This window comes from Actinoplanes italicus, assembly GCF_003001815.1.
In the GTDB taxonomy this organism is placed as follows: Bacteria; Actinomycetota; Actinomycetes; order Mycobacteriales; family Micromonosporaceae; genus Actinoplanes; species Actinoplanes italicus.
Map to the genome: position 1 here is coordinate 113359 of NZ_PVMZ01000020.1, position 114264 is coordinate 227622.

Sequence of the window (114264 nt, forward strand, 5' to 3'; positions counted from 1 at the left end):
CACAGCGTGTACCGGTGCAGCGCTTCGAGCGTGGCTGACGACATATGCGAAAGCTAAGTTGTGGGCTACCCGTTGTCAACGAGCGTTGATGTTGCCACGATGGCGTTCATACGAAACGTATCTTTGATCGGGAGGTGGGTTATGGAGGTGCTCGTGCGAACGCTTGCCGGCCCGGCCGAGCTGACCGCGGCGGCGCGCCTCTATCGCACGGTCTTCGGTTACCAGCAGCCCGAGTACGGAGTCAGCCCACGCCTGCTCGCCGCCCTGCGGGAGAACTCGGGCTCGGTGATCGGGGCGATCGACCCCTCCGGCACCATGATCGGCTTCTGCTTCGGCTTCTCCGCGGTCGACCGCGGCGAGCTCTACCACTACTCGCAGGCCGCGGTGGTGACGGCCGAGGCACAGGGCCTCGGCGTCGGACGCCGGATGAAGCAGGCCCAGGCCGAGGTGGCGCGGCTCACCGGGGCGCGGACCATGCGATGGACCTTCGATCCGTACGCGCTGCGCAACGCCCACTTCAACCTCGGTGTCCTGGGCGCCACCGGGATCCGCTTCCTGCCCGACTACTACGGCGGCGGGACCGACCGTGTCCTGGTCAGCTGGGATCTGTGGCACGCCCGCAAGCCCGGCGTCCCGGCCGGTGTCGTGCACGCCCCGGCCACCGACCGGGCCCGGCTGCGTGCGGGCCTCACGGAACACTTCGCCGCGGGCGCCCGCTGGACCGGTGCGACCGGGGACCCGGACGGCCGGGTCAGCTACACGTTCGAGAATGGCGCACTGTGACGATCCATCGTTCCACCCCGTCCGAGCGCTTCGACCGCAACGTCCAGCGCCGCTCCGCGCAGGTCCTCAAGCAGCGCGTCCTGGAACAGCAGCGCGAGGAGTTCGAGAAGGCGCTCGCCTGGGCCGCCGGGCAGGACGCCATCGAACGGGCCGCCGCGCTGATCGTCTCGGCCCGGCGCCGCTACCTTCTCGGGTACGGCAAGTCGCTGGCCTACGCGTCGATGCTGGCCACCGACCTGAGCGCCGGCCTGTCCGGGGTGCACCTGGTCGGCGACGGCTCGCTGCGGTCACTCGACGTGCTCAGCGACGTGCGGCAGGGCGATCTGCTCGTGGCCGTGTCGATGTCCCGGTACCGGCGCGAGACCGTCGACGTGGCCGCCGCCTACACGCGTCGCGGCGGCGACCTGGTGCTCATCACCGACGCCGACGACGCCCCGCTGATCGCCGCCGCCACCACGAGCATCGTGATCGGCACCGAGAGCGCCTCCTACGCGAACTCGCCCACCTCGGTCGTGCTCGCACTGCACCTGCTCGCCACCCTCACCATCGCCAGCTCCAAGGGCGCCGGCCGCCGCCTGCACCAGCGCGACGAACTCGCCGCCGAGCTGGGCCTCTACCACCGGGAGCCGCCTCCCTTCCAGGAGAGTGATGATCAAGATTGATCGGGTGGAGCTGCGCCGGGTCCGGCTGCCGCTCGTGCACCAGTTCCGGACCAGCTCGCACGCCAAGCGCGAACTCGAACACATCCTGGTCACGCTGACCAGCACCGACGGGGCCGTGGGCTGGGGTGAGATCGCGTCGCTGAGCGGGCCGTACTTCTCCGCCGAGACCGTCGACAGCTGCTGGGCGGTCGCCCGGTCCTTCCTGGCGCCGCTCGTGCTGAACACCACCTGGGAGCACCCGTCCGAACTGGCCGCCGCCCTGGCCAGGGTGCGCGGCAACCACTTCGCGCGTGCAGGGTTCGACGTGGCGGCGTGGGCGCTCTGGTCGGGCGCGTCGGGCGTACCGCTGGCCAAGGCCCTCGGGGGTGATCGGTCCGAGGTCGAGGCCGGTGTGTCGCTCGGCATCGAACCGACCGTCGACGACCTGCTGGAACAGGTCGCCCGGCGAGTCGGCGAGGGCTACCGGAGGATCAAGCTGAAGATCGCGCCGGGCTGGGACGTGACACCCGTCCGGGCGGTGCGCTCCGCCTTCCCGGACGTGCCGGTGCACGTCGACGCCAACGGCGCCTACCCGGCCTCGGAGACGGCCGTCTTCCGGCAGCTCGACGAACTCGGCCTTCTCATGATCGAGCAGCCGTACGCGCCGCGCGCCCTGCTCGACCACGCCGCGCTGCAGGCCGTTCTGCACACCCCGATCTGTCTGGACGAGTCCGTCGAGGAGGTCGACGACCTTGCCACCGCCCTGCGGCTCGGCGCGGGCCGGATCCTCAACATCAAGGTGTCCCGGATGGGCGGCCTCACCGCGGCGGTACGCGCGCACGACCTGGCCCGGGCCCACGACGTGCCGGTGTGGTGCGGCGGCATGCACGAGTTCGGCATCGGCCGGGCCGCCAACGTGGCCCTCAGCTCGTTGCCGGGATTCACGCTGCCGTCCGATGTGTCCGGCTCCGACAAGTACTACGCCCGCGACATCACGACGTCGCCGATCGTCAGCGTCCGCGGCCTCGTCGACGTGCCGTCCGCGCCCGGCCTCGGCCGCACGCCCGACCTGCCGTTCATCGAGGCCGGCACCACCGGCCAGGTAGACCTCCGTCGCTGACGGCCGGTCTCAGGCGCCGAACGCGGCCTCGATCTCGGCGGCGGTCAGGTTGCGGGCGCGGAACTCCGTCGTGCCGGACTCCAGCAGCTCGCGGGCCGCGTCGCGCAGCGCGCCGTACGCCGCCCACGCCAGGGCACCGCCGGTGGACACCCGCCGCACACCGAGCGCCGTCAGCTCCGGCACGCTCGGGGCGCCAGGCATCGTCAGCACGTTGACCGGCGCACCGACGGTCTCGACCACCCGCGCGATGTCGTCCGGCGCGGTCAGCCCCGGCGCGTAGAGCACGTCCGCCCCCGCCGCCCGGTACGCGACCAGCCGGGTGATCGTGTCGTCGAGATCGCCCTGCCCGTACAGATGATTCTCGGCCCGGGCCGTCAGCACCAGGCCGTGGCGCCGTGCCGCCTCGGCGGCCGCACCCACCCTTTCGACACCGGCCGGCAACGTGTCCACACTGCCGGTGGCCGGGTCGTAGTCCTCGATCGACAGTCCCGCCGCCCCCGCCGCCGCGAGCAGGTCCACCGTCTCGGCGATGCCGGCCGCGGTGTCCGCGTACAACCGCTCCGCGTCCACGCTCACCGGCACGCCGACCGCCGCGGACACCGCCGCCACGTGCGTCACCAGCTCGTCCCGGGTGACCTGCTGGTCGCGTTTGCCCAGGCTCGCGGCCAGCCCCGACGACGTGGTCGCCACGGCCTCGAACCCGAGGCTCGCCAGCACCCGCGCGGATCCGGCGTCCCACGCGTTCGGCATCACGAACGTGCCTGTGGCGTGCAGTTCCCGGAAGCGCTCACGAACCGATCCCATGCTCCACACCCTGCCACACCGGCCGGGCGGCATCGACCGACGGCGGACACGCCGGACCGGTTCGTCGTGGGCCGTCCTCCTGGTTCTCGCCGAGCTGGACCGGGGTCTCTAGGGTTTGCCGCGTGGCTGTTTCTGAATACATCGCCCGGATGCGGGCCGAGATCGGGCATGACCTGCTGTTGCTGCCGGGCGCTAGCGCCGTGGTGACCGACGACGACGGCCGGGTGCTGCTGGCCCGGCGCTCCGACAACGGCCGCTGGTCGGTGCCGGCCGGCGTGATCGATCCCGGCGAGCAGCCGGCCGACACCGCGGTGCGCGAGGTTCTCGAGGAGACCGGCGTACGCGCCGAGATCGTCCGGCTCGCCGGCGTCGCGACCCACCCGGTCGTCTATCCGAACGGTGACCGGTGCGAATACCTCAACGTCTGGTTCCGCTGCCGGGCCGTCGGCGGCGCGGCGGGCGCCACCGACGACGAGTCGCTGGAGGTGGGCTGGTTCGCGCCGGACGAACTCCCCGAGCTGGACGAATGGTCGGTGCTGCGGATCTCGACGGCCCTCGCCGAGTCCGGCCCGGCCTGGTTCACGACGGCCGGCGAGAAACACCCCGCCCTCAACAGACCCGACAACCTCTAGCCGTACGGACGTCGTCCCTCCACAGATCTTGTGAGGTACGGGTCGACATCGCGGCACAACCTCACAAGTTCTGTGAAGGGGAACCGCGCCTCCCGCGATCTTGTGCGCTTCCGGTCAGCCGGACGGCACAACCTCACAAGATCTGTCGCAGCGGGCGGTGACGGCCTAGTCGAAGACCGAGATCCGGGTGCGGTGGTGGCGCGGCGTCTCGATCTCGTCGGCAACCGCGACCGCCAGATCGGCGTACGACAGATGCGCGCCGCCGCCCCTCTCGCCCCCGGTGCGGTAGGTCCCGAGCCGCGGACCCGAGGCGTCGAGCTGCGCGGGCGGGGTGAGCACCAGCCAGTCGACCGGCGTGTCCGCGGACCGCAGACGTTCGAGCCCGGCCGTGTGCGCCAGCGCGAACTGCCGGAACTCGGCCGGCAGCACCGACGGATCGTCGTAGAGCGGCCTGCCCTCGCCGTCGAGCAGGTTGACGAACAGGCCGACCACGATCAGGCGGGGGACCCCGGCGGCGGCCAGTCCGCCGAGCAGGGCGTCGGTGGCTTTGACGTAGAACTCGTCGTCCAGGGCGAGATTCGCCAACTCCTCCGGCCCGGAGGCCGGCGACACCGCGTTGACGGCGGCGTCGTGCCCGGCGACGAGATCGGCGATGGATCCCGCGTCGAGGATGTCACCCTGGACGACGCGGCCGGGCAGACGGTGCTTGGCGGGGTCACGGACGACGGAGGTCACCTGGAAGCCGCGGCGCTCGGCCTCGGCGGTCACGGCCCGGCCGGCACGGCCACCGGCTCCGAAGACAACGATGCTGGTCATGCGCCGGACGCTAGCCGCGGAGCACCTGGTTACCGCAACGATACCGAGGCTAACCTGGGCGTCGTGACGACTCTCGATCCGGACATGTTCGCGCCCGAGTGCCCGTCCCGCCTGATGCCGCTGCAGATCGGCGACAAGTGGACCGCGATGATCGTCATCTGCCTGGAACACGGCCCGCGCCGGTTCGGCGAGCTGCTCGTGCCGCTGCGGTCGATCACCAAGAAGGTGCTGGCCGAGACCCTGCGGGCGATGGAACGCGACGGCATGGTGACGCGTACGGAGTATCCGGCGAACCCACCCCACGTCGAGTATGAGCTGACCGCCCTCGGCCGCAGCCTGCTCACCCTGATCGACGCGTCCCGCGAGTGGTGCCGCGAGCACCTGCCCGAACTCGCCGAGGCCCGTGCCCGCAGCAGCGCGAACGGCTAGATCAGCTCCTTCAGGGCCGCGTCGAAGATCTCGTGGTGCCGGGCCACGTCGTTCAGCGACGTCGTCGGGCACATCAGCGCCATGTTGTGGAACGGCGTCAGCAGCACACCCCGGTTCGCCAGGTAGACGTGCAGGAAGTCCTCCAGCTCGGCGTCGGCGCTCGCGGCCGACTCGGTGCCGTTGCGCGGGGCGGGACTCGCGAACCGGTACTCGACCCGGGCGCCCAGACGGCTCACGGACCACGGCAGGCCGTACCCACCGATGATTTTGATCAGTCCCTCGGCGAACGCCGAAGCCGTCGCGATCATGCTGTCGAACGCGGACTCGGTGAGCACGTGCTCGAGCGTGGCCCGGGTCGCGGCCATCGACACCGGGTTGCCGGCGAGGGTCCCGCCGACGCCACCCATGTCGATGAGGTCCAGGTCAGCCCGTCCTTGAAGAGATGCGACAAGGTCAGAGCCGAGGCCGTACGCCCCGACGGGCACCCCGCCTCCGATGGCCTTGCCGATCGTCACCACGTCCGGCTCCAGGCCCCAGAACGCGGTCGCCCCGCCCGGCCCGGCCGAGAACGTGTGGGTCTCGTCGTTGATCAGGTACGTGCCGTACTTCCTGGTCAGCTCCCGCACGCCGGCCAGGTAGCCGTCCTCGGGCAGCACGATTCCGATGTTCGTGAGCGCCGGCTCCATCAGTACCGCCGCGACGTCGCCGTGCGCGAGCTCCCGCTCCAGCCCGGCCAGGTCGTTGAACTCGGCGACACGGCTGGTCAGTGTCACGTCGACCGGCGCGCCCACGTTGCCGTCACGGCTCGTACCCCGGCCGTCGGGTCCGACAACGATCAGCGACTCGTCGACCGAACCGTGGTAGCAGTAGCTGTTTACGAGGATCTTCGACCGTCCGGTGACCGCGCGCAGCAGCCGGATCGCCCAGCGGTTCGCGTCCGTTGCCGTCAGCGAGAAGCTCCACGCCGGCACCCCGAACCGGCGGGCCAGCTCGGCGCCCGCGACGGCCGCGTCCTCGGTCGGCATCATCGTGCTCAGCCCGTTGCGGACACGCTCGGTGACGGCGGCGACCACCGGCTCGGGGGAGTGGCCGGCCATCGCGCCCGTGTCACCGAGGGCGAAGTCGATGAACTCGTTGCCGTCGACGTCGACGATCCGGTTGCCGTACGCCCGGTCCAGATAGATCGGGAAATCCCCGGCTGCCTTGTTCATCCAGGTCATCGGGACACGGCCGAAGAGATTATCCGATCGGTCGTACGCGGAGCGCGAACCGGCGTGGCGGTCGGCGAAGGTGGCGCGCTCTCGGTCGGTGAGAGTCTTCAAATGGGCGCGAGAAACCCCGGAATCCGTCGACATGGCGCGACGCTACCAGGGAATCGTCACCCGTCGGTCGTTCTCAGCACGGTAACCGTTTTTCCGCGACCGTCCGTCACATACAACCGCTTTCCGTCGGGCGAGATCGCGTTCACCCGCGGACTGTCACCGACCGCAACCGTCGACACCACCTTCCCGGTGCTCAGATCGATCACCGAGAGGTTGTCCGAACCCTCGTTCACCACGTACGCGTGCCTACCGTCCGACGAGATCATCACCGCCTGCGGCTCCCGGCCCACGGTGATCTTGTTGAGTTGCCGCTGGTCGCCGGTGTCGTACACCTCCACGGTGTCCAGGTCGTAGTTGGTCACCACCAGCTTCTTGCCGTCCGGCGTCACCGCCAGCGCGTGCGGCGACCTGCCGACCTTGAAATTCTTGCGTACGAGCCCGTCCGCCACGTTCACGACGGAGATCTGGCTCGACTCGTGGTTCGCGGTGAACGCCGTCTTCCCATCCGGCGTGAACACGATCCAGTGCGGGTTCGGCGGCACCGAGATCCGCGCGGCCTCGGTCAGCGACTGATCGTCGTAGATCTCCACCCGGGCACCGTTGTGGATCGGCACCCAGATCTGCCCGTCCGGCGCCACCGCCGGCTCGAACGGCCGCGGCCCGGTCCGGATCGTCTTGACCAGCGTCCGGTTCGCCGTGTCGATCACCGCGAGCCCGTTGCCGGTGAAGTTGTTCTCGAACAGCGTCACGTACAGCCGGCTGCCGTCCGCCGACAACGCCAGGAACCGCGGCGTGTTCGGCACCTTCACCACACTGATCTTCTTCGTGGCCACGTCGACGATGTGCACGTCCTTGGCGGCCTGGTCGGCCACGTAGATCGTCTTGTTGTCCGGCGAGACCGCCACGCCCTCCGGCTCCCGGCCCAGACCGATCCGATCCACCACCACCGGCTTCGCCAGACTGACCGGCGGCGGTTCCGGGGTGCCCGCCGGCTCCGTGGCCGGCACACTCGCCTCCACGCCACCCGGCTGCTCCGGCGCGCCCGTCGCCTGCGTCGGTGCGGTCCGCTGCCCCGCGGCCTCCGGCTCGTCGGCGGCCAGCGTGTACCGCACGCCCATGTACGTCCCGCCGCCCAGCAACAGGAGCACCACGACGACCGCGGCGATCAGCACACCCCGGCGGCGAGGTTTCTTCTCTTCGGGGTACGGGGGACCGCCCGCTCCCGGCGGGTAGCCGCCCCCTCCGGAATAGCCTGCCCCCTGCGGGTAACCTGCTGCGCCTGCACCCGCGACTGCTCCCGGGCCAGCGTCCCAGCCGCCTCCGCCGTAGCCGGTGCCGGCCCCGGCGCCAGTCGCCGTGGCGGGGCTCCCGGGCGCGCCGGGGTATCCGCCCTGATAACCGGCCGGGTAGTCGGCCCTCGGCTGCTGCCCGGCCCCCGGCTGACCTGCTCGCGCCGCCCTGGCCGGTCCTGCGCCGGGTGCCGGGTGTCCCGTTGCGGCCTGTCCTGTCCCGGGGCCCGGATATCCCGTTGCGGCCTGTCCTGTCCCGGGGCCCGGATATCCCGTTGCGGCCTGCCCTGTCCCGGGGCCCGGATATCCCGTTGCGGCCCCTCCTGTTCCGGTGTCGGGATGTCCGGTCGCGTGCGGTGAGGTTCCCGGTCCCGGCTGTCCCGGATAGGTCGCTCCCGGTCCGTATGCCACTCCGGCCGGACCCGCCGCCCAGGCATCCGTCCCCGGCCACGCCGCAGCGGGCGATGTGGGCCACCCGGCCGCCGGGGAGGTCGGCCACGAACCGTCGGCCGCCGCCGGCTGAGTCTCCGCCACATGCCCTGATCCACGGTCGGCCGGTGTCTGGCCGTCGGCACCGTGCCGGGTCGGCTCATCCCCGGTCGCGGCGTCGCCGGGCGGCATCCCGGGTGTACGGGGCCACGGAATGCTGCGATTCTCCGCGCTCATCGGCGACGTCACCCACGGACTGGCCGACCCACCCGCCTGCTGGTCCGCACCGCCGGCGTGGTCGGCACTGCCGGCGTGGTCGGCACTGCCTGGGTGTCCCGCATTGGCGGCGTGTCCCGCATTGGCGGCGGGTGCCGCACCGGCGGTGTGTCCCGCATTGGCGGCGTGGCCGGCATCGCTGCTCTCCGTGAAGCCCGGCTGTCCCGTTGCGGCCGACGCCGGTGCAGGCTCGGTCAACCAGGACGCATGCTCGTCAACGGGCTGCCGGGGCGCCGGAACCGCCATTCCGTTGGCAGATCTTCCCTCGACGCCCGACCGGCCCGATCCACCGGGCGCGGTTTCGGCGACAGCCCCGCCGGCCTCCCCGTCAGGACGATCGTTCTGCTCCGGTACGCCGCCCTGCCCTGCCCCCGCCGGAGTGCTGCTCGCCGCGCCCGGACCGGTGAGGTGGTCGTCCTCCTCCTCGGCGGTCGGCTGACCCGGCCGCCGCCCAGCGGACGGCCACAGCCCTTCCGGATCGGACCGCCCCCAGGTCCCCGTACTGCCGCCGGGCCAAGCCGCAGCCGCTCCAGCCGCAGCAGCCATTCCAGCGGCGGCAGCGGCCGCTGCAGCCGTTCCAGCCGCATCCGTTCCAGCCGCATCCGTTCCCCCGGACTCCACCTGACCGGCCGTCGTCACATCGGCCGTCGCCTGTCCGGCGGTTGGCCGACCCGTGGTCGTCTCGCCGACTGTGGCTTGGCCCGTGGTCGTCTCGCCGGCCGTGGCTGGGCCCGTGGTCGCCTCGCCGGCCGTTGTTCGACCGGCGGCCGGCCCGCCGGTTGCTTCAGCGCGCTGCGCATCAGGCCCGTCGGTGGCATGGGGATGCGGCCCGTCAGCCTCCGTCCGGGTGCCGTTGACCGCCCGTGCACCTTCATTGGTGTCCGAGGCGCCGGACCCGTCGCCGGTGGCGCTGGTCCCGGTGGCGGCGGTCCCGGTGGCGGCGGTCCCGCTGGCGGCGGTCCCGCTGGCGGCGGTCCCGGTGTCGGTGACGGCAGCCCCGTTGTCTGTCACCCCGTCGGCGGGGATGAGGGGCGCGTCCGCTGCGCCCGTGACGGATTCCGAGGTAGCGGCCTCGACGGAGTCGCTCCCGCCCTCAGCGGTGCTGTTCGTATCCGGACGCTCCGGGTGGCCGGCACCGTCGGCCGTGGCGGCGATGATGCCCCAGCGGCCGGTGAAGCCGCCTGGCGCCGAATCCGGTTGGCCGCCTGCCGGTGGCGTCTGCGAGGCGGACGGAGCGGCCGGGTCGGTCGTGGCTCGTACGGCTTCGGCGGTTCCACCCGATGCGACAGGCGCGAAGGCCTCCGGCTTGTCGTCCTCCTCGGGGCGACCGGCCTCAGAGACGATTCCCGAGCTGTCGCCCGCGCTTCTGCTCGATGCCGGTTCCGGCCACGCCGTGGCGGAAGCGGGCGCCTCGGGCCGTGCTGCCGATCCTTCCGAGTCGTCGGCCGCGAAGTCCCCGGGGGCGGCTCCGGCTCGAGAGTCAGCGGGACCCGAAGCGGAGGATTCACTCCGCGAGTCGCGGACAGCGGCAATCCTCGAATCCGCGCTGGTCTCGTCGGTCTCCGCCGGTCGCGCGGAATCTTTCGCCGCCGCAGTGGTCTCTGCCGGCGGCGCATCGGTTGATGCGGCGTCCGCGAACGTATTCACCGCAGCCGGCGAGCCCGACGCCCCGGCCGGTTCGCGAAGCAGGGTGGGCGCTTCCGGGGGCGTCGCGACCGGAAAGGATCCACGGACGGTGGCTTTGGGTGCGACGAGAGGCGTGTCCCCGTCGACGGTGTCGGAGCCGCCACCCGAGCCGGACACCCCAGCGGCGGCCGGGTCCTGGGTGGCAGCCGAACCGGCCTCCGCGGCGGGGCCGCCGGCCGTGGCCGGGCCGTCAGCCGCTGCCCGGTCGGGTGAGGTGCCGAGCGGAGTGGGGGGAGCGCTCACGGCTCCCCAGGAGGCGGTACCCGCAGCGAATCCGGTGTCCGGTTGTGCACTCGTGGGCCGGTGCGACCACATCCCCGAGGCGGGCGGACCACTGATCGGAGCCCACGGCGACGGCCGGGAAGGCCCGCCTCCACCCGGCGGTTTCCGCGTTCCGGAAGCAGACCCGGCGTCGGGGCCCGAGCCGTCCGCGGCGGACGCTTCGTCATGCCGGGACTCGCTCCCGGAACCATGCGGAGGCTCGGCACCCGGCGACACGGCCGGTCCCGGGACTGCCCCGGGAATCGCGGCCGTTGCGGGGCCTGTGGAGGGCGGATCTGTCCCGGGACTCGAAGCGTGCGGAACCGTCGCGGGCGGGACGAGCCCGGGACTTGCGGTAGGTGGGACTCCTCCCGAGTCGGCGAAGGGCGTGACTGCTTCCGGCGTACCGGAAGAAATGGGGTGAGTCGATGCCTGACCGCCTGCCTGGACCGGCGGAGGGCCCGGAACCTGCCGGGAGGCGTCGTGCCAACCGGCCGCCGTCTCGTTCGGCCAGGCCGACGTGCCGGTCTCGCCGGGCCAGGGGTCGACCGGCTGCTCGCCGGGCCATCCCGCCTCGCCCGGCCAGGCCGGAGTGTGCTCACCCGACGCGGCCCACGCCGGATCCCATCCCACCGGAGAGCCCGGCGGAAGCGATGCCGGAGGGCCCGGCGGCAACGGCGCCGGAGGGCCCGGCGGCAACGGCGCCGGAGAACCCGGCGGCAAGAGTGCCGGAGACCCGGGCGACGCGACGGGGGAGCCGGGACCGCCGGCCGGAAGCGCCGCACCGTTCCCGCCCGCTGACGGGACCCAGCCGCCGGCGACGGCGCCCTCCGACGACACCTCCCCGGTGACCGCGAGCCGCGCCCCACCCGCCGGGCCGTCCAGGGTGACCGCTCCGTCGAGCCGGCCCACCGTGGGGAACCAGGACACCCGCAGCGTGTTGCCCTCGAGCCGGGCGTGCAGGCCCTCGGCGGACGTCGACACGGCCGACGCGGCGGCCAGCGGCGGGCCCTGCACGGCGATCTCGGCGGTGAGCTGGCGAGTGCCGGGGGCGACGCGGCCGAAGTCGAGGGCGGGTTCGGCGATGCGGATCGACGTGCGGCGCAGCGCTGCAGCCGAGGCGGCCGCGACCCTGCCCTCGCCGTCGGCAAGCCGGCGCAGCGCCTCGCGGGCCTCGACGGCGCGGGACAGATCGGTCCCGGCGGCGGCCGTGGCGAGCTGCGCGATCGACGCCATCTGGTCGCTGCCGGGGCGGCGGACCCGGGCCAGCCAGGGCTGCCGTCCCGAACCGAAGACCCACTGCCGGACGCTCGGGTCACGTTCGCGCAGGTGGTCGTGGAGTTCGCTGATCCCGATCCAGCCGTCCCGGTCACGGTCGGCGGCGCCGCCGGACACGCCCTCGGCGATCAGACCGGCGAAGGTGGGCGGTTCGGGCCGGGCGGTGGCGGCGATCACGACGCGGCTCTGCCACTCGGCGGATCGGGCGGCCCGGAAGTGGTGGCCCGCGTCGACCGGCCCGCCGGTGCGGCCGTCGAGCAGCACCACGGCCTGACCGGCGCGGCTGCGTTGCATGAGGGCGGCGATCTGGGCGACGTCGATGGCGGTGTCCGCCGGACGGCCCATCACCGTGTCGGTGGCGGCCAGATAGAGCCCACCACCCGGGCCGGTCAGCATCACGCCGCGGAAGTAGACCAGGACACAGTCCTCCTGGTCGCGTCCCTCGAAAAGGGACTTCACCCGTGCGTACGCCTCCCGCGCTCCGGGATCCCGCAGGTGGCCCGTCTCGAACCCGCCGAGCGCCGGATCCCCGAGCACGTCCACGAACGCCGCAACGTCCGCCGACGGCACCGAGAATCTGCGCAACACCGGGTCGTCGTGCTGCTCGACGCTAACCACCACTGCCAGTCGTCGCCCGCTCATCGAATGCATCACCCGTCATCCATGGTGCGATGCCGAGGCCGGACACGAAACCCCGAGAAGATTACAAACCGCGATTTCTCCACGGCGGAGCGTTTTTGATCTCGGTTTCCGGCGATGCATTCATGATCGTTGAATCATGCGGGCAGGTGTCGATCCACCTGCGGTGATGTTGCTCGAAAGAAGCGACCGAAGGGCTCGGTTCCATCGTCCGCCGGGCATGCCGCGCAGTCACGGAAAATATTTGAGATTCACCGGTTCCGGTGGCGTGACGTGGGTCGACGTCAATGTGAGGATTTTTATCGTACGGGGACACGCGCTCATGATCGCGACGGCACGGCCGACGGTGCCGTGGAACGCTGGTCCATCACGTCTCCGACCGCGGCGACGGTGGCCGCGTCCACGGTCCCGGTCGGCTCGACACCCAGCTCGGCCTGGAACGAGCGCAACGCCGTGGTCAGCTCGTCGGTCCACATGCCGTCCACCGGGCCGTCCCAGAAACCGGCCAGCTTCAGCGTCTGCTGCACGGCCGAGGTCGCCACGACGGCCTCCCCGGCGGCCGCACCCCCCTCGGCCCGCAACTTGGCACGCAGCGCCGCGTCGGTGGCCTTGTCGACGGTCCCGGTCTCGGCCAGGCCGTGCGCCTTCTGCAGAGCCTGCACGGCGGCCACCGTGTCCGGGCCGTACACGCCGTCGGTCTCGCTCTTGAGGTACCCCGCCTCGGTCAGCGACCTCTGCATCGCCAGGGTGTAGTCACGGGCCCGTCGCTGCTGGTCCTCGCTCAGGCAACCGGCCTCGCCGAGCAGGCGCAGCCACGCCATCTCCAGCGCGACGGCCGCCGAGTTGAACCGTTCCGACGCCTGCTTCAGCGGCGTCTGGTCGGTGATGCCCTCCCGCGCCGCGGTGAGGTCGGCGTCCGCCTGCTTCACCCGGTCGACGGTGGTTCCGGCGACGGGCGTCCGCGGGGAGGCCGACACCGGCGGGACGGCTGATACCCCGCCCCGGGCCGCGGCCAGGGCAGCGTTCGCCTCCGCCAGCTCCCGCTCGGCCGTCGCCACGTCCTCCCTGGCGGCCGTGACCTGCTCGGTGGCGGTCACCACGTCCGAGCGCGGCTCCGCCAGATCGGAGCCGGCCTCCTTCACGTCACCCACGGTCACCGCGGTGTCGGTGATGAGGTCGCCGTACCGGTCCAGTGCCGTCACATAGGAGGAACTGCTCCGGCAGAAGCCGTCGATCCGGCCGGCGAGCTCCGCCCGCGCCTGGGTGAGCGCCTCCTGCTTGCTCGCCACACGATGTTCGGCGACCCGCACGCGGGTGTCGCCGTCCCCGCATCCGGTCACCGCCAGAGTCACCGTGAACACGAGGACCGGCAGGCCCGCCCGCATGTCAGCGATGGCCGTTCCGCCGCCGCAACAGAACCACGACACCCGCGACCACCAGCAGTGGAAGGAACAGTCCCCACACCAGATAACGGTTCATCGCCAGTCCCTTCTCATCGACCCTGTCGGCCCGGTCAGGGTCGCAGTCACGGTGAGAACGGCAGATCACCCCGGACGGATGAAGAGCCCGGATGCGCCGGTCCGGACAGCGACGCCCGGTCGCTGCGGGGCCGCCGATCACGGCCGATCGGTCTTTGCGGACCGCCGGTCCGGCAGGGCCTGTGGCAGGCGCGTGCGGGTCAGGCGAAGACGTCGAGGAACCGGCCGCTGCGCTGGAACTGGACGATGGCGGCCGCACGTTCCGCCTCGATGCGGGCCACCTCGGCCTCGGCGGTGACGACGGCGGCCCGGTCGGCCGTGATGGTGGCGGCTCCGGCGGCGACCGGCATCTGGTCGGTGACCAGCTTGGCGCGGGCGCTCTGCAACCGGCTGTACGCGGCCGAGCTGTCATAGGCCGAGGGGAAAGCGGGGCCGACCTTCATCGTGGCTCCTCCGTTGCGCTCCGGGGCGTCTGTGAACGCCGATTGCGTTGCTTCTCGGTTGCGTTGCCTCGCTGGGCAGCCGGATACATCGTCCGGGGCACTCCCGTCCTGCAACTTTCCGAAGTGAGCTGAGCAACAACCTCGCTGCAACCTGCCGGGGCGGGCCGGAGAGCGAAGGGCGTGACCCGATGCCTCTCGGTGCACCGGGTCACGCCCTGTCGTTCGGGTCGCCGCGTGGTCAGACCGGCGGCGGCCGGGTTCAGCTGTTGACGGCGGCCAGTTCGCGGGCCTTGTCCGGCCAGGTGGCCAGGCTTGCCGAGCCTCGCATGCCGGCCGCGTTGATCGCCTGCTTCAGGCTGGTCACGTCGGATTCGGCCAGCTTGGCGTAGGTGGTGATGCCGGCCGCGGCCAGTGCGATCGCCACCTTCGGCCCGATGCCCGCGATCTTGGTCAGGTCGTCGGGCTGGGCGACCGGGGCCGGGATGCCGACCAGGTCCGGCTCGGCGGTGATGATGGCCTGGGCCGGAACCACCGGCTCGGGCGCGGCGACGGGCTCGGGCGCGGCGACGGGCTCGGGCGCGGTGACCGGCTCGGCTGCGGCGACGGGCTCGGGCGCGGCGACCGGCTCGGGCGCAGCGACCGGCTCGGGAACGGCGATCGGCTCGGGGGCTGCGGCGGGTTCGTCCGCGGCCGACTCCCGGATCGGCAGCTTCACCGTCGGCTCGTCGTCGGGGTCCCTCTCGGCGGGCGGGGCAGTGGTCTCCGCGGCGGCCAGCTCGGCTTCCGCGATCACCGCGGTCTTCTCCGCGTCGGGCGTCTCCTCGACCGGCTTCTCGGCGGCGGCGATCGAATCGGTCGCGGCGGACCCGGTCACGACGCTCTCAGCCTCTACGGACGAGGCCAGCGCGGAGGAGGCCGGCGTGGACGAGTCCGTGCCGGTCGGGACCGGAGCGGGGGCGTCGGTGTCGGCCGATGCGGATGCGGCGGAGGTCGATGCGGGGGTTTCCGGCGCCGGGTCGGCGGCGGGTGACGCAGGCGCGTCGGCGGAGGACGGGGAGGCGGCCGCCGCGGCGTCATCGTCGTCGGCGGGCTGGGTCGAGGCGACGGTCGGGGTGGCCTCGGTGGCCGGTGTGGTCGAGGGGGCCGGGGTGGTGGCGCCGGTGCGGCGTCCCCAAACCAGCCATCCGCCTATCACGCCGATCACGAGCCCGGCAGCAAAGTAGAGGAATGATGCCATATCGGGCCTCCGGACAGGAGAGGAGGGTGCTTGTGGTAGCGGGCAGCTTTCCATATCCCGATGAGCTGCCACGACGTGGGTGCCGACCAGCGTCGGACAGCTGCCTACCTGCGACGTCCGGGGGATTCGCTCCGATCCTGGAAGGAGCGAGCGATGAGGGAGGCGGGACAACGGTCAAACGACCGATCACCCGATCAGGTACGGGACACGGCGCCCGGGATGTACCGGTTCGACAGGTAGGTGATCACCCAGAGCGCCACCCCGATGACCAGGAGTACTCCGGCCACCCGGTAGTCGGCTCCGGCCCGGCCCGACAGTGGACTGGCCAGGAACGCGCAGGCCACCGCGCCGATGACCGGGATCACGGTCGGTGCCCGGAAGTGCTTGTGCTCGACCCGGTCGCGGCGCAGCACCAGCACCGCGACGTTGACGATGGTGAAGACACAGAGCAGCAGCAGCGCCGTGGTGCCGCCGAGCGCCGTCAGGTCGGCGAACCAGATCAGCCCGAACGCGATGAGCGTGGTGAACAGGATCCCCACCCACGGGGTACGGCGCCGCCGGTGGACGCGCCCCAGGATCCTCGGCAGGACCCGTTCGTTCGCCATCCCGTACAGCAGCCGGCTCGCCATCATCATGTTGATCAGCGCCGAGTTGGCCACCGCGAACATGGTGATGAAAGCGAACAGGCCGAGCGGGAAAGCTGGCGCCCCGGCCTCGACCACCTTGAGCAGCGGGGTGTCGCCGGATCCGAGGTCGCCCGGGGCGACCAGCGCGACCGCGGAGATCGCCACGAGCACGTAGATCACCCCGGTGACGCAGAGCCCGATGAGCATCACCTTCGGGAAGATCTTCACCGGGTCGCGGGTCTCCTCGGCCATGTTGACCGAGTCCTCGAAGCCGACCATGGCGAAGAACGCGAGAGCCGTCCCGGCGGTGACCGACAGCAGGACGCTCTCGCCGGGCGGCGTGTTGAACTCGGTGAGCCGGGACAGATCGCCGTTGCCGCCGCCGAGCGCCCACGCGCCGACCCCGATGACGATCAGCAGACCGGTCAGCTCGACGCAGGTGAGGACCACGTTGGCCTTGACACTCTCGCCGACGCCCCGGAAGTTGACGACCCCGACCAGGGTGATGAAGCCGAGGGCCACCGCGGTGAGCGCGATGCCGTCGCCCAGCGACAGGTCGAACGCCTCGGCGAAGTTGCCCGCGAACGCCTTGGACGCGCTGGACGCCGAGGTGAGTCCGGAGCACATCACCGCGAAGGTGACCATGAACGTGAGGAAGTGCAGCCCGAACGCCTTGTGCGTGTAGAGCGCCGCCCCGGCGGCCCGCGGATACTTGGTGACCAGTTCGAGATAGCTGAACGCGGTGAGCAGCGCGACCACGAAGGCCAGCAGGAACGGCAGCCACACCGCACCGCCCACCTCGTTGGCGACCTTGCCGGTCAGCGCGTACACGCCGGTGCCGAGAATGTCGCCGATGACGAAGAGCAGCAAAAGACCCGGGCCGATGACCCGGTTGAGAGTTGGCTGCTCAGCCGGTGTCTCAGGCTGCGGCGCGGTCACTTCCGCCATGAGTGCTCCCGAAAAAGGTCCACTGCGGATAAGTGACGTTACCCGTACCTTGTGTGACATGCATATCGTGCTTGCCGCAAACCCCGAGGCGGAGCAGCCGTGGGTGACCGATGCGGTCATTGATCTGGTCCAGCAGACCGGCGCATCGGTGGCGGTCGTCGCGGTGGACGAGCTGGAGGCCGAGTACCTGGCGCCGATGCCGCGCAGTGTCTACGCCGAGCGCGCCGAGCAGGCGGCGGAGGCGGCGGTCGCACGGCTGACGGCGGCCGGGATCGAGACGACGCGCACGGTCCTGCCGGGCCGGGCCGCCGAGCAGATCATCCGGTTCGCCGGGGAGCAGCGGGCCGACCTGATCGTGGCCGGTTCGAGTGTGCGCCCCCTGGTGGCCCAGCGCCTGCTGGGCAGTGTCCCGCTCACTCTGATCCAGAAGGCGGGCCGTCCGGTGCTGGTGGTCACCCGCCCCGTGTCCGGGTGACCACCAGCGTTCACTACGGGACGGCGGGGTAGTCGGTCACGAAGACCGGCTGCCCGACCTTCGTCATGTCCGCGGGCTCCCCGACGCCGTTGACCACGTGGTCGATGATGCCGGCGCTGAGGTTGACGGTCATGATGTGGTGCAGCTTCACGCCGGGCGTGTTCGGCACCTCGAACCCGTTCTCCGTGTGGATCTGCGGGTTGTTCTGGTTGAAGACGTAGACGCCTCCGCCGTACAGCTGGTGCTTCTTGACCTTGGCCCCGACCTTGTAACCGGCGTAGCCCTCGACGGAACCGTTCATCCAGTCGGCCTGGGTGGGCGGGTCGTACGGGAGCTCGTTCTGGTACAGGACGGTGGTGCCGCGCTCGCCGTTCCAGACGGTGTTGTACTTCTGGAAGTGCTCGACGAACAGGCCGGTCGCGGTGACGTCGTCGCCGTTGATGACGGCGCCGTAGCGGCCGGTGTTGGTCTTCCAGCGGTCGGTGTCACCGTTCACGCCGTTGGTGAAGCCCTCGACGCCGTGGTCGCCGCGCCACACCCAGGTGTGGTCGATCAGCACGTTGTCGCTGTTCACCTCGAGCGCGATGTCGGTCTTGCCGATGTGCGGGCCGCCGACACGGAAGTACACGTCGTTCAGCGTCGTCGGGTTGGCCGCCGAGCTGATGTTGATGCCGTGCTTCGGGCCGACCCGCAGCAGGACCGGGGACTCCTTGAGGCCGGCGTCGATGGTGACGCCGGCGATGACCACGCCGGGGACGCCGGCCACGTCGATCGGGATCGACCCCTTGACGGCCGTCAGCGTGGCGTGGCCGAGACCGAGCACCACGGTGTTCGGGTGCCACACCTTGATGCTGCTGGCGACGTCGTAGACGCCGGGCGTGATCAGGAGGTGCTTGCCGACCGCGAGGGCCAGGTTGATCTTCTGGACCGAGTCACCCGGCTTCGCGACGTAGAAGTCGGAGAGCGGGATGGTACGGCCCGAGGTGTCGTCCCACGAGGTGCCGGCCGTGTTGCGCTTGGCCGCGGGCACGCGAACCTGGTACTTGCCCTTGGCGTCGACGAACAGGAACGGCTTCTCCCGGCTGACCGGGGTCTTCTCGAGGGTGGTGTACGGCGGGTTGGGGAACGTCGACTCGTCGGGCGCCCCGACCACGCCGGAGAACACCTGGTTCCACACGGCGTTGGACCAGGTCTCCACCTCGCTGTTGCGGGTGAGCCACTGCTGCTGCGAGCCGTTGACCGTGTTCGGCAGCTTGCTGTTGGCGATGAAGCCACCGCTGGCGTACTGCGGGCCGGCGGTGCAGTAGTCCATCAGCGACAGGGTGCCGCCGTTGAACTGGGTGCGGCGCAGCGAGACGGCCTGCGACACGGCCCAGAAGTTCGCCGTCTGACGGCAGCCGTCCTGGCCCGCGCCGTTGATGTTGACGGTCAGGTTGGACAGGGTGCGCCAGAAGTTGACCAGCGCGATGCAGTTCGGGTTCGCCGGGTCGGAGCTGAGGCAACGGTTGTACGCCTCGACCTTGCCGTTGATCACCACGTCGCCGGGCTTGGCCCCGAGGCCGCTGATCTCCGTGTAGTAGCCGACCTTGATCTGGAGCGGCTGCTCGGCGGTCCCGTACGTGCCGGGCTTGAAGAGGTACGCGTACCGGGCCGTGCCCATCTCGGCGTCGACCTGCTTGGTGTAGGTCGCGTCCAGCTTGGCCTGGATGTCGGCGACCGGCATGCTCGGGTCGAAGATGGTGACGTTGGGGCCAAGGTTCTGGGTTCCCGAGCCCCATCCGGTGTGCGCGGAGGCCGGCAGCGCCGGCGTGGCGGTGAGGGCGAGCCCGAATGTCAGCGCCACCGCGGCGGCGCGGCGGATCGGGCGGTGTCTCGTCATGCGGAGGGGTTCCTTCCGAAACAAGATCGCAATGATGCCCGTCACAGAACCAATCGCTGTCGCTCCATGTCAAGCAGACCGAACCGGCATACCACGTCGATCGGCATGAACCCCCCGGGTTCCGGAACCAAACTGACCGAAAAGCCGGTCGGAACCGGTTACGTAACCGGGTCCGCGTACACCACGACGTTGCTCCGGTAGCTGCCCTCACCCCGGTCGAAGACCCCGCCACAGGTGATCAGGCGCAGTCCCGGAGAGGCCAGTGGCGCATACACCTCACTGCTCGGAAAGTCCTGTTTCGGGTAGGTGGCGACCCGGGACACCTCGAACCTCGCCACGGTGCCGTCCTTACGCCGTACCGCGATGGCATCGCCTGCCCTGAGCTCCCGCAACCGGAAGAAGACCGCCGGGCCGTCCCGCGCCGTGTCCACATGCCCGGCCAGCACCGACGCGCCGGATTCGCCCGGTGTCGGCGAATCGCGGTACCAGCCGGCGGGGGCGTCACCACGCAGCGGCGGCACCTCGAGCGTGCCGTCGCGCCGCAGCCCCAGCGTCATGACCTCGGTGTCCACCTTGATCGCCGGAATCTGCAGGCGCACCGGCACCGACGCCTTCATCCCCCGGGACGGAGGCCGGCCTTTCATCGGCGCCGGCGATCCGGGGGACGGGGCGGGTGCGGCGGAGACGGCGGCGGAGACGGCGGCGGGGACCGGTGGGGGCAGGCCGTCCTCGGTGCGCAGGCCGAGCGCCACGGTCCCGGTTCCCAGGCAGGCCAGGACGGCGGCGAAGGCCGCCGCTCTCCGGTCACGGATCTGCGGCATGTCCAGGTCAGCGGTGGTGCAGAGGGCGACGGAGGGCGTACGCACCGGCGGCGCCCGCCGCCAGCAACAGGAACACGCCCGTGACGAGAAGGGTGAGCCGGCGCCCCGGAACGAGGCCGCCACCACCCGCGTCCACACCACCCGACGGCGTCGGCGGATCGTCGGACGGCTCGGTGTCCGGCTCCGGGGCGGTGACGGTCGGCTCCGGAGTGGTAGTGGCCGGGTCTGAAGTGGTAGTGGCCGGGTCTGAAGAAGTGGTAGTGGTCGGGTCTGAACTGGTCGTCCCGCCCGGCGTGCCCTCGGCCGGGCCCGACGCTCCCGGCTGCACCGCCCCGGGCGGCGGAGGACCCGAGCCGGCCGGCCCGGACGGCGCCGGCGAACTCGCGCTCGTCGCAGGCCCCGCGGTCGGCGGATCGTCACCCCGGCTGCTGCACAGGGCCAGGGTGGAGAAGAGCAGAATCAGCGCGAGCAGCAGCCCGGCACCGACGGCGATCATCCGGTTGCGCTGCACCGAACCCGATGCGCGGTGTGCTGGGGAACCGTTTCCGGACATGACGTCCTTCCGCAGGAGGGCCGGACCGCGTGGTGGGCCACGCTAGCCCTCCAGTTCCCGAACACGCACCTGTCTATCCGTGATCGGTCACTTCGGACGGTCCGGATCTCCGCGGCACAGCTGGATCTTCCTGGCGGTCGCGGACCGCTGTCTCGGGTGGGGTGGGCAGCGGTGCGTGACGGCTGGAGGGTTGACAGGACCGGGGAGAATGCCCGCCATGATCGAGATCCGGGATCTGACGAAGACCTACGGGAGGGTGGCGGCGGTCCGTGACGTGACGTTCACCGCTGAACCCGGCCGGGTCACCGGCCTGCTCGGCCTCAACGGCTCCGGCAAGAGCACCACGCTGCGGATCCTGCTCGGCCTCACCCGGCCGACCAGCGGCACCGCCCTGATCAACGGCAAGCGCTACCGGGAACTGGACCGGCCACTGCGGCATGTCGGCGCGGTGCTCGAGCAGGGCCTGAGCCATCCGGGGCAGTCCGGCTACGCCCATCTCGTCACCCAGGCGCTGCTCGGCGGCATCGACCGCAGCCGGGTCGGGCCGCTGCTGGAGTTCGTGGGCCTCGAGGACGCGGCCGCCAAGCGGACCGGCGACTACTCGCTCGGCATGCGCCAGCGCCTCGCGGTCGCGACGGCCCTGCTGGGCGAGCCGAACGTGCTGGTCCTCGACGAGCCGGCGAACGGCCTGGACCCGCCCGGGATGGCCTGGCTGCGGGAGTTGCTGCGCGGGCACACCGACGCCGGCGGCACCGTGCTGATCTCCAGTCACCTGCTGGCCGAGCTGGAGCAGGTCGTCGACGACGTGGTGATCATCGGCGAGGGGCGGATCCTGGCGGCCGCGCCGCTGGCCGAGCTGGCCGGGACCGCGCGGCTGCGGATCCGGGGCGGTGATCCGGTGCGGCTCGCGGAGGCGTACGAGAAGGCGGGCGCCGCGGTCGCCGCCGAGGACGACCGGCTGTACGTCGGCGGGCTCACGCCCGAGCAGGCCGGGGACATCGCCCTGGAGATCCAGGTCCCCGTGTACGAGCTGGTGGCCGAGGCCCAGCACCTGGAGGACATCTTCATGAACGCGAATGTGGCGGGTGCCCGATGATCGCCATCGTCCGCAGTGACCTGTACCGCAGTGTCAGCATCCGCTCGTCCTGGCTGGCGCTGATCGGTTTCGCCTTCATGGCCGCGCTGTTCGGCTGGTTCAGCAAGGAGGCGTGGTCACTGTTCGCCGGGATCGGCGCGTTCGGCATCGCCGTGATCGTGACCTCGCAGCACTACCAGCACCGGACCGCCGTGCTGGTGTTCCTGAGCCATCCGCACCGCTGGAAGGTCCTGATCGGGCAATGCGCTGTGGCGGCGGTGCTCGGTACGACGCTGGCCGCTGTCAGCGGAGTGGCCGTGCTGCTGGACGAGAGCGCCGCGCACTACGCGTCGACGGTGCTGGTGGCGCCGGTCATGGCGGTGTTCGGGGCGCTGTGCACGACCGTGGTCCGGCATCCGATGTGGCTTCTCGGCGGCCTGTTCGCGTGGCTGCTGTTCGCCGAGGGCCTGATCAACCGGATGGACATCGGGTTGCCGTTCGCCTCGTTCGCCATGGCCTCGGCCGGCAACACCAGGGCGCTGCTGTTCCTGCTCGCCTGGACGGCGGCGGCGGTCCCGGTGGCGGTCTGGGCGATCCGCCGGGATCTGGCCGGAGACTGAGTTCCGGCCGGGCGGGGCTGCAGCTTGGGGCGTGAACCCCGCCCGGTGAGACCAGAATGCTGGACGGCGCTCTCAGATCGCTATCACAACGCTTCCAGGCGGTCACGGGCCGATCAGGATGATCGCGACCAGGGCCAGCACCAGCGCGGCGATGAGAGCGAGCGCGACCGGCCCGGCGACCCTCCGCCAGCCGGCGGCCCGTTCGCCGTCGTCCTCCGGGGCCACCGCGATCGAGAACGGGGTCTGCTGGGCCACCGCGTCCACCGGCGGCATCGAGTACGGCACCGCCGGCACCTCGGGGTGCGGCGGGCGAGCGACCGGCCGGTTCTCGGGCAGGGGGTGCGGTCCGCCGTGCTGCCGGCTCGCGGCCGGCTGGGTGGCGTAGAGCGGCACCTGATCGGGATCGTCCGGGGTGACCGTGTGCGGTCCGGGTACGGCGGGGCCGCTCGGCGGGACCGGCGGGAAGTATCCGTTGGGCGGCGGGGTCGGGGCCCCGCCGGGCTGGACGTGGTCGGTCCACTGCCGGCCGTCCCACCAGCGTTGCGCCGGCAGACCGCTCGGATCGGCATACCACCCGGCCGGCTGCGTCATGCGGTGCTCCTTCTCTGGCCGCGTCAGGGGCTGTGGTGCCTCATCGGCGGCCCGGAGCGGCTTCTGAAGGTTTTCCGGCCTCTGAACGGGCCGGTGGAGGACAAGGCCTGTTCCGAGGAAGTTCTGAGGGTTACCCGCCCGCCGGAGGAACCGGCGGGCGGGAAGACCCTGCTCAGGAGCGGGTGATCGACAGGTTGTCGACGGCGGCCTCGACCAGTGAGGCGGTGCCGGCGTCGGCGGCCTCGACCTGCAGGCGGATCGTCTGCCCGGCGTACGACGAAAGGTTCGCCGTGGCGGTCGTCCAGGCGGCCGCCTTGTTCGTGGCGGTCGCCGACTGGGTGAGCACGGTCGTCGTGGTGGTGCCGGAGACGACGCGGACGCGCAGGTAGTCGGCGCTGGTGGCGTTGTTGAGGTGGGCCAGGTACCAGGACAGGTTGAGCGTCAGCGTGCCGGTCGGCAGCGTGATCGACGGTGACGTGATGGTGCTGATGCCGCCGTCGAGGTCGTTGGCGCCCGCGCTCGCGCCCGCGGTGGCTCCGGTCACCAGGGCGTAGGTGCCGCCCGCGGCGGTGCCGAGCTGGGTGGTGACGCCGGAGCTGCTGGTCGCGGCCGGGTCGCCGCGCTCGAGCCGGCCGGCGGTGGCGGTGTCGGTGGTGCCCTGGGTCCAGCCGGTGGCGGTCTCCAGGCCGTCGGACCAGACCGTCTCGCCGGGCGGGGTGGTGGTGCCGCCGTCGGCAAGGGTCCACACGGCGTGCGCGATGGCGTCGCTGTTGCGGTCCAGCGCGGTGTCGTTGATGTTCGTGACGGTGTCGCAGGAGGCGTGGTAGCAGGGGTCGAAGCGGCCGGTGGTGCCGCCCCAGAGACTGACCTGCGCGGACGTCTTGCTGCCTTCGGCGCCGGTGAAGATGCCGCCGGCCGGGATGCCGTTGGCGATGAACGGGCCGTAGTCGCTGCGGCCGTCGAAGTCGGTGCCGCGGGTGGGCACGCCGATCGAGGTGAAGTACGAGGCGAGCGTGGCCTCGATCTGCGCCGAGCCGGCCGGGCCGGGGCCGCTGCCGGTGCCGTCGGAGTTGTCACCGTCGTACAGGAAGTAGCCGGGGTTCGGCGAGCCGATCATGTCGAAGTTCAGGTAACCGCCGATGTTGGCCCGCTGGGCCGCCGTCAGCGAGTTGACGTAGTACGTGGAGCCCCGCAGCCCCAGCTCCTCGGCGCCCCACCAGCCGAACCGCAGGTGCCGGTCGGGCTGGAAGTTCGACCGGGCGACCTGGAGGGCCACCTCGAGGATGCCGGCCGAGCCGGATCCGTTGTCGTTGATGCCGGGGCCGGCGGTGACGCTGTCCAGGTGCCCGCCGATCATCAGCGTGTCGGTCGTGTCGCCACCGGGCCAGTCGGCGATGAGGTTGTAGCCGGTCGCCCCGTTGTAGGTGAACGACTGCTGCGTGGTCGTGAACCCGGCCGCGTCGAGCAGGTTCTTGACGTAGGTGACCGAGGCCAGGTAGCCGGGCCGGCCGTGGGCGCGGTTGCCGCCGTTGGCGGTGGCGATGCTCTGGAACTGGCTGAGGTGGGCCTTCACGTTGGCGACCGGGATGTCCGGCGCCGCCGCGGCCTGTGCCGGTGTGGCGACAGCGAGGCCGGCGGCGATCAGCCCGCCCACGCTGACGATCGAGAGTGCTCGCACGGGGTGGTCCTCCGTGTACTCAGGGGAACAGTCGAGCCGAAGCATCGCACCGGAACGCTCTCGAACTTTCATACCAATCAATACCTACCGCGATATGAACACATGCCCATGTCTGCATGTCGGCGCATGGGCATGCCTGGATGGTTAGGCTGCGGGAACCGCCCCGGGCCGGACCGGCTGTGACGGGCGGCTCGACAACGGAAGGCAAGGGATGCGAAGAATCCTGGCGGCCACCATCGCCGCCTCCGTCGGTCTTCTGATCGGCGCCGGGACGGTCCCGGTCGCGGCCACCGCGAAGACCGCCGGCTACAACCCGCCGGCCATCGACTGGGGCACCTGCACGCGCCCCAGCCTCCAGGCGCGTGGCGCGCAGTGCGGTTTCCTGGTGGTCCCGCTCGACTACCGCAAGCCGTCCGGCACGAAGATCAAGATCGCGGTGTCACGGATCAAGCACAAGTCGAGTGACGCCGCGTACCAGGGCGTCATGCTCACCAACCCGGGTGGTCCCGGCGGTTCCGGCCTCGGCCTCGCGACGCTCGGCGAGGCCGTGCCGAACGGCGCCGGCGAGTTCTACGACTGGATCGGCTTCGACCCGCGCGGCGTCGGCTCGAGTGTTCCGGCCCTCACCTGCGACCCGGACTACGCGGGTTACAACCGGCCGTTCTACGTGCCGGTCACCCGTCAGCTGGAGAAGACCTGGCTGGCCAAGGCCAAGGGGTACGCGAAGGCGTGCGACGCCGCGGGCGGCGCGCTGCTGGACCATCTCAAGACCACCGACACGGTCGCCGACGTGGAGAGCCTGCGCAAGGCCCTCGGCGTCTCGCAGATCAACTACTACGGCTTCTCGTACGGCACCTACCTCGGCCAGGTCTACGCGACGCTGCACCCGGAGCGGGTCCGCCGGTTCGTCTTCGACGGCGTCGTCAACCCCGAGCGGGTCTGGTACGCCGCGAACCTGGACCAGGACATCCAGTTCGACAAGAACATGGACGTCTACTTCGGCTGGATCGCGAAGAACGACGCCACCTATCACCTGGGCACCACGGCCAAGGCGGTGAAGCAGAAGTACTACTCGACGCTGTACTCGCTGATCCGCAACCCGGCGGCCGGCAAGATCGGCCCGGACGAGTGGAACGACATCTTCGTCTCGGCCGGCTACTACGTCTACGGCTGGGAGGGCGTCGCCGAAGCCTTCGCCGCGTGGGTCAACGACAAGGACCCGGCCCCGTTGCTCGACAATTACGCCGAGCCCGGCGCGCCCGGTTCCGACAATGGCTACGCCGTTTATCTGGGCGTCCAGTGCACCGATGTGCAGTGGCCGCAGAGCTGGTCGAAGTGGAAGCGGGACAACTGGGCGATCCACGCCAGGCACCCGTTCATCACCTGGAACAACGCCTGGTACAACGCGCCCTGTCTCAACTGGGGCGCCAAGGCGGGCAAGCCTGTGGAGATCAACGGCAAGAAGTCGCCGCCCATCCTGCTGATCGCCGAGACCAACGACGCGGCCACGCCGTACTCGGGGGCACTCGAGGTCCGCAAGCGGTTCCCGCGCTCGGTGCTCATCGAGGGCGTCGGCGGCACCACCCACTCCGGTTCGCTGAGCGGGATTGCCTGCACCGACGACACGATCGCCACTTACCTGACCACCGGCGAGCTGCCGGACCGGGTGCGCGGCAACCGTTCCGACAAGCGGTGCGACCCGGTTCCGCAGCCGGATCCGACCGCTGCCACGGCGTTCTCCGCAAAGACCGCCGGCAATGCGAGGGCTGAGCTTCGCGACGTGATCGGCGTTCGCTGATCGATCAAAGAAAGAGCTCGGTCATCCGTACGAGATGACCGAGCTCTTTTGTTTTGTCGTCCTATTGCCCGGCGTTACGTTTCGCCGCCTGGATCTGCTCGTAGACTCTGGTCCGCAGCGCGATGAAGGCCGGGTCGGCCCGGGTCGTCAGCTGGTCGCGCGCCTCCGGCAGGTCGATGATCAGCTCGTCCTGCACCACGGTCGGCGAGGACGACAGCATCACCACCCGCTGACCCAGGTACACCGACTCGTCGATGTCGTGCGTGACGAACAGGATGGTCACGCCGAGCCGCTTCCACAGCTGCCGGACCAGGTCCTCCAGGTCGGCGCGGGTCTGCGCGTCGACCGCCGCGAACGGCTCGTCCATGAGCAGCGTCTGCGGCTCGTAGGCGACCGCCCGCGCGATGGCGACACGCTGCTGCATGCCGCCGGAGAGCTGCCAGGGGTACGCCGACTCGGAACCGGTCAGCCCGACCGCGTCCAGCGATTGTTCCACCAGCTCGGCCCGGCGCGCCTTCGCCACCTTCTTCTGTTTGAGCGGCAGCTCCACGTTGTCGCGCACGTTCATCCAGGGGAACAGGCTGCGCCCGTACTCCTGGAAGACCACCGCCATGCCCGGCGGCGGCCCGTCGACCGCCTTGCCGTCGACCCGCACGTCCCCGGAGGTCGGGTCGAGCAGGCCGGAGACGCAGCGCAGCAGGGTCGTCTTGCCGCAGCCGGACGGCCCGACCAGGCAGACCAGGTCGCCGTTCTCCACGGTGAAGGTGAGATCGCGCAGCGCCTCCACCTCGCGGGTGCCGGTCCTGTAGACCTTCCGCAGTCCTTTGACTTCGAGCATGACCGCCCCCTAGCCGGCGCGCTGCGCCGCGCGCAGGCCCTCGTACCACCGCAACGCCCGCCGCTCGGCGAGCCGGAAGAGCAGCGACAGCCCGAAACCGAGCAGGCCGAGCAGGATGATCCCGCTCCACATCTCGGGGATCGCGAAGCTGCGCTGGAACTGCACGATGGTGAAGCCGAGACCGTTGCTGGCCGCGAACATCTCGCTGATCACCATCAGGATGATCGCGATGGACAGCGCCTGGCGCAGTCCGGCCGCGATCTGCGGGCTGGCCGACGGCAGCACCACGTGCGTGATCCGGGCGGTGCCGTTCACCCCGTACGAGCGTGCCGTCTCCAGGACCACGCTGTCCACCGCGCGGACGCCCTCCACCGTGTTCAGCAGGATCGGCCAGATGCACCCGAACACGATGACGGTCACCTTCATGCCGTTCCCGATGCCGGCGAACAGCATGATCACCGGTACGAGCACCGGCGGCGGGATGGCCCGGAAGAACTCCAGGACCGGCTCCACCGTGGCGCGCAGCCGGCGGTTGAGGCCGATCGCCACACCGGCGCCGACACCGATCAGAGCGGCCAGCAGGTAGCCCGCGAACAGGCGCAGCAGGCTCGGCAGCACGTCGGCCCGGATCCGGTCGAGCTGCCAGGTGTCGCCGAACGCCGTGAGGATCTTGCTGAGCGGCGGCGAGTAGAAGTTCTCGCTGCCGGCGCTCAGCACGTACCAGCCGGCGAACAGGATGAGCGGCAGCGCGACCACGGTTCCTGCTCTCTTGAGGACCCCCATCAGACGGTCACCTCGCCCCGTACGGACTGGTGCCAGGCGAGCAGGCGGCGCTCGCCGGTACGAGCCAGCAGGTTGATCAGGACACCGAGGATGCCGGTCACGACGACAAGGGCGTACATGGTGGGCACCGCGTCGGACGACTGCGCGACCGCGATCGCCTGGCCGAGGCCGGGCGAGCCGATCACCAGCTCGGCGGTGATCGCCAGGACCAGGGCCACCGAGGCGGCCAGCCGCACACCGGTGAACACGTAGGGCAGGGCGGTCGGCCAGAGCACGTGCCGGATCCGGGCCCACGCCGAGAACCGGAAGCTGCGGGCGGTCTCGAAGGCGACCGGGTCCACGTCGGCGACCCCGTAGAGCACCTGGACCAGCACCTGCCAGAACGAGGCGTAGACGACCAGCAGCAGGGTCGACTCGATCGCGGTGCCGAACATCAGCACCGCGAGCGGGATGAGCGCCACCGAGGGGATCGGACGCAGGAACTCGATCGTCGAGGCGGTCAGCGCCCGCAGCACCGGCACCGAGCCGATCACCAGGCCGGCCAGCACCCCGGCGCCGACCGCGATGGCCAGGCCGATCGCCCAGGCGACCAGGGTGTCCGACAGCGCGGTCCAGAACGCCGGGTCGCCCGCCTCGTCGGCCAGGGCGGCCGCGATCGTGCTGGTCGGCGGCAGGTACTTCTCGTCGACCAGCCCGAGGCGCGGCACCAGTTCGAGAATGAGGAGCAACCCGGCCAGGCCGGCCACCCCGAGCAGTACGGGGTTGCCGGCCTGGACCGAGGAGCCACGGCGGGCCGTCGTCACGGCAGGAGTTTCGCCAGGTCCGGGGTGCCGCTGAAGATGCCGTCCTTCTCACCGAGGGCGATCAGCGTCTGCAGCGACGCCTCGTTGATCTGAGCCGGCCACTTCGGCAGCACGAGCGACGCGCGGAGCTTCTCGTCGATCTTGGTGTAGGTGCCGAGGATCGCGCGGACCTCGTCCGGGTGGGAGTCGGCGTAGGTGAGCGACTCGTTCATCGCCTCGGTGAAGCGCTTGACCAGGTCGGGGTTGTCGGCGATCAGCTTCTGCGAGGTGAAGTAGGCGGCCACGGTGAGGTTCGGCGCGACGTCGACGTAGGTCGAGGCGATCTCGCGGCCACCGGCGGCCTTGATGGTGGACAGCTGCGGCTCGACCACCCACGCGGCCTCGACCTCGCCCTTGTCCAGCGCGGCGGGCATGTTCGGGAAGGGCATCTCGACGAAGTTCACCGACGCCGGGTCGCCGCCGGCCTTGCGGATCGTCTCGCGGGTGGCGGTGTCGCCGATGTTCTTCAGGGTGTTCACCGAGATCTTCTTGCCCGCGAGGTCCTTGGGCGTCTTGATCGGGCTGTCGCCCTTGACCACCACGGCACCGAAGTCCTTGCCGGCCTCACCGGTCGACGCGACGCCCGCGGCCACGACCTTGAGTGGCAGGCCCTTGGTCTGTGCGATCAGCAGCGAGGTGAAGTTGCTGAAGCCGAACTGGGTCTCGTTGCTCGTCACGCCCGGCACGATGGCCGCGCCGCCCGACGCGACCTCGAGGGTCAGCCCGATGTTGCGGTTCTTGAAGAAGCCCTTCTGCTGGCCCAGGTAGATCGGAGCCACGTCGACGATCGGGATGACACCGACCTTGACCTGGTCGACACCGCCCTCCCCGGTCGTGCCGCCGCCGGAATCGGAACTGCAGCCCACCAGGGAGCCGGCGAGCACGGCCGCCGCGAGCCCCGCGAGAAGACGCCGCATATTTACTCCTTCGAAATCTGTGCGCATGACGAACGTGAGTTCTCATGGAGAACGCTATGATGTGCCCCGTGTCACGTCAACGACGGGGTTCGATCATCTGATGCCGCGCGAACCGTACTACGTCCAGTCGCTGGAACGGGGACTCGCTGTCATACGCGCGTTCGACGCTCAGCACGCTGAACTCACGCTCAGTGACGTGGCCCGTCTCTGCGGGCTCACCCGTGCCGCCGCCCGGCGCTTCCTGCTCACACTGACCGACCTCGGCTACGTCCGCACCGACGGGCGGCTGTTCTCGCTGGCACCGCGTGTGCTGGAGCTCGGGTATTCGTACCTGTCGAGCATCTCGCTGCCCGAGGTCGCCGAGCCACACCTGGAACGCCTGGTCGCCGAGGTGCGCGAGTCGTCGTCGATGTCGGTGCTCGACGGTGACGATATTGTCTATGTCGCCCGTGTCCCGACAAGTAGGATCATGCGGGTCGCGATCAACGTCGGCACCCGGTTCCCGGCGTACGCCACCTCGATGGGCCGCGTGATGCTCGCCGGACTACCCGAGTCCGAGCTCGAGGCCTACCTGCGCCGGGCCCGCCTCGACCGGCTCACCGACCGGACCATCTGCGCCCCGGAGACCCTGCGCGCCGAGCTCGCCCAGGTCCGCCTGCAGGGCCACTCGATCGTCGACCAGGAACTCGAGGAGGGCCTGCGGGCCATCGCCGCACCGATCCGGGACCGCGGCGGAGCCGTCACCGGTGCGGTCAACGTCTCGGTGCACGCCGCCCGCGCCACCGTCGACGACATCCGCGACCGCATCCTGCCGCCGCTGCTCGCCGCGACCGCCGCCATCGAGGCCGACCTGCGGATCGCGTCCCGGCGCACCGTCCGGTGACGTTTCAGGCCACCGCGGCGCTGTCGTATTCGTGGTGCACGTAGGCGGATCCCGGGACGCGCTTGGCGGCGTACATCGTGGTGTCCGCCGTGCGCAGCAGCTCCGCCGGGTCGTCGCCCGCCGTGCCGCCGCCGATGCCGATGCTCGCCCGCACGTGCAACGACCGGTCGCCCACCAGCACCGGCTCGCGCAGCCCGTCCAGCACCCGCCGCGCCACCGCGGACGCCTCCTCACACGCCGAACCCGGCAGGACCAGCACGAACTCGTCCCCGCCGAGCCGCGCCGCGGTGTCACCCGGACCGACCGCCGCACTCAGCGCCGCCCCCGCCCGGGTCAGCAGCAGGTCGCCCGCCTCGTGGCCGTACGTGTCGTTGATCTCCTTGAAGCCGTCCAGGTCCAGCATTGCCACATGCGTGGTCCCGGGCGCACGCAGCGCCTCCTCCAACCGCCGCTGGAACAGCGCCCGGTTCGCCAGCCCGGTCAGCGCGTCGTGCGACGCGGCGTGATCCAGCCGCTCGACCAGCCGGGCGTTCTCCCGCAGCGCCGTCATCTGCCGGTAGACGACCACCCCGGTCAGCGCCACCGCGGTGAACGCCACCGCCACCATGTCGTCCGAACCCCGCCAGGCGGTCACCAGCAGCAGCCCGTCGACCGCCGCGACCGCGGCGTAGGGCAGCACGCTGTACGGACGCTTGCGGAACCTCACCCGGGGCACGTCCCGCCACTGCGCCTCGGCCGCCTTCGCGGCGAACCACATCACCAGCGGGATCTCCAATTGCGCCACGAACAGCCGATCCCCGGTCGCCGCCAGCAGCGGTTGCAGCATCGGCGTCAGCGCGCCCACCGTCGCGGCCGCGGCCAGCAGCCGCAACCCGCGCCCGTCGATCGCCGAGTGGCTCGACATCACGGCCTTGGCCAGGGCGAACACCGTCAGGCCGGTGAGCACCGTGAGCACCAGCGAGACCAGTACCTGCGGTGTCGTCCCGGCCCGCAACGCCTCACGGGTGCCGAAATGCCAGCCGAACACCGCCGCGGCCAGCGCCACCGATCCGGCGTCGAGAGCGACCAGAGCACCGGCCCCCGGCCGTTCCCCGCCACTGGGCAGCCGGATCAGCGCATGGATCACCCCGAGCAGGGCCAGGCCACCGAAGATCAACGTCAAGGGATGGGTGTACGAGGTGCGCGCGCCCGGATGCGTCAGAACATCCACGGCCTGTGTCGCCTGGCTCACGGTCACCACCACCGGGACCGGGGTCAGCCGCTTCCAGAACGCGACGGTCGGCGCCGGCAGTCCCGGATTCCGCGAGACCGACCGGAAAGCGGCCGCGACCAGCAGCCCGGACACCGGGATCGGCGCCCACAGCAGCCAGGCCGGCCCGACCGGCGCGATCACTGTGACCGCGAACCATGCCGCCGCCACGATGAGAACCACAAGGCAAACCCGGCTGTACCTGTTCACTCTCTCCCGCTCCCCGCGAACCGTCGGACGACAGATCGGCTGAGGTCGGAGTGAACTGAGTGCTCAATCTCCCAGCTCCGCGACCGAATTAGCCCTATGTGCCGAGTTCTCCGCGTTCCCCCGGGTGGCTGCTCTGGCTGTTCTGCGGGCTGGGAGCGGTGGTGGCGTACAGCCTCCTGCCGTACGGCCGGGTCTCCGTGGCCGTCTCCACCCTCATCTCGGCCGCCTCCTGCGCGGTGATGGTGGCCGGCGCCCGGCGGCACCGCCCGGCGGCACCGGGAAACTGGTACCTGTTCGCCGCCGGCGTCGGCACCTGGGTCCTCGGCGACATCGTCTACGCCGCGCAGACACTGGGCGGCGCCCCGCCCGCCTATCCGTCCTGGGCCGACGCCCTGTACCTGGGCGCCTATCCGATGCTCACGGTCGCGCTGTTCCGGCTCACCCGGGAACGCCTCCCCCGTGGCGGCTTCCTCTCCGGCAACCTGATCGACTCGGCGATCATCGGGGTCGGGGTCGGGATCGTCTACTGGACGTTCATGATCGAGCCGGTGGTCGCCGACACCACCGTCCCCGTTCTCACCCGTGCCGTGACCGCCGGATACCCCACCGCCGGCGTGCTGCTGTGCGCGGTCATCGCCCCGATCCTGCTGCGCCGCGGCCCGCGCAGTCCCAGCCTCTGGCTGCTCACCGCGGGCAGCGCGCTCACCCTGGCCGGCAACGTCGTCTACACGCTGCTGCCCGGCCTGATCCCGGCCACCCTGCTGTACGCCGGATACCTGCTCGCGTACGCCTGCTGGGCCGCCGCGGCCGCGCACCCGTCGATGGCCGAGCCGGTCAGCGGTGACCGCGACAGTCTGGGCGGCAGCCGGCTGCTCGTACTGACCGCCTCCACCCTGCTGGTCCCCGCCGTCCTGCTGGTTCAGGGCGAACGCGGCGGTGGCCGGGTCAGCTGGGCCGCCGTCGCGATCGGCTCGATGACACTGTTCCTGCTCGTGGCCACCCGGATGAGGGGCTACATCACCCGCGTCGACAGCCAGGCCTGCCAGCTCCGCGAACTGGCCATGCGCGACGACCTGACCGGCCTGCCCAACCGCCGCGACTTCGAACAGCAGGCCGCCGCCGCGGTGGCCACCCAGCCCTGCCACATGATCATGATCGATCTGGCCGGCTTCAAGCACGTCAACGACCGCCTCGGACGGGCCGTCGGCGACCAGGCCCTGATCGCCGTGGCCGACCTGCTCCGGCAGAGCCTCCGCGACGGCGACGTCGTCGCCCGGATGGGTTCCGACGAGTTCGCCGTACTGGTACACGACACCCTCGACAGCGACGGCCGGACGGTCGCCGGGCGCCTCGCCGAGGTCCTGCGCCACCCGGTGCACGCCGGCGAGCACGAACTGCTCCTCAACGCCCGTCTCGGCGTGGCGTCCTCGTCCGGCCCTGCCGTCGCCCCCGCGGTCTCATCGGGCGTCTCGGCCTCGTCGCCGGCCGCCTCGTCCGGCATCTCTGCCGCCGAGTTGGTGCGGCGTGCCGACACGGCTCGCTACGCGGCCAAGGCTGCGGGCGGCCAGCTCGTCGAATACACGCCCGAGCTCGACGAACGCGCCGAGGCCGCGGAACGCCTCGGCGCCGACCTGCGGCACAGCCTCGACGACGGCGACTTCCAGGTCCACTACCAGCCGATCGTCGACCTCCGCGACGGCCGCACGGTCGCCGTCGAGGCCCTGGTGCGCTGGACGCACCCGGTGCGCGGCCCGGTCAGCCCCGCCGCTTTCATCCCGATCGCCGAGGACAACGGCCTGATCTGCGAACTAGGCGAGTGGATCATGCGGACGTCCTGCCGTCAGCTGGCCACCTGGCGCGAGACCACCGGCGACCGGGCGCCGCGCTACATCAGCGTCAACGTGTCGCCCCGCCAGCTGAGTGAACCCGGCTTCCCCGACGTGGTCATGTCGATCCTGGCCGAGACCGGCATCAGCCCGTCCGACCTGCTGATCGAGGTGACCGAGACGGCCATCTTCGGAGGTGGAACCGCCACCGAGGCCGTCGAGACCCTGCACCGTTCCGGAATCCGGATAGCCCTCGACGACTTCGGCACCGGACACTCCTCGCTGGGCCTGCTCCGTACCGTCCCGGTCGACGTCATCAAGGTCGACAAGTCCTTCGTCGACGAGATCACCGAACCGGGCCGCCGCGCCGTGATCGTCGACGCCCTGATCCACGTCTGCCGGGGCCTGGACCTACGCGCCGTGGCCGAGGGCGTCGAGACCGCCGAACAGGCCGACTACCTGCGCGACCTCGGCTACCAGTACGCCCAGGGCTACCACTTCGGCCGCCCGGCCCCCGACCCGATCACCGCAGAGGTGGCACGCGCTTCCGCAGCTTGAAAGCGGCTCCGGAAGCCTGGAAAGATCCATAGTGCGGCCTCACCAACCTTGACCTGTCATCACCGTCCCGGCATCGAATGCCACGGAAGCGGGCGGGTGACGCGATGCCACCACCAGCGGTCCGGCACCGGCCCGGTAGCCGACGCGAGCGCTCGGCCGCCATCGTCCTCGGTGACCTCGGCGAATCGCTTGTCGACCGTGGCCAGCACCTCCTCGAACTCGACCCGGACAGCATCCGGCAGGGTCGCGGAGGCGTCGACCAGCCTGTCGCGCGTCTCCAGGTCCTCCCGGTAGAACTCGGGCGGATACCACCCGTCCGGATGCCAGCCCGCGAGAAGCCGTGCGACCATCCCTTCCCAGACGGCGAGGTGCGTGACCGCGTGCCAGGCAGCGCTGCCTGTCGCCGGTGGCGGATCCAGCCGCGATCGCAGCCCCTCGGCGAGTGGCGTGGGCAGGCGATAGTGCCGGATCACCTCGGGCACGGCCGCGACGGCCGGACCCGGCATCGCGGCCACCGGGTGTTCCACCGCGTCGATCCGGTACCGGCTGACATCGTTCTCGTCCGGCTCGTCGTCGATCCGGGCGCGGGTCCGCTCACCGTCCGGACCCACGATCCAGAATGCGTCGGGCGGAATCGGCAACGCCTGGTACGCCACGACGGTCTCCAGACGCTCGGCCAGCCACGCGGCAGCGGCCTCCGGCGACGGCTGCCCGGGCACCTCGTCGGCCACGTAGACGTCGAGGTGCAGCCGGAGGTCACCGCCGATCGCCGTGACCGTGCAGAGAACCGCAGCCTCCCAGTTCCGATCCTCGTCCTCGGTGGTGCCGACATCCACCGCGTCGGCCGGCAGCGAGAGCATCTCAGCGAGAACGCCGGCAAGGCGCACTCGATGCGGCTCGTCACGGAGCCAGAACAGATAACTCACGGCTGGTACGTCCCGTCGTAGATCTCTTTGGCCCTGGCGACAGCGTCCGGGTTCCGGAGGAAGTTCGGGTTCCGGTGCAGTTGTGGCGCCGCGGAAAGATCGCCGTTCGCCTGGGCTATCTGCTGGAGCGCCTGATACTCAATCCGGTCGAGTCGGACCATACCGGTTCCGGAGATCGGATAGACCGTGCCGGTGGTCTTGACGCCGTATCGGCGTCCGTTGACCTCGTACTGCTGCTCCATGGGGTGCCATACGGCCTGTCCCGCCGCGATGGCCTGCACATCCGTGGCTGCGACGTGCTCATATCCTCGCAGGTACACGGTGTTGTCGGCTTTCACCTCACCCCGCCGCGCACCGCTGACGGTGTGCCGTTTGTTCGGCGGTGTGAGACTGCGGCCTCGCGCGGTGCCCTCCACCGAGTCGGCGACCGGCCACGGCGGCCCATCACCGCCGGGGCCGGCGGGGTCGGCGGTGACGAAGGGGTCTGCGCCGGCGGTCAGCGGGCGGGGATCGGCCTGGCCGTCGACGACGAGGGCGTCCATCCGCAGGATGTCGCACGGGGCGCCCAGCCCCGAATGCGTGTGGATCGGAGCGAACGAACTGACCTGACGCGTCTGCGGGTCGAGGTAGAGGACCGTGCCGTTCTGGTTCACGGCCGCGAACGCGTGCGTACGCCCGGCCTGGTCCTGGGTCGTGATGAAGGCGAACGAACCGTGACCCAGATCGGTCAGATGGCTGCGCAGCCGGATCTCGGCCATCCGCACCTGCACCCGGGCGTCGTCGGGATCGAGGCCGCCCACGTCGGTGAGCCCTTCGAACCGTCCGCCGGTAGTGGCCTCGATCCGGGCCGAGACGCCCTGCTCAGCGCCGATCGGCCGGGTCGGGTCGCCGTCCTGGTAACCGTCGAACGTGCGCGGCGCCGACACTCGCGGACGCCCGTGCATGTACGTCTCGAACAGCGACAGCACGGTGTCACCGCAGTTGATCGAACGGGTCGGGTCCGCCTCTGGACCGCCGTCGTTGACCAGGCCGAACCATCCGCCGTCCCGCGGATCGGCCTGCCTGATCACGGTGCCGTCCGCGTCGCGCGGCATGGCACGTTCGAGGTCGGTCTGGTGGATCCGTAGCGGCGGCCGCAATCCGCCGCGATGGTTGTACCGGCGGGTCGTGTCGACGGAACGCGGCCGGTCGTCGCCGGTGAGCGCGGACCGGTCCCCCGCCTCGACCGGGCCGGGCGCCAGGTCACTCCAGCTCTCGTTGACCCGTTCCCAATCATTTCCGGTCAGCTCGACATCGCCGACGCCGACACCACTCTCCACGAGCCGCGCCCGGTCCCGTAGCGACTCTGCGTCGGCCTGCAGCCGGTTTCGTTCGAGCTCGTTGCGGGCGGTCTCGGCCAGATCGCCACGCCCGTACGCGTTGCGCACCGGGTCCTGCCGGTGTTCCGCCTGCTCGAACCTCGCGTCGGCCTGCCTCCGCAGGTCCTGCGCCATCCGCTGCCGGTACTCGGCGTCGAACTCCCGTCGTGTCCGGTCGTTCTCGTAGTGGTAGTCGTCCCGTGCCCGCTGCTCAGCCGCGGCCCGGCTGTCCACCGGCGGCGCTTCCGCGAGCCGCGGATCATTGCTGGGGTCCAGCACCGCGAGCGGGTCCCGGTCTGCCGGCCCGTTCATCGAAACCGGATCAAGAACCGCGAGCGGATCAAAATCCTGCCGATAGGGCGCCGGCTCATCCCGGGGAGACGTTTCCTCCGATGTCGTACGCCCAAAGTCGTCCACCCGAGGTGCGGTCACCGACGGGCCGCTCTCCGACGGGCCGCTCTCCGACGGGCCGCTCTCGGACGGCCCGTTGTCCGACGGACCGCTCTCCGACTGGCTGTCGGCCACGGTCGGCTGCTCGGTGACCGGCCGCACGGTCGGCGGCTGCACCGGCGGCGCCGGCTCGGGCGTGGCCTGCGACTCGATGGGCGCAGGAGTCTCCGGCGCTACATCGACCACAGGCGCGGGCGGCTCCGGCGCCGCGTCGACCGAGGGTATGGGCGGCTTCGGCGCTGCGTCGACCGGGGGTGTGGGCGGCTCCGGCCGGGTGTCGATCGTCGGCTGCGGTGTGACACTGACCGGCGGAGCCGGATCCGGCGTGTGCGGAGTACTGACGCGCGGGCCGGGTGGCTGCGGATTGGGCGCGGGGGTGGGCGGGGCCGGCGGCTGCGGGGAGGGGTTGATCGGCGGCTGCGGCTGCGGGGAGGGGTTGATCGGCGGCGGGGGAGGCAGCGGCTGCTGGGGTGCGGCCTGCTGATGTTGAAGGGGTGGTGGCGGCGGCGGAACGGGCGTGGTACCGCCGTTGTAACCGGTGTGCGGGGTGTTCTCGACCGCCATCGGATTGCCCTGGCCGTCGACCATGAGCGTGTGGAGCTCGACCACGTTGGAGCGGTCGTTGACTCCGGTGTGGCCGTAGAGGCTGGGGAACCTCGCCGAACCGGGCACGAAGTTGGTCGCGTCGGCGTATTCGCCGCTCTGCGGGTCGATGAACAGGATGGACCCGTGATGGTTGACGGCGTTCCACGCATGGGAGCCGCCGCCCTCCCAGACGTTGATGATGATGGCCGTCGACCCGTGGCCGCCCCGTTGGAGCGTGTCGATGATCTTTTCGAACCCGCGGTCGGTGTCCGCCTTGACCGCGGCGAGTGATTTGGTCTTGTCGTGCTGCGTCACGGCGGTGAACGCACTGCCGGTTGCCAGCTCCGCTCGGTCCGGTCCGCCGAGCTCCCCGCTGTGCAGGTCGGGAAGGCCGAATCTGTAGCCGTCGACGGTGCGAGGTGCGGACACCGTCGGGCGGCCGTGGACATAGGTCTCGTAGAACGACAGCGAGCAGTCGAGGCAGTTGACGCCGCGCGTCGGATCCGCGCTGGGGCCACCGTCGTTCAGCAGCCGCAGAAAGGGTCCCCGGGGGTCCGGAGTCCGGACCGGCATGTTGTTGTGATCCCGCGGCACCGTCAGTTCCAGGTCGGCCTGGTGCAGCCGGAGCGGTTCGCGAAGCCCACCCGGCCTGCCGTACGGCCGGCTCGTGCGGGCGTTGGCCGGACTGCCGCTACCGGTGAGAGCGGACCGGTCACTGCCGTGAACCGGCAGGTCGGATCGCGTCAGAGGGGCGTACTCGGTGTTGGCCGTCCCGTAGTAAGGACTCGTTATGAGATCGAGGTCAGCCAGCGGGGCATTGGCGGCCAGCGATTGCTGAGTTCGCGCATGGAGCTCCTTCTGCCTGTGAATGGCTTCCATGCGACGGTGGTGGTCACGTTGCTTGAAGTTGAGGGCGAGCGTCGCCTTGAGTGCCGCTCGTCTCGCGCGCTGTTGTTCGGTCTGAGCATGGCGGATTGCCGCATCGAACGGAGCTGCCGCCTTGGCGCGGAGGTCGTTCGCCACGGCCTGCTTGTTGCGGTCGTACTGGTTGAAGTACTCCTGCTCGTGACGCGCCTGCTCAGGCGTGCGGTAGGTCAGATGAGGCGCCGCGTGGGCGCCGCCGGGCAGCGGCAGAACGTTGTTCCCCGCGTCCGCCCGTGGCTGGCCCGCCTGTGTGGGGCGGTGGTCATTGCTTCCCGGCTGCGTCGGGACGGTGGTGGACGAGTTCGGCGGGGAGGGGGTGTTCGCCGTCGGTGTGCCGGTGGCGGGAGACGTGGTGCCGGGCGGCGAACTCGGCGACGGGCCGGTCGTGGTCGTCGTGGAGGCGGCCAGCCCGGTGGTGCGTGAGCCGCCGGTGTCCAGCGCCTGTGGCGTCGTCACCGCCGTCGACGGTCCGCCGGGCGTCGTCGCGGTTACCGGCGGGGTGGTGGGATTCGGGCCGTTCGACGGGGTGGTGGGGCTCGGGCCGCTCGCGGGCGTGCCGAGGCCTGGAGTCGAGGGATTCACGGTCGCCGGGCCGCCGCCGGTGAGGGAGACGTTCGCATTCGGCGAACTCGGCGACGTCGGGACGGTCGCAGCCGGCGGCCCGGCGGTCGTGAGCGATGTGGGGCCGGCCGTGTGTGCCGGTCCGGCGGTCGTGATCGATGTGGAGCCGGCCATGGGCGTTGCCCCGGCGGTGGCGATCGACGGCGAGCCGACGGGGCCGGTGCTGCCGGTGGCCGGAGCGAGGGCGACCGGTGTGTTGGTCACCGTGTTCCCGGCCGGCGCTGCGTTCACCGGGGCGGAGACCGGCGACGATGACTGTATGCCGGTGCCGCTGTGTGCGGGAGCATCCACCGGCGGCGCGACCGAGGACAGCGTGACGTCCGCGGGCGCCGGGGCGACGCTCGCCTGAGGCGTGCTCATCGTCGGTGACACTTGGACCGCGCCCTCGGACGACACGGCCGATGCGGGCTGGGCCGCCGTCGGCGGCGATGCGGCGGGCTGTCCGCCGGAGTGACCGCCCGAGGAGGCGGCCGACGCGGTCACGGAGGTGTCGGCCGGGGTCGAGACGAACGAGGAGACCGTCGAGGAGCCACCGCCGGAGGTGTCGGCCGGAGCTGAGACGAACGAGGAGACCGTCGGCGCGCCACCGCCGGACGAGACGGCGCTGTGAGAGGACGCACCGGATGAGGCCGCGCCGGACGAGCCGCCACCGTCGAACGAACCTCCGGACGAGCCGCCGCCATGGACGGAGCCGCCGGCCGGGACGCCGCCCACGGAACCGTTCGACGATGCGCCGTTCCCGCTGGGGAGGCCGGAGAAGGCGGCGCTCCCACCCGTACCGGAGGATGATGTTGATGTTGCCGGTAGGTCGTTGAGTTCGAGGCCGTTGCCGGCGTCGAGGTTGGCGCCCATCTCCTGGAAGGACTGGCGGGTGTTGCCGACCGCCGAGCCGGCGGCGCCGGATGTGCCGGCCTTGGCGAGTTCCTCGAAGCCGGGGAGGTCGCCCATCGCGGCCGCGCCGCCCACCTCGCCGAAGACCTCGGCGGCGGCTCCGCGGAAGACGCCGCTCTTGTGGCCGGCGCCGATGCTCGCGCCGTGCGCCGAGACGCCGCCCGCGGCGCCTGCCAGGGTGGACCTGCCCAGGTCGGCGAGGTCGATGCCGTCGGAGTGGCCGACACCGGCCTGATAGCCCTGCACCGCGAGATTGGTCAGGGCCTCCTCACGGGCCTCCTCCGCGCCTTCCCGCAGAGCACGCTTGCCGAAGTTCTGCAGGCCCTTCTTCGTGAGCAGGTCCTTGGCGGCCCGCTGACCGGCCTCCTTGAGCGCCTGCTTGATCGCCTTGCGGGAGAGCTGCGCGATCAGGCGCTTGAAGATCTGCTGGATGGCCATCCGGGTCGCGGCGATGATGCCGGCCGCGGCGGGGGAGGCGGCGCCCAGCGTGAGCGCGACGGTGACGGCCAGGCCGATAAGCTCGATGACGAAGATGCCGAGCTCGATCCAGGCCTCGAGTTTGGCCGCCTCGATGTCCTGGGCGCACTCGTCGACGACCTTGCCCATCTCGGCCGCGAACGCGACCAGCGCGTTCAGTGGGGCCTCGTCGCCGTCGGCGACCGCCTTCCACGCCGTGATGAAGGAGTCGATCGTGGTGCCGCTGCCGCTGCCGCCGTAGGCCGCGACGAACCGGGCAGCAGCGTCGGCGGCGTCCTCCCTGGGCGTGGCCATGGCACCGACGAGCTCATACCACTGATCGGCTACGTCCCATGTGGTCTTCTCGTTGCCTTCCGGCCAGTCGAAGCCGACCACCCATTCCAAGGCCTCGTACGCCCAGCCGGGCAGGTCCCAGGGGGAGAAGTCGAGCGGATGCGGGATCGGGCTCGGCAGGATCGTCATGCATCAGGCCCGGTAGGAGTTCGCCGCGTTGGACGACGCCCGGGAGTCGGCGGCCGTGTTGTCCACCACCGACTGCACCGCCGCCTCGCCGAGGTCCTCGACGTACCCGGCGACCTTGCCGAACGACTCGACGAACTTCTGCAGCAGCGGGCCGTAGTCCTTCTGGAAGGCCGCGCCGATCTCGTCCCTGCCCCACGGCTGGTTCTGGCTCATCGCGGCGACCTCGGCGACCGGGCCGGCACTCAGACCGGCCAGCTGCGAGCCCGCCGCGGACAGGTCACGCCCGGCCGCGGTGGCCTGCGGCGCGTCCAGATAGAGCTCACCGGTCATCGCCGTCACCCGCCTCGCGCATGATCCGGTCCTGACGCGCCAGAAGATTGCCGAAGTTCCCGTCGCGGACGAAACCGGCCGCTGCCGAGCCCGCGGGGAGATACTCGCCGACCATCTCCTGCACCTGGCCGGTCGTCTTCGCGACGGCCTGCTCGACGGTGCGCAGAATGGTGCGGGCCAGCTCGTCGGGGTCGCCGCGGCGGTAGATCTCCCGGTCGAGTCGCAGATCGATCAGCTGGCCCCGGGCGCCGACGGTCGCGCGGACCGTGCCGTCCGCGGACTCGGCTGTCACGGCCAGCCGGGAAAGACGCTCTTGAATGTCGTCGAGGCCGTGACGCAGGCGCTGGTACTGCGACGCCACGTCGTCGAAGCGGGCGCGAAGTGCATGGTTCGCGTCGCGGTCGGCCTGTCTGCTCACGGCTGTCTCCCCAGGACTCGCGATTTGACCCCGACGAACCTACCAGCCGGGGCCCGGCCCGGGGCCGCCGCCGAGTGACGATGTCCGATAGCTCTAAGGTTGCAATCCGGGGGAATCGGAGGGGCTGACCGAGATGATCACGCTGACCGAGGCGGAGCAGATCGCCACCGGCTGGGCTCATCGCCAGTCGATCCGGCGGGGCTACGTCTGCACCCCCTTCGTCGAAGAGCTGACCCTCGGGTACGCGGTGTCGATGCTCCTGCCGCCGGAGGTGCGTACCGAGCCCGGCGCCGACGTGACCACGGTCATCGACCGGGAGACCGGCCGCCTCTCGCACTGGCCACCCGCGCCCGCCACCGAGCTCGACCGGCGCTACACCGAACGACGGGACACCGCCGTCGGATCGCACCGGACCTCCGACCCGGTCGCCGAGCTGCGCCGTGAGGCGTACCGGCGGGTCTCCCCGTCGGTGGCCGCCCATCTGACGCTCGGCGGCCGTCTGTTCCAGGCCCGCGGTGCCAAGGGCGACCAGGAGCTGCGCCACCACCGGATCGTCGCGGCGCTGCTCGCCGCGGTGCCGCCGGAGGACACCGCGCGCGGTGCGGAGCGGCACGCGGAACTGCTGGTCGTCTCCGATGTGCTCCAGGAAGCCGACCGGACCCGGGCCGCGTCCGGCCTCGACCCGCTCACCCTCGGCGAGGCCCGCACCCTGCTGGGGCAGGGCCGGATCGAGACGTTCCACATCCGGGAGAGCGGCGATCCGTACGGCGGACGTCCGGCCACGTTCTGCGCCACCTGCGCCGACGTCCTGCTCGACCTCACCGTCATCGGGGACGCCGACAGGGCCCACCCGAAGATCGGCCGTCCTTCACCGGGCCTCGATCACGAACCCGGCCGGTTCCCCGACGAGGTCGCCTGGGCGCTTGCCGCCGACGGGTGGGGGCCTTCCACCGGGGAGAAGCGCGAACGCGACGGCCTGCGGGCGGTCGAGCGGATCGAGCGATCGCCGGGTGGGGAATTCACGCTCGAGGCGTTCCCGGCCGCGCGGGCGGCGTTCGCCGAGTTCTACGACACCGGGCTGTCGATCAACGGGCCGGGCGTCGCGCAGAGGGTCCGGTGGTTCCAGCTCGGCAGCGGCGGGCTGTACCACCTCGCCGACCCGTTGCACGAACTCGGCGCCCTGGTCGGCGCCCGGATGTTCCCGCTCGGGCGGGAGGGCTTCGACGAGGCGATCGTCGCGATCGACGAGCACGGCCGGGTGTTCTCCCTGGATCAGGGCGGTGAGTGGTTCGTGGGGGAGACCCTCGACGAGGCGATCGTCGCGCTGGCCACCGGCCTGCCGGCCGCCCGGATCCATGACGACGGCACCTGGACGGCCCCGGCGGAAGGAGGGCGGCGATGATCACCCGTGCGGAGGCCGACGCCGCCGGTGCGGCTCTGGCACGTGCCGAGTCCCTGGCCAGGGGGCGGGAGTACCGGGCCGTCGTCGAGGAGTTCGACCTCGGCTTCGCCGTGCGGACCGCCTCGGTGCGGCGACTGTTCACACCGTCCGAGGTCGGCGCCGGTGTGCTGGTCATCGACCGCGAGACCGGGCGGACGTCGACATGGCCGAACTGGCCCGCCGACACCCTGCAGCGGATCTACCGGGAGAAACGCGGCGACATCGTCGATCCTCCCCGAGCCTCCGACGCCGAGGTTCAGCTGCGCCGCGAGACCCGTCGCTCGGTCGCGCCGAGCGTCGCCGCCCACGCCACCGTGGAGGGGCGGGTCCATGTCGCGCGCGGTGCCAAGGGCGACCAGAAGCTCAACCACCATCCGCTGGTGCTGGAACGGCTGGCCGAGCAGACGGCGCAGGAGACGGTGCGCGGCTCCGAGCGGCACGCCGAGCTGATCGCCTGCTCCAACGCGCTCTTCGACGTCGACCGGCGGCGAGCCCTGGACGGCCTGCCTCCGGTCACGCTGGACGAGGCGCGGCAGATACTCGCGGCCTCGGAGTTCGAGACCTTCCAGATCCACGCTCCCGGCGATCCGGACGCGGGCAAGCCGAACGATCCGTGTGAGACCTGCACCTATGTGCTCACGCAGCTGGCTCTGATGCCGTGGGGCAAAACCGGTGGCCTCTATCCCTTCATCGCTCCCGACGCGCCGAATCCCGACCCGGCGCGTTTCTCCGACATCCTCGCCGCAGAGCTGGTGCACGGCGGGTGGACTCCTGAGCTTTCCTATGAGGACAACCTCTTGATGGCTGAACTGATGGCGGAGGACATCGTCGCCGTCAAGGGTCACGAGTTCCGTCATGAGATGTTTCCCGCGATGGCCGACGCCTACGGTCAGACCGGGTCGCTCGTGATCGGACGCCGGGCACCCGGTCTTGATCAGCGCTCACGGCTCTTCGAGATCTTCCCGGATCGCGCGGCGCACACGGCCGACCTGCTCCACGAGTTCAGCGAGATCATCGGAGCGCGGCTCTTTCCGCTCGGCCGGGTCAACTTCGAGTCGGTTCTCGCGATCGACGAACGTGGCCGCGTGTTCGACCTCGACCAGGCCGGCGAATGGTTCGTCGCCGACACCTACCTTGAGGCGCTGGAAACACTGACGCTGGGAAAACGCACCTATCGAGTTCGTGACGACGGCACCTGGGGCGACGACGAGTAGTCCGGAGGGGGAGGCGCGGAAGGACCAGCGCCTCGGTGATTCCGCCGCGCCGGAGCCTACGCCCCGGCGCGGACGGTGTGGATCAGGGAAGCCACTTCTCCCACACGTCGCGGTGGCTGTCGGCCCACTTGCGGGCCGCCTGCTCGGCGGAGAGGCCGTTCTGGGTCATGCTCTTGGCGACCTCGTTCTGGTCGGCGTTGGTCCACGTCCAGTTCCTGATGAAGGTGGCCGCCGGGCTGCCCGAGTCGACGAACGCCTTCCTGCCGATCTTGTCCAGGTCGTACGGCTGGTAGTCGCAGGCCACCGTGTCGGGGTCGGCGTCGCAGCCGGGGGTGTACGGCGGCAACGGGATGTGTACGAGCTTGATGTCCGACAGCAGCCACTGCGGCTCGTAGAAGTAGCCGAGCAGCGGTGTCTTGTTGGCCTGCGCCCGACGGAACGCGGCGATGAGTTTGTCCTCGCTGCCGGCGTACACCAGGGTGTAGTCGAGTTTGAGGTTCTTGATCAGGGCTGCGTCGTTGCTGACGAAGGACGGGTCGCCGGCGAGGAACTGCCCCTTGTCGCCGGAGGCCTTGGTCTTGAAGAGCTCGGCGTAGTCGTTGAGCTTCTTCCAGTCGGTGATGTCGGGGTACGTCTTGGCCATCCACGGCGGCACGTACCAGCCGAGAACACCCTTGTTGCCGGTGAGGCCGAGTTCGACGGCGATCTTCTGGCCGTCGATGTACTTCTTCTTCAGGTCGTCGTGGCCCCAGTTCTCCAGGATCACGTCGATGGTGCCGTCGTTGAGGCCGGCCCACGAGGCGGTCTCGCTCAGCTCGTGGGTGAACACCTCGCAGCCGAGTTCCTCCTCGAGCAGGTAGCCGACGACGGCGACGTTCGCGGAGTACCCGGACCAGGGGTTGGAGGCGATGTTGACCCTGTCGCAGCCGGTCTGCTCCGGCACACCGGGCGGCGCGACGATCGCCGACTCGGTGCTCGCGCAGCCGGCCACGGTGGCCAGGCTCAGCGCGACCAGGGCGCGGGCCATCCGCCGCCTCACCACGTCGACCCCGCCCGCTCGCGGCCGGTCCGCCTGATGAGGACCTCCTCGGTGAGCGCCACCAGGACGCTCTTGACCGACTCGCGTTCCCGGGCGTCGCATTCGATCAGGGGTACGTCGATCCCGACCCCGAGCGCGTCGCGCACCTCGTCGAGGACGAAGCGCTGGGCTCCGTTGAATCGGTTGACGCCGATGATGAACGGGATCTCGTGCTCCTCGAAGTAGTCGATCGCCGGGAACGAGTCCTCGATCCGGCGTGTGTCGACCAGCACGATCGCGCCCAGGGCGCCGTCGACCAGGTCGTCCCAGAGGAACGCGAACCGGTCCTGGCCGGGCGTGCCGAACAGGTAGAGCAGCAGCGCGTCGTCGAGGGTGATCCGGCCGAAGTCGAGGGCGACCGTGGTGGTGGTCTTGCCGGACACCGCGGAGGTGTCGTCGATGCCGATCGACTTCTCGGTCATCTCGGCCTCGGTGACGAGCGGCTCGATTTCCGAGATGGCCCCGACGAAGGTGGTCTTGCCGACACCGAAACCGCCACTGATGACGATTTTGACAGCGATGGGGTGCGGCGCTGTCGACGGGTCCCTAGAGCGCCCGGACACGATCCCTGATCCTTTCGATCAAACTGGTGGAGAGTTCGCCGGGCTGGTCCTCGACCGAGAGATAGCCCTGCGTGATCAGGTCGGCGACGATGACGCGGACCACCGCGAGCGGCGCGCGCAGCGCCGCCGACAGGTCCGCGATCGACTTCGGCGACTGCGCGAGTTCGACGATGCGCCGTGACTCGAAGCGCAGGGGCGCCGACAGAGCGGCAGGGGCCGCGCGCAGCTGGGTCTCGATCCGGAGGCCGTCCTGCAACGGCTGGGTCCGCCCTCCGGTGAGCATGAAGGGGCGTACCACCGGGTCCTCGTCCGGGTCCGACGAATGCAGCCCGGACGACGGCCGATGGGAGCCGGCGTACGGGATCATGTCGGGCTCGGAGCCCCACGACGGGTCGCTCATCGCGGCAGGTGTTGCCGGGACTCTGCGATCAGGGCCGGGGTGAGCAGGTCACCGAAACGTTCAGCGAGGAGCGAGATCTCGTAGCCCACCAGGCCGAGATCGCAGTCGCTGCCGGACACCACGCCGAGGCAGCTGCCGCCCGCGATGACCGAGACCAGCAGGAAGCCCCGGTGCATCTCGATCATGATGAGCTTGAGTCCGTCGAAGTCGTATCGGCGTGACGCGCTGCGGGCGAGGCTGGCCAGGCTGGAGACGATGGCGGCCAGCTGGTCCGCCTCAGCCCGGTTCAGCCCGTCCGAGCTGGCGATCAGCAATCCGTCGGAGGACACCGCCACCGCGTCGCGTACGCCGTCCGTCTGGTGCACGAAGTTGCCGAGCAGCCAGTTGAATTGGTGCCGATCCGCCGACGTGTCAACGCTCATTTTTCTTCTTTCCAGGTTGCTGCCAAGGGGCCATTTTTGGGTGCCGGTCACTTCGACCCCGCTGTTTCGGCACTGCCGCGCTGGATGCCGCCGCGCAGTGCGTTGAGCCGGTCCCGTACCGCCTCCGGAGTGTCCCGGACGGGTGCCGGCTTGTCGGCCGGTGTGCTGACCGGCTCGGCCGGCCGAGTCTGGGTGCGGCGTGCGCGAGGGATGCGTTTGCGCAAGCCGTTCGCGGTACGGGGCCCGCCGTCCTCGGACGCACCGAGGATGTTGCCGTCCTGCACCACCACGTACTCGATCGCTGCCGGATGCAACGGCCGGGACGGCGTGACCTCGCCCGGTGGCAGCCGCAGCGGCGCGGCCGGAGCGGCGGCCGGTGCCGGTGCCGGCGCCGGTTCGGGCTGCTCGACCGTGGCGGTGACCCGTCGCGGCGCCGCCGCGGCCGGCCGGGGTGTGGCCGTGACAGACTGCTGGTCGGACAGGATCTCGGCGGGCAGCGTGATCCGCGCCGTCACACCGGTCACCGGTGACGGCGTGAGCTGCACCTGCACGCCCATCTGCTGGGCCAGGCGGCCGACCACGTAGTGGCCGAGGAACCTGGCTGGCGCGGTGATGAAGTCGCCCTCGCCGCGCAGGCGCTCGTTGGCCCGTTCCATGTCTGCGGGGGACATGCCGATGCCCTGGTCGGTGACGGCGATCAGGTAGGTGCCGCCGATCCGGCGGCCGTGGATCTCCACCTCTACGTCCGGTGGGGAGAACGACAGCCCGTTCTCGATGAGCTCGGCCAGCATGTGCGCGATGCCGCTGACCGTGGAACCGGTGACCAGCACGTCGTCGACCCGGCGCAGCGCGACCCGGCGGTACTCCTCGACCTCGGAGACCGCGGCCCGGATCACGTCGTTGACGTTGAGCGGCTCGGACAGCTGCCGCGGGCTGGCCGCGCCGACCAGGACCAGCAGGCTCTCCGCGTTCCGGCGCATGCGGGTGGCCAGGTGGTCGAGCTCGAAGAGGTTCGCCAGGCCGGTCGGGCTGGACTCCTCCCGCTCCAGCTTGGTGATGAAGCCGAGCTGGCGGCGGAGAAGGTTCTGGTTGCGGCGGCCGAGGTTGGCCAGCGACTCGGCGGTGGTGCGCCGCAGCATCGCCTGCTCGGTGGCCAGCGAGTACGCGGTGGCCTGCACCCGGTCGAACGCGTCGGCCACCAGCTGGACCTCGACGCTGGCGCCGTAAGGCACGCGTACCGGTGTGGGTGGCGCGGTGCTGTCGCCGGCCGACGCGCGGTGGACGGCTTCGGGAAGCTGGACGATGGCCAGCTGGTTGGCCTCGGAGGCCAGGACGGCCAGCGGCCGGGCCACCGACCGCGACGCGACCGTGGCCAGCCAGATGGAGCCGGCAAGACAGAGCAGCACGGCGCCGAGCAGCACGACCATACGGGTCGACGCGGTGTCCTCCAGCGACGCGGCGCGGGCCGAGATGACCGAGCCGACGTGGTGTTCCAGCTGCAGCATGTCGTCCAGCACGGTGGTGTGCGCCGACCACCAGGACTGCGGGTTGACCTGGAGGGTACGACCGTCGGCGGACTGCAGCGCGACCTGTTCGAAGAAGGCGGCCTCACGGGCGGCACCGGTGTCGAACAGGTAGTCGGCGGCGGCCCGCTCGGTGCCGTTGGCGTAGCGCTCGAACGACTCCAGGGCCGCGTCCTTGGTGGCGCGCATGGTCGCGAACTGGAGGAACTCTCCCTGCTCGAAACCGCCTGCGGAGAAGACCCCGTTGAGGAACGCACGCTCCTGGGCGGTGGCCTCCTTGATGTCGGCGAGCGCGTCGAGGACGGCCGCACCCCGGCGCAGTTCCTCGTCGACGGAGTTGTCCATCTCGAGGTCGAGCTCGCCGAGCTCGGTGATGCGGTCGGTGTAGAAGGCGAAGGTGGCCGGCGCCTTGCCGGAGCCGGTGTCGGTGCCGGCGCGGACCCCTTCGAGGCCGTCCAGCTGCTTCACCGCGGCGGAGACCCGGCTGTCCACGCCGTCGCCGTCGGAGATCAGCCGCTCCACCGCCTCGCGGCGCAGGTTGACCTGGTCACGGGCGGGCAGCAGCTCGGTGCGGAACTTCTCGTTGCCACCGAGAAGGCCTGCGGTGAGGCCACGTTCGGTCTGCAGGTCCTGGACCAGTTCCTGGACGGCGAGCTCGATGGTGACGGCGCGGGCGGTCGCGGCGGCCGTGCGGTAGTTGTCGACCTCGCCGACGGCCACCACCGTCAGCAGCACCAGTGTGGTCGCGACCGGCAGGGCCAGGGTCCGGACCACCCGCCGGCGGATCGTGCCGCCGAATCGGGAGCGGTGGGCCCGTTTCGCGCCGACGTGGGCGCCGTCCGGCTGGGACTGCTCGGCGTCCTCGGCTTGGACGGACAAGCGATCAGCTCCTCTGCCGGCGCGGGTGTGGTCACGGCCGGTCAATCGATTCACCACGAACAACTGGAAGGTTTCTTTAACGAGGGGGAAGCGGGTGCAGCGCGAATCGCGGTCACGGGAAAGGGATCTGATCTTCCGTGATCGCCGCAACAGAATCTTCTCTTCACCCTTGATGGTCAACAGGGCGAGCCGAAATTTACGGTGAGGCAACGAGAAACCGTATAGGACTCATCTACTTTCCGTTACATGGGAGCGTTTTCGGTTACATTCTGTGAAATCAGCGCGGGCGGTGCTCGATGAGCCCGACGAGGTTGCCCTCGGTGTCGCGGACGAACGCGTGGACCTCCTCGGTGCCCGCTGGGCCGAGCCGGTCGTCGTGGTGGGTGAAGATGACGTGGGGATCGCTCTCCACCGTGATTCCGGCCGTGCGCAAGCGCTCCACGAGGCTCGCCACATCGTCGGTCAGGTAGTAGTGCAATGCGGACGGTGCGCCCCGGTCCAGCAGTAGCCGCTGCCCGCCGAGGTCGAAGAAGACCAGCCCCGGTGGTTCGAACGAGGCCACGGGCGGCGCCCCGAACAGGTCGGTGTAGAAGGCGGTGGCTCGCGACAGGTCTGCCGCGTACTGGGCGATCTGGACTGCTCTCACGGAATCACTTTCTTGAGCTGGGGAAACGTTTCGGCTGGACCCTACCTTCGCGGGCGGCCGGTATAGTCTGCTCGACGCATTCGTATCAATCAATGTGACAGTTCCCGGGAGGGGAACCATGCGACGTCGAGTGAGTGTCATCGCCGCGGATGGCGACGATGCGCACCTTCTTCGCCCGCGACCGGATCCCGATCGGCGCCTACAGCGAGGCCTCGGCACGACCCGCCACTTCACCGGCCACCCGTACGCCGGTGAAGGAGGTCCGCGGCGCCCGGGTGTGGGCGGCATCCACTTCCGGACCGTGGACGTCCAGGGCAAGGCTCTGGGTGAGTCGGTCAGCGCCTGTGTGACCGCGCACCACTTCCGGAAAGTGCGGCGCTGACGCCTGATAGTGCTGTGATTGACTGGCACGCATGCTGCCGTGCCCGCCTGTGCCTGTCCGGGTGTCCGTGCCTGTTCGAGCGTCCCGGCCTGTTCGAGCGTCCCGGCCTGTCCGAGTGTCCCGGTGAGTGCCGGTCCTACCGCGGCGACCCGCCCGCACAACCGTAAGCAGCTGATCGTCGAGGCGGCCGGGCAGGTCTTCAGCGAGCGCGGCTACCACGCCGCCTCGATGGAGGAGATCGCCGCCGGGGTGGGCATCAGTGCGGCCGCGCTGTACCGGCACTTCCCGAACAAGTACGCGCTGTTCGCCGAGTGCGCGAACGTGATGGTGGACCGTCTCGTCGCCGCGCTCGACGAGAAGCCGGCCGAGGCGTCGCTCATCGAGGTGCTGACCGCCCTCATCCGGGTGACCGTCGCGCACCGCGCGTCCGGAGGGCTGTACCGATGGGAGGCCCGCTACCTGGAGCGCGCCGACCGGCGGCTGCTACGGGCGAAATTCGTGCAGGTCGTGTCGCGGGTGGCCGAGACGGTGCGGCGCGAGCACCCGCTGCCCGACGAGCATCTGCGGGCAGTGGCGGCGCTCGGCGCGATCGGGTCGATCACCATGCACCACACCTCGGTCGCCCAGCGCCGGATCGAGGATCTGCTGCTGGCGTCGGCGCTGGGTGTCGCGGCGAGCGACCCGGCTGCTGCCGAGGGTAGCGGGCGCTCGGTGGAACTGCCGGCCCAGCCCGTCCCGCGGACCCGGCGGGCCGAGATCCTGGCGGCGGCGGTCCCGCTGTTCGCCCGGGACGGCTTCGCCAACGTCACCAACGGGCAGATCGCCCAGGTGGTGGGGCTGGCTCCGTCGGCGATCTACCGGCACTACCCCGGCAAGGTCGACATCCTGGTGGCCGCGTGCCTGCAGGCTGCCGGGCTGCTGGCCCAGGCGGTGGAGCGGAGCCTGGAGCAGGCGGCTGGCCCGGAGCGGGCCGTCACCGCGCTGACCGCCGCGTACGTGGCCTACAGCTTCGAGCACAACGCCCTCAACAGCGTGGCCGAGGCCGAGATCCGCGGACTGCCGGCGGACCTTCGGCGGCCGCTGATCCTGGCGCAGCGCGAGTACATCGCGGTCTGGGAACAGCAGCTGCGCCTCGCGCGTCCCGAGCTGGACCCGCGTCAGGCCCGGCTGCTGGTGCACGCGGGCTTCGGGGTGGTGGTCGAGGCCGGGCGGGCCCTGCGCTGGCAGGACACCCCCGGCCACCGTGACGCCGTGACAGCCCTGGTCATCGGCGCCCTCACCCGCTGAGACGCTTTACGTTCCGGCCCGGTTGCCGGTCGGGATGGTGATCGGCGTGTACGTCGGCGACGTGCCGTTGTTGAGGAAGAGCATCGCCAGACCGCGGATGAACCGGTCGAACAGCGAGAACGTCGTCGGGATGATCGGCGACAGGCCCTCCCGGAACGCCACGTACGCCGGCCAGCCGACCTCGATGACCGTCCGCGAGGCGTAGTCGCGCGGCAGCTTCAGCCAGTCGCCGACCTTGTCGCCGAGCAGGTAACGCGCGAACTCGCGCTGGAACCCGCGGGTGACGCCCAGATCGATCTCCGACGTCAGGTTGAGCAGGATGCCGGCCAGGTCGATGCCCTCGGGGGTCGGCGCCAGCAGCGGGGTGAGCGCGTAGTTCGACTGCGCCTTCGCCGCGGCCCAGGTCGCCGGGATGAAGTCGTCACGCACCCCGAGCAGGTGCAGCGCGACCTGCCACATGTGCAGGAAGGCGTCCTCCTCGGCGGCCGAGATCCGGATGCCCCACGACTTCAGCTTTCCGAACACGAACGTGCCGAGACTGTGGAACGTGATCAGGATGTCGCCGTTGCTGATCGGAATGAAGTCCGTGTCGTCGGTGACCGCGCGCCAGTGCGAGGACTGCGGCAGCAGGTGACGCACGGCGGCGTGGGTGAGCCGCGTCTTGTTCGACGTGGTGATGAAGTGCCCGCCGGGCTGGAAGGCGTCGAGCGCGCTCAGGTCGTAGCCGTAGGTGAAGGTCTTGGCCGCGCGTGACTTCATCACGGCGCCGCCCTCGGACCAGTACACGTTGCGGGCCTCGCGCGGGATGACCGTGCTCATGATGCCGCTGCCCAGCCCGTACAGAAGGAAGAGGTAGAGGCTCATTCGTTTGTTGAACTGGGCGGCCCGGTTGAGCTTGGTCTGGTCGGCCCACGACGGCAGCCGGTTGTACTGCTGCAGGTAGGTGGTCAAGCCGGCGGGCACCCCGGCCGGCAGCGGGTCACCGTTCTTGACCCATGACTCGAACGCCGTGTTGACGGCCGGGATCTGGCCGTTCTGCAGCATCGAGGCGACGAGCGGGTCGGTGGCGTCGTCCCAGACCTTCCACGGGTCGGTGATGGTGTCGGTCCCGGCGATCGAGCCGGCCGACGACCAGGCCCACGCCTTGGACGGGTCCGTAACGCTGGCCAGGCCGAGCGCGGCGCCAAGGGTTAGTACGCCTCTTCTGCTGAGATTCTGCATTCGCTTACCTACCTCATGGTCGGGCACTACGAGCAGGTTTCACAGTTCGTCAACGTGTGATTTTCAATTAACATAGCGGCGTCGGGGAGCATCGGCAAGGCTGGATGTCGTACGGCGGTGCTAGTCCCGGGGGAGGGGGAGCCGCGGGAAGTTCCGTTCACGGGTGGAAGCCCCCGGACGACACGGTGCGAAGACTGGGCGGACCGATTCGAAAGGAAGGTCCATCTTGTTCGCGCACCTCTCCGACCGCGCCGCCGCGGCGAGTTTCATGCGCTGGTCCTCGCGATCTCCGCGACCACGGCGACGGTCGCCGAAGGAATCCTGCTGGCAGCTTGGTCCGGTGCCCGGGTGGGCGGTGTGGTGGGTGTCGCCCCCTTCCCTGGTCCAGGCCATCGGTTGCTGTCGGAGCGTGGGCTGGTTGCGGCGGTGGGGTCGCACGTAGCTGCTGCGCGCGGCCCTGTCGTCATGGGGGCGACGGCAGGCGCCCACGGATCCGCAGTATGTGACCTCACCGTTGTTGCCGGCGGCGTCGGGAGCACACGCGAAGGTCGGGCGTGTGTTCCGCGGTTTGCGGGCGGGTGGCGGGGCCTGGCGTGGCAAGACGCGGCGGGGCGTGGCGGGGGATGGCGGGGCGGTCTCCGGGTGCCGCCGTAGGACCCGGAACGACCGCCCGCGCCCGGCGGACGACGGAGTGCCGGAGCCCCCGAACTCGAATGGTCCCTAGTGATCATCGTCAATTGTCAATACGGTTATCGATCAATGCCTGTGAATGCCGGGGTGGGCGCCGGCAAGGAGGCCAGGACATGAGCACGAGCAGCAGGCCGCGGCTGGTCGCCGCGCTCGCCGCCGTCTCTCTCGTAGCTGCCTGTTCCGAGGGCGGCGGAACCGGGAGCGGCGGGGGATACCCGGACCGGAACATCACCATCGTCGTGCCGTTCAGCGCGGGCGGCCCGACCGACACCGTCACGCGGCTGATCGCCGAGCCGATGGCGAAGGCACTCGGCGGGCAGATCGTCGTCAAGAACGTCGAGGGCGCCGGCGGCACGGTCGCGGCCGGGCAGGTCGCGCAGGACAAGCCGGACGGATACACGGTGCTCATGCATCACATCGGCATGTCCACCGCGCCGGCCCTCTACAAGAACCTCCCCTACAAGCCGCTCGAGGACTTCGCGACGATCGGCCTGGTCACCGAGGTGCCGATGACCGTCGTGGCCCGCAAGGACTTCCCGCCCGCGACGCTGGCTGACCTGACCGCGTACGTGAAGGCGAACGCGGCCAAGGTCACCCTCGCCAACGCCGGCATCGGCGCGGCCTCGCACCTGTGCGGCCTGCTGTTCCAGTCGGCCACCGGCGTCAAACTGCAGGAGGTTCCGTACCAGGGCACCGGCCCGGCGCTGACCGACCTGGTCGGCGGGCAGGTCGACTTCATGTGCGACCAGACCACCAACACCAGCGGCCAGATCTCGGCCGGCAAGGTGAAGGCGTACGCGGTCACCACGCCCGAGCGGGTCGAGAGCCTGCCCGACGTGCCCACCACGACCGAGGCGACCGGGGGACCCCGCTGCGGATGGGCCCCGGCTACTTCCCGCTGCTGATCGGCGCGATCGTGGCCGCCCTGGGCCTGGCGATCGTCGTCAAGGGGCTGATCGCCGGCGAGGTGATCGAGTTCGGACGCGTCCCGTGGCGGGCGCTGGCGCTGATCACGGCGGCGGTGCTGTTCTTCGGGTTCTTCATCGGGCGCCTCGGGTTCGTGCCGACCTCGGCGGTGACCGCCCTGCTCACCACGCTGGCCAGCCGGCGGGTGCGTCCGCTCACCGCGCTGGCCGTGGCCGCCGGCCTGACCGCGGCCGCCACGCTGATCTTCGTGGTGGGGCTGCAGCTGAGGATCCCGCTCGCCGGACCGGGGTTCTGACGTGGATCTCCTCGACAACCTGGTGCTCGGCTTCTCGACGGCGCTGCTGATCGAGAACGTCCTCTACTGCTTCGTGGGCGTGCTGCTCGGCACGGCCGTCGGTGTGCTGCCGGGCATCGGCCCGACCGCCACGGTGGCGCTGCTGCTGCCGATCACCTTCAACTTCGAGCCGGTCACCGCGCTGATCATGCTGGCCGGCATCTATTACGGCGCGCAGTACGGCGGGTCGACGACGGCCATCCTGATCAACCTGCCCGGAGAGTCGTCGGCGGCCGTCACCGCGCTCGACGGCCACGAGATGGCCCGGCAGGGGCGGGCGGGACCGGCCCTGGCGGCCGCCGCGATCGGGTCGTTCATCGCCGGCACGGTCGCCACCGTCGTGCTGGCCGTCGCCGCTCCGCCGCTGGCCGACGTCGCGTTGCGGTTCGGCCCGGCCGACTACTTCGCGCTCGTGCTGTTCGGCCTGGTCGTGTCGATCGCGCTGGCCCGGGGCTCGGCGCTCAAGGCGCTCGCGATGATCGCGCTCGGGATCCTGCTCGGCACGGTCGGGCAGGACATCTACACCGGCACGCCCCGGTTCGTCCTCGGCCAGCGCGAGCTGTACGGCGGCATCGACTTCGTCTCGGTGGCGGTCGGCATGTTCGGCATCGCCGAGATCCTGCGCAACCTGGAGAACGAGCGGGACCGCCCGGCCCTGCTCGGCGGCGTGACGAACCTCTGGCCGACACGTGAGGACCGCCGCCGGATCGCCGGCCCGATCGCGCGCGGTACCGGCCTCGGCGCGGCGCTCGGCGTGCTGCCCGGCGGCGGTCACGTGCTCGCCTCGTTCACCTCGTACGCCGTGGAGAAGCGCATCTCGAAGCGGCGCCGGGAGTTCGGGCACGGTGCGATCGAGGGAGTCGCCGGACCCGAGTCGGCGAACAACGCGGCCGCGCAGACCTCGTTCATCCCGCTGCTGACCCTGGGGCTGCCGGCCCATCCGGTGATGGCGCTGATGGTCGGGGCGTTCATCGTGCACGGCATCACCCCCGGCCCGAATGTGATCACCGACGAGCCCGCCCTGTTCTGGGGCCTGATCGCCTCCATGTGGATCGGCAACGTGTTGCTCGTACTGCTGAATCTGCCGTTGATCGGAATCTGGGTCCGGATGTTGCGGATCCCCTACCAGGTGCTGTTCCCGATGATCGTGCTGTTCGCGGTGATCGGCACCTATTCGCTGAGCATGAACGAGTACGACGTCTACGCCATCGCGGTCTTCGGAATCGTGGGTTACGTGCTGATCAAGTGCGGGTGCGAGCCGGCGCCGCTGCTGCTCGGCTTCGTGCTCGGGCCGTTGCTCGAGGAGAACCTGCGCCGGGCCCTGATCATCTCGCGTGGCGACGCCACGGTCTTCCTGACCCGGCCGATCTCGCTGTCGCTGCTGGTGCTGACCGTGCTGATCCTCGTGCTGGCGGCCCTGCCGATGATCCGGCGGCGGCGCGAGGTGGTGTTCACCGACGAGGAGTAGCCCGGCCGGGGCGGAGGAGTGCCGAGCCCTTGCGGGCCGCCGCACGATAGAAGCGGTCGGGCAGGAACACCATGTCGGCGAGGATCATCACGGCCGAGAACAACGGCAGCCCCAGCAGTACGGCGATGCCCGCGTGCATGGCGATCAGGATCCCCACGACGACGTACTTCAGCTTGCTGAACAGGCTGAACGGGAAGGCGACCTGGACCAGCACGGTGACGTAGCAGGAGATGGCGATCATCACCTGATGGCCGTCCACGAAGTCGGACAGCGCGGGCCACGGGCGGAACAGCTCGGTGTCGAGCACGTAGTGCAGCGCCGTCCCGTCGGCCCACAGGTTGCCCTGCACCTTGTAGAGGCCGGCGCTGCCGTACAGGATGCACATCTGCGCCATGATGACCAGCAGCGCGCAGTTGTGCAGGACCGTGACGGTGAACCGGCGGACCATACCGGCCGGGCCCGGAACGTCGGGGAACGCCGCGTACTCGCGTCGTCGTGCCCGGCGCGCGTCGAGTGACCAGACCCGGCCGCAGGCGGTGAAGCAGAGGTAGAAGGCGAGCAGCACGGCCAGGTTGTCACCACCGTCGGTGATGAGCAGGTTCCGGCTGTAGAACGAGGCCACCATCACCGCGAACACCAGCGAGGTGGCGCGAGTGCGCCAGCCCAGCATGAACAGGCACCCGGCCAGCAGCGCCACCACGTAGCAGAACTCGAAGTACTGCGGGTCGTCCGACAGGGTCAGCACGCTGAACCAGCCGGTCTCGTCGAACATCCGGCGCGCCAGGTCCGGGGTGAACGCCGCCTCGGGGCCCCAGATCAGGTGGCGGTGCGGGAACTCCCGGACGAGCAGCACCATGAAGAGCAGGCCGGAGCCGATACGCAGGAACGCCGTGGCGTACAGCGAGAGCGGCTCTTCGGTCAGGAGGCGGTAGCCGTGGTCGAACCGGTTGCGCAGCCACCGGGCCGTCGAGCGTTCCGGCTCGGTCTCCGTGCTCCCGGGTGTGGGCAGTACGCGGGAGGTCTGGTCAACTGCCATCGGAGGTCGCATTCCACCAGGGCAGAGTCCTGGTAGCGGGCTCGGCCGGGACGGTCGGGGCGGCGCCGCCGGTGTCCGGCGGCGCGATCGTGGAGGTGACGACCTTCAGCCGGATCGTCTCGAAGCGGTGCGGATGGCGCTCCCTGATCCGCTGCACCGCGATGTTGCGCAGGTACTCCGCCCGGATCTGCGACCACTCGCCGTACGCCACGTCGTCCTCACCGTGTGCGGTGGTGTAGGAGACCCAGGCCCGCCGGAGCATGGCCTGCGTGGCCCGGCTGGGGTACGGGTTGTGTTCCGTGGCGGCGATGTCGGCCGTGCTGATGTCGACCCAGTCGGTCATCGCACCCTCGCCGGTCTCGGTCGTCCAGCCGGTGCGGGCGAAGATCTGCGTGTTGTACGCGTTCGGGTTGGGTGCGAACAGCAGCCAGTTCTGCTCGAAGAACGGGTAGACCCACGCCTGGATCGGCTTCTGCAGGCGCTGGGAGACCGGATTCACCGGCGCGACGTGCAGGAAGACCAGCGTGACGTGGGCGAGCGCGGTGGCCGCGCACAACCCGGCGATCGCGCCCATCACGACCCGCAGCGCCCGTGGCGCGGTGTCGTGGAGGTTCAGGTCCCCATACCGTTGCGGCACTCGGATCCCCGCCTTCCTGTTCCGATGTCCTGATCATCCCAGAATGATCAGAAAACGCCGAAGACTCGCGAAAGCGGTGTGTCGCCTGAAACGGGCAGTTCAGTGGGCGAGCGGGGCGACCGCCCCGAGCGCGGCCGACACGTCACGGGCCGCGGCGATGACCTCGGACGCCCGCGTCTCCAGACCGGCCATGTCCATGTCCAGCGCCAGGGTGGAGACCGAGATGCCGCCCAGCACCTGACCGGTGTGGTCGAAGACGGCCGCACCCAAGCACCGGATGCCCGGCTCGTTCTCCTCGTCGTCGACGGCGTACCCCAGGGCGCGGACCCGGGCCAGATGCGTGAGCAGGTCCTCCTCGCTGGTCAGCGTGTTCGGCGTGCGCTGCGGCAGGCCGGTGCGCCGGCAGATCGCCTGCACCTCGGCGTCGCTGAGCTGCGCCAGGATCGCCTTGCCGATGGCCGTCGTGTGCAGCGCGAGGCTCATCCCGACGCGTGAGGGCATCTGGTACGGCCGGCGCCCCTCCTGCTTGTCGACGTAGACCGCCTCGTCGACGCTGCGGATGGCGAAGTGCGTGGTGAAACCGGTGGTCTCGCACAGCGCGTGCAATGCGCCCGACGCCTGACGGGCCGGGTCGAACCGGTGCATCACCCGGCCGGCCAGCGTCAGGATGCGCGGGCCGGGCTCGTAGCTGCCCAGGCCGTCCGGACGAGCGAAACCCCACGTGACCAGCGCCTGCAGAATCCGGTGGACGGTCGACTTGGAGACGCCGGTGGCCACCGCGATGTCGGTGACGCGGTGGTGCTCGGCGAGCGCCTCGAGCACCGCCAGCGTCTTGTCGATGGAACTGCCTTCCCTGGCCACCGATTCAGCCTACTGGTCGCTATCGGGCGGGCCGGTCACCGCAGCTCGCCGATCGCGACCGGCTCCATGTCGTCGTAGGCCTGGTTCTCGCCGCCCATCGCCCACACGAAGGCGTAGCTACGGGTGCCGAATCCGCAGTGCACCGACCAGTACGGCGAGATGACCGCCTGTTCCGGCGCCACGATGAGGTTCCGGGTCGCGTCCGGCCGGCCCATCAGGTGCACCACCCGCTCGTTCTCCGGCAGATCGAAGTAGAAGTACACCTCGGTCCGGCGCTCATGGGTGTGGCACGGCATGGTGTTCCACATGCTGCCCGGCTCGAGGACCGTCACGCCCAGCACGAGCTGACAGCTCTGGATGCCCTTGAGGTGGATGTACTTGTAGATCGTCCGCTCGTTGGAGCCCTCGGGCGATCCGAGTCGCACCGGCTCCGCGTCCGCGAGCGTCGCCTTGACCGTCGGGTGGCTGGTGTGCGCGGGCGTCGAGATCAGATAGAACCGCCCGTCGAAGCTCACCCGCCGGGCGCCGCGCCCCACGTAGAGCACCTCCTTGGCGGCCAGTTCGTGCCGGACGCCGTCCACGGTGACGACGCCCGGTCCACCGACGTTGACCACGCCCAGCTCCCGGCGTTCCAGGAAGAACTCCGAGCGCAGCTGGTCCGGGCAGGGCAGATCCGCGGACCCGGCCACACCGCCCACCACGATGCGATCCTCGTGGGAGTACGTCAGCCGTACCTCTCCCGGTGCGAAGAGGTCCTCCACGAGGAACCGTCCGCGCAGCCGCTCGGTGTCCATGCTCGCCACCTGGTCGGGTGCCGTGGCAGGTCGTGATTGCATAGGTTCTCCCGGCTTCAGCTCAGGGCGGCGGGTTTCGGCTCGTCCACCGGATCGGTGTCCAGCGAGTCGATGATGTCGTCGCGGTCGGTCGTGCGCTCCGGCTTGAGCAGGCCGATCGCCACGTACAGCACCAGCGAGGTGACCAGCGGGACACCGACCACCATGGTCTGGCTCGTCTCCTCCAGGATCCACTTGACCACGACCCAGACGCTCAGGCCGGCCGCCCATGACACCAGTGCCGCGGTGGGGCCGCTGCGCCGGAACCACGGCAGCAGGCCGAGCATCAGCGGGATCGAGATCGGGCCCATCGTCGCGGCGACCAGGTCCACCACGATCTTCAGGACCACGCCCTGGCCCTCGGTGCTGATCGCGATGACCATGCTGATCACCACGAAGGTGAACGTGGTGACCCGCGCGAAGGTCAGCTCGGCCCGCTCGCTCAGGTTGCGCACCGCCTTGACCAGCACCGGGGCGATGTCCCGGGTGACCACCGACGAGATCACGTTGGCGTCCGAGGAAACCATCGCCATCGTGTGCGAGAAGAAGCCGGCCAGCACCAGGCCGATCACACCCGGCGGCAGCAGGGTCTTCGCCAGCTCGACGTACGCCTGCTCGGCGTTGGCCAGGCCGGGCACGATCAGCGGTGCCGCGAACATCGGCAGGAACAGGATCAGCGGCCAGATCAGCCACAGCCCGCTGGACAGCAGGGCGGACCGCTTGGCCGCCGAACCGGACGGCGCGGCCATGTAGCGCTGCGCCAGGTTCCACATGCCGCCGTTGTACTCGAACGTCTTGATGAAGAGCAGAGCCAGGAAGAACGTCATCGTGTACGGGCCGCTGAACGGATCGCCGTGCCCCTCGGGCAGGTCACCCCACATGGTCCACAGTGTGGAGACGCCGCCGAGGTGGGCCAGGAACGCGAAGAACATCGCGATGCCGGCCACGCCCTGGATCACGAACTGCCCGAAGTCGGTGAGCACGTCCGCCCACAGGCCACCGAGCGTGATGTAGGCCAGCGTGACGACGCCGGTGATCAGGATGCCCCAGATGATCGGGACGCCGGCGAACCCGCGCAGCAGGATCGAGATGGCCACCCACTTGGCCGCGATGTCGACGACCTTGAGCAGCGCGCCGCTGTAGGCGAGGGCCTGCTGGGTGGGCAGGTTGTAGCGGCGTGCGAGGTACTCCAGCGGGGACGCCACCCCGTGCTTGGAGCGCAGCCGGTTCCATCGGGCCGCGAAGACGAAGGCGCCGATCCCGACGCCGAGGCCGATCGTGAGGGCCCACCACACGTACATGGCGAGGCCGTAGTTGTAGGCGACGGCCGCGAAGGCCACGAACATGACCGCGCTGTAGCCGGACATGTGATGCGAGATGCCGGCCAGCCACCAGGGGATCCGGCCCCGTGCGGTGAAGAAGTCGGCGACGTTGTGGACGCGGCTCTTGGTCCACAGGCCGATACCGACCATCACCACGAAGTAGCCGCTGAGTATTGCCCAGTCGAGCGCGGTCACATGAGCTCCCCTCCGGTGCCTGACCCGCGTTACAGGGACGTTTCGTGGACAGGATGTTCTGCTACACGGAACGGCGAGTCAATACATGGAACGCAATGATCGCAATCTATGAACCGCACCTTGACGGGAAAGCGTTTTCCTGCTGTACGAGAGACTGACCGCGTCAACCGGTGACGCGGGGTCGACGCTGGGGCAGCCGGTACGCCCAGTGCCAGGCGGCCTCCAGCGGCCCCCGGTCGAACCGGCGCAGCCACCAGCCGGCCCCCGCGACCAGCGTCACCGACACCACGGCCCAGGCCGCCGGCGGCCACCACGGACGCAGATCGTCGAGACGGGCCGCCAGGCCGAGGCCCCAGCCGTAGCAGAGCGCCGCGCAGATCAGGTTCTGCAGGACGTAGCAGGACAGCGCCGTACGACCGACCCCGGACAGCGCCCGGCGCCCGGTGCCGTCACCGGTCCGCAGCAGCAGACCGGTCACCACGGCCATCAGGCCGAGAGCCACGAGCGGGCCGCACAGATACCGGTCGGCGAAGTACCAGCGCGGCCCGGCGAACGCGGTGAGCAGGTTCAGCGGCAGGCCGGCGCCCAGCCCGAGGACGGCCAGCCGTCGCCGCAGCACCCGCCCGGCCGTTCCCGCGGTGAAGAGACCGGCGCGCATCAGCCGCGAACCGGCCAGGAACAGCAGGATCGTCAGCGGAATGATCAGGACGGACTCCGACCGGTACAGCCCCCAGCCCTCGATCCGGGCCGCCACCTGCTCCGGATAGGTGCCGGTGGAGTACAGATCCGTGCCGCCCGGCACCGCTCCGCCACCACCGACCCCGGCGGCGGTGAGCAGGCCGATCAGGGCCACGTGCAGGACCGCCGCGACGGCCATGCACGCGCGGACCGCCCGGTCGCCACGTCCGACCATGCCGGCCACCAGGAGCGAGACCAGGGCGTACGCCATGAGGACGTCCCATTCGAAGACGAGCAGGTAGTGCAGCGCCCCCTCGGCCAGCAGCAGGACGGCCCGCCACAGGTACCAGCCGGGCCAGCGCCGCCCGCGGCGCTCCGCCGAGCGGTACTGCAGCTCCAGCCCCACCCCGAACAGCAGCGTGAGCAGGGCGAGGAACTTGCCGTTGCTGAGCGTCCGCAGCAGCGTCTCCACCACGCCGGTCCCGTCGGGCGCGACGATCGCCCCGGCCGGGCCGAGGGGATCCGTGAAGATCCAGATGTTGGTGCCGAGGGTGCCGAGGATCGCCACGCCCCGCAGCACGTCGAGCAGCTGGATCCGGCTGCCGGCCGCGGGCGGTGTTGCGGACGCTGGTGAGAGGACCGTCATGCCCGGCATCTGATCCCGGGACGGGGTGCCCGCAGAAGCCCGGAAAGTAGTGCCCGGCGCTCCCATCCCCTACTTTCGTCGGTCGAGACCCGGGCGCCGTGATCGTTATCGTGTCGCCATGCCGCTGACGACGGACTCCCGGCGCCACCTCAGCCTGGACGCGCTGCTGGCGGTGAGCGTCACGGTGGCCGACACGTGGCTGGCGGTACGGCACTGGCACCTCGACACCGTCTACGGCTGGACGCTGCTCGTGGTGCAGAGCGTCGTCCAGCTCGGACTGGTGCTGCGCCGACGGGCCCCGGAGGCGCTGCTCGGCGCCCTCGCCGCGGTCGCGCTCCTGCAACTGGTGCCACAGTTGCTCGTACCCGGCCTCATCTGGGCGGCCGACGTCGACCCGATCTGGGTCGTCGCGCCACTGGCCAGCCCGTACGCCATCTATGCCACCGTCGTCCACGGACGACGCCCGCGACTGGGCTGGGCGCTGATCGTCGTCGTCACCCTGCTGGGGGTCCAGCCGTGGGAACCGCACCTCACCGTCCTGACCCTCGGCCTGCTGATGACCGTGGTGCCCGCGCTGCTCGGGCTGTGGGCGGCGAGCCGGCGGCGGCTGCTGCTCGCCCTGGCCGAACGCGCCGAACGCGCCGAACGGGAGCGGCATCTGCTGGCCGCGCAGGCACGGGCCGAGGAGCGGGCGCGGCTGGCCCGCGAGATGCACGACGTGGTGACGCACCGGGTGACGCTGATGGTGCTGCAGGCCGGCGCCCTCGGCGTGACCGCCGCCGACGAGGACACCCGCAGGGTGGCCGAGGAGCTCCGCACCGCCGGGTGCCAGGCGCTCGAGGAGCTCCGCGACCTGGTCGGCGTGCTCCGGGCACCGCCCGGCGAACAGCCGACGGCCCGCCCCGGCCCGGCCCCGGCGGCGCTTCCCGACCTGTCGGAGCTGGTTGCGCAGTCGCGGTCGGTCGGTGTGGCCGTGGAGGTGGTCGAGGACGGCGTGCCGGTGGCCGTCTCACCGGTGGTCGGGCGGACCGCGTACCGGTTGGTCCAGGAGGCGCTCACCAACGTCCGCAAGCACGCTCCGGGCGCTACCGCGCTGGTCGAGTTGAACTACGGTGCCGACCGGATCCGGCTGAGCGTGACCGACAGCGGTCCGGTCCGGCCGTCCGATCCGGTGCTGGCGGCGGCCGGCTCAGGCAGCGGCCTGATCGGCCTCCGGCAGCGGGTCGAACTCGTCCACGGCGAGCTGACCACGGGTCCCCGGTCCGGCGGCGGCTTCCGGGTGGCCGCGATCCTGCCGGTGTACGTACCGACGGAGGGAGCCCTGTGATCCGCGTCGTGGTGGTCGACGACGAGCCGATGGTCTGCGCCCACCTGCGCACGATCCTGGGCGCGACCGACGACGTACGGGTCGTCGACGAGGCATTCGACGGCGCCGCCGCGGTGGAGGCCGTCATCCGGCACCGGCCCGACGTGGTGCTGCTCGACCTGCGCATGCCGGGCGTCGACGGGCTCACCGCGCTCGGCCGGATCGCCCGGCTCACCCACCGCCCGGCCGTCGTGGTGCTGACCACCTTCGACGCCGACGAGTACGTGCTGCGGGCGTTGCGGGCCGGTGCCGCCGGCTTCCTGCTCAAGTCGACCCGTCCCGGGGACCTGATCGGGCTGGTCCGGGTCGCGGCCGACGGCCACACCGTGCTGTCCCCGCAGGCGACCCAGCGCCTGGTCAGCGCCGCCGGTCGCCAGGACGCCGGCCGCGACCGGGCCCGCGCGGCCTGCTCAGCGACCTGACTCCGCGCGAGGTCGACGTCCTGACCTGCCTGGGCGACGGCCTGTCGAACGCGCTGATCGGTTCGCGTCTCAGCCTCACCGAGGCCACCGTGAAGGGCCACGTGTCCCGGCTGCTGGTGAAACTCGACTGCGCCAACCGTACGCAAGCAGGTCTGATAGCCCGTGAGGCCGGCCTCGCCGCCGGCTGATCGGAGACCTTGCCGGAAATCTTCGATGCGGGTGTCGATTTGCGGGCCCGCCGTTCGTCTGACTGCGCGACGATCCGGTGAAGCCGAGGAGGAGAACGATGAAGTACGTCATGGTGATCTATCAGGGCACCGCGCAGGAGCGGCAGGCCGCGCTCGGCGAGGACGAGCGCAAGCAGGTCTACGCCGACTACCAGGGCATCAACGAGACGCCGGGCGTCACCCCCGGCCCGCCGCTGGGCCTGCCGGAGAACGCGACCACGGTGCGCGTCGAGGGCGGCCGGACCCTGACGACCGACGGCCCGTTCGTCGGGATGAAGGAGGCCATCGGCGGCTTCTTCATCCTCGAGGCCGACGACCTCGACGCCGCCATCGAGGTGGCCGCCCGGGTACCGGCCGCGCGTCACGGTGGCGCTGTCGAGATCCGTCCCTCGGAGGTCTATTGGTGACCACGACGCTCGAACAGGCCTTTCGTGAGGAGTGGGGCCGCGTTCTGGCGACGCTGATCGGCCTCCTCGGCGACTTCGACCTCGCCGAGGAGGCCGCGCAGGAGGCCTTCGCGATCGCCGCCGCCCGCTGGCCGCGCGACGGCGTGCCCGGCAACCCACGGGCCTGGCTCATCACGACGGCGCGCAACCGGGCGACCGACCGCATCCGCCGCGACCGGGCACTCACGGCCCGATATGCCCGGCTGATCGCCGACGATCACACCGGGACGCCGGTACGGGACACGACGTTCCCGGACGAGCGTCTGGAGCTCATCTTCACCTGCTGTCATCCGGCGCTCGCCACCGACGCGCAGGTGGCGCTCACCCTGCGTACCCTCGGCGGATTGACCACCGAGGAGATCGCCCGCGCCTTCCTGGTGGCGGCGCCCGCCATGGCGCAGCGGCTGGTGCGGGCCAAACGCAAGATCAGGGCGGCGGGCATCCCGTTCCGGGTGCCGCCGGCACACCTGCTGCGTGAGCGCCTGGACGCGGTCCTCGCCGTCGTCTATCTGATCTTCAACGAGGGGTACGGCGGCCGTGCCGAGCCGGCGGCGGAGGCGATCCGGCTCGCCCGGGCGCTGGCCGGACTGCTGCCCGGCGACTCCGAGGTGCACGGGCTGCTGGCACTGATGCTGCTGCACGACTCCCGCCGCGACGCGCGGTTCCGCGACGGCGAGATCGTGCTCCTGGAGGAACAGGACCGGTCCCTCTGGGACACCGCCCGGATCGCCGAGGGGCGGGCCGAACTCGAGTCGGCGCTGGAGCGGGGTGGCCGTGGCCAGTACGTGCTGCAGGCCGCCATCGCCGCGCTGCACGCCGAGACGCCGTGCGACTGGCCGCGGATCGCCGGGCTCTACGCCGAGCTCGCCCGGCTGACCGGCTCACCGGTCGTCGAGCTCAACCGTGCCATCGCGATCGCCGAGACGGACGGCCCCGAGGCGGGCCTGCACATGATCGACCAGATCGATCTCGGCGACTTCCGCTACCTGCACGCGACCAGGGCCGAGCTGCTGCGCCGCCTCGGGCGGACCGGCGAGGCCCGCGCCGCCTACCTGCGGGCCAGACAGCTCACCGGCGACGGCGCCGAGCGGCGTTTCCTCGACCGCCGGCTCAACGAGCTCTCAGTCTCCAGCGAGCGGTCCTAGCGGCAGGAACTCGTCCCGGCGGCACTCGGCCAGCAGCGACCGCAGCCGGTCGTCCTCGCGGACCGTGCCCTCCTGGCGGGCGAAGTAGCGCACCAGGAAACCCTCGACGACCGAGCTCCGGATCCGGTCCGGTGCCGGGCTCACCGCGTCGTCGGCCTCCATCACGAGCAGCAGCAGGTTGGCCAGGCGCCCGGCACCCGGCGACAGCTCGGGCATCAGGTAGGGGATCGGCAGGCGGCGGGCGCCGAACCCGGCGTACAGCCGCAGCCGCGCGTCACCGTCGCCGTAGTCGGCGGTGGACGTGTCGAAGCGGGGATCCCCGGCCTCGGCGAAGACGACGTGGGGCCCGAGCTCCGCCCGCCAGTGCGGGGTGGCGACGGCGACGAGCCGCCGGCCGACGCCCCGGTCACGCAGGTCGGGCCGGACCGCGAAGTAGCAGAGCAGCGCGACCCGGATGTCGGCGAACCACTCCAGGAACAGCGCGCCGACCGGCTCGCCGTCCGGGTTCACCGCGATCGCCCCGCGCAGTTCGTCGGCGGCCAGAACCCGGCGCAGCTTCTCGAACGGCTCGCGTTCGGCCGGCGCGAAACTCGGCGCGATCACCGAGTCGTAGAGCGCGCGCAGCGTACCGGCGTCCGCCTCGCCCTTGAGAAAGCGGATCGAGACCTCTTCCACGACCAGTAGTCTCCCGTCGGCCCGGCCATCAGTGGAGATCGAATCTACAGTGGACGCGCACGAGTCCCGGGTCGTCAGCCGAGGAAGCCGCGCAGCACGGCGGTCAGGGCGGCGGTGAGGTCGGCGCGGTTGGCCGCGGTGCCCGGCGGCGGCGCGGTACGGGCTCCCGCGCCGGCCAGGCGGTCGAACAGCAGGCCGTCGATGCAGGCGACGAAATGGTCGCCGGCCTGGTCGGGGTTCGGCGCTCCAGCGGCCGCGAGCATGGCCCGGGACTGAGCGCGGGACGCGTCGCCGTACGCCAGGATCGTCCGGATCTCCGGGTGGTGGGTGGCCTCCAGCAGGCAGGCGTACCGGGCGAGGGTGCGGTTGCGGCCGCCGCTCATCCAGTGGTCGAGCACGGCGGCGATACCGGCGGCCATCGCGGGGACGTCGGTGAGGTCGGGCGGCGGGCCGTCGCCGTCGGCCGGGAGCCGGCCCGCCCGCAGGTCCTCCCGGTCGAGGTCGGCGATGCGCCGCACGACGGCCTCGATGAGCTGCTTGCGGGTCCGGAAGTAGGCGGAGGTGGTGCCTTCCGGCAGGCCGGTCCGGCGGTCGACGGCCCGGTGGGTCAGTCCGCGCATGCCCTCCTCGGCCAGGACGTCGATGGCGGCGTCGGTCAGCAGCGCGAAGCGGTCGGTCGGCACGGTGGCACCACTCCTTTCTACAGCTGTAGTATGGCTTCTACATCTGTAGAAGGAGTGACGATGGCATCCAGTGCGGTCGTGATCGGCGGAGGCATCGGCGGACTCGGTGCGGCCATCGGCCTGTCCCGGGCCGGCTGGCGGGTGACGGTGCTCGAACGGGCGCCCGAGTTCCGTCCGGTGGGTGCGGGCGTGGTGCTGCAGGCCAACGGTCTGCGCTGCCTCGACGAACTCGGTGTCGGCGGCGAGGTGCGGCGTGGCGGCCGGCCCGACGTGTCCGGCGGCACCCGGCGCGCCGACGGGCGCTGGCTGGCCCGCGTCGAGGCCGGCCTGCTGGAAAGCGCGCTCGGCACCCCGGCGTACGGGATCCACCGCGCCGAACTGCACCGCGTCCTGCTCGAGGCGCTGCCGGCCGACGTGACCGTGCGGACCGGCGCGGAGGTCACCGGCGTCACCGAGGACGGCGAGGTGACCCATCGCGGTGACGGCGGCGACGAGAGGATCCATGCCGGTCTGGTCGTCGGCGCGGACGGCATCCGCAGCGCCGTCCGCCGGACACTGTGGCCCGAGGCGGCCGGGCCGGTCCCGGTCGGCGTGACCGCATGGCGCGGCGTGACGACCTGGCCCGGCGATCTCGACGTGGCGATCACCTGGGGCCCCGGCGCCGAGTTCGGCATGGCGCCGCTGGGCGACGGCCGGGTCTACTGGTTCGCCGCCGTCAACGCCGCGCCGGGCGGCCCGACGGCTCCGGTCGACGCTCGCTTCCGCGGCTGGCACGAGCCGATCCCGGAGCTGATCGCCGCGACCGAGACGGTGCTGCAGGACGATCTCGCGTGTCTCGACGAGCCACTCCGGACGTACACGAAAGGGCGTGTCGTTCTTCTCGGCGACGCCGCCCACGCCATGACGCCCAACCTCGGTCAGGGCGCCAACCAGGCGCTCGAGGACGCGGTGGTCCTGGCCGCCGTCGCCGATCGCCCGGACGGCCTGGCCACCTACGACCGGCTGCGCCGGCCCCGCAGCCAGGCGGTGGCGAAGGCGTCCCGGATGATCGGACGGTACGGCCAGCAGCTGGAGAACCCCGCCGCGGTGGCCGCCCGCAACGCCCTGATGCGCGTGGTACCGCCTCGCGTGGCGCTGCGGTCGATGGCCCGCTACGCCGACTGGCACCCGCCCCGGTGACCGGGCGTCACCGTCGCACGGTGCAGGACGTCACGGCGGTCGCGCCCGGGTCGCTCTCCGAGCTCACCTCGACCGCCACCGCCCGCACACCCTTGACGTACACCTCGACCGAGGCCGGCTGACGGCCCGCCACCCCGACGACCTCCCGGGGCAGCACCGCGCCCGGCGCGGAGATCCGGAAGACGTCGGCGTCCCGGCCGGTGTTGCGGATCGGAATCGTGCACCGGGCCCAGCCGGACGGCCCGGGGCGGGCGGTGGCCGGCGACGCCTTCACCCCGCGGACCGACGGCCCCGCGCCGTCGAGGGAGCGGACCGCGACCTCGTACGAGAGCACGCCGTGCCGGTCCCGCTTGCGGTCCAGGACGTAGAAGTGCAGCCGGTTGGCCGTGTCCGCGTACTCGAAGAGGCTGCCCGACCCGGTGCCGGCGTGGAACAACGCGTCGGAGAGCTGCCGGTAGTCCCCGACCGTCATCTTCTGCGGCGTGCCGTCCGGCAGCACGAAGTCGACCTTGTCGATGTCCTGCGGGTTGGCGTCGATCGTCCAGATGAACGGCGCGGAGTCCGCGTTCTTCGTCTTGGCCAGCAGCACACCGGAGTCCGGGGTGAACGAGTCGAAGCCCATCCGGTCGACGACTTCCAGGGTGTAGTTGTCGTAGCGGCCGCCGTCGCAGTACGGGTCCGTCGCGGTGTCGCAGGCGGGGCCGCGGTCGCCGCCGTTCAGGGTGACGTTGATACCGGCCAGGCGGTGAGGGCCGGGATCGACCGCGCGCGCCGTCACCCGGGTCACCACGACGCCGGACTCGGCCAGGGCCGCGCGGGAGAGCTTCAGCACCGCGGTGTCGTCGACGATGCCGAGCTTCATCTTGTTGCGCAGCATGTGTTGTGCGCCCATCGACGAGCCCGCGGTTCCCGGGATCAGCCACCGGCTGTGCGGTCCGCCGGGGCCGTTGAACGTGCCGCGGCTCAGCATCTCCCACGGTCCGCTGTAATCGCGGCGGGCCGGCACCGAGTACGGGTTGTTGTAGTTGTCGCCGATGCCGAGGATGTGGCTGAACTCGTGCGCGTACGTCGACATGCCCGAGCTCTCCGCCTGCAGTGAGCTGCCCTGGGTGGCGTTCGGCCAGATGTTGGCCGAGGCCTGCCAGGAGGTCCACTCGACGTAACGGGTCGCGTTCCAGTTCGTCAGTGACTCGTCCGGCGGGCCGAACTCCTCGCTGACCTCCTCCTTGGTGGTGAACTTCATCTGGCCGAACTCCTGCCAGGTGGCCGACTCGTCCTGGCCGGCCGAGAGGAAGAAGACGAAGTCGTACGAGGCGGCTTCCTGCTCGCCGACGGCAGCGAGCCAGGCCGCGCGGGCGTCGGCCCGCAGATCACGCCCGCACACGTCGTCGGCCGGGCAGCCCAGTCCGCGCTGCATGGAGTTCTCGATGCCGTACTCGTGACTGGAGTGCGGCATCCGGTAGACGCCGAACGCGCTCAGGTCGATACCGAAGCGCCCGTTCGAGTCCTCCATCCAATATTCGTGGATGGTGTGGCCCCGGTTGAGCGTCCCCGGCTTGTTCAGGAAATCCCGGTAGAACGCCGGCACTTCGGAACGATCCAGATTCTGTACGCCGGACGGGTTCCCGTAGATCGTCGAGTTCGCCGGCTGAGTGACCACGAACGGCTGGTTCGGGTAGTCGACCAGCACCAGCGCCCCGTTGAAGGTGCGTTCCGAGCCGCGTACCGACGGGTCGGCCCAGTCGGTGCCCGGCACGGCCCGGTAGTCGTCCCAGGTCATCGTGTCCGGCAGCTCGTAGTGCTGGGGGTCGATCGGTTGCGGCGCGCCTGCCGGGCCGCCCAGGGTGACCGCCTCGTCGAGCTGCCAGGGCTGGGTCTGCGGCCAGTGCCGCATGCGCCACGGCGTGTCCGGATCCACGGGCGGCGGTGCGGCCGTCGCCGGTGCGGCGTTGACGGCGCCGGCCACCACCAGCGCCGCTATGGACAGTGCCGAGAACAACCGTCGCCCCGTCGTCATGGCGTCATCCTGGCAAACTTATCGACGCCACTCAATGGCTAGTCGATTCTTGGAGATCGGATGAACCTACGCAGACGGGCAGCAGCCGCAGCCGGCGCGCTGATCACGATTGCCACTCTCGCGGTGGGCAGCCCGGCGACCGCCGCCGCTGTCGCGCCACCGGGCGTCACCCACGAGGAGAACCCCCGCGTGCCGGAAGGTGCGGTGTGGACGGAGGCCTACTTCCCCTCCGCCGACAACAGCGGCGTCGAGCTCCACGCCGACGTCCTGCGGCCGACGCACCTGCCGTCGCATGCCCGGACGCCGGTGATCCTCGCCGTCAGCTCGTACTTCAGCCACGCGGGCCAGACCGGCCCGGAGGGGTGGACCCGTACCGGCCCGTCCAGCCGCTTCGCCGACTTCACCAGCGGTACCGGGCTCTTCGCCCGCGGCTACACCTACGTCATGGTCGACCTGCGCGGCTTCGGCGGAAGCACCGGCTGCCTCGACTGGGTGGGTCCCGGTGAGCAGGCCGACGTCAAGGCCGCGATCCAGTGGGCGGCGAAACAGCCGTGGTCGACCGGCAAGGTGGGCATGTACGGCAAGTCGTACGACGCCGTCACCGGGCTCGTCGGCAACAACCTGCGCCTGCCGGCCCTGAAGGCCGTCGTTGCCCAGGAGCCGGTGTGGGACATGTACAACTACCTGTTCAGCAACCGGGTTCCCCGTCCCAACGTGACCGGCACCCCGAACGCCTACAACAGCATCGCCACGATGGCGCCGCTGCCCGACGACACCGACCGCTACCGGGCCAACGCTCAGTACGAGCAGAGCCACCCCGAGTGCCTCGCCGACAACCTCACGAACAACAACAACCCCGATCCCGACTCGGCCTACTGGCGCGCCCGGAACCTCGCGGCTCAGGCCAAGGGCACGAACACCCCGCTCTTCGTCACGCAGGGCTTCATCGAGAACAACACCAAGCCCGAGGACATGCAGGAATTCCTCGACAACCACCAGGGTGTCGAGCGGGGCTGGCTGGGGCAGTGGGAACACGTCCGCGGCAACGAGACCAACGACCAGGGTCAGCTGCTCATGGGTCGCGCCGGGTTCTTCGACGAGGTCATGCGCTTCTACGACCGCTACCTGAAGGGCATCCGCCCGGCGGTGCACGACCCGGCGTACGCCGTCGAGGACAACACCGGCGCGTGGCGCGCACAGAAAACGTGGCCGACGCCGTCCTCCCACACCAGCGCGGCCCTGGCCGACGGTCAGTACGTCGACGACGGCCTCGCCTCGACACTGGCCGTGCCCGCCGGTCAGGAGTGGGACATGGAGCACTACACCGATCCCGCCCCGCCCGCCGCCAAGGGCCTCGCGCTGGCGGCCGCGGGCAGCTATTTCACCTGGTCCACGCCGGTCGCGTCGCGGCTGCGGATCACCGGCACCCCGCAGATCACGTCGCACGCGAGCGCGCCGGGCAACATCATGGTGCGGCTGTGGGACGTCGCCCCGGACGGAACCGCGGTGATGTTCGACGAGAACGTGGCGCTGATCGAACGAGCGGGCCGCGTCGCGTTCGACCTGAAATCCACGGACTGGACCCTCGAGGCGGGCCACCAGCTGGGTGTCCAGATCGGGACGATCGGCAGCGGGAGCTGGCGAGACACCCCGAGCGGCAACACGATCGAGATCACCCGCGCACGGCTGAACCTGGCGCTGCAGAACCCCCGGTTCGACGTGCCGACCCAGGGTGACCGGTCGCCGTTCCTCGACACGTACCTGAGGCAGTACACCCGCACACTCACCGGCGTCGGCGAGGGAACCTTCCGGCTCGCCCTGCGCCACCGTCCCTGACGAACCGCCACCGTGGACTGCCCGGCGGGCCGGGCAGTCCACGCCGTTCGCCGGGCCGTACGGGACGCCGGGGCCTGCGGCGTGATGCCGAGTGACGCGACCTCAACGACGCCCTCAAGTGGGACAAGTTCAACGCCCTGGAGATCACCCGGGGTTGTATCTACGCCTGCCAGTCGCAAACCTCGACTTCTACATGTGTGTTCGGTAGGGGATGTCGTCCCGCGGGCCAAGTCCGCTTGGCCCCCATCGACGCGATCGGCTCAGCGGTCCTGGCCGGCTGATCGTCGGCCCGGCCGACGTTCAGCCAGGTGATCGGTGAGGTACGGCTGGCCTACGACGTCATCAACGGGCGACGGGTTCGGCCCAGGCCGACCGTAGGAGTCCGACCAGGCCGATGTTCGCGGAGTGCCGGGCCGCCGACAGGAGCGACTCGGCGGCCCGCGCCGCATCGGCGAGATCCGCGGCGGTGACGGCCGCCCGCTGAGCCTCTTCCTCAGCCCGCGCCGCGGCGGCCGCGGCCTGCTCGTAGCGTTGCCGGGCCTCATGCACCCGCGACTCCCATCCGAGCGGCACCGCGACAGGACGTTGAGCGGATTCCGCCGCGATGTCAGCGTGCCTCCAGACCCGGTTGAGTTCGTCGACGGACAGCTGTCCACGCTGGTATGCGGCCAGAGCCGCGCGCTGCACGAGCTGACGAGTTTGACCGGCCGCTTCGGCATTCTTGAGCACCTGCCGGTGGCGCTGCTCCGCGATGTCGCGTGCCGTGGACGCCCACAGGGCTCGATCGTGTGCTCGATCGGCCTCCTCCAGCGCCCGCCGCGCTGCCGCATTGGCCGACTCGGCGTCAGCGGCCGCCATGTCCACCTCGTCGGTGATGAACACCGAGCCGCCGTGCCCCACCTGTCTGTCGGCGAGTTCGCGTTGGCGGCGGGCAGCGATCCCCAGCAGCACCACTGCCAGCAGCAAGGTGGCCTGAATCGAGCTGAACACGAACATGGCAGTTCTCGGCACCGATGGTTCCTTTCCGCCGTCTCGCGAATGGTTTCATGCTGCGCGCGACCCGCGTAGCCGACTGCGAACGGCGCATGGCGGAACATGCCCCATGGGTCGGCGAGGAACACCTCGGACGGCGGCGGCCCGCCCGGAGGCCCGGCGGGATCGACGGCCCGACGTGTCCGCGTCCGCCGGGCAAAGCGGAGCGTGTCCGGCGCCTTGGCAGCGCCGGACACGCCCGAGTGGTCAGCAGGTGGAGCTTGTTGCGGTCGTCAGCGCTGCAGTGTCAGCACACCCGGCCGCCACGGCAGCAGGTTGTAGTCGCCTCCCGCGCTGGGGTTCTTGCCCTGGTACAGGAGCTGCAGGTTGCACGGATCGATCGTCTTGGTCTGGTCGGGGTTGGAGCGGACCAGGTCACCGTGGCTGATGTCGTTGGTCCAGGTGGCGCCGCTGTTGGCCTTGCCGGCGAAGGGGTTGCTCTCGCTGGCCGCCTGCGGGGTCCACGAACCGCCCAGGCTGCTGGACGTGAACGAACGGAAGTAGCGCCCCTGGCTCCCGATCGCCTCGACGATCATCAGGTACTGGTTCTGGCCCGCCACCTTGTAAACCTCGACGCCTTCGAACAGGTTTTCTCTCGTGTCGGTCATGATGGTCGTGTAGCTCGAGCCGAAGCTGCCCGGGAAGTTTCCGATCGGCATGCTCTGGCGGTAGATCTTGCCGTTGTCCCCGGCGAAGAACAGGTACATGTTCTGGTCATCACCGATCAGGGTCTGGTCGATCACGCCGTACGGGGCGTCGGGGAGCGTGGCGGTGGAGAGCGTCTGCGCCGAGGACCAGCCGTTGGCGTTCGTCGGGTCGCTCGACGTCTTGTAGCTGAACGAGGTCGGTCCCCACTGGTACGCCAGCACCCAGATGTTCTTCGGCGCGAAGTACAGCAGCGTGGGCGCCACGGTGCCCTGGCTCATCCCGTTCTGGCCGGCCGAGGCCATGTCGGACCAGTTCGTGAACGGGGTGAAGTTCATCGAGCTGTACTGGCCGCTGCTGTTGACATACGACCCGTAGACCAGGTGCTTGCCGTTGTGGACGACACTGGTGAAGTCCTTCAGCGACACCCACCCGTTCTGCGGGTTGGCCAGCACACCGGTCGACGACCAGCGGTACGACGACGGCAGCGAGCACGACTGACCCGAGGACTGCGACGGCGAGGCCGAGGCCGAGGGTGAGGAGCTGGAGCCACTGCCGAAGTTGGTCCGCCACTGCTGGTTGGTCTGGCCGTGGCAGTCGTACAGCTGGATCTGCTGGCCGTTGGCCGTGCCCCACACGTCCAGGCAACGACCGGACTGTGCGCCGCTGATGGTGCCGTTGGAGTTGACGTTCCACTGCTGGTTGGCCTGGCCGTTGCAGTCCCAGATGATCACGGCGGTGCCGTTGGCCGTGGCCGCCGCGTTCGCGTCGAGGCACTTGCTCCCGTACACCTGCAGCTGCTTGCCGGCGGTATAGGTCCACCGCTGCTGGGTCTGGCTGTGGCAGTCGTAGAGCTGTACCCGGGTGCCGTTGGTCTGCGACGCGTTCGGCACGTCGATGCACCGCCCGGACTGCACCCCGGCGATCGTGCCCGAGCCGCCCGGCGTGCCCGGGTTCGACGGGCCCGGCGACGACGGGTTCGGGTTGACGCTGTTCAGGACGTTGAGCACCGAGTTGTACGCGGCCTTCTTGTTGCCGTTGCCGTCGAACAGCAGCGGGCTCTCGCCGGAGCGCCACGAGTCGCTGTCACGCACGCCCCACACGGTGATGCCGATGCAACGCGGCACGTTCAGGCAGGCCTGGGTCAAGCCCGCGTACTGGCTGGTCGAGGCGTTGGTGACGTCGACCTCGGTGAGCAGCACGTCCACACCGAGGGCGGCGAAGCTCGACAGCGTGGTCTGGAAGTTGCTGGGCAGCGAACTGCCACCGGTGAAGTGGGTCTGCAGGCCCACGCAGTCGATCGGCACACCACGGGACTTGAAGTCCTGGATCATGCGGTAGACACCCTGCGTCTTCCCGTACGACCAGTTCTCGATGTTGTAGTCGTTGTAGCAGAGCTTGGTCGACGGGTCGGCGGCCCGCGCTGTGCGGAATGCCACCTCGATCCAGTCGTTGCCGGTGCCCTGCAGATTGGACGAACGCCGGCTGCCGTCCTCGTTGAACGCCTCGTTCACGACGTCCCACGAGTGCAGCTTGCCCCGGTAGTGGGCCATCACGCCGTTGATGTGCTCGATCATCGCCTGACGCAGGGAGCTGCCGCTGAGACTCTGCATCCAGCCCGGCTGCTGGGCATGCCAGGCCAGGGTGTGGCCGCGCACCGGGATGCCACGCTGGGTCGCCCAGTTGTAGATCTGGTCACCGGAGTTGAAGGTGAACTGCCCCCGGTTCGGCTGAGTGGCGTCCGGCTTCATCTCGTTCTCGGCCGTGATCATGTTGAACTCGCGCGCGGCGATCGTGCTGTAGGTCGAGTTGCTCAGCCGGCCGGCGGCGAGGGCCGTACCGAAGTAGCGGTTCGACTGCTTGGCGGCGGCGCCGAGCGTGCTCTCCGCGGCGTTCGCGGCCGGCATCACCATAGCGGCCGTGGCCAATGCCACGACGCTGGTGGCGATGACGGCCAGAGCCTTGACCCTTACTGAGCTTGTCCGCCGGATCCCGGCGCGATGGAGCGGGGCTCTCTCCACCATCGTGGCCTCCTTACCTGGCCAGTGCCCGAGCCGTCCCGTCGGGTGACTGGACTCCCATCGAAAGATTTAACACAGTCGATGTTGCCCGTTAACATCGGCCGCGGGCAATAACTTCCGAGATATTTCCGGTAGAAGACGGCCCGACGAACGCCGAACAGAGGCATTTTCCTCCCGCTCAGTGTTAGCGCGTCCACAGCGTGGTGTTCCATCCTCCGGGAAATTCCGGAAGTTTCCTCGGAAGTTTTGATCGCCGGCGTCAGCGGATGTCCGCCCGCAGCCGGCCGGTCGAGAACGGTTCACGTCAACGCTCGCCGGTGCTACAGGTCGCCGGTTCGGTAGGTGCGGGAGCCGGTGGCGGTGTGCACGATGATGCGTACGGCGTCGGCCTGTCCGGCCTGGTGGCCCGGCCACCAGGCGGCCCACCAGCCGGCGGAGGTGCTGGCCTGGATGGTGCGGCCGCCGTCGGGGAGGACCACGTCGACCCCGGTGACGGACGGGCCGGCCCGTCCGATGACGTCGGAATGCCAGACGTCGTCGTCGCCGGAGGTCGAGCCCATGCTCTGGATGCTGACCGACTCGGGGGCGGGGGTGTCGGCGGCCGGGTTGAGCAGTTCGGCGCCGGTGGTGCCGGTAGCCGGGTCGAGGACGGTGCAGGCGACCAAGTCGCCGGTGTCGCCCTTGCGGGTGATCAGCAGGGTGGCGGTTCCCCGGCGTTCGGCGAGCAGGATGTCCGAGGCGACAGGCGCCCGTCCCCAGCTCGCGCCCCATCCTTCGGCACACGCCCGGGCCTCGGGCAGGACCTGGGCGCCGGTCAAGTTCTGCGGGACGGGCGTCCACGAGGCGTACGCCCGCGGGGTGCCGCCGGGCAGGCAGGGCGGACGCAGCCACGGCCCCGACCGTCAAGACCGCGACCGCGGCAGCGCCGGTGAGCAGCCGGCGCCCGGCCGGACGTGGGGTTGGTGCCGCGACGGCGGCGAGGTCACCGGACACCACATCGTCGATCAATGCCCGAGAGCGCGCCTTCTCGGCGGCGTCGGGCCGCCAATGGCGTACCGGGTCCAGCGTGGTCAGGTCGGTCATGCTTCGCTCCAGGAGTCTTGCCTTCCCCGTATGTCGTCGACAGGTGCCGGGCCTCGTCCCACGTCGAGGGCGGCTCGCAGCCGCCGCCGGGCGCGGGTGAGACGCATCGTGAACGTGGACCGGCGGCATCCGAGCACGACCGCCGCCTGTGCGGGGGCCAGTCCGTCGAACGCCACCAGCGCCAGCACCTCCCGGTCGGCGGCGGTCAGCGTCCACCAGGCGCGGACCAGGTCGATGCGGGTGGCGGTACCGGCCGCAGCGTCGGGCTGCCAGGGGTCCTCGTCGGTGACCATGCGCACGTCTGGGTGCGGACGCCGGGGTTAGGGCGGCAATGCCGAGTGGCGGAGGCGGCCTCGGCCGTGGCGCGGATCCCGCGGCTGACAAAATCGCCGCATGAGTGGTCCCGAGCTGGTTCTGGTGCTGCGCTACCGCAAGGCGGTGACGTACGGCTTCCACGCGCTGCTCGGCGCGTTGGGCCAGCACGAGACCGCCACCCGATACGACGTCCGGTTGGGCGAGAGCGCTGAGGAGACCGCCCGGTACATCCGCGAGGCCGGTGACACCCGGGTCCTCGTGCTGTGGTCGTTCTATTCGCCGGACGCGGCCGCTCTGGCTGAGGAGTTGGCGCAGATCCGGGCGCTGGCCGACGGGCCGAACGTCACCCACCTTGCCGGGGGAGTGCATGCCACCGCCGAACCCGTGCAGACGCTCGACGCGGGCTGGGACATGGCGGCGATCGGCGAGGGCGAGTCGACCCTGCTGTCCCTGGTCGACGCGAAGGGCGACCCGACCGGCATCACCGGCCTGGCCTACCGGGACGCCACCGGCAAGCTGATCAGGACCGGCAAGGCGAGGCAGCGCGACCTCGACGACTTCCCCGGCTTCGCCCTCAAGTGGGACAAGTTCAACGCCCTCGAGATCACGAGGGGCTGCATCTATGCCTGCCGGTTCTGCCAGACGCCGTTCATGTTCTCGGCCAAGTTCCGTCACCGCAGCGTGGAGAACGTCCGCTGGCACGTCGATCAGATGCGCGCCCGTGGACTGCGCGACGTCCGGTTCATCACGCCGACGGCGCTGAGCTACGGCAGCCAGACCGACGAGCCGAACCTGGCCGCCGTCGAGGAGTTGCTGGCGTCCTGCCGGGAGGGGATCGGACCGAACGGGCGGGTGTTCTTCGGATCGTTCCCCAGTGAGATCCGGCCCGAGCACGTCACCCGCGAGACGTTGCGCCTGGTCAAGAAGTACTGCGACAACAACAACATCATCGTGGGTGCCCAGTCGGGCTCCGACCGGGTTCTCGACGCGGCCAAACGCGGGCACGGCGTCGAGGAGGTGAAGCGGGCCGCCCGTCTAGGCATCGAGGAGGGGTTCCGGATCAATGTGGACATGATCTTCGGGATGCCGGGCGAGAACGCGGACGACGTCGCCGACTCGCTGAGCCTGGCCCGGGAACTGGCCGACCTCGGAGCGCGGATCCACGCCCACACGTTCATGCCGTTGCCCGGCACCCCGTGGCGCGACGCACCACCCGGCGACGTGGATCCGGCGACGATCCGCGAGGTGGACCGGCTGTCGCGGCGAGGTGCGCTGTACGGCCACTGGCAGAAGCAGCGCGACCACGCCGCCCGCCTGGCCGCCGCCGCGGAGGCGTATCCGCGTCCCGGTCGTAGCCGGACGATCCTGCCGACGGTTGCCACCGAGCGACCCTAGACCGAGCGACCCTAGACCGAGCGACCCTTGATTGAGCGGCCCGAGACTGAGCGGCCCAGTTCGGCGGCGCGTTCCAGGTGTGCGGCTTTACGGGCGGCCCACGCCGCCGGGTCGCTGCCGGCCAGGACCGACCCGCCCAGCAGCACGAACTCCGACGACTCGGCCCGGGCGCCGATGCGGTCGCCGAGCATCACCGCGCGCATGGCCTGGTAGTGGCCGGTCGCCTCGAGTTCGGCGATCTCGTAGCCGGCGGTGCACAGCACGATCGCCCGCCTGGCGGGACGCATCCGCATCGGTTGGTACGCCCATCCGGCCGTCCACACCCGGTCGAACCAGCCCTTGAGCACGGCCGGGCAGTCCGCCCACCACACCGGGTAGACGAACGCCCACACGTCGGCCGCCTCCAGTGCCGCCTGCTCCACCGCCACGTCGGCGGGAAGCGGATCGTCCGCGCCCCGGGCGTACTCCTGAGCCGGCATGACGGCCGGAAAACCCATCAGGCAGAGATCCGAGATGGTGTACGACGAGACGCCGCTCAGAAACGCGTCGAGCACCTCCCGGGTGAAGCTTTCCGGCGACGGATGCGCGTACACGACATGAACCCGGCTCACCGGTTGATCCTCGCACCCCGAAGTCAAGTCTTGGGTGGACGGCCGGGATCGGTGATGCTCAACGGATGAGACCGGTTCTGCGCAGGCTCGACGAGATCGCCGAGGTACTCAAGGCACGCAAGGACACGGTGGCGATGCTCGGCCTCGGCTCGTGCGGCGCCCAGCCGGCCCGCCTCGACGAGCACTCCGACCTCGACTTCTACGTGATCGTCGAGGACGGGGCGACGTGGCGGTACCTGGACCGCACGGACTGGCTGGAACAGCCGGCGCCGGTCACCTACCTGTTCGCCCATCGGCGCGGCGGACGGCGGGCGCTCTACGCCGACGGGGTGTTCGTCGAGTACCTGGTGCTGACCGTCGCCGAGCTGGCCCGGGTGCCGTTCGCCGGGGCGCGCACGGTGTGGCGACGCCCGGACGCGCCACCCGACCTGGCCACCTCCGGCGCGCCGGTGCCGCGGCCGCCGTACGACACCGAGGAGTACCACCTCAACGACGCCCTGGTCAGCCTCTACTCCGGGCTGCACCGGGAACTGCGCGGCGAGCGGCTGGCAGCGGCCCGCCTGATCCAGCACCGCGCGGTGGACGCGGTGATCGCCCTGCTCCGGCTGGCCGGCGGCGAGCCGCCGTACCGCGATGCGTTCGAACCGGCCCGGCGGGTGGAGCGCGCCTACCCGGTGGAGGTGCTGCCGCTCGCCGCGATGGTGCCCGGCTACACCGGGAATGTGGCGGCGGCCCGGTTCACGTTCGCCTGGTTGACCAAGCGCTACCAGGTCCCGCCGGGGATCGGGGAGGCCCTGCGAGAACTGATACGTTCGGGCGATTATCGATGATCTTCAGAGCGAGGACCGTCGATGTCATGGCGGAGGTTGTGCCCAAGTGGCGTGCGGTCCTTCTCGACTTCGTGGAGCGGGCCGGCTGGTCTGCCGGCCAGGTGTTCTTCGCGACGCTGCTGGCCGGCGGCGTCGGCTCGGTCATCGACCTGCCGTGGAAGTATTCGCTGACCCTGGCGTTCAGCGCTTTCGTCGCGTCGCTGCTGCTCACCGCCGTCCAGTATCTCTCCAAGCAGACGAACCTGGCCTTCTGGCCCGACCTGCTGACCCGGCTGGCCAAGACGTTCCTGGCGTCGCTGTCCGGGTCGATCGTGGCCGGGGCGTTCGACGTCACGACGTTCGACTGGGAGAGCGCCCTCAACGTGGCCTTCCTGGCGACCGTCGCGTCGCTGGCCAAGGGCCTGCTGGCCCGGGAGCCGGCCGCACCGAACGGGCAGGTCCCGCCCGGCGCCAGCCCGTCCACGCTGCCGACCGGCACCTACCGGGAGGCGGTCGACCACGCGCCGCCGCCCCCGACGATCGAGGCCACCAACCCGCCGGACGGCGGCTCGGTACCCGATGGCTCGGTACCCGATGGCTCAGTACCCGATGGGCAGTCCGGCGTAGTTCTCGGCGAGTCCGGTGGCGCCGGCCCGGCTGCCGGCGACCCACCGAAGTTGTGATAGCTGCAGCTCGGCGTCGAAAGGGTCGCCCGAGGTGTGCAGCATGGTCGTCATCCACCAGGAGAAATGCGTGCAGCGCCAGACCCGGCGCTGCGCGTGGTCGGAGTACGCGTCGGCGTACGACGAATCCTTGTCCTTGATCTTGGAAATCAGTGCCCTGCTGAGCAGCGCCACGTCGGCGATCGCGAGGTTGAGGCCCTTGGCGCCGGTGGGCGGCACGATGTGCGCGGCGTCGCCGGCGAGGTAGAGCTCGCCGTGCCGCATCGGCGTCTGCACGTAACTGCGCATCGGCAGCACGCTCTTGTCGGTGATCGGTCCGGGGTTGAGCTTCCAGCCGTTCTGGCCGTGCCCGAGGCGCTTCGAGAGTTCGCCCCAGATCCGGTCGTCGGACCACGACTGCGGGTCGGTGCCGTTGGGAACCTGCAGGTAGAGGCGGCTCACACTCTCGGAACGCATCGAGTGCAGGGCGAATCCGTCCGGGTGCCACGCGTAGATCAGCTCGTCGGTCGAGGGGGCGACATCGGCGAGAATCCCGAACCAGCTGTACGGGTAGACGCGTTCGAAGACCTGAGCGGCGGGGACGGCGCTCCGGCTGGGCCCGAAGGAGCCGTCGCAGCCCGCGATGACGACCGCGTCGATCCGCTGCGGCGCGCCGGACACGTCGGTGAAGGTGACGTACGGCCGCTCCTCGACGTCGTGCAGGGCCACGTCGGACACCTCGTAGTGGATCTCCTGGCCGCCCGCGCGACGCGCCGCGATCAGATCCTTCTGCACCTCGGTCTGCCCGTACACCCACACGCTGCGCCCGGTCAGGTCGACGAAGTCCAGGTGGTGCCGCTCGCCCGGCCACTGCAGGTAGATGCCGCGGTGCTCGTCGCCCTCCGCCCGGATGCGCGCGCCGAGCCCAGCCGCCTCGAGCAGTTCGACGCTGGAGTGCTCCAGGATGCCGGCGCGGATCCGGGCCGCGACGTACTCCTCCGAGCGGGTCTCCAGAACGACGGACTCGACGCCGCCCTGGGCGAGGAGGTGGGAGAGAAGCAGACCGGCCGGGCCTGCGCCGATGATGGCGACCTGGGTACGCATGCCCTCAGCGTTGTGTCCCGCCCGGCCGGGGCACAAGACCCTATTTCCACTGAACGGAAGCGAGGGTACGGCTGATCCCGTGCGCCGCCACCTGCAGCGCCGAGACGAGGCGGGGGAGCTGGCGGCGCAGGTCGGGCACCACCATGCCGAGCGCCGCGACCACGGTGTCGCCGTTGCGCACCGGGACCGCGACCGAGCAGGCGCCCAGGCTCATCTCCTCGCCCGTGGTGGCGTAGCCCTCGGCCCGGACCCGGCGCAGCTGTTCCAGCAGGCGGGCCGGTTGCGTCACCGTGTAGGCGGTGATCCGGGTCAGGTTCTGCAGAACCTCCAGGCGCACCTCCTCGGGGGCGTACGCGAGCAGCACCTTCCCGACTCCGGTGGCGTGCATGGGCAGGCGTGACCCGACCCGGCTGACCACGGGAACCGACACGTGACCGGCCAGGCGTTCCACGTACAGCACCTCCAGGCCGTCCCGGACGCCCAGGTGGACCGTGGCGAGCGTCGTCCCGTACAAATCATGCAAAAATGGTGAAGCGGCCTGGCGCAGTCCGCTCTGCACCGGGGCGAGCAGGCCGAGTTGCCAGATCCGGCGGCCGATCACGTATTCACCGCCGGGTTCGCGGGCCAGGGCGCCCCACCGGTGCAGCTCGCCGACCAGCCGGTGCGCCGTGGCCAGCGGCAGACCGGCGCGGCGGGCCAGATCGGTCAGCGTGAGGCTGCGATTCTCGCCGTCGAAGGCCCCGAGGATGTCCAGCGCACGAGAGGTGACCGTGGCGCCCACACCGACCCCCTTCCGCTCAGTGGAAGAACTTTATCGCCGAAGCCCGTGCGACCGCCTAGCGTCCGGAACGTGAACATGGAGTCGTCACAAGCTGACATCAACCGGGAGATCGAGGCGGCTGCCCAGCAGCCCGGCGGTCCGCAGCCGAAGATCGACTATCCCCCGTACCGCAGCAGCGTCCTGCGGCATCCGAAGCAGCCGGCCCACCTGATCGACCCGGAGGCCGTCGAGCTGTGGGCGCCGGTCTTCGGCCACCGCGACGTCGCCGACGACGAGGCCGACCTGACCATCCAGCACGCCGGCACCCCGATCGGCGAGCGGATCGTGGTCACCGGCCGGGTCCTCGACGGTGACGGCCGCCCGGTCGCGAACCAGCTCGTCGAGGTGTGGCAGGCCAACGCCGCGGGCCGGTACCGGCACCAGCGCGACCAGCACCCGGCCCCGCACGACCCGAACTTCACCGGGGTCGGCCGGATGCTCACGGGGCCGGACGGGACGTACCGCTTCCAGACGATCAAGCCGGGGCCGTACCCGTGGCGCAACCACGTCAACGCCTGGCGGCCCGCCCACATCCACTTCTCGATCTTCGGCACCGACTTCACCCAGCGCCTCGTCACCCAGATGTACTTCCCGGGCGACCCGTTGTTCCCGCTCGACCCGATCTACCAGTCGATCACCGACCCGAAGGCCCGGGACCTGCTGATCGCCCAGTACGACCACGACGTGACCACCCCGGAGTGGAGCACCGGATACCGCTGGGACATCGTGCTCACCGGCACCCACCGCACCCCGCTCGAAGCCGACGTCTCAGCCGTCGCCGATCTTGAGGATGACAACGCATGAGCGCCGTCCCCGGCCAGACCGTCGGCCCGTTCTTCCACCTGGGCCTTGCGTTCGACGGCATGAACGAGCTGGTCCCGCCGAGTCACCCGAAGGCGGTCCGGCTGCACGGGCACGTCTACGACGGCGCCGGCAACCCGGTCCCGGACGCCGTCCTGGAGATCTGGCAGGCCGACCCGCAGGGCCACATCCTGCGCCGGCCCGGCTCACTGCGCCGCGACGGCTGGACCTTCACCGGCTGGGGCCGGGCCGCCACCGACCCGGACGGGCACTACCAGTTCGCCACGCTCGAACCGGGCGCCCCCGAGACCGGCAAGGCCCCGTTCTTCGCCGTCACGGTCTTCGCCCGCGGCCTGCTCGACCGGCTGTTCACCCGCGCGTACCTGCCCGGCGACGCCGAAGCCCTGGCCGCGGACACGCTGCTGAGCGCGGTCGATCCGGCCCGGCGGTCCACGCTGATCGCCACCCGCGAGGCCGGCGGCCTGGTCTTCGACGTGCACCTGCAGGGCGAGGGCGAGACGATCTTCCTCACCTACCCGCGGCTGGCCGACGCGTGGGCCTGAAACCCGCTCGCCCCAACCCTCTTTTCAACCCCTGCGGCGGTACGGGATGAGCGACCTGTTGTGGCCCGGTGACGACCGCGCCGGTGACCTTTTCACCGACGCGGCCGTCTGCTCGGCGATGGTGCGGGTCGAAGCCGCCTGGCTGGACGCGCTCGTGCTGCACGCCGTCGCCCCGGCCGAGGCCCGCGACGATCTGGCGGATCTGATCGGCCCCGACGACGTCCCGCTCGTGGCAGCCGGCGCCGAGGCCGGCGGCAACCCGCTCATCCCGCTGCTCAAGCTGCTGCGTACCCGCCTGCAGGCCCGCAACCCGGCCGCGGCGCAGTGGCTGCACAAGGGCTTGACCAGCCAGGACGTCATCGACACGGGCATGGTGCTGTGCCTGTCGGACGCGGCGGGGCGAATCCGCGCCGACCTGGCCGCCCAGGCCACCGCCCTGGCCCGGCTCGCCGACGAGCACCGGGAGACGGCTATGCCCGGCCGGACTCTGACCCAGTACGCCGTACCGATCACCTTCGGTCTCAAAGCCGCCTCCTGGCTGACCGGAGTCCTGGACGCCCGGGACCGCCTCGCCGCCGCGGCGAACCTGCCCGCGCAGGTCGGCGGCGCCGCCGGCAGCCTGGCCGCACCGGTCGCGCTGACCGGCTCCCCGGCCGTGGTCCGCGACCTGATCGAGACCGCCGCGGCGAGCCTCGGCCTGCCGTTCCGCGACCCCTGGCACACCGCCCGGGCCCCGCTCACCGGCATCGCCGACGCCCTCGTGACCTGCACCGACGCGTGGGGCCGGATCGCCAACGACGTGCTCGTCGGCGCCCGGCCCGAGGTGCACGAGCTGTCCGAGGGCACGGTGCCCGGCCGTGGCGGCTCGTCGGCCATGCCGAACAAGCAGAACCCGGTCCTGTCGATCCTGATCCGCCGGGCAGCCTTGGCCGGGCCGTTCCTGGCCGCCACCGTGCACGCGGCCGCGGCCGCCGCCGTCGACGAACGCCCGGACGGCGGCTGGCACGTCGAATGGGCCACCCTGCGTACGCTGGCCCGCCGCACCGTGACCGCCGGCGCACAGACCGCCGAGCTGCTGGCCGGCCTGCAGGTGGAGACTTCCTGGATGACCGCCAACCTGGCCGCCGCCCGCCCCGGCATCGACGCCGAGCAGCGCTCGATCGTCCCGGAGACGGCACCCGGCGATCCCTATCCCGGCGCCATCGACCAGATCATCGACGCCGCCATGGCCCGGGCCGCCGCCGTCGGCCTCGCTGACCGTGCTGAGGAGAGTCCGTGCTGACCGCCACCACCTTCACCGACGCGCCGGACCGGCCGCTGCTGCTGCTCGGCTCCTCGATCGGGACCAGCGCCGAGACGCTGTGGGCGGACTGCGCCGGTCGGCTGCGCGGCCGGTACCACGTGGTCGGCTGGGACCTGCCCGGACACGGGCGCAGCGCCCCGGCGGCCGGTCCGTTCACGGTCGCCGGCCTGGCCCGCGAGGTGCTCACGCTGGCGGACGGAATCCGTCCGGGCGAGCCGTTCGGTTACGCCGGCGACTCGTTCGGCGGCGCTGTCGGCCTGCAGCTGCTGCTCGACGCTCCCTCCCGCGTGACCGCCGCCGTGCTGCTCTGCACGGCGGCGAAGTTCGGCGAACCGCAGATGTGGCACGACCGGGCGAAACTGGTCCGGGCCGAGGGCATCGAGGCCGTGGTCGCCGGTTCGCGGGAACGCTGGTTCGCGCCGGGCTTCACCGGCACCGAGCCGCTGATCGCCGCCCTGCGCGCGACCGACGCCGAGAGCTACGCCGGTGCGTGCGAGGCGCTTGCCGGGTTCGACGTCCGCGACCGGCTCGCCGGGATCACCGCCCCGGTTCTGGCCGTCGCCGGCGCCGAGGACAAACCGACCCCGCCGGCGCTCCTGTCGGCCATCGCCACGGCAGTGCCCGACGGCCGGCTGGTGGTCCTCGACGGTGTCGGCCACCAGGCTCCCGCCGAGAACCCCGAGCTCGTGGCGTTCCTGCTGGACCAGCACTTCGACGAGGAGCGCGCGGCCGGCATCCGGGTCCGCCGCGAGGTGCTCGGCCCCGCCCACGTCGACCGGGCCACCGCCGGAACCACCGCCTTCACCCGCGACTTCCAGGACATGATCACCCGGTACGCCTGGGGCGAGATCTGGACCCGCCCCGGCCTGCAGCGCCGCGAACGATCGCTGATCACCCTCACCGCGCTGATCGCACTCGGACACGATGAGGAGCTGGCGATGCACGTACGGGCAGCCCGCACCAACGGGTTGACCGACGACGAGATCAAGGAGCTGATCCTGCAAACCGCGATCTACTGCGGAGTCCCGGCCGCCAACACCGCCTTCCGGATCGCCCAGCGCGTACTCGCCGACCTGGACCGTGAGACCGTTCCAGGGCATGAGTGATCTCATCGTCTTCCCCGGCAGCCCGTGGCCCGATGGCCACGCCATAGCCGAGCTGGAGTGGACCGCCCGCCTCGAGCCGGAGACCGGTCTCTGGTTCGACCTGCACCTGGTCAGCGACTGCTACCCGGACGTGGACGACCCGGAGGACGAGGACGAGGACGCCGACGAGGGCCCGGACGCCTGGAACGAGCCGTTCGTCTGGGCCAACTACCACCGCTGCACGCTGTCCTCGACGTTCTGGGACCACAGCGGTTTCCTGGCGGCCACGGCGTCCAGCCCGCTGAACACGGCGCGCCCGATGGAGTTCACCGTCGACGACTACAAGGGCCCGGACGACGAGCCCGACACCGACGAGGACATGGCCTTCGGCATCTACCTGCTGGGCCACGACAACGCCGCCCACCACCGGATCCGCCTTACCCCGGTGACCCCCACAGCGGTCGCGCTGGAGTGGCGTGGCCGAATCGCGCTCCGATACGTCAACTCCACAGCGCCGTTCATCCACGAGTTCCACGCCACGGCCGCGCGAGTCCCACTGACCCGGATCACCCACCCGGCGGCCCTGACCGCCGCCGAGGCCGAAGCTCTCCTGGCCACGGTCGTGCAGAACCCGGAAGACCTGGCACCGTTGCTCCGAGCCCTCGAAACCGGAGCCCACTGACCACCCGCCGGCCTTCCGCAGGTCGAGGTCCAACCCGTGGCCTTCCGCAGTGGTGGTCCAGCGTGCGGCTTTCTGCAGCCTAGGTCCGGCCCGCGGGATTCCGCAGTCATGGTCCGGCCTGCGGCCTTCCGTATCGACCGCGTCGCAAAGGGAAGCCGCATTCCCGCTATTCGATCGGCCGGCCCTGTCTCGTGCACCCTTCCCGGCCTGGAAGCAGCCATAGGGCACAGCCGGCCTCCCATCCCGGACTCGTCCATGTGCTGGCTATGGCGGGATCGCGCCACGGCTCGAGCAGATCAGGGACGGGTTCGCTTCGCGTAGGAGTGGGTCGCGACGGCCAGCGCGCTGATCCACACGACGAAGTGGACCACGCCGTAGACGCCGGTCCACGGGCTGAAGATAACCTCCGGTGAGTCCCACTGGACGAACGACAGCACCACGGCGAGAGCCGTGTACCCGCTCAGCGCCACCACCAGCGCATACCCCGGAACGACGAGCAGCAGCCGGGGCACCCGCCGTCCGGCGAGCCTCGGCACCCAGCGCGGGAACTCGAGCCCCCAGCGCCGTATGAGCGCGAACGCCAGCACGGCCGGCAGTACGGCGAGCGCGTTCAACGTCCAGAGATAGGCCGCGCCACCGTCGGCGTGCCACACCTCGAACCGCTGCTCGTCCGCGAACAGCGGAATCCCGGCGGCCCACACCACGTGCAGCGGCATGAACCCGGCGGTCGCGGCGATCGCCGCGACCCACCCCGCGCGAACCGCTCGCCGTGAAGGCGTTGGCACCTCGGGTCTGGCGATGACGTCGGCCGTGTTCCTCAGCTCCCCGTGGATACTCATGGACGCATTCTTATGGAACGCGCCACCATCGCGCCGTCCCGAACCACGTCCGGCGGTGAGGCACAGCCGGGAGGATCGCGGCTGTCTCACGGTTCGGGGCAGCGGTGGGCGCAGCCGGGGCGACTCCGGGCAGGAAGACTTTGGGGCCCCGAACAGGAACGCCCGGGGTCGGCCCGAGCTGGAATGCCCAGGGTGACCCGGATGGGACGCCCGGCAGCGGCCCCGGGCTGCATATCCCGGGGCCGCTGGTCGTGCGATCAGCCGCGGCGGGGACCACGGCTGGGTGGTGCGCCTCCGAGGGGACGGAGGTGGGGAACGGGGTTGGGGCTGCCTCGTTCCGGGAGTGAACGGCACTGCGCGGCCGGAGCCGTGCCACGCGGAGGGTTGCGGTTGCCTCCGTTCTGCTGTGGGGGACGGCGGGGGATCTTGGGAGCGCTCCCACTTAACCGCACTGTAACAAGACGAACCGCTTCGGGGAAGGTCAGGTGGCCGAGCAGGTGAGGGTGGGTGCGACCGGGCTGCCCGAGGCCAGGAAACCGAAGGTCGCGTTACCGCCCGCCGCCAGGCTGCCGTTGTAGGAGGCGTTGGTGGCCTGCGCCGAGTTGCCGTTGGTGGTGAGCGTCGCGCTCCACGCCTGCTGGATCGGCGGTGTGCCGGGGTAGGTGAGGGTCACCGTCCAGCTCTTGATCGCGGCACTGCCCGCGGTCACCTTGACCTCGCCCTGGTAGCCGCCCTGCCACTGTGAGGTCACCGTGTGGGTGGCGGCGCAGGAGCCGTTGACCGGCGGCGTCGAGACCGAGGCCGACGGTGACGGGGAGGTCGGAGTCGAAGGGGAGGGGGAGCCCGGCGTGGACGTGGACGGCGACGGCTGGGTCGTACCGCCGAAGTTCACATCGCTGCAGAAGTAGTAGGACTGATCGGAGTGGCTCGCCTGCCAGATCGTGTAGACCATGGCCCGCCCGGACCGTCCCGACACGCTCGCCGGGATGTCGATCTGCACACCGTTGGACAGCTGCTGCGTCCACTGTGCCGCCGGGGTGTTCGGGACCGTCTTGATCAGTTGCAGGTCGGACCATTTGAGCGGGGTCGTGACCGGGTTGTATCCGGCCCTGGTCACGTAGACCCGGATGTAGTCGGCGCCGTGCCGCGCACCGTCGAACAGCGAGACCGTGAACGAGTTGCCGATCGACGTGGCCTTCCAGTCACCGGCGACGTCCATGGCGTTGTACCGGCCGCTCTCGGCGTGTCCGCCGCTGCACAGCTGACCGTCCGGGATGGCGGTCTCGTGCTGGCCGGCCACACCCTCGCGGTAGAGGCCGTTCCAGTTCCACATGGCGTTCGGGTTGGCCTGCCAGGCCTGCCAGCACATCGGGTCCTCGGTCTGCATGGCCGGGTCCTGGAACTTGGAGCCCCAGCGCTCGAAGCAGCCGTAGTTGCGGGAGGCCGGTCCGACGACGTTGCCGTGCGCGGCCGCGGGGCCGGTGTGCACGGCGAGGACGGCGAAAGTCGCGGCCAGGGCCGCCACAAGACCGGAGATCAGAAACTTGATGCGTACGGGTTTGAGCATGTGAACTCAGCACTCCTGAGCTCGTGGCCGTCGTTGAGGACATGACGGCCCGCCAGCGGTGGACTGCGCGAAAGCTGCCCAGGCTCGCGCGCGCCGCGTGGCTCCGGCGGCAGTGCTGACCACACCCTCACGTATTGATCGAGATAAGTCAATGACAAAATCGGGTGCCGCCGCCGGAGCGCCCGCCTACGGTGTGGGGATGTCCGTCGAAGCCGCGCACGCCTCCGGCCTGCTGATGCTCCTGTCTCACCCCGTTCGCCTGCGGGCGTTCGCCGAGCTCGCCAGGCACGGGAAGGACGGCGCCACCATCTTCGAGATGTCGATCCACCTCGATCTGCCGGAGTCCGAGGTCGGCGAGCTGCTCGGTCGTCTGGTCGGCGCGGGCGTGGCCACCGGCACCGGCAACGGGATCTACCGGGCCCGTGACGGCGTGCTGCGCGAGGCGGCCCAGGCACTCGACCGGGTCCAGCCGATCGGCACGCTGCTCGCGGAGTACCCACAGCTCAAGTCGTACTTCTCGCACGGTCGCCTGGTGAGCCTGCCACCCACACTGAGTGAGCGTGCCAAGCAGATGGCCGAGATGTTCGCCCGCTTCGTCGCGGCCGACGGCGTCCTGACCGAGGCCGAGATCAACGCACGGATCGCGCCGGCCGCCGACGACGTGGCCGCGGTCCGCCGCATGCTGGTCGAGTCGGGCTGGCTCGAACGCGACCGCGCCGGCACCTCCTACGGCTCCGCCCGAACCCTCACGCCCGCCTCCTGACCCCCACCCCGCGTGGTGTTCTGTGGTCGGCTGGTGGGCGTAGGTCACCACGCAGCACGGTGCCGCAATCCGCGTGGTGTTCTGTGGTCGGCTGGTGGGCGTAGGTCACCACGCAGAACGGTGCCGCAACCCGCGTGGTGATCTGCGGCGGGGGTCGAGCCGTAGATCACCACGCGGGCGGCGTCAGTCGTGGGTGACGTTGAGGGCCGGAGCGCTGCGTGGGACCAGCGCGAGCGAGCCGGCCGCCAGGACCGCGGTCAGAATTCCGAGCACGCCCAGCGCGGGGCGCAGACCACCGACCGCTCCGGACAGGCCGGTGATCAGCACCGGGGACAGGAACTGGCCGACGAACAGGGTGCCGGTCCACAGCCCGGTGCCCCGGCCGCGCTCGGCGAACGTCAGCCCGTTCGTGGCCCAGGTGACCAGCACCGGCAGCAGCAGCCCGGTCCCGGCACCGGTGATCACCGCGCCCACGGTGATCACCGCGACCGACCCGCTGGACCAGATCACCAGGAAGCCGGCGGCGGCGAGGCCGAAGGCGACCGGCAGAAGCTCGCGCGGCGTACGGCCGGAAAGTTTTGCGAAGGAACCGGCGGCGATGGCCGTGGCCAGCGACATGAGGGCGCTGAGAGCACCGATGGTGGCCGTGGCGGTGACACCGGCCTCGTCGAGGACGAACGACAGCTCGACGATCAGGGCGTAGAAGACGACACCGCCGGCGAGCGTGACCAGGCACGGCACGCGCAGGCGACGCCACGGGATCGGCGGCAGGTCGCGCGCGTCGGCACCGGTGGCCGGGGGCTGCCAGATGAACAGCGCCATCGGTACGGCCAGCGCGACCGCCGCCAGGTAGAGCCAGAACGGCGTCCGCCACCCGGACGAGCCGAGCGCCCCGCCGACGCCGAGGAACACGGTCGCCGAGACGGACGCGAGCAGCGTCTGCAGACCGAGGTAGCGGCTGCGCCGCGGCCCGGACCAGTAGTCGGCGATCAGCGTCGTGCAGCAGGTCATGATCGCCGCCTCGCAGAGTCCGACGAGGACCCGGCTGCCGATGATCGAGCCGAGAGTGTCGAGGTAGAGCGGCGCGGTCCCGAAGATCGAGTACCCGACCATCGCGATGATCAGTACCCGCTTGCGGTCGATCCGGTCGGCGATGAAGCCGGCGAACGGCGCGGTCAGGCCGATGATCAGGGCCGGGACGGTGAGGACGATCGGCACCAGCACGTCGGCGCCGGGCACGCCGGCGAAGTGGTCGGTCATCTGCGGCAGGACGGGCGCGATGAGGACCGCGCCGAGGACGGACAGGCAGCTGCCGGCGAGCAGGAGGACGAGCTGCGGCAGGCCGGCTCGTCGCTGAAGAACAGCGGGCATGGGAGGCCCTTCATATGAGTGGTCCAGGTCACACGTGGTGGCCCTGAACTATGGGCGGACGCCCACCATCAGCGGAAGACGGATCCGCTGATGGTCCTCATAACTCAGGCTGATGGCCGCAGTTCGGCGGCGGCGGACAGGAGCACGTCGCGCAGCCACATGTGGGCCGGGTCGTTGCGGTGGATCGGGTTCCACCAGAACGCCTCGGCGACCGGCACCACCTCGAACGGGCAGTCCAGCATCCGGATCCCGGCGACCGGGGCGACCAGCCGGGCCAGACGCTCCTGCAGCAGCGCGACCCGGCGGGTGCCGGCGACCAGGAACGGCATCTGCGCGAACCCGTCGACCACGACCTCGACACGGGCCTCGATGCCGAGCATCCGCAGCTGACGTGACGCCGGGGCGAACGCGGTGGGCCGGTCGAAGATGACCACCCAGGGCAGTTCGGCGAGCAGTTCCATCGTGAGCGCGTCGCCGACGTCGGGGTGGTCGCCGGAGACCACGCACACCCACCGGTCGCTGTAGAGGTCCAGATAGGGCAGCCCGGTGACGAACCCGTGCGGGATGATCAGCCCGTCGGCGCTGCGCAGCGTGTCGGCGGCGTGGTCCACGGCGTCCGGCGTGGTCTGCTGCAACCGGAGGCGTGCGCCCGGGGCCTGTGCCGCGAACCGCTGGGCGATCAGCGGTCCCAGGACCGTCGCCGCGTAGTCCGAGCTGACGATCGTGAACTCCCGGTCCAGTCCGGACGGGTCGAACTCGGCGGTGGCGTCGAAGACCCGCCGCACCCCGGCCAGGGCGGGCCCGGTGAGCGCGGCCACCCGGACGGCGAGCGGGGTCAGGTCGTACCGGTTCCCGACCCGTACGAGCAACTGGTCGCCGAAGTGCCGGCGCAGCCGCCCGAGCGCCCCGCTCACGGCAGGCTGGCTGACCCCGAGCCGCTCCGCCGTGCGGGTCACGTTCCGCTCCCTGAGCAGGGCGTCGAGGGTGACCAGCAGGTTGAGATCGAGGTTCGCGAGCACCCGGTCGACCGCCATGGCGCCACTATAAGCCGTGCCTATGACCACGATCAGCAACTCGAGGTTCCCTGATGTCCCACCGGCGCGGGACAGTGGGCCCAGTCACAGGGAAACAGAAGGGAAACCGCGATGCCGGCAGTTCGTAATGTTCTGGTCGTCGGCGGAGGTGCCGCCGGTGCCGCCGTCGCGATCCTGCTCGCCGAGGGCGGTGTCGCGGTCGACCTGATCGACTCCAAGCCCGACGTGGCGGTGCTCGGTTCCGGCATCACGCTCCAGGGAAACGCGCTGCGGGTGCTCCGGCAGCTCGGCGTCTGGGACGAGGTCAAGGCCGAGGGGTACGAGTTCGACACGCTCGGCCTGCGCGCCCCCGACCCGGCCGGCACGCTGATCGCCGAGCTCACCGACATCCGCACCGGCGGCGAGGACCTGCCCGCGACGCTCGGCATGTACCGGCCGGCACTCGCGAGGATCCTGATCGAGCGCGCGTCGGAACAAGGCGCCAAGATCCGATTCGGAGTGGAAGCGGCCGCGCTGGACGAGTCGAGAGCGGCCTACGACCTGGTCATCGGTGCCGACGGGCTGCGCTCGTGGACCCGCCGGCAGCTCGGCATCGACGTCGAGCCGCAGCCGGTCGGCATGGGCATCTGGCGCACGTTCACGAAGCGGCCGGCGAGCGTGACCCGGACCGACCTGTTCTACGGCGGGCCCGCCTACATCGCCGGGTACTGCCCGACCGGCGAGGACACCCTGTACGCCTATCTGGTCGAGGACGCGCGGGACCGGGCCGGTCTGTCGCCTGAGGAGGCGCTCGCCACGATGCGGGAGCTGGCCGGGGCGTACCACGGGCCGTGGGACGAGATCCGGGAGAACCTGACCGACCCGGCCCGGGTCAACTACACCGTCTTCGAGAGCCACGTCATCGACGGTCCGTGGAACCGCGGCAACGTCGTGCTGATCGGCGACGCCGCGCACAGCTGCCCGCCCACCCTGGCGCAGGGCGCCGCCCAGGCCCTCGAGGACGCGTCGGTGCTGGCCGAGCTGCTGCTGCGCGACGACGCGCTCACCGACGCCCTCTGGCAGGAGTTCACCGCCCGCCGCCTCGACCGTGCGAAGACGGTCGTCGAGGCCTCCCTGCAACTCGCCCGCTGGCAGCTCACGCACGAGCGCGGCGACGTCCCCGGCCTGATGGCGCGCGTCGCGCACCTGGTCGCCGAGCCGGCCTGAGCAGAGCCGAGCCGGCCTGAGCGGAGCCGAGCCGGCCTGAGCAGAGCCGAACCGGCCGGAGAAGAGCCGAGCCGGCCTGAGCACAAGGAAGAGACATGAACGACGAACGCCTCATCACCCATCTGCGCCACGTCGACCTGGCGGTGCCGGACTACGACCGGCAGCTCGAGTTCTACACGAACATGTGGGGCCTGGACGCCGAGACCACCGACTCCGGGGTCGCGTTCCTCGCGGCGGCCGGCTCGCCCGAGCAGTACTCGGTGCGCCTCCGCAAGGCCGACGAGAAGCGGCTCGACCTGATCGCGTTCGGCGCGGCCGGCGAGAACGACGTGAACGCGCTCGCCGAACGACTCGGACGTGCCGGGGTCAAGCTGATCAACGAGCCGGGTCAACTGCAAACACCGGGCGGCGGGTACGGCTTCCGCTTCTTCGACATCGACGGCCGTACCGTAGAGGTCTCGTCCGACGTGGCCGTCCGGAAGCACCGCAAGCTGGAGGAGGGCGAGTCCGTCCCGGTCAAGCTCTCGCACGTGGTGATCAACTCACCGAACCCGGAGGCGACCGTCGCCTTCTACGACGAGCACCTGAACTTCGCGCTCTCCGACACCCTCATGCACCCGCGGATGGGTTCGATGATGTGGTTCCTGCGCACCAACCGCTGGCACCACAGCCTCGCGATCGCCCGCGGCCCGCACGTCGCGCTGCACCATGCGTCGTTCGAGATGCGCGGCATCGACGAGTACATGCGCGGCACCGGCCGGCTGCTGCGCGGCGGCGTCGAGAAGGTGTGGGGGCCGGGCCGGCACATGGCCGGCAACAACACTTTCAGCTACTTCCTCGACCCGCACGGGAACACCGTCGAGTACACCACGGAGCTGGAAGAACTCGACGAGGACACCTGGCACCCGCACCTGTACGACTTCTCCGATCCCACGGTGAGTGACCAGTGGGGGACCGCGAACCCGATGAACGAGTTCGTCGCCAAGCAGTCGTTCAACGACGTCGACCGCGGCGTGTTCGTCGCCCCTCCGGTCTGATGCGGCTCGCACGGTTCCGGCACGAGGGCCGGGAGCACACGGGCGCCGTCGAAGGGGACACGATCCGCCCGCTCGACGCGGATATGCGAACGATCATCGAGGGCGGTGTTCCCGGGAGAGCCGGAGCGCCCATACCGCTGCGGGAGGTGCGGCTTCTCGCGCCGGTGCGGCCCGCCTCTCTCCGGGATTTCGTCGCGTTCGAGGAGCACGTCGAAGGGGTTCGGCGGAGTATCGACGGCTCCGGAGGCGTACCCGAGGCGTGGTACGACGCGCCCACGTTCTACTTCACCAACCCGCACCGGATCTTCGGTCCGGACGACGAGGTCCCGTTTCCGGCCCGGTCCGTGAACCGCGACTTCGAGCTGGAGGTCGCCGCGATTGCCGGGGCCGGCGAGTCGATCTTCGGCTATACGATCCTCAACGACTGGTCTGCTCGTGACCTGCAGAAACGTGAGATGCAGGTGAACCTGGGCCCCGCCAAGGGCAAGGACTTCGCGAGCAGCATCGGCCCGTGGATCGTCACCGCCGACGAACTCGACCCGTTCAGGGACGGCGAAGGCTTCCTCGACCTGTGGTGCCACGTGACCGTGAACGGCGTCGAGGTCGGCCGTGACCTGCTCAGCAACATGGGCTGGACCTTCGAGACGATGCTCGCCTACGCCGCCCGGGATTCCGTGGTGCGGCCCGGTGACCTGCTGGGATCCGGCACCGTCGGCAACGGGGGCTGTCTCGCCGAGCTGTGGGGCCGCAACGGTGAGCAGAACCCGCCCCCGCTGAAGGACGGCGACGTGGTGACGCTGACCGTCGAGGGCATCGGCAGCCTGACGAACCGCGTGACCTCCGCACCTCCCACCGACGACCTCCCCCGCGTCCGTCGCCGCGATGCCGCACGGGCGCGAGCAGAAAGGCAGCACTGAATGTTCGAGTACTTCCCGGGCAACTACGTCTGGAACCTCGGCGTCGTCGCCACCCTGAACAGCGGCGGCCTGATCGACGAGGTGGACCGCGCGTGCCGCCCGATCAAGGAGCTGGCCGTGCAGGGCGCCGATGTCGGGACGGGTGAGTTCATGGCGTCGTGGGCCGCGGTGGCCGAGGACCTGGCGTCGCAGGCTGCCGCCGACGAGGCTGCCGGGCACACCCGCACGGCCGGGCAGAAGTATCAGCGCGCCACCAACTACCTGGCCCAGGCCGAGCGCATGCAGAGTGCCAGGTCACCCGGCCGCAAGGCGTTCTACCAGCGGCTCCTCGACCTGCAGCAGAAGGCCTTCGACCTGATCGACCCGGCGACGACCCGGGTGGAGATCCCGTTCGAGGGGGCGCTGCTTCCGGCGTACTTCAAGAAGGCCTCGGATTCTCCCGCCCCCACGATCATCCTGTGGAACGGGCTCGACTCGACCAAGGAGCACATGTACGCGTCGGGCTTCGCGCACGAGCTGGCGGCCCGCGGTATCAACACGCTGATGGTCGACTGCCCGGGCAGCGGGGAGGCGTTGCGCTTCCTCGATCTGAAGGCACGTGTAGAGACCGAGGACTGGGCCGCGGCCTGCGTCGACTACCTGCTGACCAGGGACGACGTCGAGTCCACGAAGATCGGGCTGGTGGGCTGGTCGCTCGGTGGCTACTACGCGCCCCGGGCCGCCGCGTTCGAGAAGCGGCTCGCGCTCTGTGTGGCGTGGGGCGCCAACCACGACTGGGGCGCTGTCCAGAAGCGCCGTCTCGAGCGCGAGGGCGAGAACCCGGTGCCGCACTACTGGGACCACGTGCTCTGGGTGTGGGGTGAGGACGACCTCGACACGTTCATCTCCAAGGCCGAGGCGGTCAACCTCGACGGCGTGGTCGAGAACATCAGCGTGCCGTTCCTGATCTGTCACGGCGAGAACGACAGGCAGATCCCTTTGGCGTACGCGCATCGCTCCTACGAACAGGCGGTGAACTCGCCCCGCCGGGAGCTGCGGATCTTCACGAAGGAGGAGGGCGGAGCCGAGCACATCGGCCTCGACCACTTCGCGCACGTCCAGACGTACATCGCTGATTGGGTCTCTGATGTTCTCCAGAAGTGATCCGGAGGGCTCCATCGCCGCCGCCGCCGAGCGGTGCTCCAACTGGGGACGGTGGGGTGCCGACGACGTACGCGGGACCATGAACTTCCTGACCCCCGACAAGCGGATCCAGGCCGCATCGCTGATCCGTCGTGGTGTCTCGTTCTCCCTCTCGCAGTCGTTCGACGCGAACGGGCCGCAGAAGGGCTGGCGGCGGCGTACCAACCCGGTGCACACCATGCTCGACACCGGCACCGACGCGGCAGCCGGCGTGCAGGGCTTCCCGCACGGCATCGGTGGCGCCGACGACGTGATCTCGATGCCGCTGCAGTGCTCGACCCAGTGGGACGGGCTCGGCCACATCTTCGACCACGGCGTCGCCTGGAACGGGCGGCCCGCGGGGGAGGTGGTGACCAGCCTGGGTGACACGAGGACAGGGATCGAGACGGTCGCGGACGTGATCGCCGGGCGCGGGGTGCTGCTCGACTTCGGCGACCTCCCGGACGGCTTCGCCATCACCGCGGAGCATCTCGACGCGCTGGCCGTGAAGGAGGGTGTCGAGATCGGCCGGGGCGACATCGTCCTGGTACGCACAGGTCAGCTCGCCCGGGCCCGGCGCGACGGTTGGGGCGATTACGCGGGCGGACCGGCCCCCGGGCTGTCGTTCACCACCGCCGACTGGCTGCACTCCAGGGAGATCGCGGCGATCGCCACCGACACGTGGGGTTTCGAGGTGCGGCCCAACGAGTTCGACGACGCGTTCCAGCCGTTGCACCAGGTGGTGATCCCTCACATCGGTCTGTTCGTGGGCGAGATGTGGGATCTGGACGCTCTCGCGGCGGACTGCGCCTCCGACGGTGTCCACGAGTTCTGGCTGACCGCCGCCCCGCTGCCGATCACCGGCGCGGTCGGCTCACCGGTCAATCCGATAGCGGTGAAGTGACGTGTGGGGGCGCGTCAGCTGACACGCCCCCACCGCCGGCGGAACCTCAAGCGGTGGCGGCCGCGGGTTCCGCCGCCGGACGGCGCCTGGCCACCCAGCGTTCGAAGATCAGCGTGGTGAGCGGTGGGATCGAGGCGGCCAGACCGAACAGTGTCCGCCACAGCGACCAGCGCTCGGCCCACGCCACCCACAGCGTCGCGGCGATGTAGGCGATGAACAGGCCGCCGTGCAGCCGGCCGAACAGCCACACGCCCGCCTCGGTGGTCTCCGTGACGTACTTCAGGAACATCCCGACGAGCAGGCCGGTCCACGAGAAGGCCTCCGCGATCGCGGTGATCCTGAAGATCCGGAACGGTTGCACCCTTGCTCTCCCCTCACGTGGTCCTCCCGCAGCGTACGACGGGGAAGATGTGCGTTTGCTGAAGGATGATCCGACCGATTTAGGGTATCTCGCCCCCTGTTGCCAGAGATCAAGGGGGAATCGTGCCGGACATCGTGGAGATCATCAAGGACCAGCACCGTCAGGTCGAGGAGCTGCTCACCCGGGCCGAGGGGGGCGGCGCCGACCTGGGAGCACTCATGCAGGAGGTGGCCCGGCTGCTCCTGCCGCACTCCGAGGCCGAGGAGAGCTTCGTCTACCCGGCCATCCGTGATCTCGCGGCCGAGGAGGGCGACGAGGTCAAGGACGGCGTCGCCGAGCACCACCAGGTCGAGGAGATGCTGAAGAACCTGCTGCGCGGCGACCCGGGCGACCCCGGCTACGACGGCACGGTCGCCGCGATCGCGGGCGAGTTGCGCCACCACGTACAGGAAGAGGAGCAGGATCTGCTGCCCATTCTCGCCGAGCGTCTCGACGACGCCCAGCGCGAGGAGATGGGGCGTCGCTTCGCCGAGGCGACCATGGGTTCCCTGCCGGACGGGGCGGACCATGCGGCCACTCGCCGGGAGCTCTACGAGAAGGCGAAGGAGCAGGACGTCGCCGGTCGCTCCCGCATGAGCAAGCAGGAACTGGCCGAAGCCGTCGGCGAATCCTGAGCATACCGCCGCGACTCCGGACAGTTGCTGAGTGATGACACTCTGTTCACGACGGTGAATGGGGGAGTGATGAGCCTCGGCGCGGAATCCGGACGGCGACTGGCAACCGCCACACGGCTGGCGGGTTGGGGTGGCGCGGTCCTCGCCCTCACCGGCATGGCGCTGGTCGGCGGTGTGGGCGTGGCCGTGCTGGTCGGCCGGCAGGGCGAGGCCGAGGCGTGGGCACGGTGGAGCAACGTCGGTCAGACGTTCGGTGCCCTGAGTACTGTGATCAGCTTCCTCGGCCTCGCTGTTCTCGTGAACACGGCCAGAACGCAGGCCAAGGAGTTGCGAGATCAACGCTCCGAGCTCGAGCGGCAGCGCGCTGAATTGCGCCGCAGTGCCGAGAGTCCGATCATGCGTGAATACTGGCGGGCGTCCGAGTCGGCCCGGGCCGTCCTCCCGGAGCACTCGGACGAACGTCTGACCGCTGATCTGGTGGACGCTGTCTACCAGGAGCTCGCGACCGTCACTCGGGGCTCTGCCGCCCGCGTGGGAGCCGAGGAATGTCGCGGCGCGCCGCAACGAGGGTCTCGCGGTCGATGACGACGATCCTCTCGTGGTCGGCGACCGCCGCGTCGGCCGGCAACTGGGAGATGAGTTCGCTGGTCCGGTCGGTGCCGATGACGGCGAAGCTACCGTCGCTCAACTCGAAGATGTCCGGGCAGGTGGCGTTGGACAGGCTGCCGCGTTCCCGAGGGGACAGGCCGAGCCGGCGAACGATTTTCACACTTGCTCCTATGTTGGAGGGGGACTTCCCGTCCGAACCTAACGAGCGAAGCGAGCATACGCCGCTACTGCCTAATGCGGATATGTCGTACTAACGACTCGGTCGCACGGCCGCCAAGTTATATCAATCCGGGACATGGGGTGCTGCGAGAGGTCCGGCACCCACCTGCGGGCCGGTGATCGATGCCGGATAATCGTGGGGTGGGGGAGCCATCGTTGCCGGACCGGATGCGCCCGTGCCGCCGCTGCGGACACCCGACGCGGGTGGACCGCATGGTGCAGGGATACGGCCGCAACTGCGCCGCCGCCCTCGGCCTGATCGGCGGCACGATCGACACCGGCCACTCCGGCCCGGACCTGCTGGACCTGATCGAGGTCGAGCCGGAGGACAGCTGCGACGGCTACGACCGGCCCGCCGACTCCGGGATCGCTATCTCTCGCCGACGCCGGCCAGGGTCAGGTATCGGGCCGGCTCGCTGACCGGCTCGCCGTCCGGGCGCCACTGCGGCCCGAACACCAGGCCCGGCTCGACCAGCCGCCACCCCTCGAAGAACCTCGCCACCTGCGCTGCGTCGCGGGGCACCAGCGGTGTGCCGGCGCGGTTGTAGAGGTCGGTCACCCGTTCCATCTGGGCCGGATCGCCGCTGGAAGTCAGGTGCGAGACGGCCAGCACGCTGCCGGGTGCGGCGGCGTCCCGGTAGGCGGCCAGGGCCGAGTCCATGGCAGGCCCGTCCGGTAGGAAGTGCAGCACCGCGACCATCAGGACCGCCACCGGCCGGGTGAGGTCCAGCAGGTTCCGGACCTCGGGTTCGGCCAGGATCGCCGCTGGGTGCTGCAGGTCCCCGTGCACCACGGCGGTACGCGGGTCCTCGCCGAGCAGATGCCGGCCGTAGAGCACCGCGGTGGGGTCGAGGTCGACGTAGACCACCCGCGCGTCCGGGGCCAGCTCCTGCGCCACCTCGTGCACGTTGTGCTCGGTCGGGATGCCGGACCCGAGGTCGAGGAACTGGCGAATGCCGCGGCCGGTCGCATACCGGACGGCCCGGCGCAGGAACGCCCGGTTGGCGCGCGCGATCTGCGGCGTCTCGGGCAGCAGTTCGACGGCGCGCGCGGCCACGACCCGGTCGGCATCGAAGTTGTGGGTGCCACCGAGGTAGGCGTCGTAGATGCGTGCGGCGCTCGGCCGATTCGGATCGATCGGCGGGTGTGCGGTGCTCACCTCACGCCCATTCCCCGAATCCTCCAACCTCATACCGAAATTTCCGGACAGAAGTACTTTAGGGGTGGGAGGCATCGGTGGAGTCAACCGGGATCCCGGGGCTGCTGATCGACTCCGCCCCGGATGCGATCATCGTGAGCCGCTCGGACGGCGTCATCACCATGGCCAACCGCCGGGCCCACGACATGTTCGGGTACGCCCCGGACCGCATGGTCGGCCTTCCGGTCGACGACCTGGTGCCCGAGGACGCGCGCGGCCTGCACCCGGACCACCGCGGTGCCTACCTCTCCGGCGCCCACCAGCCACTGCGCCGCCTGCCGCTGCGGGGCCTGCGCCGCGACGGCAGCGTCTTCCCGGTCGAGATCTCGCTGTCCGCGGTGTCGGCGCCGGACGGCGAGACGTACGTGACCGCCGTGCTGCGCGACGACACGGCCCAGCGCGAAGCGGCCCGTACCCGGTCGCTGCTCGCCTCGATCGTGCAGTCCTCGCACGACGCGATCGTGACCACCGACCTGGACGGCCGGGTGCTGTCCTGGAACCCGGGTGCCGAGGCGCTCTTCGGCCATCCGGCCTCGGACATCATCGGCCGGCACATCGACGAGATCGTCCCGCCCGATCGCCGTGCCGACGAGGAGCAGGTACGCCTACTGGTCCGTCTGGGCGGCCGGGTGGACCGCTACCGCAGCGTGCGGCTGACCGCCAAGGGCGACAGCATCGCGGTGTCCGCGCTGGTCTCACCGCTGCTCGACGAGCGCGGCAGCATCATCGGTACGACCACGATCTGCCGCGACATCAGCGACCGGGAGCGTGCCGAGGCCCGCGTGCAGGCGATCCTCGACGCCGCGCCGGACGCGGTGCTGGGCGTGTCCGAGTCCGGTGACGTGGTGCTGGTCAATGCCGAGGCCGAGCGCCTGTTCGGGCACCCTCGGTACGACCTGCTGCACATGCCGGTGCGGCTGCTGCTGCCGGACGGCCTGCCCCCGGTCTCGGCCGTGCTGCGCACCGGTGGTGACACCACGCCGCTGGACTCCGAACGTACCGACGACGGCGCCGACCAGCGCTGGGCCACCCGCCGCGCGGCCCGGCGGGGCGGTGTGGAGATCCCGGTCGACATCGCGTGCAGCTCGCTGCACACCGACAGCGGCGTGGTGATCGTGGCGGTGGTCCGCGACATCACCGAGCGCCTGGCCACCGAGGAGGAGCGCCGCCGCCTGCGCGAGGAGACCGACCGGCAGCGTCTGGAGGCCCGCATGCAGCAGGCGCAGCGCCTGGAGAGCCTCGGCCAGCTGGCCGGCGGGATCGCCCACGACTTCAACAACCTGCTCGCGGTGATCCTCAACTACGCGTCGTTCATCGTCGAGGACGCCGCCGGGACACCGCCGGCCGTCGACGCCCAGCAGATCGCCCGGGCGGCCCGCCGCGGTAGTGACCTGACCCATCAGCTGCTCGCGTTCGCCCGCCGGGAGGTGATCCGGCCCCGCCCGCTGAACCTGAACACGGTGGTCACCGAGGTGCACCAGATGCTGGACCGGTCGCTGGGCGAGCACATCGCCCTGACCGTGCGCACCACGGCCGGGCTGCCGTCGGTGATGGCCGACCCCGGCCAGCTGGAACAGGTGCTGGTCAACCTGGCAGTCAACGCCCGCGACGCGATGCCCACGGGCGGCCGTCTCACCATCGACACGGCCCAGGTGGACGTGGACGCCGAGCACGCCGCCGGGCGCGCCGGCCTGCCGCTCGGCCGCTACGTGCGCCTGCGTGTCTCGGACACCGGCACCGGCATGCCGAAGGAGGTGATCGACAAGGCGTTCGAGCCGTTCTTCACCACCAAACCCAGTGGTCAGGGCACAGGGCTCGGTCTGGCCACCGTCTACGGCATCATCACCCAGGCCGGCGGTACGGTGCAGATCTACTCCGAGCCCGGCATCGGCACCACGTTCACCCTCCTGCTGCCGGCGACCGACGTGGAGGCGCACCAGAACGCCCCGGAGGACTCGGCGGCCGGTCTCACCGGCCACGGCGCGACGGTGCTGGTGGTCGAGGACGAGGACGCGCTGCGCGAGGTGACCTGCCGGATCCTGCGGCGCGGCGGCTACACCGTGCTGGCCGCCGGCGGCGGTGACGAGGCGCTCCGGCTGGCCACCCAGAACTCCGTCGACGTCCTGCTCACCGACGTGATCATGCCGAACATGCTGGGAAAGGACCTGGCCGATGCGGTCCGGTCCCGGTGGCCGGGCACCAAGGTCCTCTTCATGTCGGGGTACGCCCAGCCGGTACTCACCACGCACGGCACCCTCGCCGCCGATGTCCACCTGCTGGAGAAGCCCTTCACCAGCGCCGAGCTGATGCGCGCCCTGCACGACGAGCTGAACTGATCCGTCAGCCGGCGTTGAGCACGAACCCGACGCAGCCGCAGATCGCCAGGGTGACCGCGACCGCCAGCAGCGCGGCGGCCGCCGCGGCGCCCGGATAGCGCTGCGGGGGAGCGCCGAGCGCCCCGCGCAGGAACGACAGCAGCGGCGCCCGGTACTCCAGCTCCACGGTGCGGCCGGGCACCGCCACGACGGTCGTCTCGGCGGCGCCGATCCGTGACGGGATGAGGTAGGGCACGTGGACGTGCACGTGGTGCTCGCCGAGGTTGACCGACTGCACGACCCGTCCCCAATACGCCGGGATGCTCTCGCCGTCGATCTCCACCACCGGCGTGTAGAGCCCGAGCAGGAACGCGAACGGCGCATATCGCAGGGTGACCGCGATCGCCGACCCGTCGCTGCGGCGCGAGGTATCGACCGGCGGGAACCCGGGCGAGGAGGGCCGGTACGGCGGCGCGATGGTGGCCATGGCCCCGGCAGGATATGCCGGTCACGGACCGCGGGGAAAGGGCTGTCGTCCTAAGTGGACGATCAGGGGCTGCCGGGCGGCGCCTCGGAGGCTAGGATGAGCCCGCCCCGATCACGCTCCCACGCCCCGAGGAGACCCGCCGTGACCAGCGAGGACGCCAAGCCCAACGTGGACACCCAGACGGTCTCGCCGGCCCGCCGGTGGAACTATTGGCTCGGCGGCAAGGACCATTTCCAGATCGACCGGGAGTCCGGTGACCGGATCGCGGCGGCCTTCCCGTCGATCCGGATCGCCGCCCAGCAGGGCCGCGCCTTCCACAACCGCACCGTCCGCCACCTGGCCGAGTCCGGCATCCGCCAGTTCGTCGACATCGGCACCGGGCTGCCCGCTCCGGACAACACGCACGAGGTGGCGCAGCGCGTCGCGGCGGACAGCCGGGTCGTCTACGTCGACAACGACCCGATGGTGCTGGCCCACGCCCGCGCCCTGATGATCGGTGGCACCACCACCTACGTGAACGGCGACCTCAACGATCCGGGCAAGATCCTCCGGTCGGACGAGCTGCTCGCCATCGTCGACCTGTCCCGTCCGGTCGCGATCCTGCTCATCGCCGTCCTGCACTTCATCCCGGACGACGACAAGGCACGTTCGGTGGTCCGCGAGCTGCTGGACGCCGCCGCGCCCGGCAGCTACCTGGTCGCCACCAACTCGACCAAGGACTTCGTCCCGCCGGCCGTCGCCGCGCAGTACGACGCGATGCTCAAGGGCGGCCACGTCGACGCCTGGCCCCGCGACCGCGACACCTTCGCCCGCTTCTTCGACGGCCTGGAACTCCTCGACCCCGGTGTGGTGGCGATCAGCGACTGGCGTCCCGCCGACGGTGACCGGCCGACGCCGGCCGAGGCCTCGATGTACGGCGCCGTCGGCCGTAAACCCTGACCGGAGACTTCGTTGGAGGGAAACGCGCGACAGGCTCCGTGACCGGCTTCATGACCTTGCACGATGGTCGTACCGTCTGTTGTTGGATCGCGCGGACCAGCGCTTTCTCAGCGTTCATACAGCGGGCGTTGCTAGTTTCGAGGCACATTTTCTAGCGGGAGAACATCGTGGTCTTCAAGAAGCTGCTCGGTGCCCTCGGTGTGGGCGGTCCGAGCGTGGACACTGTGCTGTCGAACCCGAGCACCTATCCGGGCGCTCCGCTGACCGGCAACGTCAACATTGTCGGTGGCACGCAGGACGTGGACATCGAGCACATCACCCTCGGCCTCGTCACCCGGATGGAGGTGGAGGCCGGTGGTGGCGACCACTCGGCCGTCGCCGACTTCCTGCGGCTCCCGGTCTCCGGTCCGATGCGCCTGACCACCGGTCAGAAGCTGTCGATCCCGTTCCGCATCGACATGCCGTGGGAGACTCCGATCACCACGGTCTACGGCCAGACGCTGCGCGGCATGGTGATGGGTGTGCGCACCGAGCTCGCCATCGCGCGGGCCATCGACAAGGGTGACCTCGACGCGGTGCACGTGCATCCGCTGCCGATCCACCAGCGCATCCTCGACGCGTTCGCACAGCTCGGCTTCCGCTTCAAGTCCGCCGACCTGGAGTACGGCCAGATCTACGGCGTCCACCAGACGCTGCCGTTCTACCAGGAGATCGAGTACTACCCGCCGCAGCAGTACGCGCACGCCATCAACGAGGTCGAGCTGACGTTCGTGACCAGCCCGCACCAGGTCGAGGTGGTGCTGGAGTTCGACAAGCGCGGCGGGCTGTTCACCCAGGGCCACGACACGTACGGCCGCTACACCGTCTCGCACGCCGACGCCGACACCACCGACTGGCGTCAGGTCGTCGACGGCTGGGTCCGCCAGTCGGTGGACAAGCGCAAGTCGATGCCGGGCTTCGGTCAGCCGCAGCCGGGTTACGGCCACCCGCAGCAGGGCTACGGGCACCCGCAGCCCGGTTACGGTCACCCCCAGCCGGGTTACGGCCACCCGCAGCCCGGTTACGGCCACCACGGCCACTACCGGCAGCAGGGGCACCACGGCCACTACCGGCGCGGTCACCACGGCTCGGGTATGGGCGGCGCCGCGATGGGCATCGCGGGTGGTCTGGCCGCCGGATACCTGGCCGGCGAGGCGATCGACGAGATCGGCGACGCCTTCGAGGGCTTCGAGGAGTAAACAAGCTGGTCAGGGGCGAGGGCTTCGGCTCTCGCCCCTTTTTTCGTCTCCTAATCCCTACTCACTCTATGGGAAATGTATGTGTCATGGGTCACAAAGTGGCTGACGTAGCGTGCACGGCGATTTACGTTGCTGTCATGAACCGGAGCAAGCGTCTGACGCGGCGCCGCTTCGTCGACTACCTCCGGGTGTGTACCTGCGCCTGTTGAGTCCGACGGCGAAGCCCGCCGCCCGTACCAGCAGCCATCGCCGAGCATCGTCGCCCGGCCCCTCCAGGCACCCCTGACTGAACGCGGCCGGCCCTCACGCCGGCGCGCTGATTCCTGCCTATGAACGCCGACGGCCGACCACAGCCGCCCGGCCGATGACACGCACCCAGCGGCCGAACCTTCGCAAGGAGTTCCGAGATGACGACCCGCAGATCCGCAATAGCCGCCGCCCTGGCCGGAGTACTGGCCGTCACGACGCTCGCCGCCTGCGGCGGATCCGACGGGCCCGCCGCCGCGGGCGAGCAGGTCAAGGAACTGCGCTACCAGGGCAACGTCGGCGCCGTGAGCCTCCCCGAGCTGGCCGCCGACCTCGGTTACCTCGGCGACCTCAAGCTCAACTGGATCGGCAACACGATCAGCGGCCCGCAGGACATCCAGGCCGCCACCACCGGCGACACCGACTTCGGCGGCGCGTTCAACGGCGCGATCGTCAAGCTCGCCTCCTCCGGCGCCCCGATCACCGCGGTCATCGGCTACTACGGCGTCGACGACGTCACCTTCAACGGCTTCTACGTCCTCGACGACAGCCCGATCAAGACCGCCAAGGACCTGATCGGCAAGAAGATCGGCGTCAACACCCTGGGCGCCCACTCCGAGGCCATCACCAAGACGTACCTGGCCAAGAACGGCCTCACCGACGACGAGATCAAGCAGGTCGAGCTGATCGTCGTCCCGCCGGTCAACACCGAGCAGTCCCTGCGGGCCAAGCAGATCGACGTCGCGGCCCTCGGCGGCACGCTGCGCGACAAGGCCCTCGACCGCGGCGGCATCCACCCGCTGTACACCGACTACGACCTGCTCGGGAAGTTCACCGCGGGCAGCTACATCTTCCGCGACGACTTCATCAAGAAGAACCCGGACACCGTGAAGACCTTCGTCTCCGGCGTCGGCAAGGCCATCGAATGGTCCCGCACCACTCCGCGCGAGCAGGTCATCGCGAAGCTCCAGGAGATCATTAAGAAGCGCGGCCGCCAGGAGGACGACAGCCAGACCAAGTTCTGGAAGAGCTACGGCGTGGCCGGCAAGGGCGGCGTCATCGACGAGCGCGAGTTCACCACCTGGATCGAGTGGCTGGACCGGGCCGGCGAGCTCAAGAAGGACATCAAGGCCGGCGACATCTACAGCAACGACTACAACTCCTTCGCCACCGGCGGTGCGGCATGACGACCGAGCCGAAGATCCGCTTCGAGAGCGTCGGCAAGACGTTCAACGCCCGCGGCAAGACGGTCACCGCACTTCAGGACATCAATCTGGACGTACGCGACGGCGAGTTCCTGGTCATCGTGGGCCCGAGCGGCTGCGGCAAGTCCACGCTGCTCGACCTGCTCGGCGGGCTCAGCGACATCTCCAGCGGCCGGATCCTGGTCGACGGCAAGCCGGTCACCGGCCCCGGCCTCGACCGCGGCATCGTCTTCCAGCAGTACGCGCTGCTGCCGTGGCGCACCGCGCAGGGCAACGTCGAGTTCGGTCTCGAGGCCAAGGGCGTCAGCCGCAGGGAGCGCGCCGCCAAAGCCCGCGAATACCTCGACCTGGTCGGGCTGGCCGGCTTCCACGACCGCTACCCGCACGAACTCTCCGGCGGCATGAAGCAGCGCGTGGCGATCGCCCGCAGCCTGGCGTTCGACCCGGACGTGCTGCTCATGGACGAGCCGTTCGCGGCACTGGACGCGCAGACCCGTGACGGCTTGCAGGACGAGCTGCTGCGCATCTGGGAGAAGACCGGCAAGACGATCGTCTTCATCACCCACGGCATCGAGGAGGCCGTCTACCTCGGCCAGCGGGTCGCCGTCCTGACCTCGCGGCCGGGCCGGATCAAGCAGGTCGTGGAGGTACCGATCGACGCACGGTCGGCCACCGAGGACCTGCGCTCCGACCCCCAGTTCGCCCACTACCGGCACGAGATCTGGAGCCTGCTGCGCGATGAGGTCGACCGCGCCCGCAACGAGGAGTTGAAGATCAATGTCTAGCATCACGGAAACCCGCCCGACAGAACGTTCTGTCTCCCTGGGTGGGCGTCCCGCGGTCCGTCCCGCTCCGGCCGTGTCCGTGGGCAGCGCGGTCAGAACTGCCGGGCGGGTCGCCGGCGCCGTCGTCACCCGTACGATCGCCATCGGTCTTCTCGCCCTGGTCTGGGAGATCTTCCCGCGACTCGGCCTGGTCGACGCGACCTTCCTGCCGCCGCTGTCGGAGGTGCTGGTCGCCTGGTGGGACCTGCTGCTCTCCGGCGAACTGTGGGCACACACGGAGGCCAGCCTCACCCGCTCGGCCGCCGGATTCGGTCTCGCAATCCTCATCGCCGTGCCGCTCGGCCTGCTGATCGGCTGGTACAGCCCGGTCGCCAACCTGCTGAACCCACTGCTCGAGGTCTTCCGCAACACCGCCGCCCTGGCCATCCTGCCGGTCTTCGTGCTGATCCTGGGCCTCGGCGAAACCTCCAAGATCTCGATCATCCTGTACGGCTGCACGTGGCCGATCCTGCTGAACACGGTGAGCGGCGTCCGTACCGTCGATCCGCTCCTGATCAAATCGGCCCGATCGCTGGGCCTGGGTCCGATCCGGCTCTTCCAGAAGGTCGTCCTGCCCGCGGCCGTGCCGACCATCTTCACCGGCATCCGGCTCGCCGGCGCCGCCTCGATCCTGATCCTCATCGCCGCCGAGATGGTCGGCGCCAAGGCAGGACTCGGCTACCTCATCAACTACGCGCAGTACAACTTCGCGGTCTCCGACATGTACGCCGGGATCATCACGATCTCCGCGATCGGCCTGCTGGTGAACCAGCTCCTCATCGTCACCGAGCGCCGGTTCTCGACCTGGCGCACCAACTGAAAGGGGTCTTCCCATGAGCATCGACATCACGCGTATCGGTGGCCGGATCGGGGCCGAGGTCTCCGGCATCGACCTCAAGCTTCCCGTTGAGCCGGGCGACGCCAAGGAGATCCATGACGCCCTGGTCGAGCACAAGGTGCTGGTCTTCCGCGACCAGCATCTCGACGACGAACAGCACCAGCGCTTCGCCTCGATCTTCGGCGAGCTGACCCTGGCCCACCCGACCGTCCCGTCCGTCGACGGCCAGGCCAACGTGCTCGAGGTCGCCGGTGGCGAGGGCGCCCGTGCCAACGCCTGGCACACCGACGTCACGTTCGTGGTCGCCCCGCCCAAGGCCACCACGCTGCGCAGCCTCGTCATCCCGCCGTACGGCGGCGACACCCTGTTCTCCAACACCGCCGCGGCCTACGCCGACCTGCCCGAGCACCTGCGGTTCCTCGCCGACCGGCTGTGGGCCGAGCACTCGAACGAATACGACTACGCCGAGCACCCGCAGTTCCGCTCGGCCGAGGTCGAGGCGTACCAGAAGGTCTTCGTCTCCACCCGCTACCGCACCGCCCACCCGGTGGTCCGCGTGAACCCCGACTCGGGTGTGCCGAACCTGTTCATCGGCAACTTCGTCGTCGGCATCGAGGGCCTGTCGCGCACCGAGTCCCGCGACATCCTGCGGCTTCTCCAGTACTACGTGACCCGCCCGGAGAACACGCTGCGCCACAAGTGGCAGGTCGGCGACATCGTCGTCTGGGACAACCGGTCCACCCAGCACTACGCCGCCGACGACTACGGCGACCTGGCCCGCAAGCTGCATCGCGTCACCGTCGCCGGTGACGTCCCGGTCGGCGTGAACGGTGAGAAGTCGCGGATCCTCGAAGGCGACGAGGCCACCCACTACACCCCGCAGGTGCAGTGATGGGTTCCTTTGAGAACCGCCCAGGTCAGCTCCACCTCAACGCGTTCCTCATGAGCGTGGGCCACCACGAGGCCTCCTGGCGGCTGCCGGAGAGCGACCCGTACGCCGACCAGAGCGTCGAGCACTTCCAGAACCTCGCCCGGATCGCCGAGCGCGGCAAGCTCGACTCGCTGTTCCTCGCCGACGGGCCTGTCCTCTGGGACCAGGTCGGCCGCCGCCCGTCCGGTGTGCTCGAACCGACCCTGCTGCTGACCGCCCTGGCCGGGGCGACGTCCCGGATCGGGCTGATCGCCACCGCGTCGACCACCTACAACGAGCCGTACAACCTGGCCCGCCGGTTCGGCTCACTGGACATCATCAGCGGCGGCCGGGCCGGCTGGAACATCGTCACCACGGCCGGGCTCGACGCGGCCCGCAATTTCAACCTCGACCACCTGCCCGCCCACAAGGAGCGCTACGAGCGGGCCGCCGAGTTCGTCGACGTGTCGCTCAAGCTCTGGGACTCGTGGGACGACGACGTCATCGTCGCCGACAAGTCGACCGGCGTGTGGGGTGACGACACCAAGATCTACCCGCCTGAGCACAGGGGGCGGTACTACTCGGTCGCCGGGGCGCTCAACGTCCCGCGGTCCGCGCAGGGCCACCCCGTCCTGGTGCAGGCCGGCTCGTCGGAGAACGGGCGCAACTTCGCCGCCAAGTACGCCGAGGCGGTCTTCACCGCGCACCAGACACTGTCCGACGCGCAGGAGTTCTACGACGACCTCAAGCGCCGGACCGCTGAGCACGGCCGCGACCCGGACCACATCAAGATCCTTCCCGGGATCGTGCCGATCATCGGCCGGACCGTCGCCGAGGCGCAGGCCCTCGAGGCGGAACTGGAGCGGCTCATCCGGCCCGAGTACGCGCTCGCCCAGCTCGCCGGACTGCTCGGCATCGAGGCGTCGGAACTGTCGCTCGACGCGCCGCTGCCGGCGAACCTGCCGGAGGAGGAGCAGATCGAGGGCGCCAAGAGCCGGCGAACCCTGGTCGTCAACCTCGGCCGCCGGGAGAACCTCACCGTCCGTGAGCTGATCGGGCGTCTCGGCGGCGGCCGTGGCCACCTGACGTTCACCGGCACGGCGGTGCAGGTCGCGGACAAGATCGAGCAGTGGTACTCCGGCGGCGCGGCCGACGGCTTCAACATCATGGCACCGGTCCTGCCGTCGGGGCTCGAGGCGTTCGTCGACCAGGTCGTGCCGATCCTGCAGGAGCGCGGCCGGTTCCGCACCGAGTACACCGGTCGCACGCTGCGCGAACACTACGGCCTGCCCCGTCCGGCCAACCGCAACACGGTCCGCGACGCGGTTCCCGTCCTCTGACCCCCAGGCTGTGGCGTACCGCTGTCTCAGCGCCGCTGAGACAGCGGTACAGCACCGCCACGAAGTTCCGGCTGTCCCGGGCCGCATGAGACAGCGGTGCGAGCCAGCCGGGGTTTGCGTCAGCACCACGGGACTTCAGGAGGGTGGTGCCACCGCGGGACCGCGTGGTCTGCGGTTGAGGGAGCGGTGGCCGTACCGTAGGAAAGGTCTTGATCTCTTGAAACGCCCCGGCACGGCCGCACTCGGCGGACTCTGCCTCGCCACCACCGCCTACTCCGTCCTGCAGTCGCTGGTCGTGCCCGCGCTCGGCGTGTTCCAGCGCGAGCTCGACACCACGCCGTCCGGCACGGCGTGGCTGCTCACCGCGTTCCTGCTGAGCGCGTCGATCTCCACGCCGGTGCTCGGCCGACTCGCCGACGCCTACGGAAAACGCCGCATCCTGATCATCGCTCTGACCGCTATGAGCATCGGAGCCCTCACCTCCGCGATCGCCACAACCCTGCCCGTCATGGTCGCCGGCCGCGTCGTGCAGGGCCTCGGCGGCGCCGTCTTCCCACTCTGCTTCGCCCTGGTCAGAGACCACCTTCCACCCGATCGACGCCCCCGCGCCTTCGTCGTCATATCGACCGTGATGAGCATCGGTGGTGCCGCCGGAACCATCACGGCCGGCCCCATCCTCACCCTGCTTTCCTCGCGCTGGCTGTTTCTGATCCCCGCCCTGGTCTCCGCCCTCGCGATCATTCCGGTCGTCCTGCTCCTGCCGCGAGCCCGGCCTGCTTCCAGAAACACCACCATCGATTGGTACGGGGCCGCGCTGCTCTCCACCTGGCTCGGGCTGCTACTCACCGCCATCAGCCGATTCCCCGCACCCGGATGGTCCTGGCCCCTGATCGGCGTAGCCGTCCTGGCCCCGCTCTGGTGGCGCAGCCAGCGCCGCGCCGCCCAGCCTCTGATCGACCTGCGTACCCTCGCCCTGCCCACGGTCCGCGCCACCAACGCCGCCACGCTGTTGCTCGGCTTCGGCATGTTCGGCTCGTGGATGGTGATCCCGATGCTGATCGTCGACCGGTTCGCCGTCACCCCCACCGTCGTCGGCCTCGCGATGCTCCCCACCGCCGTCGGCAACCTGCTGATCATGCCGGTCCACAAGCGCCTCACCGCCCGGCAGGGCCCCCGCGCCGCGCTCGCCGCCGGTATCGGCGCCGCCGGCCTGTCCTACCTCGGCCTCGCCCTCTGGCACGCGACGCTGGTGCAGGTCTGCCTCGGCATCCTCGTCATGGGCGCCGGCGTCGGACTGGCCTTCAGCGCCGTAGGGGCCCTGGTGGTCGAGGCCGTCCCGAGCGAACAGACCGGCGTCTCCGCGGCGGTCAACACCGTCATGCGTACGGTCGGCGGCAGCCTCGGCACCGCGGTGGGCGGCTCGGTGCTCACCTGGTCGGCGGGGGAATCCTCCTACGTGACGGTGCTGCTGCTCTACGCCGTGGCACTGGCCGGCGCGCTGCTCTGCGCCGTTCAGGTGCCCCGCCCCGTCACCGCAGCCGGGGAGCCGGCCGCAGCTCCGACGGGTTCCGCTTGACGATCGTCCCGCCGAACCCGTGGTCAGGGGTGCAGCGGTCGAGGTATTCCGCCGTGGTGCGGGCGGCGCCTCACGCGGACCGGCGCCCCGGACTCCGCCGTCGACGGCACTCACCCGCTCGGCGCTTCTGAGCGGCCTCCTGAGGCGTCGTGCCCGATCCAGCTCGGCGCTCGTGAGTGGCCCCCAGAGGCGTCGTGCCCGATCCAGCTCGGCGCTCGTGAGCGGTCCTCCGCGTGTCGTGCCCGGTCACAGCTCGGCCGGGACGCTCTGGCGCCGGGCCTCCGCCACATCCGCCATCAGCTGATCCCACTTCTCGTCCGGACGGAACCGGGCTACCCGGATGCTCTTGGCGGCCCGCGCCGACGTGTACTCCCACCAGGCCGCCACCCGAACCGGCCACAACCCGACCCGCATCGCCCCAGCGAGGAAGCATCGGTGCGCGATCAGGGTGGCCGCGAGCATCTCCGGATCCAGCTCCACGTCCGGATCATCGATGGCCCGCCCGAGCGCCCGGACGTCCCGATGCATCTCCGAGTAGCCGATCATCCCGGGCATCGCCGGAACCAGCAGCTCATCCTCGGGATCAACCAGATCATCGGCGTACGCGGGCGCGAACACCACATCATCGACGGTGAAAATGAGCGGCAGGGACTCGCGCTTGCGCTTGATGTCCACCTGCACGGCCGGCGCCCCGGTCGGCA

The 114264-nt window shown here is 70.4% G+C and carries 105 protein-coding genes (2 of these 105 cut by a window edge); 50 read left to right on the forward strand and 55 right to left on the reverse strand.

Annotated features, from left to right (window positions below; translation table 11 throughout):
• Positions 1-44 carry the 5' end (the start) of a M20/M25/M40 family metallo-hydrolase gene (locus tag CLV67_RS37680; protein ID WP_106327304.1) on the reverse strand. It extends 1060 nt beyond the left edge of the window, so 44 of the gene's 1104 nt are visible here — the first part of the coding sequence; its start codon is at positions 42-44; its stop codon lies beyond the left edge, outside the window.
• A 109-nt stretch (positions 45-153) separates the two neighbouring features.
• Here CLV67_RS37680 and CLV67_RS37685 point away from each other — a divergent pair, with 109 nt between their 5' ends.
• Genes CLV67_RS37685 through menC form a run of 3 tightly spaced genes read left to right on the forward strand, consistent with a single transcriptional unit; the run spans position 154 to position 2544 of the window.
• The gene (locus CLV67_RS37685; protein WP_203737545.1) at positions 154-783 is read left to right on the forward strand and encodes a GNAT family N-acetyltransferase; all 630 of its coding nucleotides are present in this window, start codon (positions 154-156) and stop codon (positions 781-783) included.
• Positions 780-1445: a MurR/RpiR family transcriptional regulator gene (locus tag CLV67_RS37690; RefSeq protein ID WP_239166733.1), complete on the forward strand. Its 666-nt coding sequence runs from the start codon at positions 780-782 to the stop codon at positions 1443-1445. The genes CLV67_RS37685 and CLV67_RS37690 overlap by 4 nt, the downstream gene beginning before the upstream one ends.
• Positions 1432-2544, forward strand: coding sequence for an o-succinylbenzoate synthase (menC, locus tag CLV67_RS37695; protein WP_106327306.1), 1113 nt, complete (start codon positions 1432-1434; stop codon positions 2542-2544). The genes CLV67_RS37690 and menC overlap by 14 nt, the downstream gene beginning before the upstream one ends.
• A 9-nt stretch (positions 2545-2553) precedes the next feature.
• Here the strand turns inward: menC and CLV67_RS37700 are convergent, their stop codons facing one another.
• Complete coding sequence (locus tag CLV67_RS37700; protein WP_106327308.1) at positions 2554-3348, reverse strand: isocitrate lyase/PEP mutase family protein; 795 nt, start codon at positions 3346-3348, stop codon at positions 2554-2556.
• Between the two features lie 122 nt (positions 3349-3470).
• On the opposite strand from CLV67_RS37700, the gene CLV67_RS37705 reads away from it, so the two are divergent.
• Positions 3471-3980 (forward strand): NUDIX hydrolase, encoded by a 510-nt coding sequence (locus CLV67_RS37705; protein ID WP_106327311.1) that lies wholly within the window; start codon positions 3471-3473, stop codon positions 3978-3980.
• A gap of 165 nt (positions 3981-4145) precedes the next feature.
• Here CLV67_RS37705 and CLV67_RS37710 read toward each other — a convergent pair whose 3' ends face one another.
• The gene (locus CLV67_RS37710) at positions 4146-4796 is read right to left on the reverse strand and encodes an NAD(P)-dependent oxidoreductase (protein ID WP_106327313.1); all 651 of its coding nucleotides are present in this window, start codon (positions 4794-4796) and stop codon (positions 4146-4148) included.
• Positions 4797-4859: 63 nt separating this feature from the next.
• Between CLV67_RS37710 and CLV67_RS37715 the strand changes: the two genes are divergently transcribed.
• Positions 4860-5225, forward strand: a complete 366-nt coding sequence (locus CLV67_RS37715) for a winged helix-turn-helix transcriptional regulator (RefSeq protein ID WP_239166734.1) — start codon at positions 4860-4862, stop codon at positions 5223-5225.
• Here the strand turns inward: CLV67_RS37715 and CLV67_RS37720 are convergent.
• The 6 genes from CLV67_RS37720 to CLV67_RS37760 form a co-directional block, all read right to left on the reverse strand.
• Positions 5222-6580, reverse strand: coding sequence for a transaminase (locus CLV67_RS37720; protein WP_106327315.1), 1359 nt, complete (start codon positions 6578-6580; stop codon positions 5222-5224). The two genes, CLV67_RS37715 and CLV67_RS37720, sit on opposite strands and share 4 nt — an antisense overlap.
• A 23-nt stretch (positions 6581-6603) precedes the next feature.
• Positions 6604-12408, reverse strand: a complete 5805-nt coding sequence (locus CLV67_RS51320) for a beta-propeller fold lactonase family protein (protein WP_146169445.1) — start codon at positions 12406-12408, stop codon at positions 6604-6606.
• Positions 12409-12725: 317 nt separating this feature from the next.
• A complete protein-coding gene (locus CLV67_RS37745) occupies positions 12726-13790 on the reverse strand; it encodes a peptidoglycan-binding domain-containing protein (protein WP_106327323.1) in 1065 nt (354 codons plus the stop codon).
• Positions 13791-14083: 293 nt separating this feature from the next.
• Positions 14084-14326 carry a hypothetical protein gene (locus CLV67_RS37750; protein WP_106327325.1) on the reverse strand — a complete coding sequence of 81 codons (243 nt, stop codon included), beginning with the start codon at positions 14324-14326 and terminating at the stop codon, positions 14084-14086.
• Positions 14327-14585: 259 nt separating this feature from the next.
• Positions 14586-15563 (reverse strand): helix-hairpin-helix domain-containing protein, encoded by a 978-nt coding sequence (locus tag CLV67_RS37755; protein ID WP_146169446.1) that lies wholly within the window; start codon positions 15561-15563, stop codon positions 14586-14588.
• Positions 15564-15757: 194 nt separating this feature from the next.
• On the reverse strand, positions 15758-17137 hold the full coding sequence (locus CLV67_RS37760; protein WP_106327329.1) for an APC family permease: 1380 nt from the start codon (positions 17135-17137) through the stop codon (positions 15758-15760).
• Between the two features lie 58 nt (positions 17138-17195).
• Between CLV67_RS37760 and CLV67_RS37765 the strand changes: the two genes are divergently transcribed.
• A complete protein-coding gene (locus tag CLV67_RS37765; RefSeq protein WP_170154156.1) occupies positions 17196-17612 on the forward strand; it encodes a universal stress protein in 417 nt (138 codons plus the stop codon).
• 13 nt (positions 17613-17625) lie between these two features.
• Here CLV67_RS37765 and CLV67_RS37770 read toward each other — a convergent pair whose 3' ends face one another.
• The 3 genes from CLV67_RS37770 to CLV67_RS37780 form a co-directional block, all read right to left on the reverse strand.
• On the reverse strand, positions 17626-19491 hold the full coding sequence (locus CLV67_RS37770) for a glycosyl hydrolase family 28-related protein (protein ID WP_106327331.1): 1866 nt from the start codon (positions 19489-19491) through the stop codon (positions 17626-17628).
• A 158-nt stretch (positions 19492-19649) separates the two neighbouring features.
• Positions 19650-20357 (reverse strand): class F sortase, encoded by a 708-nt coding sequence (locus CLV67_RS37775; protein ID WP_239166735.1) that lies wholly within the window; start codon positions 20355-20357, stop codon positions 19650-19652.
• On the reverse strand, positions 20320-20865 hold the full coding sequence (locus CLV67_RS37780; RefSeq protein WP_106327333.1) for a hypothetical protein: 546 nt from the start codon (positions 20863-20865) through the stop codon (positions 20320-20322). Before CLV67_RS37780 ends, CLV67_RS37775 begins: the two co-directional genes overlap by 38 nt.
• A gap of 217 nt (positions 20866-21082) precedes the next feature.
• Here CLV67_RS37780 and CLV67_RS37785 point away from each other — a divergent pair, with 217 nt between their 5' ends.
• Complete coding sequence (locus CLV67_RS37785; protein ID WP_106327335.1) at positions 21083-21961, forward strand: ATP-binding cassette domain-containing protein; 879 nt, start codon at positions 21083-21085, stop codon at positions 21959-21961.
• The gene (locus tag CLV67_RS37790; RefSeq protein WP_106327337.1) at positions 21958-22560 is read left to right on the forward strand and encodes a hypothetical protein; all 603 of its coding nucleotides are present in this window, start codon (positions 21958-21960) and stop codon (positions 22558-22560) included. Before CLV67_RS37785 ends, CLV67_RS37790 begins: the two co-directional genes overlap by 4 nt.
• Before the next feature lie 102 nt (positions 22561-22662).
• On the opposite strand, the gene CLV67_RS37795 is transcribed toward CLV67_RS37790, so the two are convergent.
• Together CLV67_RS37795 and CLV67_RS37805 are read right to left on the reverse strand one after the other, a co-directional pair.
• Complete coding sequence (locus tag CLV67_RS37795; protein ID WP_106327339.1) at positions 22663-23151, reverse strand: DUF2510 domain-containing protein; 489 nt, start codon at positions 23149-23151, stop codon at positions 22663-22665.
• A gap of 172 nt (positions 23152-23323) precedes the next feature.
• A complete protein-coding gene (locus tag CLV67_RS37805; RefSeq protein WP_373873190.1) occupies positions 23324-24829 on the reverse strand; it encodes a M28 family metallopeptidase in 1506 nt (501 codons plus the stop codon).
• 211 nt (positions 24830-25040) lie between these two features.
• Between CLV67_RS37805 and CLV67_RS37810 the strand changes: the two genes are divergently transcribed.
• Positions 25041-26627, forward strand: a complete 1587-nt coding sequence (locus CLV67_RS37810; RefSeq protein ID WP_106327345.1) for an alpha/beta hydrolase — start codon at positions 25041-25043, stop codon at positions 26625-26627.
• 61 nt (positions 26628-26688) lie between these two features.
• Here the strand turns inward: CLV67_RS37810 and CLV67_RS37815 are convergent, their stop codons facing one another.
• The 4 genes from CLV67_RS37815 to CLV67_RS37830 are packed head-to-tail and all read right to left on the reverse strand — an operon-like array spanning position 26689 to position 30007.
• Complete coding sequence (locus CLV67_RS37815) at positions 26689-27465, reverse strand: ABC transporter ATP-binding protein (protein ID WP_106327347.1); 777 nt, start codon at positions 27463-27465, stop codon at positions 26689-26691.
• 9 nt (positions 27466-27474) lie between these two features.
• Positions 27475-28248, reverse strand: coding sequence for an ABC transporter permease (locus CLV67_RS37820; protein WP_106327349.1), 774 nt, complete (start codon positions 28246-28248; stop codon positions 27475-27477).
• On the reverse strand, positions 28248-29051 hold the full coding sequence (locus tag CLV67_RS37825; protein ID WP_106327351.1) for an ABC transporter permease: 804 nt from the start codon (positions 29049-29051) through the stop codon (positions 28248-28250). The genes CLV67_RS37820 and CLV67_RS37825 overlap by 1 nt, the downstream gene beginning before the upstream one ends.
• Positions 29048-30007 (reverse strand): ABC transporter substrate-binding protein, encoded by a 960-nt coding sequence (locus CLV67_RS37830; RefSeq protein WP_106327353.1) that lies wholly within the window; start codon positions 30005-30007, stop codon positions 29048-29050. Before CLV67_RS37830 ends, CLV67_RS37825 begins: the two co-directional genes overlap by 4 nt.
• A gap of 100 nt (positions 30008-30107) precedes the next feature.
• On the opposite strand from CLV67_RS37830, the gene CLV67_RS37835 reads away from it, so the two are divergent.
• Positions 30108-30890, forward strand: a complete 783-nt coding sequence (locus CLV67_RS37835; protein WP_170154157.1) for an IclR family transcriptional regulator domain-containing protein — start codon at positions 30108-30110, stop codon at positions 30888-30890.
• A 4-nt stretch (positions 30891-30894) separates the two neighbouring features.
• On the opposite strand, the gene CLV67_RS37840 is transcribed toward CLV67_RS37835, so the two are convergent.
• Positions 30895-32310, reverse strand: coding sequence for a GGDEF domain-containing protein (locus CLV67_RS37840; protein ID WP_146169447.1), 1416 nt, complete (start codon positions 32308-32310; stop codon positions 30895-30897).
• Positions 32311-32510: 200 nt separating this feature from the next.
• Between CLV67_RS37840 and CLV67_RS37845 the strand changes: the two genes are divergently transcribed.
• Positions 32511-34733 (forward strand): putative bifunctional diguanylate cyclase/phosphodiesterase, encoded by a 2223-nt coding sequence (locus CLV67_RS37845; protein ID WP_239166736.1) that lies wholly within the window; start codon positions 32511-32513, stop codon positions 34731-34733.
• A 59-nt stretch (positions 34734-34792) separates the two neighbouring features.
• Here the strand turns inward: CLV67_RS37845 and CLV67_RS37850 are convergent, their stop codons facing one another.
• The 4 genes from CLV67_RS37850 to CLV67_RS37865 are packed head-to-tail and all read right to left on the reverse strand — an operon-like array spanning position 34793 to position 42175.
• Positions 34793-35659, reverse strand: a complete 867-nt coding sequence (locus tag CLV67_RS37850; RefSeq protein WP_106327361.1) for a hypothetical protein — start codon at positions 35657-35659, stop codon at positions 34793-34795.
• A complete protein-coding gene (locus tag CLV67_RS54435) occupies positions 35656-41427 on the reverse strand; it encodes a toxin glutamine deamidase domain-containing protein (RefSeq protein ID WP_106327363.1) in 5772 nt (1923 codons plus the stop codon). Before CLV67_RS54435 ends, CLV67_RS37850 begins: the two co-directional genes overlap by 4 nt.
• 3 nt (positions 41428-41430) lie before the next feature.
• Entirely contained in the window at positions 41431-41757 is a 327-nt protein-coding gene (locus CLV67_RS37860; RefSeq protein ID WP_146169448.1) for a hypothetical protein, read from the reverse strand.
• Entirely contained in the window at positions 41747-42175 is a 429-nt protein-coding gene (locus tag CLV67_RS37865; protein ID WP_106327367.1) for a YbaB/EbfC family nucleoid-associated protein, read from the reverse strand. Before CLV67_RS37865 ends, CLV67_RS37860 begins: the two co-directional genes overlap by 11 nt.
• 133 nt (positions 42176-42308) lie before the next feature.
• Between CLV67_RS37865 and CLV67_RS37870 the strand changes: the two genes are divergently transcribed.
• Both CLV67_RS37870 and CLV67_RS37875 read left to right on the forward strand, forming a co-directional pair.
• On the forward strand, positions 42309-43577 hold the full coding sequence (locus CLV67_RS37870) for an SUKH-3 domain-containing protein (protein ID WP_106327369.1): 1269 nt from the start codon (positions 42309-42311) through the stop codon (positions 43575-43577).
• Positions 43574-44830 (forward strand): SUKH-3 domain-containing protein, encoded by a 1257-nt coding sequence (locus CLV67_RS37875; RefSeq protein WP_106327371.1) that lies wholly within the window; start codon positions 43574-43576, stop codon positions 44828-44830. Before CLV67_RS37870 ends, CLV67_RS37875 begins: the two co-directional genes overlap by 4 nt.
• An 82-nt stretch (positions 44831-44912) precedes the next feature.
• Here CLV67_RS37875 and CLV67_RS37880 read toward each other — a convergent pair whose 3' ends face one another.
• The 6 genes from CLV67_RS37880 to CLV67_RS37905 all read right to left on the reverse strand — a co-directional run bounded on the left by CLV67_RS37880 (position 44913) and on the right by CLV67_RS37905 (position 50341).
• Positions 44913-45857, reverse strand: a complete 945-nt coding sequence (locus tag CLV67_RS37880) for an ABC transporter substrate-binding protein (RefSeq protein ID WP_106327373.1) — start codon at positions 45855-45857, stop codon at positions 44913-44915.
• 8 nt (positions 45858-45865) lie between these two features.
• Positions 45866-46474, reverse strand: coding sequence for a GTP-binding protein (locus tag CLV67_RS37885; protein WP_203737555.1), 609 nt, complete (start codon positions 46472-46474; stop codon positions 45866-45868).
• Positions 46455-46871, reverse strand: coding sequence for a DUF742 domain-containing protein (locus tag CLV67_RS37890; RefSeq protein WP_106327377.1), 417 nt, complete (start codon positions 46869-46871; stop codon positions 46455-46457). Before CLV67_RS37890 ends, CLV67_RS37885 begins: the two co-directional genes overlap by 20 nt.
• Positions 46868-47293 carry a roadblock/LC7 domain-containing protein gene (locus tag CLV67_RS37895; protein WP_106327378.1) on the reverse strand — a complete coding sequence of 142 codons (426 nt, stop codon included), beginning with the start codon at positions 47291-47293 and terminating at the stop codon, positions 46868-46870. The genes CLV67_RS37890 and CLV67_RS37895 overlap by 4 nt, the downstream gene beginning before the upstream one ends.
• 47 nt (positions 47294-47340) lie before the next feature.
• Positions 47341-49695 carry a sensor histidine kinase gene (locus tag CLV67_RS37900; RefSeq protein WP_106327380.1) on the reverse strand — a complete coding sequence of 785 codons (2355 nt, stop codon included), beginning with the start codon at positions 49693-49695 and terminating at the stop codon, positions 47341-47343.
• Positions 49696-49972: 277 nt separating this feature from the next.
• Positions 49973-50341 carry a VOC family protein gene (locus CLV67_RS37905; protein WP_106327382.1) on the reverse strand — a complete coding sequence of 123 codons (369 nt, stop codon included), beginning with the start codon at positions 50339-50341 and terminating at the stop codon, positions 49973-49975.
• Positions 50342-50846: 505 nt separating this feature from the next.
• Between CLV67_RS37905 and CLV67_RS37910 the strand changes: the two genes are divergently transcribed.
• Positions 50847-52010, forward strand: a complete 1164-nt coding sequence (locus tag CLV67_RS37910) for a TetR/AcrR family transcriptional regulator (RefSeq protein ID WP_106327384.1) — start codon at positions 50847-50849, stop codon at positions 52008-52010.
• Between the two features lie 6 nt (positions 52011-52016).
• Here CLV67_RS37910 and CLV67_RS37915 read toward each other — a convergent pair whose 3' ends face one another.
• A complete protein-coding gene (locus CLV67_RS37915; RefSeq protein ID WP_106327386.1) occupies positions 52017-53231 on the reverse strand; it encodes an oxygenase MpaB family protein in 1215 nt (404 codons plus the stop codon).
• Between the two features lie 803 nt (positions 53232-54034).
• Here CLV67_RS37915 and CLV67_RS37920 point away from each other — a divergent pair.
• From CLV67_RS37920 to CLV67_RS37930, 3 genes are read left to right on the forward strand one after another with little or no spacing between them, the layout of a single operon-like run.
• Positions 54035-54826 carry a tripartite tricarboxylate transporter substrate-binding protein gene (locus CLV67_RS37920; RefSeq protein ID WP_106327388.1) on the forward strand — a complete coding sequence of 264 codons (792 nt, stop codon included), beginning with the start codon at positions 54035-54037 and terminating at the stop codon, positions 54824-54826.
• Entirely contained in the window at positions 54799-55143 is a 345-nt protein-coding gene (locus CLV67_RS37925) for a tripartite tricarboxylate transporter TctB family protein (RefSeq protein ID WP_106327390.1), read from the forward strand. Before CLV67_RS37920 ends, CLV67_RS37925 begins: the two co-directional genes overlap by 28 nt.
• A 1-nt stretch (position 55144) precedes the next feature.
• Complete coding sequence (locus tag CLV67_RS37930) at positions 55145-56650, forward strand: tripartite tricarboxylate transporter permease (protein ID WP_106327392.1); 1506 nt, start codon at positions 55145-55147, stop codon at positions 56648-56650.
• Here the strand turns inward: CLV67_RS37930 and CLV67_RS37935 are convergent.
• The 6 genes from CLV67_RS37935 to CLV67_RS37960 form a co-directional block, all read right to left on the reverse strand.
• On the reverse strand, positions 56634-57686 hold the full coding sequence (locus CLV67_RS37935; RefSeq protein ID WP_106327394.1) for an HTTM domain-containing protein: 1053 nt from the start codon (positions 57684-57686) through the stop codon (positions 56634-56636). The genes CLV67_RS37930 and CLV67_RS37935 overlap by 17 nt on opposite strands.
• Positions 57676-58323: a DUF5819 family protein gene (locus CLV67_RS37940; RefSeq protein ID WP_106327396.1), complete on the reverse strand. Its 648-nt coding sequence runs from the start codon at positions 58321-58323 to the stop codon at positions 57676-57678. Before CLV67_RS37940 ends, CLV67_RS37935 begins: the two co-directional genes overlap by 11 nt.
• Positions 58324-58422: 99 nt before the next feature.
• Positions 58423-59184, reverse strand: coding sequence for an IclR family transcriptional regulator (locus CLV67_RS37945; protein ID WP_106327398.1), 762 nt, complete (start codon positions 59182-59184; stop codon positions 58423-58425).
• A 35-nt stretch (positions 59185-59219) separates the two neighbouring features.
• The gene (gene kduI / locus CLV67_RS37950) at positions 59220-60020 is read right to left on the reverse strand and encodes a 5-dehydro-4-deoxy-D-glucuronate isomerase (RefSeq protein WP_106327400.1); all 801 of its coding nucleotides are present in this window, start codon (positions 60018-60020) and stop codon (positions 59220-59222) included.
• A 14-nt stretch (positions 60021-60034) separates the two neighbouring features.
• Positions 60035-61534 (reverse strand): sodium:solute symporter family protein, encoded by a 1500-nt coding sequence (locus CLV67_RS37955; RefSeq protein ID WP_106327402.1) that lies wholly within the window; start codon positions 61532-61534, stop codon positions 60035-60037.
• A 163-nt stretch (positions 61535-61697) separates the two neighbouring features.
• Entirely contained in the window at positions 61698-62858 is a 1161-nt protein-coding gene (locus tag CLV67_RS37960) for a DUF418 domain-containing protein (RefSeq protein WP_106327404.1), read from the reverse strand.
• Positions 62859-62976: 118 nt separating this feature from the next.
• Between CLV67_RS37960 and CLV67_RS37965 the strand changes: the two genes are divergently transcribed.
• From CLV67_RS37965 to CLV67_RS37980, 5 genes are all read left to right on the forward strand, one after another.
• Complete coding sequence (locus CLV67_RS37965; protein WP_106327405.1) at positions 62977-64185, forward strand: sensor histidine kinase; 1209 nt, start codon at positions 62977-62979, stop codon at positions 64183-64185.
• Entirely contained in the window at positions 64182-64646 is a 465-nt protein-coding gene (locus tag CLV67_RS37970; RefSeq protein WP_307833890.1) for a response regulator, read from the forward strand. The genes CLV67_RS37965 and CLV67_RS37970 overlap by 4 nt, the downstream gene beginning before the upstream one ends.
• Before the next feature lie 53 nt (positions 64647-64699).
• The gene (locus tag CLV67_RS54600) at positions 64700-64834 is read left to right on the forward strand and encodes a LuxR C-terminal-related transcriptional regulator (RefSeq protein WP_373873191.1); all 135 of its coding nucleotides are present in this window, start codon (positions 64700-64702) and stop codon (positions 64832-64834) included.
• A gap of 98 nt (positions 64835-64932) precedes the next feature.
• On the forward strand, positions 64933-65280 hold the full coding sequence (locus tag CLV67_RS37975; protein ID WP_106327407.1) for a YciI family protein: 348 nt from the start codon (positions 64933-64935) through the stop codon (positions 65278-65280).
• Positions 65277-66464 carry an RNA polymerase sigma factor gene (locus CLV67_RS37980; RefSeq protein ID WP_106327409.1) on the forward strand — a complete coding sequence of 396 codons (1188 nt, stop codon included), beginning with the start codon at positions 65277-65279 and terminating at the stop codon, positions 66462-66464. The genes CLV67_RS37975 and CLV67_RS37980 overlap by 4 nt, the downstream gene beginning before the upstream one ends.
• Here the strand turns inward: CLV67_RS37980 and CLV67_RS37985 are convergent.
• On the reverse strand, positions 66441-67139 hold the full coding sequence (locus CLV67_RS37985; RefSeq protein WP_106327411.1) for a GNAT family N-acetyltransferase: 699 nt from the start codon (positions 67137-67139) through the stop codon (positions 66441-66443). The genes CLV67_RS37980 and CLV67_RS37985 overlap by 24 nt on opposite strands.
• 74 nt (positions 67140-67213) lie before the next feature.
• The gene (locus tag CLV67_RS37990; RefSeq protein WP_106327413.1) at positions 67214-67822 is read right to left on the reverse strand and encodes a TetR/AcrR family transcriptional regulator; all 609 of its coding nucleotides are present in this window, start codon (positions 67820-67822) and stop codon (positions 67214-67216) included.
• Positions 67823-67882: 60 nt separating this feature from the next.
• Here CLV67_RS37990 and CLV67_RS37995 point away from each other — a divergent pair, with 60 nt between their 5' ends.
• On the forward strand, positions 67883-69001 hold the full coding sequence (locus tag CLV67_RS37995; RefSeq protein ID WP_106327415.1) for an FAD-dependent monooxygenase: 1119 nt from the start codon (positions 67883-67885) through the stop codon (positions 68999-69001).
• A gap of 7 nt (positions 69002-69008) precedes the next feature.
• Here the strand turns inward: CLV67_RS37995 and CLV67_RS38000 are convergent, their stop codons facing one another.
• Complete coding sequence (locus CLV67_RS38000; protein WP_106327417.1) at positions 69009-71018, reverse strand: M6 family metalloprotease domain-containing protein; 2010 nt, start codon at positions 71016-71018, stop codon at positions 69009-69011.
• A gap of 60 nt (positions 71019-71078) precedes the next feature.
• Between CLV67_RS38000 and CLV67_RS38005 the strand changes: the two genes are divergently transcribed.
• A complete protein-coding gene (locus CLV67_RS38005) occupies positions 71079-72854 on the forward strand; it encodes a CocE/NonD family hydrolase (protein WP_106327418.1) in 1776 nt (591 codons plus the stop codon).
• Between the two features lie 342 nt (positions 72855-73196).
• Here CLV67_RS38005 and CLV67_RS38010 read toward each other — a convergent pair whose 3' ends face one another.
• The 4 genes from CLV67_RS38010 to CLV67_RS38025 form a co-directional block, all read right to left on the reverse strand.
• The gene (locus tag CLV67_RS38010; protein ID WP_146169449.1) at positions 73197-73865 is read right to left on the reverse strand and encodes a hypothetical protein; all 669 of its coding nucleotides are present in this window, start codon (positions 73863-73865) and stop codon (positions 73197-73199) included.
• 254 nt (positions 73866-74119) lie between these two features.
• Positions 74120-76555, reverse strand: coding sequence for a non-reducing end alpha-L-arabinofuranosidase family hydrolase (locus CLV67_RS38015; protein ID WP_106327422.1), 2436 nt, complete (start codon positions 76553-76555; stop codon positions 74120-74122).
• Positions 76556-76872: 317 nt separating this feature from the next.
• Complete coding sequence (locus tag CLV67_RS38020) at positions 76873-77370, reverse strand: hypothetical protein (RefSeq protein ID WP_106327424.1); 498 nt, start codon at positions 77368-77370, stop codon at positions 76873-76875.
• A 261-nt stretch (positions 77371-77631) separates the two neighbouring features.
• Positions 77632-77928, reverse strand: a complete 297-nt coding sequence (locus CLV67_RS38025; RefSeq protein ID WP_106327426.1) for a sigma factor-like helix-turn-helix DNA-binding protein — start codon at positions 77926-77928, stop codon at positions 77632-77634.
• Positions 77929-78028: 100 nt separating this feature from the next.
• Here CLV67_RS38025 and CLV67_RS38030 point away from each other — a divergent pair, with 100 nt between their 5' ends.
• A complete protein-coding gene (locus CLV67_RS38030) occupies positions 78029-79345 on the forward strand; it encodes a TIGR04013 family B12-binding domain/radical SAM domain-containing protein (protein ID WP_106327428.1) in 1317 nt (438 codons plus the stop codon).
• A gap of 11 nt (positions 79346-79356) precedes the next feature.
• Here CLV67_RS38030 and CLV67_RS38035 read toward each other — a convergent pair whose 3' ends face one another.
• Complete coding sequence (locus CLV67_RS38035; protein ID WP_106327430.1) at positions 79357-79956, reverse strand: NAD(P)H-dependent oxidoreductase; 600 nt, start codon at positions 79954-79956, stop codon at positions 79357-79359.
• A gap of 65 nt (positions 79957-80021) precedes the next feature.
• Between CLV67_RS38035 and CLV67_RS38040 the strand changes: the two genes are divergently transcribed.
• Positions 80022-80786, forward strand: coding sequence for a hypothetical protein (locus CLV67_RS38040; protein ID WP_106327432.1), 765 nt, complete (start codon positions 80022-80024; stop codon positions 80784-80786).
• A gap of 26 nt (positions 80787-80812) precedes the next feature.
• Positions 80813-81448: a holin gene (locus CLV67_RS38045; protein ID WP_106327434.1), complete on the forward strand. Its 636-nt coding sequence runs from the start codon at positions 80813-80815 to the stop codon at positions 81446-81448.
• Here CLV67_RS38045 and CLV67_RS38050 read toward each other — a convergent pair.
• Entirely contained in the window at positions 81365-82531 is a 1167-nt protein-coding gene (locus CLV67_RS38050) for a 4-hydroxybenzoate 3-monooxygenase (RefSeq protein ID WP_106327436.1), read from the reverse strand. The two genes, CLV67_RS38045 and CLV67_RS38050, sit on opposite strands and share 84 nt — an antisense overlap.
• A 40-nt stretch (positions 82532-82571) precedes the next feature.
• Entirely contained in the window at positions 82572-83312 is a 741-nt protein-coding gene (locus CLV67_RS38055) for an IclR family transcriptional regulator (RefSeq protein ID WP_106327438.1), read from the reverse strand.
• A 75-nt stretch (positions 83313-83387) separates the two neighbouring features.
• Between CLV67_RS38055 and pcaH the strand changes: the two genes are divergently transcribed.
• Genes pcaH through CLV67_RS38080 form a run of 5 tightly spaced genes read left to right on the forward strand, consistent with a single transcriptional unit; the run spans position 83388 to position 87785 of the window.
• Entirely contained in the window at positions 83388-84155 is a 768-nt protein-coding gene (gene pcaH / locus CLV67_RS38060) for a protocatechuate 3,4-dioxygenase subunit beta (RefSeq protein WP_106327440.1), read from the forward strand.
• Positions 84152-84715, forward strand: a complete 564-nt coding sequence (gene pcaG, locus CLV67_RS38065) for a protocatechuate 3,4-dioxygenase subunit alpha (protein ID WP_106327442.1) — start codon at positions 84152-84154, stop codon at positions 84713-84715. Before pcaH ends, pcaG begins: the two co-directional genes overlap by 4 nt.
• 46 nt (positions 84716-84761) lie before the next feature.
• Positions 84762-85997 (forward strand): lyase family protein, encoded by a 1236-nt coding sequence (locus CLV67_RS38070; RefSeq protein WP_106327444.1) that lies wholly within the window; start codon positions 84762-84764, stop codon positions 85995-85997.
• Positions 85991-87124 carry a bifunctional 3-oxoadipate enol-lactonase/4-carboxymuconolactone decarboxylase PcaDC gene (gene pcaDC, locus CLV67_RS38075; RefSeq protein WP_106327446.1) on the forward strand — a complete coding sequence of 378 codons (1134 nt, stop codon included), beginning with the start codon at positions 85991-85993 and terminating at the stop codon, positions 87122-87124. Before CLV67_RS38070 ends, pcaDC begins: the two co-directional genes overlap by 7 nt.
• Positions 87117-87785 (forward strand): hypothetical protein, encoded by a 669-nt coding sequence (locus CLV67_RS38080; protein WP_106327448.1) that lies wholly within the window; start codon positions 87117-87119, stop codon positions 87783-87785. Before pcaDC ends, CLV67_RS38080 begins: the two co-directional genes overlap by 8 nt.
• Positions 87786-88081: 296 nt before the next feature.
• On the opposite strand, the gene CLV67_RS38085 is transcribed toward CLV67_RS38080, so the two are convergent.
• Positions 88082-88624, reverse strand: a complete 543-nt coding sequence (locus CLV67_RS38085) for a hypothetical protein (protein WP_106327450.1) — start codon at positions 88622-88624, stop codon at positions 88082-88084.
• A 481-nt stretch (positions 88625-89105) separates the two neighbouring features.
• Entirely contained in the window at positions 89106-90191 is a 1086-nt protein-coding gene (locus CLV67_RS38090) for a lytic polysaccharide monooxygenase auxiliary activity family 9 protein (RefSeq protein ID WP_106327452.1), read from the reverse strand.
• Positions 90192-90390: 199 nt separating this feature from the next.
• Between CLV67_RS38090 and CLV67_RS38095 the strand changes: the two genes are divergently transcribed.
• Positions 90391-90954, forward strand: a complete 564-nt coding sequence (locus CLV67_RS38095) for a DUF2087 domain-containing protein (RefSeq protein ID WP_106327552.1) — start codon at positions 90391-90393, stop codon at positions 90952-90954.
• A 183-nt stretch (positions 90955-91137) separates the two neighbouring features.
• On the opposite strand, the gene CLV67_RS38100 is transcribed toward CLV67_RS38095, so the two are convergent.
• Positions 91138-92325: an MFS transporter gene (locus CLV67_RS38100; protein WP_106327454.1), complete on the reverse strand. Its 1188-nt coding sequence runs from the start codon at positions 92323-92325 to the stop codon at positions 91138-91140.
• 104 nt (positions 92326-92429) lie between these two features.
• A complete protein-coding gene (locus CLV67_RS38105; protein ID WP_106327455.1) occupies positions 92430-93359 on the reverse strand; it encodes a LysR family transcriptional regulator in 930 nt (309 codons plus the stop codon).
• A gap of 111 nt (positions 93360-93470) precedes the next feature.
• Here CLV67_RS38105 and CLV67_RS38110 point away from each other — a divergent pair, with 111 nt between their 5' ends.
• The 5 genes from CLV67_RS38110 to CLV67_RS38130 all read left to right on the forward strand — a co-directional run bounded on the left by CLV67_RS38110 (position 93471) and on the right by CLV67_RS38130 (position 98584).
• Positions 93471-94565, forward strand: coding sequence for an FAD-dependent monooxygenase (locus tag CLV67_RS38110; protein ID WP_106327457.1), 1095 nt, complete (start codon positions 93471-93473; stop codon positions 94563-94565).
• A gap of 95 nt (positions 94566-94660) precedes the next feature.
• Positions 94661-95602: a VOC family protein gene (locus CLV67_RS38115; protein ID WP_106327459.1), complete on the forward strand. Its 942-nt coding sequence runs from the start codon at positions 94661-94663 to the stop codon at positions 95600-95602.
• Positions 95602-96519, forward strand: coding sequence for a fumarylacetoacetate hydrolase family protein (locus CLV67_RS38120; RefSeq protein ID WP_106327461.1), 918 nt, complete (start codon positions 95602-95604; stop codon positions 96517-96519). The genes CLV67_RS38115 and CLV67_RS38120 overlap by 1 nt, the downstream gene beginning before the upstream one ends.
• Positions 96520-97662, forward strand: a complete 1143-nt coding sequence (locus CLV67_RS38125) for an alpha/beta hydrolase family protein (protein ID WP_106327463.1) — start codon at positions 96520-96522, stop codon at positions 97660-97662.
• Complete coding sequence (locus tag CLV67_RS38130) at positions 97646-98584, forward strand: cyclase family protein (RefSeq protein ID WP_203737553.1); 939 nt, start codon at positions 97646-97648, stop codon at positions 98582-98584. Before CLV67_RS38125 ends, CLV67_RS38130 begins: the two co-directional genes overlap by 17 nt.
• Positions 98585-98630: 46 nt before the next feature.
• Here the strand turns inward: CLV67_RS38130 and CLV67_RS38135 are convergent, their stop codons facing one another.
• The gene (locus CLV67_RS38135) at positions 98631-98945 is read right to left on the reverse strand and encodes a DUF3817 domain-containing protein (protein ID WP_106327467.1); all 315 of its coding nucleotides are present in this window, start codon (positions 98943-98945) and stop codon (positions 98631-98633) included.
• A 122-nt stretch (positions 98946-99067) separates the two neighbouring features.
• Here CLV67_RS38135 and CLV67_RS38140 point away from each other — a divergent pair, with 122 nt between their 5' ends.
• Positions 99068-99619, forward strand: a complete 552-nt coding sequence (locus tag CLV67_RS38140) for a hemerythrin domain-containing protein (RefSeq protein ID WP_106327469.1) — start codon at positions 99068-99070, stop codon at positions 99617-99619.
• Between the two features lie 396 nt (positions 99620-100015).
• Positions 100016-100204, forward strand: a complete 189-nt coding sequence (locus CLV67_RS54845) for a DUF6082 family protein (RefSeq protein WP_373873193.1) — start codon at positions 100016-100018, stop codon at positions 100202-100204.
• Here the strand turns inward: CLV67_RS54845 and CLV67_RS38150 are convergent.
• The gene (locus CLV67_RS38150) at positions 100128-100388 is read right to left on the reverse strand and encodes a hypothetical protein (RefSeq protein WP_106327473.1); all 261 of its coding nucleotides are present in this window, start codon (positions 100386-100388) and stop codon (positions 100128-100130) included. The genes CLV67_RS54845 and CLV67_RS38150 overlap by 77 nt on opposite strands.
• A gap of 272 nt (positions 100389-100660) precedes the next feature.
• Here CLV67_RS38150 and CLV67_RS38155 point away from each other — a divergent pair, with 272 nt between their 5' ends.
• Positions 100661-100867 (forward strand): hypothetical protein, encoded by a 207-nt coding sequence (locus CLV67_RS38155; RefSeq protein WP_239166738.1) that lies wholly within the window; start codon positions 100661-100663, stop codon positions 100865-100867.
• On the opposite strand, the gene CLV67_RS38160 is transcribed toward CLV67_RS38155, so the two are convergent.
• Positions 100818-101606, reverse strand: coding sequence for an SAM-dependent methyltransferase (locus CLV67_RS38160; RefSeq protein WP_239166739.1), 789 nt, complete (start codon positions 101604-101606; stop codon positions 100818-100820). The two genes, CLV67_RS38155 and CLV67_RS38160, sit on opposite strands and share 50 nt — an antisense overlap.
• 77 nt (positions 101607-101683) lie before the next feature.
• Between CLV67_RS38160 and CLV67_RS38165 the strand changes: the two genes are divergently transcribed.
• Positions 101684-103981: a PAS domain S-box protein gene (locus tag CLV67_RS38165; RefSeq protein WP_106327479.1), complete on the forward strand. Its 2298-nt coding sequence runs from the start codon at positions 101684-101686 to the stop codon at positions 103979-103981.
• Between the two features lie 4 nt (positions 103982-103985).
• On the opposite strand, the gene CLV67_RS38170 is transcribed toward CLV67_RS38165, so the two are convergent.
• Positions 103986-104447 (reverse strand): hypothetical protein, encoded by a 462-nt coding sequence (locus CLV67_RS38170; RefSeq protein ID WP_106327481.1) that lies wholly within the window; start codon positions 104445-104447, stop codon positions 103986-103988.
• Positions 104448-104588: 141 nt separating this feature from the next.
• Between CLV67_RS38170 and CLV67_RS38175 the strand changes: the two genes are divergently transcribed.
• The 8 genes from CLV67_RS38175 to CLV67_RS38210 all read left to right on the forward strand — a co-directional run bounded on the left by CLV67_RS38175 (position 104589) and on the right by CLV67_RS38210 (position 113563).
• Positions 104589-105386 carry an SAM-dependent methyltransferase gene (locus CLV67_RS38175; RefSeq protein ID WP_239166740.1) on the forward strand — a complete coding sequence of 266 codons (798 nt, stop codon included), beginning with the start codon at positions 104589-104591 and terminating at the stop codon, positions 105384-105386.
• Between the two features lie 167 nt (positions 105387-105553).
• The gene (locus CLV67_RS38180) at positions 105554-106624 is read left to right on the forward strand and encodes a sporulation protein (protein WP_106327485.1); all 1071 of its coding nucleotides are present in this window, start codon (positions 105554-105556) and stop codon (positions 106622-106624) included.
• 407 nt (positions 106625-107031) lie between these two features.
• Positions 107032-108057 carry an ABC transporter substrate-binding protein gene (locus CLV67_RS38185; RefSeq protein WP_106327487.1) on the forward strand — a complete coding sequence of 342 codons (1026 nt, stop codon included), beginning with the start codon at positions 107032-107034 and terminating at the stop codon, positions 108055-108057.
• The gene (locus CLV67_RS38190) at positions 108054-108860 is read left to right on the forward strand and encodes an ABC transporter ATP-binding protein (RefSeq protein ID WP_106327489.1); all 807 of its coding nucleotides are present in this window, start codon (positions 108054-108056) and stop codon (positions 108858-108860) included. Before CLV67_RS38185 ends, CLV67_RS38190 begins: the two co-directional genes overlap by 4 nt.
• A 73-nt stretch (positions 108861-108933) precedes the next feature.
• Positions 108934-109719: an ABC transporter permease gene (locus CLV67_RS38195; RefSeq protein ID WP_239166741.1), complete on the forward strand. Its 786-nt coding sequence runs from the start codon at positions 108934-108936 to the stop codon at positions 109717-109719.
• 13 nt (positions 109720-109732) lie between these two features.
• Positions 109733-110629, forward strand: a complete 897-nt coding sequence (locus CLV67_RS38200) for a TauD/TfdA dioxygenase family protein (protein ID WP_106327493.1) — start codon at positions 109733-109735, stop codon at positions 110627-110629.
• Positions 110629-111987, forward strand: a complete 1359-nt coding sequence (locus tag CLV67_RS38205) for an LLM class flavin-dependent oxidoreductase (RefSeq protein WP_106327495.1) — start codon at positions 110629-110631, stop codon at positions 111985-111987. The genes CLV67_RS38200 and CLV67_RS38205 overlap by 1 nt, the downstream gene beginning before the upstream one ends.
• Positions 111988-112204: 217 nt before the next feature.
• Positions 112205-113563, forward strand: a complete 1359-nt coding sequence (locus CLV67_RS38210; protein WP_170154158.1) for an MFS transporter — start codon at positions 112205-112207, stop codon at positions 113561-113563.
• A gap of 246 nt (positions 113564-113809) precedes the next feature.
• On the opposite strand, the gene CLV67_RS38215 is transcribed toward CLV67_RS38210, so the two are convergent.
• Positions 113810-114264, reverse strand: the 3' portion of a protein-coding gene (locus tag CLV67_RS38215; protein ID WP_106327499.1) for a hypothetical protein. The gene runs 151 nt beyond the window's last position; only the last 455 of its 606 coding nucleotides appear in the window; its start codon lies beyond the right edge, outside the window; its stop codon occupies positions 113810-113812.

Excerpts from the sequence above, each read along its gene's own strand:
- CLV67_RS37920 (WP_106327388.1), top strand. The coding sequence starts at position 54,035 with ATGAGCACGAGCAGCAGGCCGCGGCTGGTCGCCGCGCTCGCCGCCGTC.
- CLV67_RS38110 (WP_106327457.1), top strand. The coding sequence starts at position 93,471 with ATGCCGGCAGTTCGTAATGTTCTGGTCGTCGGCGGAGGTGCCGCCGGT.
- CLV67_RS37700 (WP_106327308.1), bottom strand. The coding sequence starts at position 3,348 with ATGGGATCGGTTCGTGAGCGCTTCCGGGAACTGCACGCCACAGGCACG.
- CLV67_RS37720 (WP_106327315.1), bottom strand. The coding sequence starts at position 6,580 with ATGTCGACGGATTCCGGGGTTTCTCGCGCCCATTTGAAGACTCTCACC.
- pcaG (WP_106327442.1), top strand. The coding sequence starts at position 84,152 with ATGAGCGCCGTCCCCGGCCAGACCGTCGGCCCGTTCTTCCACCTGGGC.
- CLV67_RS37785 (WP_106327335.1), top strand. The coding sequence starts at position 21,083 with ATGATCGAGATCCGGGATCTGACGAAGACCTACGGGAGGGTGGCGGCG.
- CLV67_RS38155 (WP_239166738.1), top strand. The coding sequence starts at position 100,661 with ATGGTGCAGGGATACGGCCGCAACTGCGCCGCCGCCCTCGGCCTGATC.
- CLV67_RS37790 (WP_106327337.1), top strand. The coding sequence starts at position 21,958 with ATGATCGCCATCGTCCGCAGTGACCTGTACCGCAGTGTCAGCATCCGC.
- CLV67_RS38200 (WP_106327493.1), top strand. The coding sequence starts at position 109,733 with ATGAGCATCGACATCACGCGTATCGGTGGCCGGATCGGGGCCGAGGTC.
- CLV67_RS37745 (WP_106327323.1), bottom strand. The coding sequence starts at position 13,790 with ATGCGGGCGGGCCTGCCGGTCCTCGTGTTCACGGTGACTCTGGCGGTG.
- CLV67_RS38070 (WP_106327444.1), top strand. The coding sequence starts at position 84,762 with ATGAGCGACCTGTTGTGGCCCGGTGACGACCGCGCCGGTGACCTTTTC.
- CLV67_RS37795 (WP_106327339.1), bottom strand. The coding sequence starts at position 23,151 with ATGACGCAGCCGGCCGGGTGGTATGCCGATCCGAGCGGTCTGCCGGCG.
- CLV67_RS37815 (WP_106327347.1), bottom strand. The coding sequence starts at position 27,465 with ATGCTCGAAGTCAAAGGACTGCGGAAGGTCTACAGGACCGGCACCCGC.
- CLV67_RS37975 (WP_106327407.1), top strand. The coding sequence starts at position 64,933 with ATGAAGTACGTCATGGTGATCTATCAGGGCACCGCGCAGGAGCGGCAG.
- CLV67_RS37890 (WP_106327377.1), bottom strand. The coding sequence starts at position 46,871 with ATGAGCGACCCGTCGTGGGGCTCCGAGCCCGACATGATCCCGTACGCC.
- CLV67_RS54845 (WP_373873193.1), top strand. The coding sequence starts at position 100,016 with ATGCGTGAATACTGGCGGGCGTCCGAGTCGGCCCGGGCCGTCCTCCCG.
- CLV67_RS38085 (WP_106327450.1), bottom strand. The coding sequence starts at position 88,624 with ATGAGTATCCACGGGGAGCTGAGGAACACGGCCGACGTCATCGCCAGA.
- CLV67_RS38120 (WP_106327461.1), top strand. The coding sequence starts at position 95,602 with ATGCGGCTCGCACGGTTCCGGCACGAGGGCCGGGAGCACACGGGCGCC.
- CLV67_RS37760 (WP_106327329.1), bottom strand. The coding sequence starts at position 17,137 with ATGGCGGAAGTGACCGCGCCGCAGCCTGAGACACCGGCTGAGCAGCCA.
- CLV67_RS37765 (WP_170154156.1), top strand. The coding sequence starts at position 17,196 with ATGCATATCGTGCTTGCCGCAAACCCCGAGGCGGAGCAGCCGTGGGTG.
- CLV67_RS38025 (WP_106327426.1), bottom strand. The coding sequence starts at position 77,928 with ATGGTCACCGACGAGGACCCCTGGCAGCCCGACGCTGCGGCCGGTACC.
- CLV67_RS37860 (WP_146169448.1), bottom strand. The coding sequence starts at position 41,757 with ATGACCGGTGAGCTCTATCTGGACGCGCCGCAGGCCACCGCGGCCGGG.
- menC (WP_106327306.1), top strand. The coding sequence starts at position 1,432 with ATGATCAAGATTGATCGGGTGGAGCTGCGCCGGGTCCGGCTGCCGCTC.
- CLV67_RS38105 (WP_106327455.1), bottom strand. The coding sequence starts at position 93,359 with ATGGCGGTCGACCGGGTGCTCGCGAACCTCGATCTCAACCTGCTGGTC.
- CLV67_RS38090 (WP_106327452.1), bottom strand. The coding sequence starts at position 90,191 with ATGCTCAAACCCGTACGCATCAAGTTTCTGATCTCCGGTCTTGTGGCG.
- pcaH (WP_106327440.1), top strand. The coding sequence starts at position 83,388 with ATGGAGTCGTCACAAGCTGACATCAACCGGGAGATCGAGGCGGCTGCC.
- CLV67_RS37960 (WP_106327404.1), bottom strand. The coding sequence starts at position 62,858 with ATGACGGTCCTCTCACCAGCGTCCGCAACACCGCCCGCGGCCGGCAGC.
- CLV67_RS37820 (WP_106327349.1), bottom strand. The coding sequence starts at position 28,248 with ATGGGGGTCCTCAAGAGAGCAGGAACCGTGGTCGCGCTGCCGCTCATC.
- CLV67_RS37880 (WP_106327373.1), bottom strand. The coding sequence starts at position 45,857 with ATGGCCCGCGCCCTGGTCGCGCTGAGCCTGGCCACCGTGGCCGGCTGC.
- CLV67_RS38040 (WP_106327432.1), top strand. The coding sequence starts at position 80,022 with ATGAGACCGGTTCTGCGCAGGCTCGACGAGATCGCCGAGGTACTCAAG.
- CLV67_RS37895 (WP_106327378.1), bottom strand. The coding sequence starts at position 47,293 with ATGAGCGTTGACACGTCGGCGGATCGGCACCAATTCAACTGGCTGCTC.
- CLV67_RS37830 (WP_106327353.1), bottom strand. The coding sequence starts at position 30,007 with ATGCGGCGTCTTCTCGCGGGGCTCGCGGCGGCCGTGCTCGCCGGCTCC.
- CLV67_RS38185 (WP_106327487.1), top strand. The coding sequence starts at position 107,032 with ATGACGACCCGCAGATCCGCAATAGCCGCCGCCCTGGCCGGAGTACTG.
- CLV67_RS37965 (WP_106327405.1), top strand. The coding sequence starts at position 62,977 with ATGCCGCTGACGACGGACTCCCGGCGCCACCTCAGCCTGGACGCGCTG.
- CLV67_RS38125 (WP_106327463.1), top strand. The coding sequence starts at position 96,520 with ATGTTCGAGTACTTCCCGGGCAACTACGTCTGGAACCTCGGCGTCGTC.
- CLV67_RS38005 (WP_106327418.1), top strand. The coding sequence starts at position 71,079 with ATGAACCTACGCAGACGGGCAGCAGCCGCAGCCGGCGCGCTGATCACG.
- CLV67_RS38045 (WP_106327434.1), top strand. The coding sequence starts at position 80,813 with ATGGCGGAGGTTGTGCCCAAGTGGCGTGCGGTCCTTCTCGACTTCGTG.
- CLV67_RS37755 (WP_146169446.1), bottom strand. The coding sequence starts at position 15,563 with ATGGCATCATTCCTCTACTTTGCTGCCGGGCTCGTGATCGGCGTGATA.
- CLV67_RS37995 (WP_106327415.1), top strand. The coding sequence starts at position 67,883 with ATGGCATCCAGTGCGGTCGTGATCGGCGGAGGCATCGGCGGACTCGGT.
- CLV67_RS37875 (WP_106327371.1), top strand. The coding sequence starts at position 43,574 with ATGATCACCCGTGCGGAGGCCGACGCCGCCGGTGCGGCTCTGGCACGT.
- CLV67_RS54435 (WP_106327363.1), bottom strand. The coding sequence starts at position 41,427 with ATGACGATCCTGCCGAGCCCGATCCCGCATCCGCTCGACTTCTCCCCC.
- CLV67_RS37935 (WP_106327394.1), bottom strand. The coding sequence starts at position 57,686 with ATGGCAGTTGACCAGACCTCCCGCGTACTGCCCACACCCGGGAGCACG.
- CLV67_RS37750 (WP_106327325.1), bottom strand. The coding sequence starts at position 14,326 with ATGAAGGTCGGCCCCGCTTTCCCCTCGGCCTATGACAGCTCGGCCGCG.
- CLV67_RS38080 (WP_106327448.1), top strand. The coding sequence starts at position 87,117 with ATGAGTGATCTCATCGTCTTCCCCGGCAGCCCGTGGCCCGATGGCCAC.
- CLV67_RS51320 (WP_146169445.1), bottom strand. The coding sequence starts at position 12,408 with ATGAGCGGGCGACGACTGGCAGTGGTGGTTAGCGTCGAGCAGCACGAC.
- CLV67_RS37710 (WP_106327313.1), bottom strand. The coding sequence starts at position 4,796 with ATGACCAGCATCGTTGTCTTCGGAGCCGGTGGCCGTGCCGGCCGGGCC.
- CLV67_RS38050 (WP_106327436.1), bottom strand. The coding sequence starts at position 82,531 with ATGCGTACCCAGGTCGCCATCATCGGCGCAGGCCCGGCCGGTCTGCTT.
- CLV67_RS37925 (WP_106327390.1), top strand. The coding sequence starts at position 54,799 with ATGGGCCCCGGCTACTTCCCGCTGCTGATCGGCGCGATCGTGGCCGCC.
- CLV67_RS37810 (WP_106327345.1), top strand. The coding sequence starts at position 25,041 with ATGCGAAGAATCCTGGCGGCCACCATCGCCGCCTCCGTCGGTCTTCTG.
- CLV67_RS38205 (WP_106327495.1), top strand. The coding sequence starts at position 110,629 with ATGGGTTCCTTTGAGAACCGCCCAGGTCAGCTCCACCTCAACGCGTTC.
- CLV67_RS38130 (WP_203737553.1), top strand. The coding sequence starts at position 97,646 with ATGTTCTCCAGAAGTGATCCGGAGGGCTCCATCGCCGCCGCCGCCGAG.
- CLV67_RS38100 (WP_106327454.1), bottom strand. The coding sequence starts at position 92,325 with ATGCCCGCTGTTCTTCAGCGACGAGCCGGCCTGCCGCAGCTCGTCCTC.
- CLV67_RS38115 (WP_106327459.1), top strand. The coding sequence starts at position 94,661 with ATGAACGACGAACGCCTCATCACCCATCTGCGCCACGTCGACCTGGCG.
- CLV67_RS37870 (WP_106327369.1), top strand. The coding sequence starts at position 42,309 with ATGATCACGCTGACCGAGGCGGAGCAGATCGCCACCGGCTGGGCTCAT.
- CLV67_RS38000 (WP_106327417.1), bottom strand. The coding sequence starts at position 71,018 with ATGACGACGGGGCGACGGTTGTTCTCGGCACTGTCCATAGCGGCGCTG.
- CLV67_RS37915 (WP_106327386.1), bottom strand. The coding sequence starts at position 53,231 with ATGCAGAATCTCAGCAGAAGAGGCGTACTAACCCTTGGCGCCGCGCTC.
- CLV67_RS38095 (WP_106327552.1), top strand. The coding sequence starts at position 90,391 with ATGTCCGTCGAAGCCGCGCACGCCTCCGGCCTGCTGATGCTCCTGTCT.
- CLV67_RS38190 (WP_106327489.1), top strand. The coding sequence starts at position 108,054 with ATGACGACCGAGCCGAAGATCCGCTTCGAGAGCGTCGGCAAGACGTTC.
- CLV67_RS38015 (WP_106327422.1), bottom strand. The coding sequence starts at position 76,555 with ATGGTGGAGAGAGCCCCGCTCCATCGCGCCGGGATCCGGCGGACAAGC.
- CLV67_RS37770 (WP_106327331.1), bottom strand. The coding sequence starts at position 19,491 with ATGACGAGACACCGCCCGATCCGCCGCGCCGCCGCGGTGGCGCTGACA.
- CLV67_RS37780 (WP_106327333.1), bottom strand. The coding sequence starts at position 20,865 with ATGTCCGGAAACGGTTCCCCAGCACACCGCGCATCGGGTTCGGTGCAG.
- kduI (WP_106327400.1), bottom strand. The coding sequence starts at position 60,020 with ATGCAATCACGACCTGCCACGGCACCCGACCAGGTGGCGAGCATGGAC.
- CLV67_RS38030 (WP_106327428.1), top strand. The coding sequence starts at position 78,029 with ATGAGTGGTCCCGAGCTGGTTCTGGTGCTGCGCTACCGCAAGGCGGTG.
- CLV67_RS38170 (WP_106327481.1), bottom strand. The coding sequence starts at position 104,447 with ATGGCCACCATCGCGCCGCCGTACCGGCCCTCCTCGCCCGGGTTCCCG.
- CLV67_RS37835 (WP_170154157.1), top strand. The coding sequence starts at position 30,108 with ATGCCGCGCGAACCGTACTACGTCCAGTCGCTGGAACGGGGACTCGCT.